Raw genomic sequence first — 115,343 nt, 5'->3', positions numbered from 1 at the left:
CATCGTGTCGGAAAGGAGCAACCTCATTCCGGCGATAGGCTGCGCCATCAAGAGTGGAGAGAACCAAGACAAGTGGGCGAAAGAAGGAAAAGCCCCCGTCAGACTGGGTGAACTCATCCAACGTGCCCGACACAAAGAAGCGGATGCCACCGTCTTTACCTCCAACCTGCCACCCCTCTTCAAGCACGAAGAAGAGCACCGGCAGTGGCTTAATGTCAAAAAACACTTTGCCACAGCGGTTTGTCACTTCGACAAGGGCAGGCAACGGGTGGTCATCGGCATTGACTCGGGATCGACGACAACCAAGATTGTCGCTGTAAGGGTGCCTTCTTCCAAGCCGAATCCCTCCGAAAACAGGAAAGACGTACCGGTACCCGATATCGTGTTTACCAACTACCGGCTCAATCTGGGCAACCCGATTGGGGCGGTGAAAGACGGCCTGAAAGCCCTACAGGAGGAGGCTTCACACGCCGGGGCCGAACTCGAAGTGGTCGGGGCCTGCACCACGGGCTATGGCGAGGAACTCATCAAGACTGCCTTCAACCTCGATGAGGGCATCATCGAGACGATGGCCCACTATAGGGCGGCGGCTTCGCTGATGCCCGATGTCTCATTCATTCTCGATATCGGCGGACAAGACATGAAGGCCATATTCGTGGAAAACGGGGCTGTGGTGAGAATGGAACTGAACGAAGCCTGTTCGTCGGGATGCGGAACATTCATCCAAACTTTTGCCAACAACTTAGGCTATCAGGTGGCCGACTTCGCCCGACTGGCATGTACGGCCGGCGCACCTTGCGACTTGGGCACACGCTGCACGGTGTTCATGAACTCAAAAGTGAAACAAGTGTTGCGCGAAGGAGCCACCGTGGCCGACATCTCGGCCGGCATAGCCTATTCGGTAGTCAAAAACTGTCTCTACAAAGTGCTGAAACTACATGGCAACGACAGCCTGGGCAAGAAAATAGTCGTGCAGGGAGGCACCATGCGCAACGATGCGGTGGTGAGGGCTTTCGAACTGCTCACGGGCAATGAAGTGGCACGCAGCAACATGCCAGAACTGATGGGGGCCTATGGTTGTGCCCTGCACAGCCTGACAGGAATCATAAACGGACAGGACCAACAAGAAGAACAAAAGAGTGGGCGCACCATTGATGAACTGCTGGCCGTGGCCTCGTTTGAGACTCGGCAGATGCAGTGCAAAGGCTGCGAAAACCACTGCCTCGTATCGAGATACACGTTTGCCGGGGGCAACAAGTTCTACTCGGGCAACAAGTGCGAACGGGTGTATAATAACAAAGGCGGGCATGACATCAAGGGAGAAAACATCTACACCTACAAATACCGTCTGCTGTTTGACCGCCCCACCCTACCGGATGACCCGGAGTCGGGAAACGCAGCCACTAAACAACCGCAAACTATCGGGCTGCCGCGCGTGCTGAACATGTATGAGGACTACCCTTTTTGGAACAAACTGCTCACGGCATCCGGGTTTACCGTGCAACTGTCATCCGAATCCACCTTTTTCCGCTACGAAGAAGCCTTAAATTCGGTGATGTCTGATAATATCTGCTTCCCGGCCAAGCTCGTACATGCCCATATAGCCGAACTGAACGGCAATCCGCAGGTGTCGAGGATTCTCATGCCCTACGTGGTGTATGAACGCAACGATGACGCGAAACGGACACTCAACTCATTCAACTGCCCCATCGTGTCGGGCTACTCGGATGTCATCAAAAGTGCCATGACACTTGACAAACCGCTCGACACGCCGGTCATCAACTTTGCCAACCAACGGCTGTTGGGCAGGCAGATTGTGGATTACCTGAAGACACTGGGCGTAAAGGAAAAGAAGGCCAAAGAAGCTCTTGCCCAAGCCCTCATGGCACAGAATGAGTTTGCACGGCAAATCAGACAAAAAGCAGAAGACATATACGAGAGCGGACGAAAAGCGGGACGGCTGACACTCCTGCTGGCGGGAAGGCCCTACCACACCGATCCACTCATACAACACAAACTGTCGGAAATGATTGCCTCACTGGGCGTAGATGTGATTAGCGACGACATCGTAAGGGGAAACACGGAAACAAGTGCCGGAGACACCTATCTCGTGAAGCAATGGGCGTTCATGAATCGCATTATCAAAAGCGGACAATGGGCGGCCGACCAAGACGACCGGCTGCATTTTGTGGAAATGACCTCGTTCGGGTGCGGCCCCGACGCTTTCATCCAAGATGAGGTGAGGGACATCCTGCAAAGACACAGCAAACCTTTCACACTGCTGAAGATAGACGACGTGAGCAACATAGGCAGTTTGAAACTGCGTGTGCGCTCGCTTGTGGAAAGCCTCAACAACAAGATGAGGACCGCTCAAAGGCAGGAAACGGCAAGACTTGAACAGACCCGGACTTTCCGTACTCGGGATGCCGGGCGCAAAATACTCGCCCCCTACATGACGGAATACCTCACGCCCATCATCCACCCGGTGTTGAAACTCATCGGCTACGATGTGGAAGTGCTTCCCATGAGCGACGAGAAGAGTGCGGAACTCGGTTTGAAATATGCCAACAACGAAATATGCTATCCGGCCACGCTCATCATCGGCGACATCATCAAAGCCCTGCAAAGCGGAAAGTATGACTTGAACAACACGGCCGTGGTGATGAGCCAGACGGGAGGCCAATGCCGGGCCACCAGCTATGCCGGACTCATCAAGCGGGCAATGGTGGCCAACGGATTCCGGGAAGTGCCTTTGCTCACACTCGGCGTGACGGCTACAGCCGGAGAGGGAAACGAGCAGGAAGGATTCAAGGTGCCTTGGTTGAAATACTCCAACATCATCGTCACAGCCATCCTCTACGGTGATGCCATATCGGAGATGTACCATGCCACTATCGTCAGAGAACGACAACCGGGCCTGGCCCTTGCCTTGCGCAACAAATACATGGAAGCCGTTGACGGCCCCATCTTGCGCAACGACGCAAAGGGGCTGGTGAGACTGATAGCGCAGGCCGCTGAAGAATTTAACAACGCAGCCACCGACAAAGAGATACCGCAGGTGGGCATTGTGGGAGAGATATTCTTAAAATTCAACCCGTTCTCACACCAGTTTCTTGAAAAATACATCATCTCCAAAGGCATAGAGGTAGTTCCTCCCCTGTTGGCCCCCTTCTTCCTGCAAGAATTTGTCAATGTGGAAGTACAGAAACACCTGCGACTGAGCTGCTCGCACGTTCCCGACTTCGTTGTCAGAGGTGCCTATCAGACCCTCATCGGCACAAGAATCAGACGAATCAACAAAGCCGCCGGGAAGTTCCGCTACTTCCGCCCGTTCTCCAACATCTATGACGATGCCAAGGAAGTGGACGGCATCGTGTCGCTGGCAGCACAATTTGGAGAAGGCTGGCTCCTGCCGGCCGACATCATAGGCTATCTGCGGGACGGCATCACCAATGTCATATCCCTGCAACCTTTCGGGTGCATCGCCAACCACGTGGTGTCGAAAGGCATCGAAAAGCGATTACACGAAAAGTTTCCCGAGCTCAACCTTGTGTCGTTGGACTTCGATTCGGGAGTGAGTGCGGTAAATGTCACCAACCGACTGCTACTTTTTTTAGACTCCATAGCAGTATAAGCAAAAAAATAAGTATCTTTGCACCGGAATTTATTGAGACAATAAAATGAGTAAGACCACATTGACTCATCAGTTGACGGAAACGGTTGAAGAACTCTCTTGCCTTCAGTCACTTAAAGGCCTTTTCCATCAACACCGTGACGGGAATCCCCTCCCTTCGGGCAAGGCGCTCGAAGAAATCATCGACTTGTCGCGTTCCATCCTTTTCCCCGGATATTTCGGAAACTCATCGGTCAACATCAGCACCATCAAATATCACATAGGCGTGAGGCTGGAGAAGCTCTACGCCCGGTTGAGTGAGCAGATTCTGGCAGGCCTGTGCTTTACCAACGAGTGTGAGGAAGAGACCACACAAGAGCTGTCCATGGCCCGTGCGAGAGCAAGCATCATGGCGGCCCAAGCCATCAACACATTCCCAAAACTACGCAAAATACTGGCTACCGACGTGGAAGCAGCCTTCGAGGGTGACCCCGCAGCCAAGAGCATCGGTGAGATCATCGCCTGCTATCCGGTCATTAAAGCCTTGGCCAACTATCGCGTCGCCCACGAGCTGTCGATATTGGGAGTGCCGCTCATACCGCGGCTCATGACGGAATTAGCCCATTCGGAGACCGGCATCGACATCCATCCCGATGCACAGATAGGCAGCCATTTCACCATTGACCACGGAACGGGAGTGGTGATCGGAGCCACCTGCATCATAGGCAACAACGTGAAACTCTATCAGGGAGTGACGCTGGGGGCCAAAAGTTTCCCCCTCGACAAAGACGGCAACCCCATCAAAGGCATAGCTCGACACCCGATCATCGAAGACGATGTGGTGATTTACGCCAATGCCACTGTGCTCGGACGCATCACAATAGGCAAGGGATGCGTGATCGGAGCAAACGTGTGGGTCACACGGGACATGAAGCCAAACACCAAGAAGTATAAACAAGAAAAAGTAGATAAATTAGATTTTGAATTCAATAATGGAACAGGAATTTAAGCTCATTGCCAAAACCTTCATGGGACTGGAACCCGTGCTGGCACAAGAGCTCATCCAACTGGGTGCTAACAACGTGGAAACCGGACGGCGCATGGTGTCATTCACCGGCGACAAGGAAATGATGTATCGTGCTAACTTCCAGTTACACACTGCCATCCGCATACTCAAACCCATTCACACTTTCAAGGCCCGTTCGGCAGAAGAAGTTTACGACGAGATACAAAAGATAGAATGGAGCAACTACCTTGACAACAAAAAGACCTTCTCGGTGGACTCGGTGGTCTATTCTGAAGAGTTCCGCAACTCCCGCTTTGTCACCTACAAAGTGAAAGATGCCATCGTAGACTGGTTTCGCGAAAAGACAGGCACACGCCCCAACATCTCGGTGAGCAATCCGGACATTCGCCTGAATATCCACATTGCCGAAGATGACGCTACGCTGTCGCTCGACTCCAGCGGTGAAAGCCTGCACCGCCGCGGCTACCGCCAAGAGTCGGTGGAAGCACCACTCAACGAGGTGCTTGCGGCCGGCATGATTCTGATGACCGGATGGAAAGGCGACACCGACTTCATTGACCCTATGTGCGGTTCGGGAACCATTGCCATAGAGGCGGCCCTCATAGCCCGCAACATCTCACCGGGTGTGTTCCGCAAGGAGTTTGCTTTTGAAAAGTGGGCAGACTTCGACCAAGAATTGTTTGATACCATCTACAACGACGACTCGAAAGAGAAAGAATTCACTCATCATATCTATGGATACGACATCGACATGAAGGCTGTCAACACGGCCCGTATCAATGTCAAGGCTGCCGGCCTGAGCAAGGAGGTGACTATAGAGCAAGCTGACTTTAAGGACTTCCAGACACCGACGGAGAAAAGCATCATGGTGACTAACCCACCGTATGGCGAACGTATATCAACCCCCAACCTGCTTGCCACCTACAAGATGATAGGCGAACGGCTCAAACATACTTTTGCGGGTAACGATGCATGGATTCTCAGCTATCGCGAAGAATGTTTTGAACAGATTGGTCTCAAACCATCCATCAAAATCCCGGTTTTCAATGGAAGCTTGGAATGTGAATTTCGGAAATATGCTCTTTTCGACGGCAGAATGAAAGAATTCAGAGCCGATGGCGGCATTGTCAAGACTGATGCGGAGAAACGAGAGATGGCCCAGAAACATCGGTTCAAGAAAGAGCGTGAATTTAAAAAACGTCTTGATGAGCAGGAGGCCAACGAAGAAGGGGACATCCGTTCTTTCTCTTTCCATAAACACGACATCGGAGACTTGGGATTCCGCAAAGAACGCACTGGCAGAAATGACGGTGACGAGCGCAGAACCGGAAGAAATGAGCGCGGAGGAAAGAGATTCGGACGTGGAGACAGAGAAGAACGCGGCTTTGGAAGATTCGACAGAAGCAAACGTGACGAACGAGGCGGAAAGCGATTTGAACGTGGAAGCAAAAGGTTTGACCGATCGGACAAACGCGGAGGCTTGGGAAAGAAAAACAGAAGATTCGATGATGAAGATTAAAAAACTGAATTTTCTAGGAGGCATCATTTTGGCTATTTGCACAATGGTTGGTCCTGCACAGGCACAAGAGTTGAAGTCTTTCACGTTGGAAGACCTCAATTTCGGTGGTAACAACTACCACAACATGGTGGTCAAAAACCGCTATTTGGAATGGTGGGGCGACCAACTCATACGTTTGGATGCAGAAGACTGCAAACTGATTGACAAGAACACAGGCAAAGAGAAACAGCTCTTCACCCTATCTGATATCAAAAAAGAGAGTGATGCGTGCGTACCGACATTCTCCCTCCATAGCTTTTATTATACCCAATTTCCATACGCAGACAAACCATACGCATTACTTGGCAACGGAAAACAACGGGCACTCTTCGATTTCAAAAAGAAGAAAATCGTATGGTTACAGGACATCGGCACCAACATGGTGGCGGAGTGGAACCCTGCAAGCCAAACCACAGCCTATGTAAAAGATAATCAGCTGTATGTCAAGGATGGTAAGGAAGTCGTCCAGCTAACCACCGACGGCAGTAGCGACATCGTGTATGGACAAAGTGTACACCGTGATGAATTCGGCATCAACGGCGGATTGTTCTGGAGTCCTGACGGACAGAAATTGGCATTCTATCGTATGGATCAAAGCATGGTGAGCACGTTTCCCCTTGTCACAATGCCGGAAAACGACTGGGTACCGACCGAAGGACAATCGAGAATTGCCACTCCGGAGCCTATCAGATATCCTATGGCAGGGGAAACTTCACACAAGGTCACAGTGGGAGTCTACGATTTAAAGAATAAAAAGACAGTCTACCTTAAATCAGGTGACCCGACCGACCGCTATTTTACCAACATCTCATGGAATCCCGACTCGAAAACGATTTACATGTTCGAGCTCAACCGAGACCAAAACGACTGCCGATTGGTAAGCTACAATGCGGAGACGGGGGATAAGATTACAGAAATCTACCGTGAGACGGACGCCAAATATGTGGAACCGCTACATCCGATTGTGTTTTTGCCATGGGACAAAAGCCGGTTTGTCATGCAAAGTCAAAGAGACGGATACAACCACCTGTATCTATATAATATAAAAGGTGAGAAGATTCGACAACTTACTTCGGGCAAATGGGTTGTATTAGATCTCGTTGGCTTCGATGCCAAACACAAAGCAGTCATCTACCAAAGCAACGAATGCAGTCCCATCCAAAAGAACACTTGGAGGGTGGATGTGCAAACCGGAAAGCGAGCCTTACTGGATAATGGCAAGGGCTGGCACACGGCCAACCTCAGCAAAAGCGGACAATATATTGTCGACAACTACTCTGAACCGGATGTCCCCAGGTGCATAGACATCATCAAAGTGGAGAATGTCAAACACACCCGTTATTTCGAAGCGCCCAATCCATGGAAAGGATACAGGACTCCGACGTTCTCTTGCGGCTCTATAAAAGCTGCTGACGGAATCACTGATTTATACTACCGCATGGTGAAGCCAATCAATTTCGATCCGCAAAAGAAATATCCGACAATCATCTACGTGTATGGGGGGCCACATGCTCACAACGTGGATGCCCGCTGGAACTATTGCAGCCGTGGTTGGGAGACCTACATGGCACAGAACGGCTATCTTCTTTTCATCCTTGACAATCGTGGAAGCGAGAATCGAGGTAAAGCCTTTGAGCAAGCCACTTTCCGGCAGTTGGGCCAGATAGAAATGCAGGACCAGATGAAGGGTGTCGAGTTTCTGAAGGGCCTCCCGTATGTCGATGCTGACAAAATCGGGGTACACGGTTGGAGCTTCGGAGGCTTTATGACCATCTCGCTGATGACCAATTATCCCGAAATTTTCAAGGTTGGCGTGGCGGGTGGCCCCGTCATCGACTGGAAATGGTATGAAGTGATGTATGGAGAACGCTACATGGACACTCCGCAGACCAATCCCGAGGGATATGCCAAGACTAGCCTCATCAAACAAGCCAAAAACTTGAAAGGCAAGTTGCAAATAATCATCGGAGAGAACGATCCGGTCGTAGTGCCCCAGCACGCCAAGTCGTTCATCCATCAATGCATTCTTGACGGCACACAACCGGATTTCTTCATTTATCCCGGTGAACCCCACAACATGCGCGGACATCAGAGCACTCATCTGCACGAACGCATCAGCCAATATTTCTTTGACTACATGCCTGCAAAGCAAAAATAACCATATAATCCCAGAAACTTCAAACTACAAAGTTAAAATGAGAATATTACTGTTAGGAGGAGGTGGCCGTGAACATGCCTTGGCATGGAAAATCGCGCAAAGCCCAAAAGTAGATGAACTCTTCATTGCTCCCGGCAATGCGGGAACGGCCAACTGCGGTCACAATGTACCCATCCAAGCCGATGATTTCGAAGCCTTGAAATCCTTTGCCCTTGAAAAACAAGTCGACATGGTGGTCGTAGGCCCTGAAGACCCTTTGGTAAAAGGCATCTACGACGATTTCAAAAACGATGGGAGAACGGCTCATATCCCTGTTATCGGACCGTCGAAAACCGGTGCAGTACTCGAAGGGAGCAAGGATTTTGCCAAAAGTTTCATGCTGCGTCACCATATTCCTACAGCCAAATATCAGACTTTTGACGGAACAACACTTGAAAAAGGACTCAAGTTTTTGGAGACTCTCCAGCCTCCTTATGTATTGAAAGCAGATGGACTTTGTGCCGGAAAGGGAGTTCTCATCTTGCCTACACTCGAAGAAGCCAAGAAAGAATTGAAAGAGATGCTCGGTGGAATGTTTGGCAATGCTTCAGCACAAGTCGTCATCGAAGAGTTTTTAAACGGAATCGAATGTTCTGTATTCATACTGACTGATGGCAAGCACTATAAGATTCTTCCAGAGGCTAAAGACTACAAGCGCATTGGGGAACACGACACAGGTCTCAACACGGGAGGCATGGGGAGTGTGACCCCGGTTCCGTTCGCCACAAAAGAGTGGATGCTGAAAGTGGAAGACCGCATCATCCGTCCAACGGTCGAAGGATTGGGAGAGGAGCATATCGACTACAAAGGTTTCATCTTCTTTGGCTTAATCAATGTGGATGGTGAGCCGATGGTTATTGAATACAACTGCCGGATGGGAGACCCGGAAACCGAAAGTGTGATGTTACGGTTGAAAAGCGACATTGTAGACCTTTTTGAAGGTGTGGCGAAAGGAGACCTTGACAAGCGGACCATAGAATTTGACGAGCGTGCCGCAGTCTGCGTGATGTTGGTCAGTGGCGGTTATCCGGAAGCTTACAAGAAAGGCTACCCCATTTCCGGCATCGATCAGATAAAAGAAAGCATTGTTTTCCATAGTGGTACGGCAGAGAAAAATGGTCGGATCGTCACCAATGGCGGGCGTGTAATAGCCGTAAGCAGCTATGGCAGCAACAAAGAGGAAGCATTGAAGAAGAGTTTCGAAGAGGCCCGGAAGATACAATTTACAGACAAATATTTCCGTTCTGACATTGGCCGGGATCTCTAAAAAGTAATCATCAGCGTGTGCGCCTGCAACTTGACGGGTACACACGCTCCCCTATTTTCGGAACACATAACACAAGCAGCAGAAGACAAAGGTACAACCATTGAGGATAAAGAGATTACAGAATAGGATAGCTGAAAGCAAGTTTGCTCTCCCCGCAGTGACCGTCTATACCATTTTGGTATGGCTGGTAGGAGGATTGTTCTCCCATCAGCAGTGGGTTACGTTTGGCTGTACTGTTATCGCCGGCTACTTGATGGTAGAACTAAACAACCAAAACTCCCTCATGCGCATTTACAGCCGCATGGTTTCCTGCTCATTTCTCGTTTTGCTCAACATGGCCAATTTTCTGTTTTCTTCTTCGGAAACATTGGCAACCATACTCAGTTTTGTAGCTTTCTATCTCTTTTTTTTCCATGCCTATCAAGACAAGACGGCATCAGGCTGGGTGTTTTACGCTTTTCTGTGCCTTGGTATCGGTTCCATATTCTTTGTCCAGTTGCTTTTTTATATACCTGTTTTATGGCTGTTGATGGCTTTCCGAATCTTAAGTTTTAGCCCTCGCACATTGTTCGCCTCCATTTTGGGATTGCTGGTTCCCTATTGGTTTGTAGGCGGATATTTGGCCTATTCGGGAGAAACAGATACATTGATGGCACATTTAGTCGAATTGACAACTTTTTCTCCTATCCTCGATTACTCATGTTTGAAACCGGAACACGTGATGTCGCTCGCCTTGGTGGGAATACTCGGGTTCACCGGCATGGGACATTTCTGGCATAGCAGCTATAAAGACAAGATCCGCACTCGTATGATCTATGAGATATTCATAGCTATCTTTTGGACGACATTGGTATTTATGGCTTTACAGCCCCGGCGTTTCGACAAGTTATTGGGCATCCTTATCATCAACACTTCTCCTCTGATTGCGCATTTTATTGCTCTCACCCACACCAAAATAACCAATATCGCCTTCTTACTCATCATTATAGGCACACTGATCATGACCGTCATCAATCTGCTTATCACCAACCAACTATGGATATTCTGATAGGTTTTCTCATCCATTGGGGATATTGGGGAATGCTGGTCTCGGCATTCCTTGCCGGCAGTTTCTTTCCCTTTAGCAGTGAGGCAGTCATTGTTGGATTGCAGTCGGCCGGACTCGTTCCACTACAACTGGTGATTTATGCCACCATAGGCAATGTGTTAGGTGGCATGTTCAACTACAGCATCGGGCGTATGGGGCGTCTCGATTGGATAGAAAAATATCTGCATGTCAAGCACGAGAGTCTTGACAAGGCCCAACGATTTATGAAGGGGCATGGCGCTTGGATGGGATTCTTTGCCTTTCTTCCCGTCTTAGGAAGTGCAATAACGATTGTGCTCGGTCTCACAAGAGCCAATCTACCAATATCCATTCTCAGCATCAGCATTGGTAAATTGCTACGCTATGTGGTGTTGGTGTACGGTGTCAGTCTGATTATATAATCATAGAAAAGATGAAGAAATACATACTTTTATTGCTCGTTGTTCTGGCATTTGGAGGATGCAGGAACCAATCGGCTACCAACAAAGAGATTTTATTTGTCACTATCGAACCGCTCCGCTACTTTGCAAAACAAATAGGAGGAGACTGCTTTGAGGTACGCACGATGGTACCCAACGGGAGCAATCCCGAAACATACGAACCCACTCCCCGGCAGATGGTAGACCTCTCACAAGCCAAAGGATATATTATGGTAGGAGATATTGGTTTTGAACGTACTTGGATGAAAAAAATCAAGGCTAACATTCCCGACATGAAAGTCATTAAAGCTTCTGATGACGCCTATCAGATAAAACCGGTTCAATCTTCCCCCGACACAGACGATCCCCATACTTGGATGAGCTGTGCAAATGCAGAGATACTTGTCAAGAACATGACCCGGTTTCTCATCAGCCTACAACCGCAAGACAGTGCTTTGCTCAGACAAAATGAAAAAATACTGTTGGGAAAAATTAAGACACTCAACAGAGACATCAAACGAAGATTAGAAAGCAGACCTTCAGCTTTCTGCATCTATCACCCCATCCTCACTTATTTCGCACGTGACTACGGATTACGCCAATTCCCCATTGAAGAAGAAGGACGTGAACCCGGTGCACGACAGTTGCAAATACTCATAGACAATCTCAAACGCAACAATGTCGGTATCATCTTCATTCAAAAAGAGTTTGATGAACGTAACGCCCACACAATCGCCAAAGCAGTCAATGCCCGTTTAGTAAACATCAATCCACTGGCCTATAACTGGCCCAAGGAGATGATGAACATCGCTGAAGCTTTGCAGTAATCTCCCAACCCCAATTCCACCGACATGGACACCATCATCCGACTCAACCATATCTATGCCGAATACGACGGCAAACAAGTGCTCAACGATATATGTCTGGAAGTATGCGACCACGACTATATGGGCATCATCGGCCCCAACGGCGGTGGCAAGACCACACTCATCAAGATCATCCTCGGCCTCAAACAGCCAAGTAGTGGTACAGTGGAGTTCTTCAGAAAAGGTCAGCGAGTGAAAGAGCTTTCCATCGGTTATCTTCCTCAATACAACGAAATCGACAAAAAGTTTCCCATCTCTGTCTACGAAGTGGTACTTTCCGGTTTGAGCAGACAGAAACGTTTGTTCCACCCTTTCACTTCACAACAGCACGCACAAGTGGAAGAGACACTCCGACAAATGGAATTGGAAGATTTCAAGCACCGTCACATCGGTTCTCTCAGCGGCGGCCAGTTGCAGCGTGTTCTGTTGGCCAGGGCCATCGTTGCCCATCCCGATGTCGTCGTGTTGGACGAACCCAACACCTACATCGACAAGCGGTTTCAGGCTCAGATGTATGAAATGCTGAACAAGGTAAACCAAGACTGTGCCATCATCATTGTCAGCCACGACATAGCAGAAATACTTAACAATGTAAAACATGTGGCCTGTGTCAACCATTCGCTTCACTACCACGACCACACCAATATTCCTATGGCACAGCTCGAAAGACATTTCCTCGAGATGTGATGCCGAAAGTTATAATATATGAAAAAACACCCTGTACGAGCCACCATTTATAATCTTTTTCTTACCTTTGCAAAGATTAAGTAGCACTTTGACCGACACTATGAAGGGCGTAACACTCTTCTTTAGTTCGGTCATCTTGAAACAAGCATCCTGAAACAACAGTTATTTTATCATAAATGAAACAGTACAAGTTGATAGACAATGCACTGGGCTGGTTGACATTTCTAATAGCCGCCTTTGTTTATTGTTCTACGATTGAACCGACAGCCAGCTTTTGGGACTGTCCTGAATTTATCGTAACAGGTTACAAACTCGAAATCGGGCACCCACCGGGAGCACCATTCTTTATGCTTGTAGCCAACTTGTTTTCACACTTTGCTTCCAACGCTTCAGAAGTAGCCCGCATGGTCAACACCATGAGTGCGCTGCTCAGTGCGACGTGCATTCTGTTCCTCTTTTGGACCATTACCCACCTCACACGCAAGCTGATACTTAAAGACTGGAGCGAACTCACTACCGGTAAGTTGATTGCCATCGAGGCTTCCGGACTCGTTGGCGCACTCATTTATACTTTCTCCGACACCTTCTGGTTTTCAGCCGTGGAAGGTGAGGTGTATGCCTTCTCTTCAGCTTTTACAGCTGTCGTATTCTGGTTGATTCTCAAATGGGAAGACCATGCCGACGAGCCCCATGCCGACCGTTGGCTGGTGCTCATCATGTATATGACCGGTCTGTCCATTGGCGTACACCTACTCAATCTGCTTTGCATCCCGGCCATCGTATTGGTCTATTATTACCGACGGGTGCCCGATGCCAACCTTAAAGGCTCGCTCATGGCGCTGTTTATCTCTTTTGTGGTGGTAGCGGCCGTGCTCTACGGTGTTGTTCCAGGCATTATCACCGTAGGTGGGTGGTTCGAACTTTTCTTTGTCAACACTCTCGGCATGCCGTTCAACACAGGTGAGATCGTCTATATCTTCCTCCTCGTGGCAACAGTTATCTGGGCCATCTACGAAACTTATACTGACAAAAACTTCAAGCGCGGCAATTTGGCATTCATTCTGGCCGTGTCCATGCTTGGCATCCCTTTCTACGGTTATGGTTGGGGAGCTGCCCTCACCGGTCTCGTGATTGTGGTGATTCTCTGGTTTGTACTCAACTACCGTCAGAAAAAGGAGAAAAGCCTCATCCCCCTCATCAGTGCGCGTGTGAAGAATACGGCCCTGCTCTGTATGCTCATGCTGATGATTGGATACTCAAGTTACGCCCTCATCGTCATCCGCTCCTCGGCCAATCCGCCGATGGACCAAAACTCACCCGAGGACATCTTCACACTTGGCAACTACCTGAGCCGTGATCAATATGGTGACCGTCCGCTTTTCTACGGACAAGCCTACACCTCGCAAGTGAAATTTGATGTCGACGGTAACATCTGCCGTCCCCATTATAAGGATGGTGCTCCCATCTACCAGCGTAAGGAGAAAGCAAACAAAGACGAAAAGGACTCCTACTTCATTGTAAGCCACAAGAATAAATTGCAATATGCACAAAACATGCTCTTCCCCCGCATGTATGACCAAGCACATGCACAGGCTTACGAGTCGTGGATGGGTGGTGTTGACGGCACGGAAGTTCCCTACGACCGATGTGGCGAAAATATCATGGTGAAGGTGCCATCCCAACTGGAAAATATCCGTTTCTTCCTTTCCTACCAATGCAATTTCATGTATTGGCGCTACTTCATGTGGAATTTCGCCGGCCGACAGAACGACCTGCAAGGTAACGGCGAACTGGAACACGGCAACTGGATTACCGGAATACCTTTCTTTGACAATATGCGGTTGGGGGACCAGAGTAAACTTCCTGACGATTTAAAAGAAAACAAAGGACATAATGTGTTCTACTGCTTGCCTTTGCTGCTTGGTCTGATCGGTCTCTTCTGGCAGGCCTACCGGGGCAAACGCGGCATTCAGCAGTTCTGGGTGGTGTTCTTCCTGTTCTTCATGACAGGACTTGCCATCGTCATCTACCTCAACCAGACACCCATGCAGCCACGCGAGCGCGACTACGCCTACGCCGGTTCGTTCTACGCCTACGCCATTTGGTGCGGCCTTGGTGTGGCCGCCATCATCGATTTACTCAAGAAACGCATACGGTTCAACGACACAGCCCTCTCAGGCATTGTAGCTCTGCTGGCCTTAATCGTTCCCATACAAATGGCTAGCCAAACGTGGGACGACCACGACCGTTCGGGGCGTTACACCTGCCGTGATTTCGGCCAGAACTATCTCATGTCGCTTCAAGAAAAGTCAAATCCGATAATCTTCACCAACGGCGACAACGACACTTTCCCACTTTGGTATAACCAAGAGGTAGAAGGCGTGGGTACAGATGCCCGTGTGTGCAACCTAAGCTACTTACAGACCGATTGGTATATTGACCAGATGAAGCGTCCTGCCTACAATTCTCCGTCGGTACCTATCAAGTGGCCACGCCTCGACTTCTGTTCGGGCACCAACGAGTATGTGGAAGTGCAACCCGGGCTGAAAAATGAAATCAAGAAGTTCTATCAGGAATATCCGGAGGCAGCCAAGCAACAATTTGGCGAAGATCCTTTCGAACTGAAGAACATCCTCAAGTATTGGGTGCGCTCCAAAGATAAAGACCGTCACGTGATACCCACCGATACGGTCTATCTTACTATCGACAAGGAAGCTGTCAGGAAGAGTGGCATGCTCATGGCCTCCGACAGCATCCCCGACCGCATGACCATTTCTCTGGCCGGCAAGAATGCACTCTATAAGAACGATTTGATGATGCTCGAAATGCTTGCCCAGTGTAATTGGACTCGTCCTATCTACGTGGCTCTCACCGTAGGACAAGAAAACTATATGAATCTTGGTGACAACTTCGTTCAGGAAGGTCTGGCCAACCGCATCACTCCTTTCCGTACCAATGTGCCCGGTGCCAAAAACTTCGACACCGAGAAGACCTACCACAATGTCATGACACGTTTCAAGTTTGGTGGTCTAAGCACACCGGGCCTGTATATCGATGAGACCACCATGCGCATGTGTTACACCCATCGTCGTCTGATGGCTCAACTGGCTCTCCAACTCATCGCAGAGCACAAGAACGACAAGGCCCTCAAGGTGCTGACAAAGGCAGAAAAAGAGATTCCATCCTACAATGTTCCGCTCAACTACATGGGAGGTAGTCTCGACATGGCACGTGCTTATGCGCTTATCGGCCAGAAGGATAAGGCCAAAGCCATGTTGCAGCAGCTGTTTACCGGTTCTGTGCAATACCTGCAGTGGTATCTTAGCTTGAATACCGACCGCTTCCTCCAATCACAGAATGAGTGCATGACCCACTTCTGGATCATACAGCATCTGATAGAAGTCTCGGAAATGGTAGACCACAACATGGCTGTACAGCAGACCAAAATGCTCAACACGCTCTTTACGCGCTATCGCAGCCTTGGCGGACAGTCGCCGGAATAAGACCACAAAAGGGAGAAAACCATGATTATCGAACAACCGGCAAAATGGTTGCGTTGGCTTTACCCCAAGGCGACTTGGAGGATGGGGAAGGATGAACATGCAGTCTATCTGACATTCGATGACGGCCCCATCCCCGAGTCCACTCCCTTCATTCTCGACACACTCCGCGAGTTCGACATCAAAGCAACTTTCTTCATGGTGGGTGAAAATGTGCTCAAGCACCACGACTTGTACAATCGTATTGTGGCCGAAGGTCATCAGGTGGGTAACCACACCTTCAACCACATCGGGTCGCTGCGCCACTGGGCACTCACCTATCACTTCAACACCGAGAAAGCCAACGAACTTATCCATTCTCATCTCTTCCGCCCCCCCCACGGATGGATGCGGCCGAGTGTCTATTGGTGGATGGCGCACAAGTATCAAATCATCATGTGGGATCTCGTCACCCGCGACTATTCCAAGTGGATGACAGCCCAAGATGTGCTCAACAATGTGAAACGCTACGCCCGCAACGGCAGTATCATCACCTTTCACGATTCACTGAAGAGCATTGACAAACTCCACTATGCACTGCCCAAGGCTTTAGAATGGCTGAAAGAACAAGGATATGAGTTCAAAATCTTTAAATAGCAATGACATCAAAGCTGAGGCCCTACGTCTCGGCTTTTTTGCTTGTGGCATAGCCAAAGCCGAACCGGTCGATGCCGGCGTGGCTGCCTCGTTCAGCCATTGGCTCACTGAGGGGGGGAACGCTGACATGGGCTACATGACCAACTACCTTGACAAGCGGCTTGATCCGCGCCTGCTCATGGAGGGGGCACGCAGCATCATCAGCGTGGCCATGAACTATACACCCGCTGCACGACCTGCAGAAGGAGAATACCAGCTGGCGGCCTATGCATTAGGGAAAGACTACCATGATGTTGTGAAAGACCGCCTTCGGCAACTGGCAGCCCACCTCGGATGGAAAGACGCACTGCACAACGAAGATGAGAATGCCCATAAATGCCGTATTTTCGTTGACTCCGGTCCTATTCTCGAACGCTATTGGGCTGAACGGGCCGGACTTGGATGGACCGGGCGCAACCATCAACTCATCATTCCTAAAGCGGGAAGCATGTTCTTCTTGGGCGAGATACTTGTCGATGTAGAACTCGACTACGACAGCCCCATGTCCAATCGCTGTGGCAACTGCCACGCTTGTATCGACGCATGTCCCACTAAGGCCTTGGGCAAAATATTCCATGCCGACCGTTGTCTGAGCTACCAACTGATAGAAAACCGTGGGCAGCTTACTTCCGAGGCCCAACAATCAATGGGCGACACCATCTATGGTTGTGACCGCTGCCAGTCGGCCTGTCCTTGGAACCGCTATGCACATCCCAACACCATACCCGAGTTTCAGCCCAAACAAGAGCTGCTCAACATGACACGACAAGACTGGCAGCATCTTTCTGAAGAACAATACCGCTCCCTTTTCAAAGGAAGTGCGGTAAAGAGGGCCAAATATGCCGGACTCGTAAGAAACATAACAGCGGCAACCCTACAAGAGCACACGGTACAGGACCAGCTGCAAGAAGAGGAAAAACGTTCTTGACCGCCCCCCTCCAAAATCAACAAACAAGCATGACATGACCAATCAACTTGAAATCTCCATTCGCGACTTCTTCCATGACTTCGCCTCCGACATTCTTCTTCAGGCACATGCCGATTCCAACGATCCGCAAGCCGTCAAGATGGCCTTGCTTGACCACTTCGAGGAGATATACCCCCGATTTGCCAAAACCGAAGTCTTCAAGCAATGCTTCGAGAAAGAAGACCATGAATTGATGGTGGAAGCATATAAAAAGAATTTCACTCTCCTCCTACAAGGACGCCTGCCATGACCGACCGACGACAAAACTTGAAAGATTCAACACTCTACCGGTGGATGCAGCACATCACTCTATGGCTCGACCAATATTATCTCGATGCCATAGCCGGGCTTGTCCCGGGTGGGATAGGAGATGCCTTTTCATCTCTGTTCTCCCTCGTCCATGTCTATTTTGCCGCATTCCGTCTGCGCTCTCTCCCACTCACTTTGGCTATACTCAACAACTGTCTGCGTGACCTTTTTCTGGGTTTGCTGCCATTCTATGTGGGCAATGTGATAGATTTCTTCCATCGGGCCAACAAGCAAAACATGGCCCTCATCGACGGTTTCATCAACAACGACCGCGACATCATTCGTGCCGTCAACCGTAAAGCCGTCTACTCGGGAATCATCGTGCTGACATTTGTTGCAGCTATCATTCTCCTTGTCAAGCTGCTTCTTCGGCTGACCGATGCCCTCGGAAGCATCCTGTTCAGTTGACAAAGCCCACATATTTTTCCCTTCCACTACCAATCAATATTCCACAACGTTCATGAAACAGTTTTACATCCTTGCAGTTCTCATCCTGCTGACTGCCTGCCACAAGAAAATCTACACACACGACATTTCCTTCAAAGGAGACACCGTAATCTATCAAGGCCGCCCCTACACCGGTGACATTTGGACAGACGACAACACTTCGGGCTTTTTCAAAACCGAAAACGGGCAGTTGCAGGAATTGACTTTCTTCCACCGCAACGGCAAAATGGCCATCCACATGAAAGTAAGTCCGCAAGGGGCACCACACACCGAAATCTTTGACGACCACGGAGACTCACTCGATCTGGTCTCATTCCAACAGCACTATATGGACATCTATCTGAAAATGGCTATGGTGCAAGGAGAACTAATGCAAAAATAGCCTTGTTGACGTAGTATAACTCCTTGCCTGCCCCATCAACCATCCACCTGTTCATACTTGCCTCTTAACCTCTTTGGAAGCCGTGAACGCACTATCATGTACGACTTTTCTATCAGTGTCCTGACCAACCTGTCGTCAAGCATTTCCAGATAAAGGTCGTTCCAATGTGTCTTGTTCAGGTGATAGGCCGGGCGGATGCCGTCGTAGTGCTCACGCAACTCCTCCCCCTCATCAGGATCGAGCTTCACGGCGCATACCGGTTCCGGTGCCTCCAATCGAATGTGAAGGAATATCTTGCCCTCAATGCGAAATATCAACCAGTCTGGACCGTAGGGCATATCCTCCTCCACTCCGGGCAATGCCATTGCATATTCCCTTACTTCTTCTATATTCATCTTCACCGTTGGTTCGTAAAACAAGGATCAATATTTTTATCTACAACAAAGATAGAAAAAAGGATTGTAACCTCCAAACACTTGACCTAAAAGTTATATTTGAGCTTTTTTAGTAGCATGTTATATGAAGTGATTTATTTTTTTATCTTTTATAGAAGATAAAAACAAGGAGAAAAGCTGTTTTTATCTCGTATACTTCACATACATTCTTATCTCCAATCATCTTAAATGCAATATTTTACAAGAAAATGTTCTCTCTAATTGCGATAATCTACCATGTTTTCAAAGCCTGTCAAAAAGCCCCCATGAAAAGAAAAATCTTCATTTATTGAATCTGCAACTAACAAAGTTGGCTAATTTTAGCTATCTTTGCATAAGATAGGTGAGCCCAAGCTTGCAAGATATAGAGCCGGCACCTGCCTTTAAAGCCCATTACGGGCCTGTTTTCAACAATCATCGACCATAGCCCATGAAATGTAAACCGGTATCGAAATATATCCTATACGTCGTTTGCATGTTGCTGCTCGCTGCTTGCAACAAGAGCGAACGGCGATATGTCATCGGTGTATCACAATGCAGCGAAGACATTTGGCGCGACAAACTGAACGACGAACTCGTGATGGGCACCTACCAGCACGACAACGTGAGCCTGAGGTTTGCCTCGGCCAATGACGATGACAGACTGCAAACGGAACAAATCAATAAGTTTATCGAAGACGGTGTAGACCTGCTCATTGTCTCCCCAAACCAGATACACACCATCACTTCCGCCATCGACAAAGCCTACAACCGGGGCATTCCCGTCATCCTGTTCGACCGCAAGACCGACTCGGGCAAGTACACAGCTTTTATTGGAGCCGACAATTTCGAGGCGGGCAAAACGATGGGCGAATACATCGCCCGCCAATTAGGGGGCCGGGGAAACGTGGCCGAGATAGCCGGACTCACAGGTTCTTCGCCCGCCATCGAGCGCCACAAGGGATTCATGCAAGCCATCGGCCGATACCCCGGCATACGCCTTATCGCACAACACCATGCCGGATGGCTAAAAGAGCGTAGCCAAATAGAGATGGACAGTATCTTAAACGAACACCACCACATCGACTATGTGTTCGGACAAAACGACCGCATGGCCATCGGGGCCCGGCAAACAGCCAAGAAACGGGGATTCAAGGACATCAAGTTTGTAGGCATAGACGCACTCCCCGTGCCGGGTGGCGGACTGGAAAATGTACGCGACGGCCGGTTGGAGGCATCCTATATCTATCCCACCCGCGGCGACCTCGTGCTGCAACTGGCCATGAACATTCTGGAGCATAAGCCCTACGAGCGCGACAACTATCTCAAGGGGGCACTCGTCACGCGCGACAATGCCCATGTGCTGTTGCTGCAAAGCGAGGAGATGAACAAGCAACGCAGCCGCCTCTACTCGCTCCACAACCGTGTGGACACCTATCTGGCCCAATACAACCACCAAAAGGTCTACCTGCTGTTGTTCTCCATCATCATCCTGCTGCTCGTAGGCCTCATCGTCTACATCTACCGAACCATCATCATGCGGCGCCGGCTGGAAGAAGAGGCCACCAATGCCAAGTTGCAGTTTTTCACCAACATCAGCCACGAACTGCGCACACCGCTCACACTGATAGCCGACCCAGTGGAGCATATCATCGACGACAACAACCTGACCCGTCAACAGCGCAACATGCTGCTCATCGTGCGGCGCAATGTCAACGTGCTCACCCGGCTTGTCAGCGAGATTCTCGATTTCAGAAAAATACAAAACGGCAAGATGACACTCACCTTGAGCGACTTCGACCTTGCAGTCTACATGCGGCAGTGGCTGGATGTTTTCGCCACCACAGCCGGAAAAAAGAAAATCTCGTTGGAACTGCACGCTGCTTCCCCACTGTCCATCCGTGCCGATATATATAAGGTGGAACGAATATGCTATAATCTGCTGAGCAATGCCATGAAGTACACCCCGGAAGGCGGCCGCATCACTTTCTCGGCTGTCACGGAGGGTGACTTCGTTCATATCGGTGTGACCGACACGGGCATTGGCATGACCAGAGACGAGGCGGCCCATGTGTTCGAACGCTTCTATCAGGTAAGACACCCCCACAAGGGGGGAACGGGTATCGGCTTGGCCATCGTGAAGTCGTTTGCCGAACTACACAAGGGCACTGTTGCCGTGGAGAGCGAACCGGGCCGGGGGAGCACATTCACCGTCACTCTGCCGCTGAAGGCCAAAGGTACCAACATCGTCGAAACCACAGAAGTCTATACCCCTGCCGAATATCCACCCGAAGACTCGGCGGCAGAAGACATTACCTCACAGGCCATGACCGAGAAGATAACCCGGCCGGGCGAAAAGGAAAAGCCCTCGCTGCTTGTCATAGACGACAATCCGGACATACGTTCCTATGTGATGACCCTACTGGGCAACGACTATAATGTGGAGCAGGCTGCCGACGGTCGGGAAGGTCTACACAAGGCCATGAGAGACGTGCCCGACCTCATCATCTGCGATGTGATGATGCCCGTGATGGACGGGCTGGAGTTCTGCCGGCGCGTGAAGCATGATGTCATCACGAGCCACATCCCCGTGCTGCTGCTTACGGCCCGAACCTTGGAGGAGCAACGCGTGGAGGGCTACGACTACGGGGCCGATGCCTATCTCACCAAACCCTTCAGCGGGGAAGTGCTGAAATCGCGCGTAAGAAATCTGCTGGACAACCGCAAGCTGATGAAGATAGCCTTCGCCGGCGATGGTTCCACGCAAGAGGAAAAAGCTGCCCCAAAAAGTTCGGAAAGCCTGTTTGTCGAGAAATTCCGCCGCATCATACAGGACAATCTGGCAGACCCGAGTCTCAACATCGACAAAGTGAGCAGTGCCATGGGGCTTAGCCGGGCTCAACTCTACCGCAAAATCAAGGCGCTCACCGGCACTTCGCCCGTAGACATCATTCGCGAGGCTCGCCTGAAACGTGCCGATCGCCTGCTGGAGACCACCGACAAGAGTGTTTCCGAAATAGCCTACGAGGTGGGATTCTCTTCCCCCTCCTACTTCACCAAATGCTATCGCGAGCACTTCGGCCACACACCCAACGCCCGCCAGTGACTATACACCCGCTTTACATGAAGTGACAACGCTCTGCAGGCAGGAGAAGAACACCTTTTTTACATACAATCGTGGGGAAGCATGCTTGTGCTTCCCCTTTCGCTTGGAAATAACCGGGTGCAGTAGCATAGCACTTTTGTTGCAACCTCTATCAAATAGGTTGCAACATTATTTTATGACACCAAATGAGCGTTTTTTTATATCCTGCATCAAAATAGTAGCGTACATTTGCCCCCGGAACAAAAACCTAACAACATTTCATAACTCATAAGTGTAATCAAATTTACCATCATGAAGAATCTAAATCAAATCCATCAAAGATTGGAAATCTTAGTATTTGCCTCTCTGTTGTGCATGAGTACCCTTCAGGCACAAAACGGGAACAAGTCGCCTCAATCACAAAAGGAAAATGCTTCCAGCTCCAAAGAGGAGAACAACCGCAATGTGATGCTCAATGCGGCCAGTGCGAACGGCCCCCGGGAAATCCAAATAGGTCTCCCCTCAGCCGATGTGAATGTGTTGGAGAACGGTCTGCCTGTAACATACGCCACCAATCCGCACAGCGTAAACTCAATATGGCGCGGCGACGCAAGCCTCAGCCATCAAGGGCTATTGAAGATTTCAGAGACGGCCATCACAACCGGTAATATTGGCTATGCCGTCAACTCGTTTACACAACTTGGTCAAGAAGGTTTCCACGGTACATTAAACTACAAGTCCAATCACTTCGGATTACAAGAATTCTCCTTGAATATGAATGGATCCATCGGTAATGGCTGGTATTACAGCGGTAGCATGTATCAAGACTTCGACCCGGGAACCTTCAAAATCAAGTCTTCCCAATATCAAGACCGCACACAGATCTATAAGGCAGCTATCACCAAACGATATGCCGGCAACCGTGGTGAATTTACAGCCATGTACCATTACAGTAACAGCCATCCGGTCTACACCTACGCCACACAGTCGGCACCATTCATCTACGTAGGCGATGGTAGCGTAGAGGAATACGGCGACTTCAAACTCGGAACGACATCGTATCTCCCGACAGACGCCAACATCACCTATCGAGACATGCGCACGGGACAACTGAAAAGTACTTCTTTCTATGACGCCATCGGCAACCGAAGCAGTGAAATCTCACTGATAAACAATTTAGACTTCGGAAACGGCCTGTCATGGAAAGCCGTCATGCGCTACGACCATGCTCATGGTGCACTCGTTTATCAGACTCCAATGTCGCTTATCAATGTCAAAGACAACAGTGCCTACAAATATATGCTCTACAACATTGACGGCAGTCAATCGGCCTATACCGGCGATTACGTTCAAACCCGCATGTCATGTTTGAATTCGGGAGATATCGATGAGTTTCTCCTCACATCTGAATTGACCAAGAAGTTTCGCACCTCGACTTTTCGTCTTGGAGTAAACGAATGGTATTATAATATAGACTACACTTCCAATACCACCATGTATGACCAAAGTGTGCCGTCAGACGGCAGCTATGCCGTGCGGGTATATGATGCCAACTTGCGCAATTCTTATTTCTACGACTACAACAAGAATGCTTCTGAATACTATAAAGGACATGAAAACAAGCTGGCCCTATATTTCACCCACGATTGGGATATTCTGCCACAACTGAATATCTATTATGGTGCACGGTTGGAGTATCAGAAGCTCAGCGGTGAAAACCTCGCCGTTACCAATGCCGCAGGCAACTTCGTTGGTCGGTTCACCGACTACTATATCGGTGCCACAGCCGCCGACGGCACCAAGATACTCCCAAGAGAACTCGACTACGATTGGTTCAATTACGACCTTGCCATAGCAGCCACCTACAAGCTCTCACAAAAGTTTGGTTTTACGGGCGACTTCACTTATATTGTACAACATCCGAAATTTGAAGCCTTCTCGCCAGCCACTCTGCCAAACACCAACAAGATATCCGTTCCACTCGGGCGTGTGGGCATCTACTATAACACTCCGTGGATGAGTCTCACTTCGCTGTTTTCCTATATCTCCAAGACCAACAACAACTCCACACTGAACCTCCAACATGGCAGTGAGATTTTGGCAGCACCGCTCACCTACGACATTCAAACCATTGGTTGGACCACCGACGTGATGGCTCACCCACTAAAAGGACTCGACATCCACTTTCTTTTCACTTACCAACGACCGACTTACAAGAAATATGAGACTTCCGTCACATTCTCCGACGGCTATGTGGGTAACATCAATGCAACGAGCAATATCGTGGCTGAAATTCCCAGAGTGCTGATCGAGTTCGATCCAAGCTACATGATTACCAAAGACATCAAGGTGTGGACGAGTTTCCGCTATTTCAGCAAGACCTACGCCAACATCAACGATGCCTACTACTTCAATGGACACTGGGAGACTTTCGGCGGTATAAACTGGCAAATGAACAAGAAACTGTCACTCGGCTGCACAGTTGTCAACTTCCTCAACCAAACGGGCGCGAAGGGCAGTATTGCCGGTGCGGAACTCATCACGAAAGAGCAAGCCAAGAATATCAAAAACACTCTGATGACCGGTAGTTATCTGCGCCCATTCACCATTGAATTCAACGCTTCTTTGAAATTTTAAATCTCAATAACAATCATAAACCAAACAATCATGAAAAAGCGTAATATAATACTCAGCGCTGCCATGATATGCGTTTCCATACCAAACATGGCACAAAGTATGCAAATCAGCCACAACGGAGATACAACCATCATCCGTGTAGAGAACTCCACAAAGTATCTCATCTTGCCGATAGAGGAGGAGAAGGAAGAAGCCCAAGTGCTCTTAGATAACGGGAAACCAACTGACACTTGGATGGATATCCGGTTGGCACAAGACAACGTGGACTACTATGTGCCTTTCGAGCTCAATAAGGGCAAAACTTCCGTTGTGAAGATTCTTAATCTCAAGAAAGATGCCCTTACACTGCGCGACGGTCAAATGAAACTATCCAACGAGTGGAATGTGACCAACACTGATTTCTACCGCCCATCGTATCACCATACACCTTCCTACGGTTGGATGAACGATCCAAATGGCATGTTCTACAAAGACGGCGTTTATCACCTCTGTTTCCAATACAACCCATACGGTTCAAAATGGGGTAACATGCATTGGGGGCATGCCATCAGCAAAGATCTCATCCATTGGCAGGAAGTTGCTCCAACCATCGCACGCGACCCTATGGGACACATCTTCTCAGGTAGTGCCGTCATAGACAAAAATGGTACGGCCGGCTATGGTAAGGATGCCATCGTCGCCACTTACACCTCTGCCAGTGACAAAAACGGACAAATACAATGCATGGCTTACAGTACAGATGGTGGCTACACTTTCAAGAAATATGAAGGAAATCCGGTACTCACTCCGTTTGATGGTCTAAAGGATTTCCGCGACCCGAAAGTATTCTGGTACGAACCGGCCAAACAGTGGTATATGATCGTTTCTGCCGACAAAGAGATGCGCTTCTATTCATCCCCCGATTTGAAAAAGTGGACCTATGTAAGCTCATTCGGTCAAGGATATGGTGCGCAACCCAACCAATTTGAATGTCCCGACTTTTTCCAACTTCCCGTAGATGGCAACAGGAATAACAAAAAGTGGGTGATGATTGTCAATATCAATCCGGGATGCCTTTTCGGTGGCAGTGCCACAGAATACTTCGTGGGAGATTTCGATGGAAAAACTTTTACTTGCGACAGCAAACCCGATGTGGCCAAATTTCTCGACTATGGCAAAGACCATTATGCAACCGTAACATTCTCGGGTGTTAACGATCGTGTGCTGGGCATTGCATGGATGAGTAACTGGCAGTATGCCAACGTGACTCCCATCAAACAATATCGTGGTGCCAATACGTTGCCACGTGAACTCTCCCTCTTTAGCAAGGACGGTCGGATATATATGGCTTCCAATGTAGCACCCGAGGTGAAAGCTTTGCGCAAGGATACTAAGAATTTGGAAGTCAACAATGTTAAAGGAGAGAAAGATTTCAAGAATATCTCTGACAATAAGGAAAATGATTTTGAACTTGAAATGGATGTCACACCCGGCAAGACCGGGCAAACAGGTTTTGTTTTTTACAATGAAAAAGGAGAGAAAGTGAACATCTATTTAGACATGAATACCGGCAAACTCGTTATGGATCGCACGGAGAGCGGGCTCACTGCATTTGGTGACAAAGCTGTAGCCCACGACATAGAAAAGCAATTCGACGTACACGAACATAGGGAAATCAAGGAGCCTTTCCGTAAAGCCAACTCCATCAACTACAAAAATGATTTCGCTTTGGGCACTTGGGCACCGCTCAATCTCTGTAACGGCAAGACTTATCATTTGGATGTTTATGTCGACAAGTGCTCTGTTGAAATATTCGTAGACGGTGGGCGTATCGCCATGACCAACCTCATTTTCCCGACAGCCCCCTATACTTCCGCCAGATTCTACACCAACGGAAACAAGGCAGACTTCAAAAATGTAAAAGTGAGCCAACTGAGTTTGTAAAGATAGATAGCCGAAAGGATATTCCATTATCAAACACAAGCTAACATGCAGAGAGTTAAGCCCTCCCGCTACTTTGCCACAAACGGCATGGGCTTAACTTCTTCTCCTTTTCATAACAATAAGTTCCTCCCCCTTTCCGTTTATCTTTATGAGACTGAAAAACTAAATCATCAAGCCCTATGACTGAAAAAAAATATCTTAAACTCGTCCCTGTGATGCTCTGCTTCTTTGCCATGGGCTTCGTGGACTTGGTGGGTATTGCCTCCAACTATGTGAAAGACGACCTGCATCTGACCGACTCTACGGCCAATGTCTTTCCGTCGCTCGTCTTCTTCTGGTTTCTCATCTTCTCCGTGCCTACGGGCATGTTGATGGACAGGATAGGCCGCAAGAAGACCGTACTGCTCAGTCTGCTGGTGACGTTTGTGTCGCTGTTGCTCCCCATCTTCGGCGAATCATACGGGCTCATGCTCGCTTCCTTCTCGCTGTTGGGCATCGGCAACGCACTGATGCAGACCTCGCTCAACCCGCTTGTGGCCACTGTCATACAGGGCGGAAACCTCGCCAGCACACTCACCTTCGGCCAATTTGTCAAAGCCATAGCCTCTTTTCTGGCTCCATACATCGCCATGTGGGGTGCCACGGCTTCCATTCCGGCTTTCGGCCTGCAATGGCGGGTGCTGTTTCCCATCTACATGGTCATCGGTGTCATCGCCACGCTGCTGCTTTGGATGACTCCCATCACCGAAGAGGAACAAACAGAAAAGGCCTCTTCATTTGCCGAGTGCCTCAAGCTGCTGGGTCTGCCCGTCGTGTTGCTGTCGTTTATCGGCATCATGTGCCATGTGGGCATTGACGTGGGCACCAACACCACGGCACCGAAAATACTGATGGAGCGACTGGACATGAGCTTGAATGAGGCCGCTTTTGCCACCAGCCTCTATTTCATTTTCCGTACCATCGGTTGCCTCACGGGCTCCTTCTTCCTGCGGGTGATGAACAACAAGGTGTTCTTCATCATCAGCATTCTGATGATGGCACTCTCCATGTGCGGTCTGTTCTTCGGCACTTCCAAAGCCGTTCTCTACACAGCCATTGCCCTTGTGGGCTACGGCAACTCCAATGTCTTCTCCCTCGTCTACTCCCAAGCACTGCTTTCCGTGCCCGAACGCAAGAATGCCGTGTCCGGACTGATGATTATGGGACTCTTCGGCGGCACGGTGTTCCCGCTCATCATGGGCTTTGCCAGCGATTCCATCGGGCAGATGGGAGCCGTATTGGTGATGGCCGTGGGCGTGGTCTACCTCTTTACCTATATTCCCCAAGTGAAACATTAAAGAAACTTCAACAACAATGGAAACTATGAAATCGACAACATCGTATATCATCGGACTGGGCGAAGCCCTGTGGGATGTGCTTCCCGACGGTAAGAAACTGGGCGGTGCACCAGCCAACTTCGCCTATCATGCCGGCCAATTCGGCAACAAGACACTGGCCGTGAGTGCCCTCGGAGAGGACAAGCTGGCCGAGGAAACCCTTGCCGCACTCGACGAGAAAGAGCTGGAATATATCATGCCACAAGTGCCCTACCCCACCGGAACGGTGCAAGTGGTACTCGACGACGAGGGAGTGCCCACCTACGACATTCGCGAAAATGTGGCGTGGGACAACATTCCGCTGACCGACGAGATGCTCGCCGTGGCGCGAAACGCCCGTGCCGTGTGTTGGGGCTCACTGGCCCAACGCAATGTGGTATCGCGAGACACCATCCAGCAATTCGTCAAAGCCACCCCGAAAGACTGCCTCCGAATCTTCGATATCAATCTGCGACAGACCTTCTACACGAAAGAAATTATCCAGGAATCATTGAGACTGTGCAACATTCTCAAAATCAACGATGAAGAACTGGTGAGCATCGGCCGCATGTTCGGTTATCCGGGTCTCGACATCGAAAACAAGTGTTGGCTCATTTTGGGCAAGTACGACCTCGACATACTCGTGCTCACCTGCGGCGTGAACGGCAGTTATGTATTCACTCCGGGCACCATGTCGTTTCAAGAGACCCCGAAAGTGGAAGTGGCCGACACGGTGGGTGCCGGCGACTCGTTCACAGGAGCCTTCTGTTCAGCCATTCTGAAAGGCAAGTCGGTGTGTGAAGCCCACCGGACAGCCGTGGAGGTCAGTGCCTACGTGTGTACGCAAAACGGTGCGATGCCCAAACTGCCGGAGAAATATCTCGACAAAGTGCAGCCTTGCGGATAACCACACAGACGGAGACATCCACCTTGGTTAGGAGTTGCCCGTAATCACCATGAAAGTCCCCGAGCGTGTCATGCCGACATGTGCTCGGGGGCTTTTGTTTTTGCCCGTTTCCTTGTCCCGACTTTAAAGTTAACGCTTCCAAGTGGTTTAATGCACGGAAAACACGACTCGTTTCACCTATTTTTTGTACATTTGCAGCGTTGTTAGAATCCCAAGAACCATTTACATTACTAAAAGCAACAAGAAAAGATGGCAGACAAACGTTATGGTCACTTCGACGACGAACACCGGGAGTATGTGATCACCGATCCAAAAACTCCCTGGCCGTGGATCAACTATCTGGGCAATGAAGACTTTTTCTCACTCATTTCCAACACGGCCGGAGGCTACAGCTTCTACAAGGATGCCAAGTTCCGCCGTCTCACGCGCTACCGCTACAACAGCGTGCCAATGGACAATGGCGGCCGCTACTTTTATCTGAAAGACGGTGACACCATCTGGAATCCGGGATGGAAGCCGTGCAAGACTCCTCTCGACTTCTACGAGTGCCGCCACGGCATGAACTACACCCGCATCACAGGACGCAAAAATGCCGTCGAAGCCTCAGTGCTCTTCTTCGTTCCGCTCCACACTTGGGGTGAAGTGCAGAAGCTCACGTTGCAAAACCTCGGTACGGAGACAAAGACGCTGAAGCTCTTTTCATTTCAGGAATGGTGTCTGTGGAATGCCGCCACCGACATGGAGAACTTTCAGCGCAATTTCTCCACGGGCGAAGTGGAGGTCGAAGGAAGCGTCATCTACCACAAGACCGAATACCGCGAACGCCGCAACCACTATGCCTTTTATAGCGTGAATGCCTCCATCGACGGCTATGACACCGACCGCGAGACCTTCGTCGGCCTCTACAACGAGTTTGCCGAACCCGAAGCCGTGGTTGAAGGCAGGGCCCGCAACAGCTTTGCCCACGGGTGGAGCCCCATCGCCTCACATTATATAGAGGTGACACTCGCCCCGGGCGAAAGCCGCGATTTTGTCTTCCTTTTGGGCTATGTGGAAAACGCTCCCGAAGAGAAGTTTGCCGGCAAACAGACAATCAACAAGGAGAAGGCACTCCGGATGATTGCCGACTTCGACACCACGGCCAAGGTGGACCGCGCTTTTGACGAACTCAAAACCTACTGGGACAGCCTGCTGAGTGTCTTCACGCTCAAGAGCGGCAACGCCAAACTCGACCGCATGGTGAACATCTGGAATCAATACCAGTGCATGATTACTTTCTGCATGAGCCGGTCGGCCTCGTTCTTCGAGAGCGGCATCGGCCGTGGCATGGGCTTCCGCGACTCCAACCAAGACCTCGTGGGCTTCGTGCATCAGATACCTGAACGGGCGCGCGCGCGCATCATCGACATCGCCTCCACCCAATTTCCCGACGGCGGATGCTACCACCAATACCAACCGCTGTCGAAACGTGGCAACAACGACATCGGGGGCGGTTTTAACGATGATCCCTGCTGGCTCATTTTCGGCACGGTGGCCTACATTAAAGAGACGGGCGACTTCTCCATACTCGACGAGATGGTACCGTTTGACAACCAACCCGGCTCTGAGGTGACGCTTTTCGAACATCTGAAAGTCAGCATGAACCACGTGCTCAACAATCTCGGGCCGCACGGGCTGCCGCTCATCGGGCGTGCCGATTGGAACGACTGCCTCAACCTCAACTGCTTCTCATGGGATCCCAACGAGAGTTTCCAGACCACCGAAAACAAGAGCGAGGGCTCCAAGGCAGAAAGTCTCATGATAGCCGGTCTGTTTGTCGTGACGGGCAAAGACTACGTGGAACTCTGCCGACATCTCGGCAAGCACGAGGAGGCCGAGCGCATGGCACAGGCCGTGAGCGACATGGAGGAGGCCGTAAAGAAGCATGGCTGGGACGGTAACTGGTTTCTCCGTGCCTACGACTTCTTCGGCAACAAAATCGGGAGTCACGAAAACGAAGAGGGCAAAATATTCATTGAGAGTCAAGGCTGGTGTACGATGGCGGGCATCGGTCTCGAAGACGGCTTTGTGGACAAGGCGCTCGACTCGGTGAAGGAGCGCATGGAGTGTGAGCACGGCATTGTGCTCAACAACCCGGCCTACACCACCTACCACGTGGAGATGGGCGAACTGAGTTCCTACCCTGAAGGCTACAAGGAAAATGCCGGCATCTTCTGCCACAACAACCCGTGGGTGATTATTGGCGAAACCGTGGCCGGACGCGGCGATGACGCATGGAGCCACTACACCAAGATACTGCCTTCCTACGTGGAGGAGAAGTACCAGACGCTCCACAAAGTGGAACCCTACGTGAACTGCCAGATGGTGGCGGGCAAGGATGCAGCCCGGCCCGGCGAGGGCAAGAACTCATGGCTCACGGGCACGGCAGTCTGGATGTGGTACACCGTGTCGGAGTTCATCCTTGGCATCAAACCCTCCTACGACGGTCTGACGATTGATCCGTGTCTGCCGACATCGGCCAAGGAGTATGAAGTTTGCCGCAAATTCCGCGGTGCGGAGTATATCATAAAGGTGAAAAATCCCAAGGGAGTGAACAAGGGCGTGCGCTCCCTCCTCCTTGACGGACAACGCATGGAGGGCAACACAGTGCCTTTCAGCGAAGGCAGGCACACCGTAGAGGTTGTGATGGGATAACAAGCCGGCATCCCCTGATATGCCCCGTACGAGAACCATTTCCCGTGCGGGGCTTTCTGTTGGCAGACGGAGAAAGGGAATAGCCACCATTTCATGGGGAAATGTTTTGCTCACTCGCCATCAAAATCAGGTAAAAGACGCTGCTGCAAGATACGGGGCTATGATAAATAACCTTTACAGAATCACTTCCATAAAAACTCGCCAAATAGTATGGGAAGTAGGCTTTAAATCGCCGGGAGAGCCCGCTGTTTTTCTCATTCGGGCTCTCCGAACTTGCAAAAGAGCCACACTTGAAAGCTGAAAGGGCCACAGTTGCGTCGCAACTGTGGCCCTTTTGCCAACTTGATTAGGCCCTTTCAGGCCGGTTTTTGAGTCTAACAGCGTGTCAACAATATTCAAACGGCTGATTATCAGCTCCTTTTAAATGTCGCCAAAATCGCCCAATTCGCATCCGCAGGATTGTTCGTTGCAAATATCGCAAGCAGAGTGCCCGAAAACGAACAAATGGTTTGACATTATGCTGTCCGGAAAGTAGCTTTTATCTTCCACCATAGGACGAGCCACCGTTACCAACCTCGCCGTTTAGAAGAGGACATCCCGCAACTTCTGATAAAGGAAAGAGAGGGTGAGCAACAGCAGCCCCAAGACGATGAACACGACAATCTTGCCCCAAGCCGGCATCATCCAAACGTCATAGATCACCAGTTTGAACAGCACCAGTCCGAAGGTTCCCAAACTCACCATGCGCAGATCCTTGCGATGGAGCTTCATACCCAAGCACATCTCCACAAAGGCGAAAACGCCGAGAGTGAGCCCCAAGAGCACGTCGCTGAGACTGGAATCGAGGGGAGTGTGGAATTCATATTCCATGTAAAAGGCAAAATAGACGGTCGTGATGCCAAGCAACAGATAGCCCAAATGCAACGGATGATAGGGCAACAGCGAGTCGGTGTCTTCAAAAAGACTGCGATAACGCTCCATCACCACAGCCACAGCCACCGCACAGAGGCCGGGGAAGAGGGCGGTGAAGAACGTGCCATTGAAGAACACGGGGAGCAGAATGAGTTCATCGTAAACATAACTGTCCTCAACCGTATAAAGATAATAAAACAGCGTAGCGGCCGACAGCAACATGCAGCCCAAGGCGTAGACCCGGTCGCAAAGCTTGACATACAGCAACAAGAGCATCACTGCCTCAGCCGACCAAAGCACAAGCATAGCCTGTCCGTCAAACTGAAGCGGGATGGCCATCGAGAAGAAGATGATGCCCAAGGCCGGCAAGACAAACTGAAGCGTATCGGTTGCCCAGTCCTTACGGCGGAGAATAAGATAACACCCTATATGGACGGCGGAGATGAAGAAGCTGAGCAAGCCCGAAGTCTCAAAACTTACTTGCTCTTCAAGGAAATAAACGCCTAAAGGCAAATACACAAAACCATTGGCCACCAGTGTGACTATCAGCCAATAAGTCAGTTTTTCGGCTTTGCCATCACGCAACAGCCAAATCGGGGAAAGCATAAAGATGAAGAAAAACAGTGTGGAAAACAGCCACATCAACACTCCTATCCTGTCATTTTCCACGAACGAACCGGTCACTAAACCAAAGCAAATTGCCAAACTGGTGAAACCGAAAGCCACAACGGGCAGCTCTCTCCACTCCTTATAGACAGAGAGAATGAACATACCGATATTGAGGATGGCAAGGTAGCTTAGCAACAACAGCGCGTCATTCTCGCCGACCGACGTGATAAACGGAGCTATGAAGCCTCCCGCCAATGCCGTGACAGCCAGCTCGCGGCGGTCGTGGAATATCGCCATGCCTCCCATCGCGACCGTCAGCCCCACAAGTGTGAGGAAGGCAATGGTGTCGGAAAAGAGATGATAGTAGTGAAAAGCAATGGCCACCGTGATGTAGAACACACCGAAGCCTCCGCCGATGAGCAGCGAACTGAAAGCCCGATAGCGTTCCCGAAGCCGTTCGCCCAGAGCCACCATGCAGCCGCCTACCACAAAGCCCAAAGCTGTCCGGGCCACTTCTCCTATCCAATTTCTGTCGATGGCATATTTCACGAAGAAGCCGATACCGATGATAAAGACCAAGATGCCGATCTTTCCAAACAGATTTTCACCGATAAATTTCTCGTAATCAAAGCCCCGCCGCTCTGTTGCTTCTTGCTCCGAGGCCATTGCCGGCTCCGCTTCAAGAGTCTCCACGGGCACAGACGGTTCTTCTGCTGCAACAGATTCTTCCACCTGTTCGGCAGGTTCTTCCACCGGAACGGTCTCCCCGGGTTCCTCGTCAATGGCAGCCGGTTCGGTTTCTATATCAATAACGGCTGTGGGAATGGGCTCTGAGAGCGGTTCACTCTGCTCGTCGGCAATCGTTTCGTTGCGCGTTTCCGTCACCGGCCGGGGCTCTTCCGGGATTGTCTCCGCTTCCAATCGCTCCTGCAACCGATTCAATTTATCATGCAAGTCCTCCAACCGGTCTTGCACACTGGTGAGCGAACGCTCGATGCGATACCATGCAAAGAGCGGTACGGTTACAAAAATAATGAAGAAAAAAACAGCTTCTTCTAACATATAAATAAGGTTATAGGGTTAAAGTCAAAGCAAACTGCGGTCAAGGATCTCGATTTGTTTGCCCTTGATGTGGATGGCCCCGTTGTCCTGCATTTCGGAGAGCACGCGCAGCAGCGAATATTTCTGTATGCCGAAAGAGTCGGCTATCACCTGCCGCGACTGGTCAAGCTGTATGACATTGGAGTTTTGCTTGCCCGCCTGTTCGAGCAACATCGAGGCCACTTTCTCGCGGACGGTGAACAAGCTGAGCACCTTCATGCGATGGGTGAGAAACACATCAATTTGGGAAAGTACGCGGATGAAGTTCATCCGGATGGTGGCATTGGTGTCTATCAACTCTTGCAGTGTCTCCGGACGGAGCCGGAAAACGGATGTGGGCACCTCGGTCTCCACGCTGACAGGCAGACTGCGGTCTTTGGCAAAGACGAAGGCGGGAGCCACCAAATTGCCCGGACGAAGCCTGCTCACCTCCACTTGCTTGCCCGAAAGCGACGACATGCGGCACACGAGTTCGCCCGTGAGCACGATGTCGGCATATCGGCAGGGCATTCCGGCCAAGGCATAGACATCTCGCTTGGCGTAGTCCACCACCCGATGGCTCACGGAAGAGAGCGTCAGGTCGAGCTCCAGTTCCGACATTGTGGCAAACAGCGGGCACGTGGCCAGCACGTTTAATATTCTTCTATCCATAGATGATATTTGCAGATTCGATTGGAAATAGTTCCCTTTCAAGCGGTAAAGATAATAAAAAAGGAAGAAACAGCGGTGAACAGGATACCCAAAGGCTTCTATTTAACTATCTTTAACCACATAAACGAGCGACACATTGGCATCCAAAAAGCGACATTCTGTCACAAAACGCGGTTCGGTATATCCTTTGATACTTCATCTATTGAAACGGAAAAAGAACATAGATAAAAGCAAAATATTATAGAAAGGAGAAACGAATATGACATTCGAGAAATTTACAATCAAAGCCCAGGAGGCCGTGCAGGCTGCGGTGAGCATTGCGCAGCGCAACCAACAGCAGACCATTGAGCCTGTGCATCTGTTGGCAGGTATCTTGGAGAAAGGCAAGGATGTGACCGGTTATCTCTTCCAGAAACTGGGAGTCAACGGTCAACAGGTAGACACGCTCGTCGCTTCCGAGATTCAACATCAGGCCCGGGTGCAGGGGGGAGAACCCTATCTGAGCTCCGCCACCAATGAGATTCTGGTCAAAGCGCAGGACATCGCCCAAAAACAAGGCGACGAGTTTGTGAGCATAGAGCCCATACTGCTCGCCCTCTTGCAGGTCAACTCCACGGCGGGCCGCATCTTGAAAGATGCCGGCTGCACAGAGAAGGAGATGGAAATGGCCATCCAAAGTCTGCGACAAGGGCAGAAAGTGCAGTCGCAGTCGGGTGACGAGAACTATCAGGCACTTGACAAATATGCCAAAAACCTCGTGGAACAGGCCCGTTCGGGCAAACTCGATCCTGTGATCGGGCGCGATGAGGAAATACGCCGAGTGCTGCAAATCCTCTCCCGCCGCACCAAGAACAACCCTATATTAATAGGTGAACCGGGTACGGGTAAGACGGCCATTGCCGAAGGACTGGCCGAGCGCATTGTGCGTGGCGACGTACCGGAAAACCTGAAAAACAAGCAACTCTATTCGCTCGACATGGGTGCCCTTGTGGCCGGTGCCAAATACAAGGGTGAGTTTGAGGAGCGGTTGAAGAGCGTCATCAAGGAGGTGACCAACAGTGAGGGCAACATCATCCTCTTCATCGACGAGATACACACGCTGGTGGGTGCCGGAGGTGGCGAGGGAGCTATGGATGCGGCTAACATTCTGAAGCCGGCTTTGGCCCGGGGTGAACTGCGTGCCATCGGTGCCACCACGCTCAACGAGTATCAGAAATATTTTGAAAAAGACAAAGCATTGGAACGCCGCTTCCAAACCGTGATGGTGGAAGAACCCGACGAGGCAGACGCTATCAGCATCCTGCGTGGCATCAAGGAACGCTACGAGAATCACCACAAGGTGAGGATACAAGACGATGCCTGCATTGCGGCTGTGCAACTTTCGGAACGATACATCAGCGACCGGTTCCTTCCCGACAAGGCCATCGACCTGATGGATGAGGCGGCAGCCAAACTGCGCATGGAGCGTGACTCCGTTCCTGAGGAACTTGACGAACTGGAACGCCGGCTCAAGCAGTTGGAGATAGAACGCGAAGCTATCAAACGCGAATTGGAATCCGCTGCAAGTCCATCGCAAGGGGGGGATGCCGCCCATGCCAACAGCAACAAACTGTCTTATCTCGACAAGGAGATTGCCGAACTGAAAGACCAGGAAAAGGCTTTCCGAGCCAAATGGGAGGCCCAACGGGGATTGGTTAACAAGATTCAGCAGAACAAGCAGGAGATTGAAAACCTGAAGTTTGAGGCTGAGCGGGCCGAACGGGAAGGCAACTACCAGCGCGTGGCCGAAATACGATATGGCAAGTTGCAGCAGCTCGAAGCTGACATCAAGGCTACTCAGGAACAACTCGGACAGTCGACCGAAGGCAAACAACTCGTGCGCGAGGAGGTCACCGCCGACGACATAGCAGAGGTAGTGAGCCGGTGGACGGGCATACCCGTGACCCGCATGTTGCAGAGCGAGCGCGAGAAACTGCTCCATTTGGAGGAGGAACTCCACCGCCGCGTCATCGGCCAAGACGAAGCCATCAAGGCCGTGAGCGATGCCGTGCGCCGCAGTCGTGCCGGTTTGCAGGATCCCAAGCGCCCCATTGCCTCATTCATCTTCCTCGGAACAACGGGTGTGGGTAAGACCGAACTGGCCAAAGCGCTGGCCGAATATCTGTTCAATGACGAACAAATGATGACCCGCATCGACATGAGCGAATATCAGGAGAAGTTCAGTGTCACCCGCCTCATCGGTGCGCCTCCGGGATATGTAGGCTATGACGAGGGTGGACAACTCACCGAAGCCGTGCGCCGCAAACCCTATTCTGTGGTGCTCTTCGATGAGATAGAGAAAGCCCATCCCGATGTATTCAACATCCTGTTGCAGGTGCTTGACGACGGAAGGCTCACCGACAACAAGGGACGTGTGGTGAACTTCAAGAACACGATCATCATCATGACTTCCAATGCCAAACGAGAGGCACTCAAAGCCACGTTCCGTCCGGAATTTCTGAACCGTGTGGACGACATCATCACCTTCAAACCGTTGCAGAAGGATGAGATTGCCAAGGTGGTGGAGTTGCAGATGAACCGCGTGAAAGAGATGCTCCGGCCGCAGGGTTTCGACTTGCAGTGGACGCCACAGGCTATCAACTATCTGGCCGAAGTGGGCTACGATCCCGAATTTGGTGCCCGTCCGGTGAAGCGCGCCATCCAAGACTACGTGCTCAACGACCTCTCCAAGAAACTCCTGGCCGAGGAAGTGAGCCGCGACAAGCCCATCATCGTCGACGAGTTCGGAGACGGACTGGTGTTCAGGAACTAAGATTCACAAAATCAAGTTTCAAGAGTGACAAGGGAAACGAGTGCCAACGCCTCTAACTCCCTTTAGCTCCAAGACAAACAAAAAGCTCCGCAGCCATTCAGGTTGCGGAGCTTTTTTTATCTTCTCTACACTCACCGCTCCACTTGTCATTCCCATTATATCCCTCCAACAGTCCTGCCGCAGACCTTAAAATGAAAATAATTGCAAAAAGCTACCGCCGTTTTCAACTTATTGTGTATCTTTGAGGCTGCAACCAAGAAGTACGAGAAATATCATGGAAAAAAGCATTGACAGTTTTGAAGCGTTGACGCATCGGTTGCGCGAGCATCCGGACAGGAAACGCGTGGCCGTGGTGTGTCCGCATGGCGAGTCGACTCTTGCGGCCGTGAAGCAGGCTGAGGAGGAAGGATTTATCACCCCTTTGTTTGTAGATGATGCCGATCCGCAAGCGGCATCGCGCCGCGGAGTGGAACTCGTCAGGCAAGGCGAGGCCGATATCTTGATGAAAGGGCTTGTGCAGACAGCCGACCTTCTGCGTGCCGTGCTCGACAAGAAGACGGGCATTCTGCCACCGGGAGGTACACTCACCCACATCGCCGTGGCTCAAATCCCCACCTACCACAAACTGCTTTTCTACTCCGACGCAGCCGTCATCCCCTATCCCACCGCACCACAACGCCGGGAGCAGGTGAAATATATGGTCGGCCTCTGCCACCGGCTGGGCATCGGACAGCCGAAAATCTCCCTCATCCACTGTTCGGAAAAGGCCGATGCAAAAAACTTCCCCTTCACCGAAGACTACTTGCAGATAGTCGATGAGGCCCGGCATGGAACTTTCGGCTCTTGCGTGGTAGACGGGCCGCTCGACGTAAAGACCTCCTGCGACCTGCACAGCATGGAGATCAAAGGCATCCGGTCGCCCATTGCGGGAGATGCCGACGGGCTTATCCTGCCCGACATCGAGGCGGGCAACCTGTTCTACAAGACTGTCACGCTATTTGCCGGAGCCGAAGTGGCAGGCGTGCTACAGGGCACCTTGAAACCCGTGGTGCTACCGTCGCGAGGCGACAACCATCGCGCCAAATATCTGAGCCTGCTGCTTGCCGCCATCGCGGGGTAGCACCAAGAAACTGAAAATCTGAATAGAAAAAGACCGCTATGAGAATACTTGCCATCAACCCGGGCTCTACATCGACGAAGATTGCCGTCTATGAGGACGAAAAAACACTCTTAAACAAAGACATCGCACATTCTGCCACCGAACTGAGCCGCTTCCACGAGGTCACCGATCAGTATCATTTCCGCCGCCAACTCATCATCGACGAACTTCGACGGGAAGGCATCAAACTCGACTTCCGGGCCGTGATAGGCCGCGGGGGACTCACCAAGCCTCTGGAGGGAGGAGTGTATGAAATCAACGAACTGATGCTGGAAGACACGCGCAACGCCATTCACAAACACGCCTGCGACCTCGGCTGTCTGCTGGCCCACGACATCGCCAAAGACATTGAGGGCTGCCGAAGCTTCATTGCCGACCCCGGTGTGGTGGATGAGTTGTGCGATGAAGCCCGGCTCACGGGCACCCCGCTCATCCGGCGCATCTGCATCTGGCACGCACTCAACCAAAAGGCCGTGGCGCGCCGCTTCGCCCGTGAACGGGGCGTGCGCTACGAAGACCTCAACCTGATAGTCTGCCACTTGGGGGGAGGCATCTCCATAGCCGCTCACGCCCACGGACGGGCCATAGACGCCAACAATGCGCTCGACGGCGAAGGCCCCTTCTCCCCTTCGCGCACGGGCTCTCTGCCGGTCTGCGACCTGATACGCCTATGTTATAGTGGCCGATTCACGGAGGAAGGTCTGTTAAAATATCTCTCAGGCGAGTCCGGCCTCATCGCCCATTTGGGTACGAGCGATGTACGGAAAGTAGAACAGCGGATTGCCAATGGCGACGACGAGGCCCGCCGGGTGCTTGATGCATTGATTTTCCACACGGCCAAAGCCATTGCGGCCGAGGGGGCCGTGCTGTGCGGAAAGATAGACGGCATGATTCTGACCGGCGGCATGGCCCGGTCAAAATACATCATTCCGCGACTCAAAGAGCGCATCGCATTTCTTGCCCCCGTGGCTGTCTATCCGGGAGAAGACGAAATGGGAGCTCTCGCCTCAAACGCCCTGGCCGTGCTTAAAGGTGAAAGAGAAGCCAAAGAGTATAAATGACCGGAAACTCTGCGAGCGTACCGGAATATGAATTCCGCGCCATCGTTATACCTCCAAATACAGAATAACGGCAAAGTCCCCATCCGATAGCCATCGTCAACCGACAGATTATGGCTATTCGGATGGGGGCTTTTCCGTTGTGTAAGCACCACAAATTACAGCAAAATATAGTTCTGCTCCTTCTCCTTGAAATAGCGGAAAGTGCCCACCTTGAGTTCGTCACAGGCATCCTCGTCGCACACGATGATGCCATGCCGGTGCATCTGAAGGGCACTGATGGTCCACATGTGGGTGATGCCTCCCTCGATGGCTGCCTGCAAGGCACGTGTCTTGCCGTGGCCATTGACCAGAATCATCACCTCGCGGGCATCCATCACCGTGCCCACTCCCACGGTGAGGGCAAACTGCGGCACGTTGTTGGGATCGCCGCCAAAGAAGCGGCTGTTGGCAATGCGGGTGTCGCTCGTGAGCGTCTTCATGCGGGTGCGGCTCGTGAGCGACGAACCGGGTTCATTGAAGGCTATATGCCCGTCGGGGCCTATGCCACCGACAAACAGGTCGATGCCGCCAAACTTCTCAATGGCCTTCTCATAGTCAGCACACTCTTTCTCCAAGTCGTCGGCGTTACCGTTGAGTATATGGATGTTCTTGCGGTCGATGTCGACATGATTGAAAAAATTGTTGAACATGAAACTGTGGTAGCTCTCGGGATGCGTCTCGGGCAGAGCCACATATTCGTCCATGTTGAAGGTCACCACATGTTTGAACGACACCAACCCCTCCTCATGGGCTTTGATCAGCGCCTTGTACATGCCGATGGGCGAAGAACCGGTTGGCAGCCCCAGCACAAATGGATGGTCGGCTGTGGGCCGGGCCGCATTGATCTTGCCAATCACACGGTTGGCAGCCCATTGCGACAACAGTTCGTAGTTAGGTTCGATGATTACTCTCATACCTTTTTTATCTTTTCGGTTTAAAAAATTGTCTACAAAAATATATTTTTTCTTTCAAACAACCAAAACGAAAGCCGGTTTTCCCAACAAAATATGGTGGGAAATTCAGGAAAGGAGGGATGAAAGCCTCTCCCGGCCCCTCCGAAGGAGGGGAGTGCCTCGCGGAAAAAAGCCTGTTTAATATCTTGAATGGGGGGATTGGACAAGAGGCTAAGTCCCTAAGTTAGGGGTTAGGGTGCTGAGTAAAAGGGATAAAACCATCGTATAGCACGAACTATTAAAACTTCCGAAAAAGATTTACATGCGACTTTTCGCCACTCATCTTTCCGTCTTATCTCATTCCTCCCATTTGCCCCATCCGGCCCATCAATTTTCTCACTAAGCCCGAACGACCTTGCGAAAGGGCCACACTTGGAAGCTCAGTCGAGCCGAATGAGAATGCCCAAGGGGCTCTTTTGCAAGCTCATTCGGCCTCAATGATATCCATAGCAGAAGGAAAGCTAAAAAAAGGGAGCACTCACGTACTCCCTTTGGCGATGCAAAGATACGACAAAAATGAAGTGATTGCAAATCAATGACGAAAAAAGCAGACAGCGATATATTCCTTATCAGTATGCCGAACGACAAAAAACAACTTTTATGGAAAGTCCCTACACCAAACAAATCGGGCTGCCGGAAGTTTCCGGCAGCCCGATTTGTTTATCACATTGCGCGCAGAGCTACGAGTATCATTGCATGTCATAGACCACCTGCATGAGTTTCTTGCCGAGGGCATCGGCCTCGTCCATCGTGGCCGCTTCGCTGTAGACACGGATGATGGGTTCGGTGTTGGACTTGCGCAGATGCACCCATTTGTCGGGAAAGTCGATTTTTACCCCATCGATGTCGTTGACCTGCGCCGTGGCATCGGCGGCAAACATCTCTTTCACTTTCACAAGAATGGCATCCACATCGGTGTCAGGAGTGAGATCGATGCGGTTTTTGGCGATGAAATAGTTGGGATAAGTGGCCCGCAACTCGCTCACTTTGCACCCCTTATGGGCCAAACTGCTCAGGAAAAGGGCTATGCCCACAAGGGCATCGCGCCCATAGTGACTCTCGGGATAGATGACACCGCCGTTGCCTTCGCCGCCAATCACGGCCCCAACCTCCTTCATCTTGGTGGTGACATTGACCTCGCCCACAGCCGCAGCGGCATAGTGACCGCCATGACGCTCGGTGACATCGCGCAGGGCACGGGTGGAACTGAGGTTGCTCACCGTGTTGCCGGGAGTGTGAGAGAGCACATAGTCGGCCACGCTGACAAGGGTGTACTCCTCGCCGAACATCTTGCCGTCTTCCTGAATAAAGGCCAAACGGTCTACATCAGGGTCTACCACAATGCCCATGTCGTAGCCGCCTTTCTGCAATTCGGCCATGATGCCGCCCAGATTCTTCTCCAACGGCTCGGGGTTGTGGGCAAAATTGCCATTGGGCTCGCCGTTGAGAAAAGTATATTCCACGCCCAAACGGTCGAGCAGCCGAGGCAGAATGATGCCGCCCACGGAGTTGATGGCATCCACAGCCACCTTGAAGTGGGCCTTGCGGATGGCCTCGACATCAACGAGCCGGAGAGCCAGCACAGCTTCGATGTGGCGATCGTCGAAAGTGCGGTCGTCAGTGTAGCTGCCGAGATGGTCAACATCGGCAAACTCAAAGTCTTCATGTTCGGCAATGGCGAGCACCTCGTTGCCGTCGTCCTTGGTGAGAAACTCCCCTTCGTGGTTGAGCAATTTCAGGGCGTTCCAATGGCGAGGATTGTGGGAGGCAGTGATGATGATGCCGCCGGCTGCCCCACTCATGCGCACGGCCAGTTCGGTGGTGGGAGTGGTGGCGGGACCGATGTTGATCACATCATATCCCATGCCCATGAGCGTGCCACAGACCACGTTTTTCACCATGAGCCCCGAAATGCGGGCATCGCGGCCCACAACAATCTTGTTGCTGTCTGACCGGGCACTACGCCGAATGAAAGTGGCGTAGGCCGAAGTGAACTTTACGATGTCGAGCGGATTGAGCGTGTCACCGGCCCGTCCGCCGATGGTTCCGCGAATGCCGGATATAGACTTGATTAACGTCATAATGCCTGAATATTTTTAGATGTTAAATGCGTGTGGATAAGATTAGCGACCCTTCTCGTAACTGATTTCGTAATAGCAGGGATAGACATTCTGCGTGGCATTCTGCTGCCCCTGTGTGTGGGGCACAATGAGCCTCACCTTAGCCAGTTCGGAACCGGCACTCTTGAGACGATCCAACTTGATATAAGTGAGCGGAATGAGCCAACCCGACGGAACGGAAGTCGTCTTGTAGGTATCGTACATCAAACCGCTCAAGAACGAGGCCGTGAAAGTACCGGAATTGTTGGTCACGGTCAGCTTGTCGGGCTTGTAAGCATAAGCATGGGTGGTATTGGTCAGGCAAGAGTCGGGCGAGAGGTTGGGGTTGACAAACAGATTGGCCTCCTTGAAACGGCACAGCACATCGGTCGTCTCGCCGTCGGCTATTTTCTCGCCGGTTCCCCTCTTGACGATCTGCATGTAGACTCCGGTATTGTCAAACAGCACAAACTCGTTTTTAGAGACATCGGTAGTGGTGTCGGTCAAGAACTCGCTTTCCGAAATCACCTTGATGCCCTGCTTCACGACAAGGGCATTGATGGCCTCACGCTCGCGGTCTTTCTGTTCGGCGTAGGTCTCTCCCCTGTTGCAAGAAGAAAACAACATCACTCCACCGACGACGGCCAGCAATCCATATACTACTTTTCTCATTGTATTGTTTATTATACATTTTAACAGGGAACAAAGTTAATAAAAAGATTACACACGGGCGAGAGCCCATCGAGTTTTTTAGTCTATTTATCAAGTTTGATTCCTCATTTAACGGAATTTACGCCTTCAGTCTGTCAGCAAAAGCCCGGATGGCCTTCCGGGCCACCTGTTCGGCCTCACTGATGCTGCAATGCAGTTTGCCGCCGGCGGCATTGACATGGCCGCCACCGTTGAAGAAGCGGGCAGCCACCTCATTGGCCGGGAAATCATCGACCGACCTCACGCTCACAAGCACGAGGTTGTCGCGCTCGGTGTCTTCGCGCAGCGAGATGGAGAGTTTGAGCCCTTTGATGCGAAGAGGTTCATTGACGAGCCCTTCGGCATCACCGCGAATGAAGTGGAAGTCGCGCAACTCGGTGCGGGTCATCGCATAGTAAGAGGCGTGCAGGTCTTCAAAAACGTTGAGCTTTTGACACATCATGTAGCCTCGCAGGCGCACGGCCCACGAACTGTAGTTGTTGAACACGTTGCGGTAGATCTTGTCTTTGTCGATGCCCTTGGTAAGCAACTGGCTGATGATGAAATAGATTTCGGGGTTGGTACTGTTATAGGTAAACCCACCGGTATCGGTCATCATTCCACAATAAATGGGAGCAGCCCACTGCCTGTCAAGCCCCTCAAAACCACCCAGCTGCCACACCACCCGGAACACCATCTCGGAAGTGGAACTCATCTCCGGGTGGGAAACGGCGAGGGCCGTGTCGGGGAAATTGGGGTCGAGGTGGTGGTCGATCATCACCTTACGGGCAGGTGATGCCACGACATCGGCCTGCATGTCTTCCACACGGCCCGGATCGTTGAAGTCGAGGCAGAACAACAAGTCGGCCTGCTGCAACATCCGGCTCACTTCAGCCGTGCGCTTGTCGTGGCGCACCACCTTTTCGGAGTTGGGCAACCAATGGAGAAAGTCGGGCATGGCATCGGGCATCACAATGTCGGGCGACTTGCCCAAAGAGCGAAGATAGGCGGCCCACCCGAGGGAGGAACCTATGGCATCGCCGTCGGGCGACTTATGTCCGCAAATGACTATACGCTCAGAAGCCGCTATCAACTCGCGGAGGGTAGCGGCTTCTGATTCTGATAAAATGTTAATCTGCATCAAAAAAGTTTGTTGGGATAAACGCCTTCGTCTACAAGGCTTTGAATCTTGTCCACGACACTCTGGCGGTCGGCAGCATAGGTCACGCCAAACCACTTGCTGGTGGTGTCGAGCACTTCTACGGTAGCGGTGCCTTCGTTGATGAGCTTGTTCACCATCAAAGGAATGAAAAACTCAGCCTTGAGGTTTTCCATGTTCTTCGGGTCACTGAGAAACTCCTTGAAATAGGCTTCGCTGTATTCGAAATAGTCGGGTGTGAATCCCCATACGTTCATCGAGACCGGTGTGTTGTCGCCAATGGCTACCCACTCGCCCTGTTCGTCTTTATACTTCACCACGCCCTCGCGACGCTCTATTTCGGTACGCTCCACAACGGTCGCGAGATGGTCTTCGGCATCTTTCGAGCACACACCGCGGGCCACCGTACCGTTGTCGCTCAACGTGTTGCCCACGCGGAAACCTACCATGGCATACTTGTTTTTGCTGCCCTCGGGCAATTCGGCAAGGAAACGCCCCATCACCTTGAAGCAGTCACGGTTGTAGAAGTCGTCACAGTTGATTACGCAGAAAGGTTCTTTCACCACGTTCTTGGCCATGAGCACGGCATGGTTGGTGCCCCAAGGCTTTTCGCGGCCGGCCGGCACACTGAATCCTTCGGGGAGGGCATCGATGCTCTGGAAGCAAAGTTCCACGGGCACATGCCCTTCATACTTGGAAAGTACCTGCTGCCGGAACTGGTCTTCAAAATCTTTGCGGATGATGAACACAATCTTGCCAAAGCCCGACTGAATGGCATCGTAGATGGAATAGTCCATGATTGTTTCACCGTTGGGGCCCAGGCCGTCCAACTGCTTCAAGCCACCATAGCGGCTACCCATTCCTGCAGCGAGGAGAACTAATGTTGGTTTCATTGTTATTTCGGTTTTAAAGTAATTAAAAAGCGCACTTTTATCTTTTTTATTTCTATGGGTGGGCAGATGTGACCGGCCTATGTTTTGTACAAAAAAGCCTTCTGCCATCGTTCCTTCATTGTGCAAACAAGCGGTATGAGTATTCTCATTCCACTCATCGAATGCCACCTATTTGCTGCAAAGGTATGGATAAAAAATGAAAAACATAGCAGAATGGGGTAAGAAAAATGTGATAATAAAAGGCTTATAGTTAAAAAACATATTTAGATCAAAGCCACGTAAAACTGGTGGGAAATAAGATAAGTTGTGCATAGTTATAATGTCATGTATCGGATAATCGCCGTAGAAATGTGAATCTTTACAAAAACAGCCCTCTATTTTTTAAATTATGCTAATGGACTTGGATGAGAAACCATGTCCAAGTATTTTTTGTTTACCTTTGTAGTATAATAATGTGAACAACATTTCAATTTAAATACAATGGTAAAAAAACATCTTCTATTGTCATGTATCTTCATGACAGTGACTCTATGCGGACAAGCACAAACAGAAACTCCCCAATTAGTCTCAGATCCTCTGGAATCTTTATCCAATGGCGCAGGGCAATTATTTCTAATGACACGCATAGAAAAAGCGAAATACAGTAAAACGGTTCCCATACAAGAGCAAGCACAAAATGGCCCTTTCTTATATGGTGCGGCTGCAAAATATTCAAAAGAAGAGGCTATCACTGAGAGTAATCTATTTAGACTTATAGAATGCGATGGCAACTTTTTCTTATACGACACTAAAAAAGGAAAATATGTTGGTTATAGTAAAGAAAAATATAATTGGCTAAAATGCTATGACAAAGCAAATGATTTCTGTAAATTGACAAAATCGGGAAAAGGTCTACAGCTTTATAAGACATATTTATGTTACCATAAGACTAACAATTATTTTGGTTTATACGCTTCTCCTACAAAGGAACATCCTGCAGCTAATCTATACGCCATCACCCGATTACCCTCCTACGGCATCACATTAACAGAAGACAGCCCACTCCCTACAAAAACAAACAAGGGAGAAGATGCTGCCGTATCCCTTCACCGTACATTTGAACCCAATGCGCTTAACACGTTAATTCTCCCGTTTGATGTTGAGAACTATCGGGAGGTGTTCGGTATGCAAACCACGGTCTATCGGCTGAATGAAGACAACACACAAGCGATAGAATTTATCTCTATGGACAACGGCGAAACGATGAAAGCCAACAAACCTTATCTTATTAAAGGAGAATCTTTCAACAGCCAACCTTTCATCTTCCCGGCTTCCACAAAGTTTCAGTATGGGGGTGAAGAGCAAACTGTTAAGGTAGGAGACATCACTTATCATGCGACATACGAAAACCAAGAGTTCAAAGAGGCTGCCGACTTATACGTGGTGGCCAACAACAAGATTTATTCATGCAAAAACCGTACAATCAAAATCAAGCCCTACCGTTGGTATATTACTTCTGAAAAAGCTGCTACTGCAAAAGAGTTTCTGCTCAATATCGGTACCGGCATTCAGAATATGGAATACCGTGAAACAAAGAAAAACACTTCTGCCATCTACAACCTGCAAGGTATGAAAGTGGCAGATGCCGATACCCGAAATTCGTTGCCTCATGGAATATATATCTGCAATGGAAAGAAGTTTGTGCAATAATTTAATGAAAGAAAACCATACAACCATCATCTATAATCATAATAAAAATATGAAAAGAAAGAAATACCTTCAGCCGACAATAAAAAGATATCATATTAGCATCCAGCCCTTATTAGCCTCATCATCGGCCAAATATGAGTTTATCCGCAGTCTTAATATAGACAAAGCCGATAATGGGACAGATGAGATTACTGCGAGTGCCAAAGACTTCTCCATTTGGACCACATGGGATGAGGAATAATCTATCGATCAAAGGAAAAGAAAATAATTACCCACCTTTATCCTCCAGTTCTATACCAACAAGGAGCCAACTACCAATAGAGACAAAAGACCAAAAAATGAATTGTAAGACCAGAGAGCTGCTAACTGAATATGCTGCCAAATATGAGACGACAGACTTTCTGACAGGTGATCCCAGTTGGTTCATGCACCAAGTGGAGGGCCCACACAACCAAGAAGTTATGGCACTCATAGCCTCCTGCCTCAGTTATGGGAACCGCAAGCTGTTTATGCCAAAGATTCAATTGTTCTTGAAAGAGTCGCGCGGTAATATCTATTCATGGATCAAGGACAATTCATTTACAGTGGCAATTCCCGATACACCGGAACGATTTTACCGATTACAGACCTATCATCATGTTCACCAACTCTTCATGGGAATACAAGATATCCTGATAAAACATGGCAGCATCGGAGAATTTGTCAAAGAACGGGCAACTACGGCCCACGATGCTATAACCGCTATGACCCGTCATTTTCATTTATGGGATGTAGGGCATCTCGTTCCCAAAAGCACCACCTCATCGTGCAAACGGGTGTGTATGCTGCTTCGCTGGATGGTACGTGACTGCTCACCCGTTGATTTAGGTCTATGGACTTTCATCGACAAGCGCACACTCATCATCCCACTTGACACCCACGTTATGGAGGAGGCTAAACGATTGGGACTGCTCGCCACTACACAACCTTCCATGCGCACTGCCCAAAAACTCACAGATGAATTGCGAAAGGTTTTTCCCGACGATCCCCTCAAAGGCGATTTCGCCCTATTTGGATGCGGGATACAAAAGGCTATCGCCCCGTAAGAAAAGAGAAACAAGCTAATACCTTACACCAAAAAATGGCAAGACATCGAGACCTCTCGTTGACTTGCCATTTTCTTTACCTTCTTTATGAGGAGCCTGCCCATAAGCCAAACCCACCCGAAAAGCCGGCTTTCATATTTTGTCAAGAATCCTCCTAATAGTCATAAACCACTCTCCTGTCTCCATGTGGCTAAGTTCCGCTATCCGTTTTAACATGCGGTAAGGCAGATGCTTATGATTCATTTTCCGCACAGTATAAAACAGCACTGTAGTATTCAGGAAAGCAACCACCACAACGACAATAAATTGCCATGTGACATCAGCTCCCGCCAAATAGGCAACAAACCAACACAACACATTCAGCATATTGAGACTTATCACCATTATCGTGGTTCCAACATGAGAGAAACCTATTTCTATAAATAAATGATGCAAATGACTCTTGTCGGGATGGAAAGGACTGACACCCTTCCACATTCGTCCCGTCATCACGCGCAAGGTATCAAACACCGGTATGCTCAACACACTCACACAGAAAGCAATCACCCCAAACCCCGGATGATTGGCTGCTGCCAACGACGTGTTGTCTATCATGCGCATACAAAATATGCTCATCAGCATACCCATCATCATGGTACCGGCATCTCCAATAAACATCTTTGAAGTGCTGCCAAACACGTTGTGAAAGAAAAAAGGAACCAAGGCTCCTGCAGCCAATGCAGCCATAACACTCATTGTCCCGTCGTAAGAGGCACAAAACACCACCCCAAAACACAGGCAGGCAAATATGCACAAGCCAGTTGACAACCCATCAACACCGTCAATCATGTTGACAGCATTGATGATTCCCACACAGGCAACAGTGCAAAGTGGCAAAGATACATAAACCGGGAGTTTCCCAATGCCGAAAAGCCCATGAAAGTCATTGATGTTGGTCAGATCCATTTTCACGACAAACGCAATGACAGCTATTTCCAAGACGATGCGGACAATGGGGCTAAGTCCCACCATGTCGTCGAGCATGCCTACATACATCATGACCGTCAATGCGACAACGCAAGTAAACAAAGCATAGGTGTTAAAGAACATGCTCGTTACCCCGGCTCCGACAACCACACCAAAGAACACAGCCAGACCACCCATAACCGGAACAGGTTGTTTCTGGAGTTTCCTATAATCAGGGGCGTCGGTCATATTCTTCTTCAATGCCATTTTGACGATGACGGGATGAACCAAAGCCGTGATAACCATTGCACTGACAAAAGGAAGGATTATTCCCAATACCCACAGTCTCAATGTCATGTATTCAAACATACCTCCAAAAAGTGTTAACAAAACCATATCTTGTTCATTTAAATATTATAACTTTGAGTCTTACTATCAATACAGGTACTCTCTGCTCACTCACTCGCTATTTTATCATGATGCACCCGTAACAATTTGTTAAATTCGCAGTCGGCCTTTACCTTATCCAGAATACGCCTGACTACATGATAAATCTCACCAGATTCACGATAATCGGCCCGGCAAACAAAATTGACACGATTCTCGTCTATCAGTTTCAGGGCCGTGGCCTCTTTCCGTTTGTCTGAATAGACGGCTATCGAATGTCCTCCATGCTCTTTGACCATCTTCATGCAGGGAATGTCCGTTTCTCCATCACCGAAATATATCATGTGTGTGAAAGGGATAGGACGTTCATTCTCCGGCACATATTCATTGATTTTAATATCGTCGCTGACGGCCTCAATGCCCTTGTTGATCTTGAACAAAAACTGCGTCTTCGTCGTATAATCAACTGCTATGGCCGGCCAATAGGCAGAACCGTTATCATTATAAAGATAGGAGCAGGCGTAAATATTGTCAAACTCATGGGCGATGGACGTGCCTTCTATCATCTCTTTCAATCCTGAAGAGTTGATATAATGGCGCACATCAAGCCCTATAGACCTGCCGTAGTCTCCAACCAGTTTAAACCAACCTTTCACCCCCTCATAAAGCTCTATCTTCGAACCGAAGTGACGGAACGACTCACGCTTGAGCGAGATGTTGTTTTGCAAAGCGGCCTGCAGCATCAAATACATATAACAGAGAATGCCATTGGCATCATTCTCTTCAGAAAGTTGCCGGTTCTTCGCCCAAAACTCATCTTTATCCTTTCCTATGGCTTGGATAAAGCCAAATTCCTGCATATTGCCCGGAGACAACGTTCCATCAAAATCATATATCAGTGCAACTTTCGAGTGCTCCTCCATAAGCAAGATTATTTCAACCACAACTAACAGACACCGTGTGATGTCGTTTTTTAACACTCATGCGTTTACAATTCAGACCATCATCTTGATGTCAATACTGTATAGGGAACAGAAACTCAAAACCATTCTCTTTGTGAGGGCAAAGGTAAACAATTATTTTCAAACTTCAAAAAGAACGGCCCTTTTTCATTTTGTTTTGACAGAAAACGACATCCAAGTACACAACAAAACGCGTTTGGCAGCAGGACAAAGGTTGCGAAAAGAAAGAAAAAGAAAGGGCAAAATTTGTTTATATCGGCGATTTGACGTATTTTTGCAACATAAAATTCGATGTATATGAAAAAGTTTCTTCTAGTCATGCTATTGTGCATGATTTCGACAATCACTATCAACGCTCAGTCGACATTCAAATATAAGGACAAACGAAATCAATGGGATATTTTCGTCGGCCCCAAGATTGGTGCCAACTACTCTACACTCACCTCTCTTAATGCTTCGTGGAAACCAGGACCGGTAGCAGGTATCTTTCTCGAAGTATATGTCACACCCAAGTTCTCCTCCAATGTTGAAGTCTATTGGAGCCACCTGTCATGCGGGAATGCCGATGACAATTCCGGCCATTCAACCAATACAGATGGTAGTCCCATGAAATTTACCTATACCTTTGATTATCTCAACATTGATTACCTTTTTAAATATTATCCAGCAAAGTGTTTGGGACTCTATTTAGGAGCTGGTCTCAAGCGTGAATTTACGGCCACCGCCGATTGGGATACCAACCAAGGGGACAAGCGCAACATAGAATCGGACATCCATCGCGGCGACATCATGGTGCCGGCAGGTTTCACTTTCCTCATCAAAAACTTCTTCATTGATGCCCGCTATGCCGTATCGGTCAAGGAGTTGGGAAAAAGTGAACGGGGCAAGCAAGCCCTCGGCAAAGCCCGCAACATGGGCGCACAGTTCACCGTCGGCTACCGTTTTCGTTGCTTCTAACATTGAGACTGGCTTATAATTCCTAGCTGTATACAACATTTTGTCATTTCAAGGATCGTGGAGAAAAAAGACTTACGCATTATTTTCATGGGCACCCCGGAGTTTGCCGTGGGCACTCTGAAACGACTCTATGAGGGTGGATATAATATAGTGGCTGTGGTGACACAACCCGATAGACCGGTGGGCAGACATCAAGATACCCTACAGCCATCAGAAGTAAAGAAATATGCACTTGCCCACGGGCTGCCAATATTGCAGCCGGAGAAAATGAAAGATCCGACTTTTATAGAGCAGTTGGCATCCTATAAAGCCGATCTGCAAATAGTGGTCGCTTTCCGCATGCTTCCGGAAGTCGTTTGGAGTAGGCCCCGTTTCGGCACATTCAATGTACATGCCGCACTACTCCCCCAATATCGTGGAGCGGCCCCCATCAACTGGGCCATCATCAACGGCGAGACGGAGACCGGTGTCACTACCTTTTTCCTTAACAAAGACATCGACACGGGGCGCATCATCCTGCAAAGGCACTTCCCCATACCCGATGATGCCGATGTAGAATATGTCTACAACGGACTCATGGAACTTGGAGCGCAGACTGCCGTAGAGACGGTAGACAGGCTTCTTGCAGGCAACGGAACCGTAGCTTCGACAGCGCAGGCAGAGTGGCTAGACCACAATGTGCCCACCGACACACTGCACACGGCACCCAAAATATTTAAAGAGACTTGCCGCATCAACTGGAACCGACCGGCCAAGAGGGTGTACGACTTCGTGAGAGGACTGAGTCCATACCCTGGAAGTTGGACCGACAACGTGTCTTTTCCGACCAAGGCACCACTTAAAATATTCAAGACCGGGAAAACCGGTGAGGCCACAGCTGCCACGCCCGGCACAGTTCACCAAGAGGGCAAACGGCTGCTCATTGCCTGCCGGGACGAGTGGCTGGAGATATTCGAACTTCAAATGGCTGGCAAAAAGCGCATGGCGGCCAAAGATTTCCTTAACGGCTTTGCCGCCAAACTGTAAATATACCGACAACGGTACGGGCTTCCACAAACTATAAAGAGCCCGAACCAAACAAAAAGAAGAAACTATGACTATACAAGAAGATATCAAGAATGCAGTGGAGTGTATGCGCAAAGGGGGAGTCATCCTCTACCCCACCGACACTGTTTGGGGCATCGGCTGCGATGCCACCAATCCGGAAGCTGTAGCTAAAGTCTATCAAATCAAGCAGCGTGACGACTCGAAAGCACTCATCTGTTTGGTAGACTCCGATGCACGAATGCAGAAATATTTCCGCAATATCCCCTCTGTGGCATGGGAGCTTGTCGATTCCACCGCCGAGGGGGGCAAGCCCACAACCATCATCCTTGACGATGCCGTCAACGTGGCCCCCAACCTGATAGCCGAAGACGGCAGTTTGGCCGTGCGCATCACCTACGAGAAGTTTTCCAAAGAACTGTGTTTCCGCATGCAGAAAGCCATCGTCAGCACCAGTGCCAATATCAGCGGACAACCTGCCGCGCAAAACTTCTGCGACATTGCCCCAGAAGTAGTGGAGGCCGTAGACTATGTGTGCTGGAGTCGCAGGCAGGAGCACAAACCTCACACACCGAGCAGCATCATCAAGTTGGGCCGAAACGGAGAAGTAACCATTATCAGAAAGTAGAGGATGGAAACAAGCACCATGTTTGAACGATTGCACAGCTGGCGGACGGCCCACGTCTCCACCCGCCAGATGACTCTTATCCTGTCGTTCACCATAGGTGTGCTCGCCTCGGTGGCAGCATTCATCCTGCACAGCATCATTCACGAAATCCAGATACTGCTCACGGGAAGCATGAGGGCCAACTCATCGAACTGGCTGTTCCTGATATTCCCCATCGTTGGCATCTATCTCACCTATCTTTTCATCAAATATGTTGTGAGAGACAACATTTCTCACGGCATCACGCGTGTGCTGTATGCCATCGCCACCAAACAGTCACACCTACGAGCCCACAACTGCTGGTCGAGCGTCATTGCCTCGGGGCTCACCATCGGTTTCGGCGGTTCGGTGGGTGCCGAAGCTCCCATTGTACTCACCGGGTCGGCCATAGGCAGCAATCTCGGCCAGCTGTTCAAGATGGACAACAAGACGCTGATGCTCCTCGTGGGGTGTGGTGCCGCGGCTGCCATTGCCGGCATCTTCAAGGCCCCCATCGCCGGTCTGGTGTTTACCCTCGAAGTGCTGATGGTAGATCTCACCATGGCTTCGCTGCTCCCTATCCTCATCTCCTGTGTCACGGCCACTGTGTTTTCGGTGATCTTCATGGGTAACTCCTCCCTCTTCGATTTCACACTCACCAATGGCTGGCAGTTAGAGCGTACGCCACCCTGCATCCTCCTCGGCGTGTTTTGTGCATTTGTCGGACTCTACTTCATGCGGGGCATGACATCCTGCGAGGGCATGTTTGCCAAGATGGCCAAGCACCCCTACCTTCGGTTGGTATGCGGAGGGCTGATGTTAAGCACGCTCATCTTCCTTTTCCCGTCGCTCTACGGCGAGGGTTATTCGGCTGTCAATGTATTGTTGAGCGGCAAGACTATCGCCGACTGGAACACCATCATGAACGGTTCACTGTTCTACGGCCACGACAATCTGCTCCTACTCTACGTGGGCATGGTGGTGCTGTCGAAGGTCTTTGCCACTTCGGCCACCAACGGATCCGGCGGCTGCGGCGGTACATTTGCCCCCTCTCTGTTCATCGGAGGCTTTGCCGGCTTTTTCTTCTCCCGCCTTTGGAACACCTATCAGGTGGGCACCTACATTCCCGAACAAAACTTCACTCTGATGGGCATGGCCGGCGTGATGACAGCCGTGATGCACGCCCCACTGACCGGCATCTTCCTCATAGCAGAGCTTACGGGAGGCTATGGACTGCTCATGCCACTGATGATCGTCTGCATCTCGGCCTATCTCACCACCAACATCTTTGAAACCCACAGCATCTATGCCCTGCGACTGGCACGCGAGGGGCGGCTCATCACCCACCACACCGACCGCGCCGTACTCACCCTGATGAGCATGAAGAGCGTCATAGAGAAAGATTACCACCCCGTGAAGCCCGATCTGCCCATGGGCAGTCTGGTGCATGAAATCAGCCGAAGCAACAACAATTTCCTGCCCGTAGTCGACGATGCCGGCACGTTGTTGGGCATCATCGACATCACCCACATCCGCCACATCATCTTCCGCACCGAACTTTACAACCGGTTCACCGTGCGCCAACTCATGCAAGAGCCATCCGCTGTTTTGGGAGAAAATGACTCGATGGAGGAAGTAATGAAGAAATTTGAACAGACAGATGCCGCCCAACTACCGGTGGCCGATGTGGACGGCCGACTGAAAGGATATATCAGCCGTATTCACATATATGCCATGTATCGCAAAATGGTCTCCGACTTAAGCGCAGAGTAAGGCAGAAGGAGTCGGAAAGACTTTCCTGAAGTCGGGCATCAACAAAGCATCAGCCCCCCCTAAGTTTACCAAATATATTCACCACACATTTGCAAAAAAGACATATTCATCTTACCTTTGCTATAACAAAGGAAGTTCTCGTGTACTCCTTTTTTTAGACCTAAAAGTTTCCCTTTCCATAAAGGAGGCTTTTTCAGCCCCTGCCGTGGGGAGCATCTGTCTTAACCGGCTTAAAGCCGGTTAAGACACAAAAACGAACAAATAGTTTAACAATTATTCTATCCGGAGTTCTCCCCCCTCAAACACCGATTGAACCAACACACTAAAAATTGCTAAAATGGATGTTTTGCGCATCAAGTTATTTGCATATTCCAGTTGAAATACTTATTTTTGCACATAGTTATATTTATGTGCAACCGAAAAGACGTTGGAATTATAATAATATGTCCATTTCCAAAACTCGCCAAAAGTTGGTTGATGTCGCACGCCAGTTATTTGCTAAAAACGGCGTGGCCAACACAACTATGAATGATATAGCCCTTGCTTCCGGGAAGGGACGTCGCACATTGTACACCTATTTTAATAGGAAAGAAGATGTGTATTATGCTGTAATCGAGTCTGAGTTGGAACGACTTTCCGACAAGTTGGATGAAGTGGCAGCCAAAAAGATACGGCCACAGGATAAAATCATAGAGCTGATTTATACTCATCTGAGCATGATTAAAGAAACAGTGGTAAGGAATGGCAATCTTCGTGCAGAATTTTTCCGTAATATTTGGATGGTGGAAAAGGTACGGAAGAATTTTGATGAAGACGAGATCGAACTTTTCAGAAAGGTATATTCCGAAGGAAAAGCCGACGGCGAATTCGATATTGAGAATGTGGAATTGGTTGCCGATATAACCCACTATTGCATTAAAGGTCTTGAAGTGCCTTTCATCTATGGACGTTTGGGACATGGACTCACGGAAGAAACAAGCAAGCCTCTTGTGGCCAAGGTCGTTTATGGTGCTTTGGGCAAGTCGGGCTTCAAGCTGTAGAAACAGAACAATCCAATCAATGGATAGACAATCATAAATTAAATAAAAAGAAGAAAAGAAAATGGGATTACTGACAGGTAAGACGGCCTTGATTACAGGTGCCGCACGTGGCATAGGAAAGGCCATCGCATTGAAGTTTGCCGAAGAAGGGGCAAATATTGCTTTTACCGATCTCGTGATTGATGAGAACGGGAAAGCTACTGAGGCAGAGATTGCTGCCAAAGGTGTGAAAGCCAAGGGATTTGCTAGCAATGCTGCCGACTTTGCCCAAACCGAAGAAGTGGTGAAACAGGTGAAGGAAGAATTTGGATCGATAGATATCCTCGTCAATAATGCAGGTATCACTAAGGATGGCCTCATGCTTCGTATGACAGAACAGCAGTGGGATGCAGTGATAGCTGTGAATTTGAAGAGTGCCTTCAATTTCATCCATGCCTGTGTGCCTTTGATGATGCGTCAGCGTGGCGGTTCCATCATCAATATGGCCTCCGTGGTAGGTGTCCATGGCAATGCCGGACAAGCCAATTATGCCGCCTCCAAAGCCGGTATGATAGCTTTGGCCAAGAGTGTCGGCCAGGAAATGGGCCCCAAGGGCATCCGCGCCAATGCAATCGCTCCCGGTTTCATTGATACAGCCATGACCCAGGCATTGCCTGAAGACATCCGCAAGGAATGGATTGGCAAGATTCCACTCCGTCGTGGTGGCAATGTGGAAGATATCGCCAACACGGCTGTTTATCTGGCCTCTGACATGTCAAGCTATGTAAGCGGTCAGGTGATTCAAGTAGACGGCGGCATGAATATGTAATTTGCCAATACATTATTTCCAAATAATAGGGATTTCCTCTCTTTGATTGCGAAGAGGGGAAATCTCTTTTAATCATTCCATTGAGATTTGAAACTAGTTTACGAAGATAATCATTTGATCATCGTTTTCAAAGAAAGCGGTGAGATTGTCCAAGGTGACAAGACGGGTGACGAGCCTTTGTCCGAGGCCGTGAAACGATATATCAAAGAAAAGTATCAGAAGCCGGGTAATGTGTTTATCGGCGTGGTGCATCGTCTTGATCGCCCCGTGTCCGGGCTGGTTGTCTTTGCCAAGACCTCAAAAGCCCTTTCCCGGCTCAACATGATGTTTCGCAACGGCGATGTACACAAGACCTATTGGGCCATCGTGAAAGATGCTCCAATGCATGAAGAAGGGACGCTTGAAAACTGGATTGTGCGCAACGAGCAACAGAATAAAAGTTATGCTTACGACCATGAGGTGCCTAATTCCAAGAAAGCGGTTCTGAAATATCATGTCATCAGTCGTTCCGAGCATTATTGTCTGTTGGAAGTAAATCTCCTAACGGGACGCCATCATCAGATACGTTGCCAGTTGGCACATATCGGTTGCCCCATCAAGGGTGATCTGAAATATGGTTTTCCCCGTAGCAATCCTGATGGAGGCATCTCCCTGCTTTCACGACGGGTAGAGTTTGTGCATCCGGTTTCGAAAGAAACAATATCCGCCGTCAGTCCGCTTCCTGCCGATGCTCTATGGAAGGCGTTCTCTCCGGAATAGTGTTCTTCGTATAAAAAACTTGCATTATTATTTTCTCATATCCGCAAATTTTATTTACTTTGCAAGTATTATAACATCTATCCCCATTTAGCGGATTACCTCCTGTGTGGCTTATGACGAAAACCTTGAAATGGATTGGGAGCGCCATTTTGGCCCCTATGTTTTTTTTTCTGTTTCTTGCAATACTGGTTTATCTCCCTCCTGTGCAGAATTGGGCGGTAAAGCGGGTTGCCTCATACGCCTCTGAGAAAATGGGAATGGAAGTCTCTGTGTCTCATGTGAATCTTGAATTTCCTCTTGATTTGGGCGTGGAAGGCATCAAAGTTGTCCGTCGCAATGACTCCATTCCGCAGATAAAAGATACGGTGGCCGATATAGCCAAGCTCGTTGTCGATGTGCAGGTGTTGCCGTTATTCAGCAAACAGGTCATGGTGGATGAGTTGGACTTCAGAAAGATGAAGGTCAACACCACCAATTTCATCCATGAAGCGCGTATTAAGGGTGAGCTTTCCCGTCTTTCACTAAAAGCCCACGGCATAGATTGGGGGAAGGAGAAAGTGCGGGTAGATGACGCTTTAGTGGCCAACGGATGGTTGTCTGTGGAGTTGAGCGACACCGTAAAGCAAGATACGACTCCGAGTACCAACTTCTGGAAAATCGACATTGCTCATCTTAAACTCCGCAACACAGATTTCACCCTCCATTTGCCCGGCGACACCCTCAAAGTGAATACGCTCTTCACAGAGGCCGATGCCCGACGTGTGTTCCTTGATTTGCATAAAGGACTCTATCAGGTGGGGCAAGTCGATTGGCTTGGGGGACATGCGGCTTACGACAATAACTTTGCCACAGCGACCAAAGGGCTCGACTTCAATCATTTATTGCTTGACAGTTTGGATTTGCAGGCCGACTCGTTCAGCTATTGCGATTCGCGCTTGGCTATCCGCATCCATAAAGGCCACTTTTGTGAAAAGAGCGGCATTAAGGTGAAAACGCTCACAGGTACACTGTTGCTTGACAGCATCCGCCTACGACTACCCGACCTGCAAGTACAAACCACCGAGTCTGTTGTGAAGGCCGATGTGGATATGGAATTGAACACTTTCGCCGATACAGTTCCCGGCCGTCTCCGTGCCATTCTGCACGGCTCTATCGGTAAACAAGACCTCATGCGTTTTCTCAGTGACATGCCAACGGATTTCCGTCGGCGTTGGCCTAATTATCCGCTCCGCATAGATGGTTCCATGAAAGGCAATCTGCGCCATTTGTCATTTGCAGGGCTGCAAGTGAGTCTTCCGACAGCATTCCGTTTCAAAGCCGATGGATGGGCGAGGAATCTCACTTCGGTGGATAAGATGCGAGCTAAGGTGAAGTTTGATGCCAAAACATTTGATTTGGCATTCCTTACATCTCTGCTTGATCCGGCATTGATGAAGCAAATCAACATTCCGCGAGGTATTGGAGCTGAGGGAAGTTTTAGCGTCGACGGGCAATGCTATGCTGCTCGTTTCATCGCTCGTGAAGGTGGCGGACAAGTAGCCGGATCGGCCCGGATGGATGTCCCGCGCATGGCCTATCAAGCCAAGCTCCAAGTCCACGCTCTACCCTTACAACACTTCTTGCCTCGGCAAGGACTCCATCCCTTTACCGGCTATGTGGAAGCTGAGGGCGTGGGAACCGATTTATTCTCCCCCAAGACACGCCTCACAGCCCATGCTAAAATCGAACGATTCAACCTTGGAGGATACAATTTAGACCAGATCGATGCCACAGCCCGCGTGGAACGTGGACGCATCAACGCTCTCATAGACAGTCGTAACGCCCTACTCAAGGGGCGGCTCAGTGTGCAGGCACTCACCCATGTAAAGCACTTGCAAGCAACGGTGTCGGCCGATCTCGACAAAATAGACCTCTTTCATCTCCGCATCAGCGACACGCCCATCGTAGCTTCGGTGTGTGGACACATTGATGTGGGCAGCGACATGAAGGACTATTATCAGGTGCGGGGGCTTGTGAGCGATATCACCGTGTGGACTGACAGCATGGCCTACCGACCGGAAGACGTGGTCATGGATGTGCTTACCCGCCGCGACACCACCCATGCCGTTGTCGATTGTGGTGACTTCCACCTCAATATGGATGCCCGTGGCGGCTATCGCCACCTGCAATCCCAACTTACCCGGTTGTCAAACGACTTCCAAATTCAACTAAAGGCCCGCCATATAGACCAGATAGTCTTGCGTCATCGTTTTCCACTTGTGCGCATCTATCTTGATACGGGGCGAGACAATTTCATTTGCCATATACTTGAGCGTTATGGCTGTTTCTACAAGTCAGTCAGAGCCGATTTGACTTCCTCGCCACAGAAAGGACTTGACGGTTATTTGTCTGCCGACTCTTTGGTCTATTCCGGTGTGCAGTTGGATACCGTCAGGGCCCTCTTCTCCTCCAATGACAGTGTGCTCAATTATAATCTGCAAGTAATCAACAACAAGAACAATCCCCAATATACCTTTAAAGCCATCGTCTCAGGCACTTTGGGACGTTCAGGTTCCGACCTGCGCACTCGTATATTCGACATCAATAATAGGCTGGGGATCGATGTGGGGATGGCTGCCACGATGGAGGCCAACGGGGTGCGTCTCTCCCTCACCGATACCAGTCCGATTTTAGGATACAAACGATTTGAGGCTAATAGTAACAACTACTTCTTCCTGGCTGACAACCGTCGGGTTTCGGCCAAATTGCAGTTGCAGGCCTCCGACGGAGCCGGTGTGGATGTGTTCACCAATGATGACAATACCGATGCCTTACAAGACGTGACGCTTAGTCTTCACCGATTCAATTTGGATAAAATTCTGTCTGTGATTCCTTACACTCCGGATGTTTCGGGCATTATGGATGGCGACTTCCATGCCATTCAAACGGCAAAAGAACTTTCAGTTTCTTCCAATATTTCAATAAACAATCTTGTTTACGAACATTCTCCGGTGGGGAATGTCAGTTCCGAATTTGTGTATATGCCAAAGGCTGACGGCAGTCACTATGTAGACGGGCGGCTGCTGTATGAAGACGAGGAGGTGGGCACCCTTCAAGGAACCTATCGCTCTGACGGCGACGGCTATCTTGATGCCAAGATTGGGCTCGAACGCTTGCCACTGCATTTTGTCAACGGCTTCATTCCCAACCAGTTGATGGGTCTGCGAGGATATGGAGAAGGTGAACTTGACGTGAAAGGCTCTTTGAAGCAACCACAAGTAAACGGTGAAGTCTACCTTGATTCCGCCCACCTCTTCAGTATTCCCTATGGCGTAGAGATGCGCTTTGCCAACGACCCTGTACGCATTGTGGGCAGCCATCTGCTCTTCGAAAACTTCGAGATGTTTGCTAATAACTCCAGCCCGCTCAACATCGCAGGCGATTTCGACTTTTCCAATCTTGATCGCATGGTGCTTGATGTGCGGATGAGGGCCGAAAACTTCCAGCTCATAGCCGCCAAAGAGAACTACCGCTCAGAAGCATACGGCAAGGCTTTTGTGAACTTTTTCGGCATGATGCGCGGTCCATTGGACAACTTGCAGATGCGCGGACGACTTGATGTGTTGGGAACTACGGACATGACCTACGTACTTCGGGAGTCGGAACTCACCACCGACAATCAACTTGACGAACTGGTGAAGTTCATTAATTTCAAAGATAAGAAGATTCAGCCCATATCCCGGCCTAAGCCCCAAGGCCTTGACATGGCGATGAGTGTGGGTATCGATGAGTCGGCCCATATCCTTTGTGCACTCAATGCCGACCACTCCAATTATATCGATCTGATGGGAGGTGGAGAACTTAGAATGTCGTACAATCCTTCCGACAATCTGCAGCTCACCGGCCGCTATACGCTCAACAATGGCAAGATGAAATATTCGTTGCCTGTAATTCCACTCAAGACTTTCAGTATTCAGGACGGCAGTCGCATTGAGTTTACCGGTGATCCTTACGACCCGCAACTGAACATCACAGCCACGGAAGAAGTCAAGGCTTCTGTCAATAGTGGAACCGGCTCCGGGCGGTCTGTCGATTTCGAGTGTGGTGTTAAACTCTCAAAGACCCTCACCCATCCCGGCATTCAGTTTATCATCTCAGCACCTAATGATATGTCCATTCAAGACGAACTCAACACCATGTCGGTGGAGGAGCGTGGAAAAGTGGCCATCACAATGTTGGCTTCAGGCATGTATCTTGTCGACGGCAACACAAGTTCGTTCTCGATGAACAGTGCCCTCAGTAGTTTCCTCAATTCCGAAATCAACAATATTGCCGGATCGGCCATACGCTCTATGGGCTTTGATCTGGGTATGACCGTCGACAATTCCACTAACGCTGCCGGCGGCCTGCACACCGACTATAATTTCAAATTTGCCAAGCGTTTGTGGAACAACCGACTGAGTGTAATAGTTGGTGGACAGGTGTCCACCGGTGCAGAACTTGACCAAAGTAACCATAACAATTCATTTTTCGATAATGTGGAATTGGAATATCGTCTTGACCAGAACTCAAGCAAATATTTGCGTGCTTTCTACGATAACAGCACTTATGATTGGCTTGAAGGTAGGATTGGAGAGTATGGCATCGGCTTTATGTGGCGTCGTAAGCTTTTACATTTCAGAGATATTTTCCGATTTGGAAAAGAGAAGTCACAACTGCCCCCCATACAAGTCTCCAAAGATACTGTAAAAAGTGGGGCGATGACCGTTCCGGAAAAGCAAAAGAACAGATAACCAGATGACGAGTAAATGAAATTCAGACATTATATTTATGTGTTTATGGCGATGGTGTTGGGGGAAGCCCTGATGGCGTCGTGTTCCACCACCAGTGCCATTCCTGAAGGCGAACAGTTGTTCACAGGATTAAAAAAGATAACATACGTCAACTACGAGACCAACAACCATGCAACTTCCACACAAGAAGAAATGGAATATGTGCTTGCTTCTGCTCCCAACGGAGCTTTGTTTGGGAGCAGTTATTACCGCACTCCATTTCCCGTCCGCCTTTGGGTGTGGAATGCCTTTTCACAATCTGACAATGGTATGGGCAAATGGATAGCCAAGACTTTCGGCTCCCGTCCCAAGCTGGTGGGAGAAGTGAGGCCCGAGCTCCGCACTTCCATTGCCGAATCACAACTGAAAAAGTCTGGTTATTTCAATGGCAAGGTAAATTACGAAATCCTTACGGGACATAATCCAAAGAAAGCAAAAATAGCCTATACAGTAGACATGGGCCACCTATGGACACTCGATACGGTGGTGTATGAGAACTTTCCTTCGGCCACCGACAGCTTGATGACCCATACACATGCCAATGCCTTGTTGCACAAGGGTGATCCTTTCAGTGTCTCGACACTTGAGTCGGAACGCCGGCGCATCACCAAACTTTTTCGTGGTGACGGCTATTACTACTACAACAATTCTTATGCTTCCTATCTGGCCGACACCGTCAATGTGCCGGGTAAGGTAGCCCTGCGTCTCATTATGGCCGACAGCCTCAGTCCGCGTGCCACCCATAAGTGGTATATTGGTAATATCAACATCAATTTCCGCAAACAAATAATGGAAGAGTTGGGCGATTCCACCCGTTGGCATTTTCTTACAGTCCGCTACAACGGGCGCCGTCCTCCCATCCGTCTGGGAGCCATCTTGCGCGATGTGAAGTTGCATCACGGAATGCCCTACAGTAGCGACAAAGAGGAGCAGAGTCGTCGGAGTATTCAGTCTATGGGCCTTTTCAGCTACAATACTCTCACGTTCACACCACGCGACACATCAGCCACGTGTGACAGTCTCGATCTCACCCTCGACTTGGTTTTCGATCGTCCCTATGACTTTTATGTCGAAGCCAACGCCAAAGGCAAGACTTCCGGTCGCATGGGACCTGAAATGGTGTTGGGTCTCACCAAGCGTAATGCCTTCCATGGAGGTGAAAAGTTGGATGTCAATGTGCATGGACAGTATGAATGGCAAACCGGACATAAAAGTGAAGGCTCATCCAGTGGCTTCAATTCTTATGAGTATGGCGCTGACGCTTCTGTTGTCATGCCCCGCTTGCTCACCCCGCGTAGTCTTTTTTACACCATAGTTGGTCGTGAGGCTCGTCCTCGTCGCCGTCCCCGACAATATTATAGTACGCCCACCACCACACTCAAGGCGTCAACCAATGTGCTTAATCGGGCAGACTATTTCAAGCGTCATGTGGTGTCAGGCGAACTGACTTACGACTGGTGGACTACGGCCAGTTCTCATCATACATTCAGTCCACTCACCCTCTCCTACGAATACATGCAGAGCAAGACCGCCGCTTTCGACAGTTTGTTGTTGGCCAATCCCTATTTGCAAATTTCCATGCGCGACCAGTTTATTCCCAAGATGAGCTACACCTATCGCTACATCAGCCCATCCGAATTGCGCAACCCCATCACATGGGAAATCAGCGTGAGCGAAGCGGGCAATGCTGTCAGCGGAATTTATGCCGCATTTGGAGAAAAATGGAGTCGGAAAAACAAAACTATGTTTAAAAATCCGTTCGCACAGTTCTTTAAGGTGGAAACTGATTTCGTCAAGCGGTGGCGGCTCTCCGAGCACTCCTCGTTCCTCGCCCATGCCAATGTGGGCGTGGTGTGGAGCTATGGCAATGCCTCTCAGGCCCCTTACTACGAGCAATTTTATGTGGGTGGAGCCAACAGTGTGCGTGCCTTCAATGTGCGGAGTATCGGTCCCGGCAAGTATGTGCCTTCCGAAGGCCGATTCTCCTATATTGACCAAACCGGCGATGTGAAAGTGTTGACTAATCTAGAATATCGTCCCCGACTGTTTGGCGACCTCTATGGTGCTCTTTTTCTTGATGCCGGCAATGTATGGACGCTCCACCAAGATGACAACCGTCAGGGCGGACAGTTTGAATTCAAGAATTTCTTTCGCCAGATGGCCGTCGGTACAGGTGTCGGTATCCGCTACGACATGGGGATGTTCGTCATCCGTCTTGATTGGGGGGTAGGCCTGCATGTGCCCTACGAAACCGGACGAAGCGGTTTTTATAATGTCAAAAACTTCCACGATGCTCAAAGCATACACCTTGCCGTGGGCTATCCTTTCTGACCGTTTCGTTGATTATACGAGTTTGCTTAGCGGTATTTATTCAGAGTCCCGCACTGAATAGCGTACCGTTGCGATGTCGTTTAGTTTGAAGCTTTTGACCATACAAGTGAAAGTTCGGTGTCTTTCAGAACAATTAGTGTAAATGAAGTCGGGATAAGAATAAAGACAAAGCCATTATATCGGGAGGGGGCCACGAATACATGACAATGATGGGGCATTGCCTGTATAGCGACGCGGGATGTCGACAGACATGAAAGAAAGTAGGAGATAAACACCTATAATTAGTGTTTACCTCCTACCTGATTTAATATACAAGATTTGGTGATTACTCACCTTTTTCCAACTCTGCTTTCAGTTTGGCAAGTGCATCAAGATCGCCAAGAGTAGTGCCGGCTGCGACATTGTTGATAGTCGGTGTCTCATTGGAGCTCTTTTTGTTGCTGTGCTGCTTTCTTGCAGGCTTGATATCATCCTTACCCTCCTCAAATGTACGAGAGTGCGAAAGAATGATGCGCTTAGTCTCCTTTACAAATTCAATAACTTTGAAATCGAGAGTTTCACCCTGTTGTGCCTGAGTACCATCTTCCTTGACAAGATGTTTGGGAGTGGCAAAACCTTCTCCACCTTCAGCCAAAGTGATAACGGCACCCTTGTCCATAAGTTCGGTGATTGTACCCTGATGAACGGAACCGGGAGTATATATCGTCTCGTAAGTATCCCAAGGATTGTCCTCGAGTTGCTTGTGACCGAGACTCAAACGGCGGTTTTCCTTGTCGATTTCGAGAACAACAACATCGATGTCGGCACCTTGGGTGGTAAACTCGGAAGGATGCTTGACTTTCTTGGTCCAAGACAGATCTGAGATGTGAATCAAACCGTCAACGCCTTCTTCTAATTCTACGAAGATGCCAAAGTTGGTGAAGTTGCGAACCTTGGCGGTGTGCTTACTGCCAATAGGATACTTCACTTCAATGGTCTCCCAAGGATCTTCTTTCAGCTGCTTGATACCAAGGCTCATCTTGCGTTCATCGCGGTCGAGTGTGAGAATAACAGCTTCCACCTCGTCGCCCACTTTCATGAACTCTTGAGCAGAACGAAGGTGTTGACTCCAAGACATTTCAGAAACGTGGATAAGACCCTCCACACCGGGAGCTATTTCTACGAATGCACCATAGTCGGCCATCACAACAACCTTACCCTTTACGTGGTCGCCCACCTTGAGATCTGCACTGAGTGCATCCCAAGGATGCGGAGTGAGCTGCTTCAGACCGAGGGCAATGCGCTTCTTCTCTTCATCGAAGTCAAGAATAACAACATTGATTTTCTGGTCAAGGGCAACAACCTCGTGAGGATCGCTCACACGACCCCAAGAAAGGTCGGTGATATGAATCAGGCCGTCAACACCACCCAGGTCAACGAATACACCATAGGAAGTGATGTTCTTTACCGTACCTTCCAAAATCTGGCCCTTCTCAAGTTTAGAGATAATTTCCTTGCGCTGTGCTTCCAGCTCAGCTTCGATAAGGGCCTTGTGGGAAACAACGACATTGCGGAATTCCTGATTGATCTTAACAACCTTGAACTCCATTGTTTTGCCTACGAATACATCGTAGTCACGTATGGGGTGAACGTCGATTTGACTTCCGGGGAGGAAAGCCTCAATACCGAACACATCAACAATCATACCACCTTTGGTACGGCACTTGATGTAGCCCTGAATAACTTCTTCGTTCTCAAGAGCGGCATTGACACGTTCCCAGCTCTTGCTGAGACGAGCCTTCTTGTGAGAGAGTACCAGCTGACCTTTTTTGTCTTCCTGATTTTCTACATAGACTTCAACCTTGTCGCCAACCTTGAGCTCAGGGTTGTAACGGAATTCCGAAGCAGGGATGATACCATCGCTCTTGTAGCCGATGTTCACCACAACCTCTTTCTTGTCAACAGAAATCACAGTGCCTTCTACCACCTGATTTTCGCTGATTTTGTTCAAAGTCTCATCATAAGCCTTAGCAAGATCTTCCTTGCTGACATTGGCGTTTGCGCCATTCTCGAATTCGTCCCAGTTGAAGTCATCCAAAGGCTTTACGTTCTTTAAATCTGACATAAATAATGTGAATAAATAAATTTAATTAATAAAGTTAGACTTTATGTTTGTTGTGAAATGAATTATATTGCAAAGTTCATATCGGCAGTTTCCTCAAACCTTCCATGAAATCGCAACTCCTCCAAATTGGTTGCAAAGGTAATGATTTTCTGTCAATTACCCCCTTTTGCCAATTACCATTTCCCGGCCATTACACTTTTTTAACAGTCTGGGATATCAAGCGAAAGACGGCTTTGATATTGTCATCGGAAATCCACCTTATATGTGTGCCGTCTCGAAAAAGACAAGCTGTACATCCACTCCAAATTATCCGTTGTAGCCACAATTGCTACAGTCGTGAAATGATTTTCTTGGAGACATTCCGTTTCCTACAACACCTCCTATCATAATCTGTCATCTTGCCTCAAGCACTTGACAAATATTCTGCTCGCGATGATTGACAATGACTTCCACTCCGAACTTATTGTGAAGATGCTCGGCCAAATGCTGGGCACTATACACGCTGCGATGCTGGCCACCCGTACAGCCGAAAGAAAACATCAAGCTCGTGAAACCACGTTGGATATAACGCTTCACATGATGGTCGGCCAACCTATATACGCTTTCCAGGAATTGAAGGATTTCACCGTCGTCCTCAAGGAAGCGGATAACCGGTTCGTCAAGTCCGGTCAACTTCTTGTAAGGTTCGTAGCGGCCGGGATTGTGGGTGCTGCGACAGTCGAACACGTAGCCACCACCATTGCCGGACGGGTCTTCAGGAATACCTTTGCGATAGGAGAAACTGTAGACGCGCACTACCAACGGGCCTTTGCCGTCGTATTTAGAATAGGTGGCAGGCCCGTCCTGCGGATGAGCACGATAAATGTTTTGGGCCGTTATCCGAAAACCGTCGGCGCGGTTCACCGCTGGTTGCTCAAGCTGGGCAAACCGAGGGAGTTCGGTTAGACGACGAAGCATCTCCAACATGTAGGGGTAAGGGAACACCTTCTCCCCCATCTTCAAAACATCACGTAGATTTTGGATAGCGGGCGGAATGCTATCCAGAAAATGTTTTTTCCGTTCGAAGTAACCCCGAAAGCCATAGGCCCCGAGCACCTGCAAGGTGCGGAAGAGCACGAACAGGCTCAAGCGGTTGACGAAATGGCGGACGGAGGGTACTTCGGTGTAGTTTTTCAACGCATCGTAGTATTCGTAGACCAATTCGCGACGCAGCTTAAAGGAATATTTGGCCGATGCCTGCCAGAGAAAAGAGGCCAAATCATAATAGAAAGGCCCCTTGCGTCCGCCTTGGAAATCTATAAAGTAAGGATGGTCGTTCGCATCCAGCATGATGTTGCGAGCCTGAAAGTCGCGATAGAGGAAGCTGTCCATCGGCTCGGAAGTGAGGTCTTTGGCAAAAAGGCGGAAATTAGCTTCGAGCTTGAGTTCGTTGAAATCGAGCTCGGTGGGTTTGAGAAAACAATATTTGAAATAGTTGAGGTCGAAAAGCACACTGTCGATATCAAACTCCGGCTGCGGATAGCAGTTGGACCAGTCGAGACCACGCGCTCCACGCAACTGTATGTTGGGCAGTTCTCGTATGACACTCACCAACAAGCGTTTCTCCCGCTGGTTATACCGTCCTCCGGCTTCGCGCCCCCCACGGATGGCATCGAAGAGCGACTGCTTTCCCAAGTCTTCCTGCAAATAGCGCAGTTCATCACCACTCACGGCAAGCAGTTTGGGCACGGGAATCCGGCGCTTGGCAAAATGGCGTGCCAAGTAGATGAATGCGTGGTTTTCATCACGACTGGTCCCCACACAGCCCACAACACTCATGCCATCGGCATCCGTGAGACGATAGTATGCACGGTTGCTCCCCTGTACGGGCAATTTCTCTACTCCGGCCGGCTCTGCTCCGGCCCACTCTGTATATAGTTCAATCAGCTTATCCATATCCGTTTTTCATTTCCAGACATCATCACAGACACCTCTACCCTATCTCCTTTCGGGTCTGCCGTCCGCTATTCCTCTTCGCGTTCCTTCCGACGCCGGCGGTCATCCATTTTATCAGCGATGAAATAATCAATGACAAAAAGAATGAGGATGATGCCAAGCGCCATGGCAAAACTCTCAAAGATGAAATACAATCCACCTGCCACAATGAGAAAGATGACAGCTTTCTTCCAGTCTATTTTTACTTTCATAATGCAAAGATAATGCAATTCGGGGGAAACACAAAAGAATGTCCCCTTTTTATTTCCCCACGGTGACGGCGGGGAATCCACTCCATCCGGCAACCGGCATTCCTCATTATTTTGTCAATAAATATCCACCCTCATTTACATTCCCACTTTCCGCATCGTATCTTTGCACCGGCAAAGGGAGCGCGCACACGCTCCTTATTTTTATCCCCGCAGCCACCAAAAAGGCCTCGAAACCCAAACTTCATACCCCGAAATGGTTATTAAAATGGTTCTTAAACGCCTTTTACGGGGCACTTTTTAGCCATTTCAGCCTAAATGTCTCCGGTTACAGTTAATAGTTATAACTAACTGACAATCAGCCATAAAACAATAAAAGGCTTATCTCACGACAAGCCTATTACATATTATACAAAAACATTATGAATTTTGCGAACAAGATTTATCTAACTTTCTTATATTTATTAGTGACTACGACTAATCACAATCTATAACTAATCTATCTTTTACGTATCTCTTAATCGTTTACGTGTGCAAAGATAGGAGTTTTTTTGCATCCATGCAATACCTAAAAATGAGGGTTTGGCATAAATACCTACAAATGGGGAATAGGGAAAGCAGGATTATCTCCTCACAAGCGACGACCCTTTGATGCTTTTTTCGCCGTTGAGCTGAACGGCATAGACACCGCGGGGCAGGCCGGCGAGCGACACTCGATAGGCAGTGAGCCCGGCGGGCATGGTGGCGGAGAGGAGCTTTGCGCCCGACACGCTGAACACCTGCACTGTAAATGGGTGGGACGCAGAGGCGTCCAACCGAATGGTGAGCACGCCTTCTGTATCCACGCCAATACGAGCCCCGGCGGGTTGGTGGCCGGAGAGCCCCTTCACACCGGTGAGTCCAAGCAGATCGAGCAGACCGGCATAGACATCAATTGCCCCACGGCCGTATGCATTGTTAGGATAGGTGAGCGAAGGATCGGGGTGCGTGCAAGTGCGCTTGAGCAGGGTCATCACTTCGCGAGGAGTCAAATCGGGCTTGGCCTGAAGCCAAAGGGCCACAGCCCCACCCACAACGGGAGAGGCCATAGAGGTGCCGGAATTGTAGCTCCACGGATAAGTGCGCCCCTGAAAATCGACAGTCGTCTTGACATTATACTTGTTGTCGTAGGCATCAGGATGGCTTTCGTAATAGAAACTGTTGTATGCAGAAGCGATGTTGGTGCCGGGAGCCACCACATCGGGCTTCACACGGCCATAATAGGTGGGGCCTTGAGAGGAATAGGCACTACGCAGCCCGTTGGCCCCAAAGTCTACCGTGCGGAGATGACCATACATATTTATATAGGAGCTGACATGAGAGGTAGCCCCCACACAGATGACATCGGGCGAGGTGGAAGGAGAATTGAGGTTGTGGGTGTTTTCTGCACCGTCAAGACCATCGATGCCTTCAAGATTTTTAAAGTGGGTGCCTCTCATGCCGGCAGCATAGAGTTCGGATTGGGCATTGTCCCCTACCATCTCAACCGTGATATACGGATTAGCATTGAAGTTGCCGGGGCGAGTCAGTTCTACATCGACCACGGTCTGCGTGGAGTCATAGACATTTCTATAACCACGGGCCGAAAGCACCAACTGACCACCCGGCAAAGGAAGCGAATCGCGCAACACCGAAGCCGGTCTGGAACGCACATCGGCCGAGGAAAAGGCTATGGTGTCGGCCGTAGCTTCACCAACAACCACCAGACGCAGCGTCACACTACCGGCTGTGCGCAGTGTAAGTTTGGCATTCTGGCGGTCGGAGCGCAACACTGCACCACGGCTTTTCACCCCAAGCGGCTTGGAGATATAACCGTTGTTCAGCGCATTGTTGCCCGCTGAGGAAACAATGATGCGTCCGGGGCCAACGAGTTTTCTAAGCATATAGTAGTAAAGCAGATCGTCACCACGGAAATCTTGAGGCGAGCCTTCACTGAAACTGATGACACAGGGCTTTCCCACAGCTTTGGCATAATCGAAGATGTATTTAAAACCGAGGACATCAGTGGCAAGCGTATATTTGTAGATATCAGCGGAATCGATGAGCCGCGCATTCTCTCCCGTGGCATTGGCCACCAGACAAATGTCGCTCTCGTAGGCCACGCCACGGTAGGGCGTGGTGTAACCGCTGCCGGCGGCGATGCCCGTAGTATGGGTGCCATGAGTCTGGTCAAGACCGTCGCGCGAGTGACCATAGGCCAGCAGGCAGTCGCGCCCCACATAGTCGTTGCCCACCGTGAAGCGGCTGCCCACCGTGTCGGTGGTGAGTTGGTCCCAAAGGGCCTTGATGCGATAGTCGGTTCCGGAAGCATCAAAAAAGGTGGGATGGGTAAGGTCGAAGCCAATATCCATGATTCCCATGACAACATCCTTGCCGGTGTAGGCCTGTGGAAGATTCGTCCCGGCATAGGCAGGCAAGGCGTTGGCAAACCCGGGAGTGACATCGAGCATGATGCTGGAGCCTTGGCGGGCTTCGATGCGCACCACATCTGGATGAAGAGACAATGCCGCCAAGCGCCCGAGCGGAATGCTGACAATATGGACATCCCCCAAACGGGCCAGCGAGCGGCAATCGTTGTCGGCAAACGCAGAGACTGACAGGCTGTCAGTCAGACGGACAAAGGCCGTGAGCCGCCGATTGTCAACAGGTTTGGCCGCCCGCCCCGGGACACGTTGGGGAGGACGTTCACACTGCTCGGCCACAATATCCTGCACCCAAGGTGACAACTTGCCATAGTCGGCCTGCTGCCCGAAAGCCATCGTCAAACCGACCGAAAAAGCATATACAAAGGAAAATAACCTCTTTATCATGTTGCAAAATAAGGCAAAAAACATGATAAAAACAAACATTGGCGCATAAAAACAACAAAAAAGTCGCAAACTCTTTGCAGAGTCTGCGACTTTATCATAAATTCTCTCTCGTAAAATCTTTATTTGTTCAGCCCACGGTTGTTGATGGTGGTGTTGAGCAAAAGCAGATACTTGCGATATTGCTGATTGGAAAGAATGTAGTGCATGTACTTCAAATCTTTCTCAATGGCCTTGTTCACAAGCTGCTGACGATCCTCAGCCGAAGCGGAAGCTGCGTTCAACATATCGGCACTGAAATTCTTGTGTATGTCGGCCACAGCCTCCACCTGGTCGATATTCAGACCGAGAGCATCGGCAAGACTGCTCATGTTTACGTTCATATTGTAAGCAGAAGCAGCATTAGCTGCACTTGCGTTCTCGTCTGCTGCGAATGTTGCGGTAGTCATGCTGAGCAATGCTACTGCCATCAAAATCATCTTCTTCATAATCTTTTTACCTTTCTTTTCTTTGTGAGCCCCTATTGACAGGCTCCGTTAAATTATCCTTACTTTTGTCCTTTTGACGATGCAAAGGTAAGCATTATTCCGTCACCAGCCAAACAATTTGTCACACTGTTTGCGCAAACAGCATGTTTTATTGATATAAATCAAACGAAAAAGCTTCTCAATTATAATTTAACGACAGGCATCGGAGCAATAATAAAAGAAAAGATGGAGTTTTCTGAACGTTTTTTAGTACCTTTGCACGCAAGTTAAATTAAAGACAGACAAAGAAATGGAAAAGAACACCAATAAATATATCGCAGCTTCGTATATGCTGTATGATGTGACTGACGGAAAGAAAGAACTGGTGGAACAGACAACCGAAGACCGGCCCTTCGACTTTATCAGTGGAATGGGCATCGCGCTTGAGGCCTTCGAGAACGCCCTCATCGAACTGGACAAGGGCGACAAATTCGACTTCACCCTCACGCCCGAGCAGGCCTACGGCGAATACAACAACGAGCATGTGCTCGATTTGGACAAGGGTATCTTCACCATCAACGGTAAGTTTGACGCAGAACACATCTACAAGGATGCCATCGTGCCTTTGCAGAACCAAGAGGGGAACCGATTCAACGGCCGGGTGCTTGACATCACCGACAACAAAGTGAAGATGGATCTCAACCATCCGCTCGCCGGCAAACATCTTCACTTCGTGGGAGAAATAAAAGATTGTCACGAGGCTTCGGCTGCTGAAGTGGCCGAATATGCCAAAATACTGAGCGGCGAAGGCGGATGCAACGGCTGTGGCGGTGGTTGCGGTGAAGGCGGTTGCAACTGCGGTGAAGGCGATTGCAACTGTGGAGAAGGCAAGCATGGGGAGCATCACCACGACGGCCACTGCGGTGGCGGATGCCATCACTAAAAAGCCTACACTCAAAGAACATAAACCCACATCACAGACTTTGCCACAATGAGAAATACTTTCGGGAACCTTTTCAGACTGACCACATTCGGCGAAAGCCACGGCAAGGCGGTAGGGGGAATCGTTGACGGTTTTCCGGCCGGCATAGACATCGACCTTGAGTTCATTCAAAACGAACTGGCAAGGAGACGGCCGGGGCAAAGCCGAATCACCACCGACCGCAAGGAACCCGACGAGGTGGAGCTGCTCAGTGGCGTGTTTAAAGGGAAATCGACAGGCACTCCGATAGCCTTTGAGGTGAGAAACACCAACCAGCACTCCAAAGACTATGACAACATGCGCCAACTTTTCCGGCCTTCACACGCCGACTTCACCTATTATAATAAATATGGTGTGCGCGATCATCGTGGCGGCGGACGCTCATCGGCACGCATCACCATTGCCCGATGCGTGGGAGGGGCCTTGGCCAAATTGGCCTTGCAGCAGCTGGGCATCAGCGTCACGGCCTACACCTCACAAGTGGGCGATATCAAACTGGAGAAAGATTACCATCTCTACGACCTTGGCACTATAGAGGACAATCCGGTGAGATGTCCCGACCAAGCCAAGGCCAAGCAAATGGAGGAACTCATTGCGGGCGTAAAGGCGCAGGGAGACACCGTGGGGGGCATCATCACGTGTGTCATCAAAGGTTGCCCCGTAGGGCTGGGGGAGCCGGAATTCGGCAAACTGCACGCAGCACTGGGAGGGGCTATGCTCAGCATCAACGCCGTAAAAGGATTCGAATATGGTGAAGGATTCGACTGCGCAACCGCCAAAGGAAGCGAGCTTAACGATGTCTTCATCAATCAAAATGGCAAAATATCAACCTCAACCAACCATAGCGGTGGAATACAAGGTGGCATCAGCAACGGACAAGACATCTACTTCCGGGTGGCTTTCAAGCCCGTGGCAACCTTGCTGATGAAGCAAAACACAGTGACCATAGAGGGTATTCCCACTGAACTGAATGCCCGAGGGCGGCATGACCCATGTGTCCTGCCACGGGCGGTACCTATCGTTGAGGCGATGGCGGCTATGGTCATTTTGGACAATTATCTTCTAAATATGACCACAAAGTTATAATTTCAATCAGAAAAGGATAAAAAACATACGATTTATAGGAGGTAATCTAAAAAAAGATATTACCTTTGCAAAGACGATTGAAGGCTTGCGAAAGTCTGAAATTTGTTTAGTTAAGTCTAGTTTAGTTTTTGTGTTGGTTGAGGGCGACCGGTTCGGTCGCCCTCAAATTTGTTTTATACGATATTGAAATGGGGAAACTGTCAATGCTTTGATGGGGAAAGGAATAAGACATGTGGATTGGTCACACACCGCAACATTGGTGGAAGCCATCGCTGCAAGGCACCGGATGACGGCGAATAATATCAACAAAAACACATCCGCTAAAATGCGCCAACCAGAGCGGGAAAACAGCTTTAAGCCACCGGAGAAGTCCGCCGATATTCCCATTCAAGCTCTTCGAGCTCGCAAAAGAGCCACAGTTGAACGCCAAAAGGGCCCCGGTTGCGATGCAACCGGGGCCCTTTTGCAAGCCCGTTTGGCCCATTTCAGGCCCGGTTTCGGACTCCAGTCGGTGTCAATAAAATTCAAATAACTGACTATCAGCGTTTTCAAAAAGCCATCAAAATCGCCTATTTACGCAGAGAGGCTCGTTCGTTGCAAATATCGCAAACAGAGAGGCCAAAAATGAATAAATAATTTAACAATCATTATCCGGAGAGCTTTCCACCAAACACCGACCGGAGCATAAATGGTTGATCATCAAATGCAGCCAATGATGTCGTGGACATCGGCTATATGGTGGGCATCGAGCCAATCATTGATGCCGTCTTTCACTTTCTTCGTTATAGCCGGATCTATAAAGTTGGCCGTACCGATTTCGATGGCTGTAGCACCACACATCATAAATTCGATGGCATCTCGGGCACTGCTAATGCCTCCCAAGCCCACTACAGGTATCTTCACGGCATGGTAAACATCGTAAACCATGCGGAGTGCCACAGGCTTCACGGCAGGGCCACTCAAGCCCCCCGTGCGGATACTCAGCATGGGCTGACGCTTCTCAATGTCTACGGCCATGCCCATAAGCGTGTTGATGAGCGAAACGCTGTCGGCCCCTTCAGCTTCGCAAGCGCGGGCTATTTCGGCCACATCGGTCACATTGGGCGAGAGCTTCACAATCATCGTCTTGTGGTATTTGGCTCTCACGGCCTTCACCACACTCGCTGCCCCCTCGCAGGTGACACCGAAGGCCATGCCGCCATCCTTCACATTAGGGCAGCTGATGTTGACCTCTATGGCGGGAATACGCTCCAAGCTATCAATCTTTTCCGCACAAGCGGCATAGCTGTCGGCTGAATGTCCACTCACATTGACTATCATATTGGTGTCGATATCCTTTATCTGCGGATAGATGTGCTCGACGAAATAATCCACTCCCTTGTTTTGCAAACCCACACAGTTGAGCATCCCAGAGGGGGTCTCCGCCATGCGGGGATAGTCGTTTCCTTCCCGATGCTCGAGCGTGGTGCCCTTGACTATGATGCCCCCCAATTCGTCTAAGGGTACAAAATCGGCAAACTCCAAACCATAACCGAATGTTCCGGAAGCGGTCATAACCGGGTTCTTCAGTTTAAGACCATTTATATTTACATTTAAAGATGCCATAACAGTTTCTTAATATTTAACACCGGACCTTCCTTACACACGCATACGTTGCCCTCGGTCGTCTTCTCCACACAGCAAAGACAAGCACCTACGCCACAAGCCATTTTATTCTCCAACGACACCTCACAAGCAATACCGTTGGCATGGGCGAAACGGGCTACAGCCATCATCATGGGTTTGGGCCCACAGGTGCTGATTTGGTCAAAACTCTCTGTCTGCAAAATGGAATGATTGGTGACGAATCCCTGCTCGCCGCAAGTGCCGTCTTCCGTGGTCATAAACACACGGCCATACTTCCTGAACTCGTCCAATTCCAACAAGTCTTCTGCACTGCGAGCACCCAAAAGGAATGTAGGTTCTGCTCCGAAATCGCAAATAAGTTTTCCGAAATAGAGAAGCGGAGCAACGCCGACGCCACCACCAACGAGCAAAATCTTCTGCTCTGGCAATGTCGGCATCGTGAAACTGTTCCCTAAAGGCAGCACACAATTCAGTGTATCTCCAACCCGCAGTTGTGCCAAACGGCGTGTTCCGTCGCCTACGGTAGCTACAAGCAGCCACAACCGGTTGGTTGCACGATCGACAAAATTGACTGAGATAGGACGACGGAGGAATGTTGAAGGTGAATCATCCACTCTCACTTCAACAAACTGTCCCGGCAAGATATCAGGTAAAGGGGCTGAGGACGAAAGTTTCAACAGCACATTCTTTTTATTCAAATGCTCAATCGAAGCCACCTCAAGATCCAAAATGTATTTCTTCATTTTTATGTCTTTACTATGCTTCGGCAAAGATACAGCAAAATAGAGACACCACAAAGGGAATAACGTTCTTTTTTGGAATACACCGATCGGCAGGTTCCCATTATAGAAGTACGCGCGTTCAATATATCAACCTTGAGAGACGGGAACTCCAGATAAAAGCACTTACCCATCTCCAACAGAAGTACGACAAGTGCATATTAAAGCTCTTTGAAACTTCTCTCACAAACATTGGCATCTTTTCCCGGCATCCATCCCTCACTGACTATAGAAAGTGGAAAATGCCATGAAATGACTTCAAGCCTTAGGGACAAATGTCTCCCAAGTATTGTCATTATAAAAGATTCTTATTTCTGTTATTTTTCGTTGAGGTTTGTCAACTTCCTTGATAACAATTTGAGGTGCTATTTTAGGTGTATTTTGCACACTCCGCTCCGCAGGCTGGTCGAAGAGAGAAGGCGAGGCCACATCGGAGGCATTACTGAAATCCACCAATCCCTCACCGGGTGTAGTCGGTGGAGGAGTAGGAGTGCCTTCGCCTGACTCTCCATCCAAAAACATCTGTCCTTCTCCAAACATCAACCAATCAATATTCAAGTTAGGGAATCGTTTTCGGATAGCATCAACTGTTTTCAACGATGGGTTCGTGCGTCCATTGAAAATGCTACTTAGCGATGCGGAAGAAATTCCGATGTATTGTGAGAAGAGCAACTGGTTCATGTGTTGGCTCTCCATGAGCTGTTTGATTCTATCCTTCATTCGGTTTAAAATTTAGAGATAGGGAGGAAAATCCAATTCTATCTTTGATTTTACAAAGGTAAAACAAAAAAATGGAATCTACAATAGTAAAAAACAAAATTCAATAATTTGCTTTTGGATTTGCGTTTCAATAATTCGGAAACACAAACACAAAACAAAGATTTTAGCGTTTAGTTTTATGAATTTAAAATTAAGATCCAAATATATAGCTATACAAAACTACAATGCTATTCTACAAAATACTGACTATTAAATGATAATAGATCTTGAATATCGAGAATCTACACCAATATACGCTATCAACTATGCGAATTAGACTTTTAGTAGACCAAACAGCTTGGTTTTTTGTCATAACACACTGATTACCTGCTGATTGTTGGTATGCGTATGCGATTGTATAAATATAAATTAGCAACTTCGAATTGCCTTACGTTGTTTCGATTTGCATTCCTAAATCAATATAAATCTTTTCATAATGCCTAAAATGAGTGTTATTTCGGTTTACAAATATTAAACTTATCTTCTACTGCGGAAACATGATTTATAAAAGTAAAACTTAAATATGGTTAATCTTAAATCTTGCATAGGAGATACAGCCACATTTCGCCATTATTCGCGAATTACGGAATGGACTTCAAACACTTTCAAATTCGTGAATTTCAGAGGGGGTAAATTGAAGCTAAACCACTGATTTTAAGCAAAATTATCGCTGAAAAAACTTCCGGAAAATGTCTTCAATTAGCTAAAAAACGGCCTTTTTTGGGTCTTTTTCAACTGAAAACCGCCCGATTCTTGTTGAATCGGGCGGTTTTCAGGCTCAAATATAGAAGAAAAAGAGGGATCTTAGACCTTAAAAAATGTTAATCGTTCAATGGAGGATGAAAAAGATGAGCTCCTTCATTAGATTAGCAGCATCAGTACCGGGATTATCAAGTCCCTTACTCTTGGCATCAATCTCTCTCAACTTATCAATTATCTGCAAAGTTTTGTTGCCGGAGTAGTTGCGCATTCCTGTCAGATAATCACGCGCTGCCCAACTATTTCTCAAATCCAGGAACTTTGCAACAGCATCCGCATCCTGTTTTTTAGGAGCATAATATGCGATCATCAAATTTTGGAAATAAGAAAAGAGCAACGGGAGAAATGAGTAGATGCTCCCAGCCTTTGGATTACTGTCAAAGTATTTGATAATCTGATTGGCTTTGAAAACGTTGCGATTTACGATTGCATCCCGAAGCTCAAAAGCATTAAAATCTTTGCTCACTTCAATCTCCCGCTCCACCACTTCCGGTGTTACTCTTCGGTTACTTTCGGGAAGAGATATGAGCACCTTTTCAAGTTCAGAAGTCAGCCTGTTCAAATCAGCCCCGATGTGGTCGGCTATCATCTGTGTGGCCTTCGGATCAATGGCCGCATTTTTCCGCTTCAAGTAATTTTCAATAAACGGAGGCAATTCCCGGTCATACAGTTTCCTACTTTCAAAAACAACTCCTACAGCTTGCGCCTTTGCAAAAATCTTTTTTCTGCGGTCAAGTACTCCATTTTTATGGCATAAAACCAAGATAGTCGATTTTACCGGTTTCTCGAGATACTTCTCTATCGGTTCCAGATTTCTCAAATTCTGCGCCTCTTTCACGACAACAACCTGATATTCCGACATCATCGGATACCGCCTGGCCATATCTGCAATTTGCGCAGCTGTAGTATCGGCCCCGAAAAGAACCATTTGGTTAAAATCCCGCTCTTCCGGAGAGAGTACATTTTCCGTTATGTAATCTGTGATTCTGTCTATATAATAAGACTCATCCCCCATCAGCACATATACAGGCGCAAACTTTCTTGCTTGGAGATCGCGCATGATTGCGTCAAAGGAAGGGCCGCTTTTCTTTTCTGCCATGTTCTCTATATATAATAAGGTGTAACTCGCTTTTTTGAAAACGAGAAAAGAAGTTTTTCTTTTTGCTTTATCCGAGATTTCTTTTATCTTTGTATTTGTAAAGACGGTGCCGACGCGCCCTATGAGAGTTCTCCCACAACAATAGCCGGACGCAGCCTGTCTTCATGCAAAGATAATGGAATTAACAGACAATGCAAAATAAAAAAGAAAGTTTTTGAATGATACAGCTGAACCTACCCGATTACCCCATCCGACTGTCCGGCACACAAGAGCATCCTTCCATATTCGACATTCTCCGACGGAAATATGTTGCTTTGACCCCCGAAGAATGGGTACGCCAGCACTTCATCCACTTTCTCATCAACCAAAAAAACTATCCCGCCACCCTACTTGCCAACGAGATAAAACTCCGAGTAGGCAACAAAACCTTGCGTGCCGACAGCGTGCTCTACGACCGAGAACTTCGCCCCAGAATGATCGCCGAATACAAGGCTCCTCATATCCCCATTACCCAGAAAGTTTTCGACCAGATTTCCGCCTACAACATGCTGCTGCATGTAGACTATCTCGTGGTCAGTAACGGTCTGCAACACTACTGCTGCAAGATGGATTATGACAATCAAAAATATTTATTTTTAGAAGACATTCCAGACTACCAAAATATTTAACAACTAAAAGTTCGAAAAAGCAAATGAAAGACTTCAATTTCTATGCCCCTACCCGCGTGGTTTTCGGCAAACAATCCGAAGAACAATTACCACGGCTCCTCAAGGAAGCCGGCGGAAAGAAGGTGCTGGTGCATTACGGCGGAGGCAGTGCCAAGCGCTCCGGACTGTTAGACAAGGTTTACGGCATGCTTGACGATGCCGGTATAGAACATGTGGGGCTTGGAGGAGTCGTGCCCAACCCGCTCCTTTCAAAAGTGAACGAAGGTATTGACCTCTGCCGACGCAAGGGAGTAAACTTTATTTTGGCCGTAGGTGGAGGCTCTGTCATCGATTCTGCCAAGGCCATAGCCTATGGCGTGCCTTACGAAGGAGACGTGTGGGACTTCTGGAATGGAAAGCCGGCCACAGCCGCCCTCCCGGTGGGTGCCATGCTCACCATTCCCGCCGCCGGTTCGGAAATGAGTAACAGCTGTGTCATCACCAAAGATGAAGGAGCCGTGAAGCGCGGTTTCAACAACGACCTTTGCCGATGCAAGTTTGCCATCATGAATCCGGAGCGCACCTACACTCTCCCGCCCTATCAGACAGCCGCCGGAGCCACCGACATCATGATGCACACCATGGAGCGTTATTTCTCTAAACATGAAGACATGACACTCACCGATGCCATCGCCGAAGCCCTGCTGCGCACCGTGAAAGAGAGCACTTTCGAGGTATTGAAGCATCCGGAAGACTATCGCAACCGAGCACAAATCATGTGGGCAGGCAGCCTTTCCCACAACGACCTGACCGAATGCGGCCTCGAAAAAGATTTCGCCACCCATCGTCTTGAGCACGAACTGAGTGCCCTGTTCGGTGTGACCCACGGGGCCGGTCTGGCTGCCGTATGGCCGGCCTGGGCCCGCTATGTGATGAAAAAGCACATAAGTCGTTTTGTGCAGTTTGCCGTCAATGTCATGGGAGTGCCCAACGATTTCTCCAATCCCGAAGCCACTGCCGAGAAAGGCATTTGCCGCATGGAGCATTTCTTCCACGCCATTGGTATGCCCACCAGCATCAAAGAACTTCTCGGGCACGACATCACCGAGGCGCAGATAGATGAAATGGTGGACAAATGCAGCCGTGGCGGCACCATCACCGTGGGGGCAATGGAGGTGATAGCACCCGACGACATGCGAGCCATCTACCGAATGGCCCGCTGACACACCACGTGCCAGACTGTGGGAGTTTGGCACGGCTTTTGTCAAACTCCCCTATATCAACCAAACAATAAGCAATCACACGTATGGCATTAGGAAAATGGATAGGCGGCTTCTTAGGGTTCATCACCACCGGCAGTCCGCTCGGGACACTGGCCGGCTTCGCCCTGGGAGCACTCTTCGACGGCGGTCTGGACGCCGTGAATACCGAAAACGGACAAGAAACCTACAGACACACCCATCGGGCTTATGACAACGGTCAAGCCCAATGGCAGGCGCAGCAACGCGTCTATGAAGGGCAACGCAACTCATTTATGTTCTCGCTGCTTGTCCTCACCTCTTACATCATCCACGCCGATGGCAAGGTGATGCACTCTGAAATGGAATTGGTGCGCAATTTCCTGAGGCAAAACTTTGGCATGGCGGCCCAGACGCAGGGGGAACAGATATTGCTCAAACTCTTCGAACAGCAAAAGAAGCTCGGCACTGCCCAATTTCGCAGCGTCATACACGACAGTTGTGCGCAGATAGCCGGCAACATGCCCTACGAACAACGACTCCAACTGCTCAACTTCCTCACCATGATAGCCCAGGCCGACGGGCTCGTCGTGCAGGCCGAGATAGAGGCCCTGAAGGAAGTAGCCATGAGAATGGGCCTTTCCGCAGCCGATGTCGACTCGATGCTCAACCTCAAGAGCGGTTCGCGTGGCAATCTCAATGATGCCTACAAGGTGCTTGGCGTGTCGCCATCAGCCACCGACGAGGAGGTGAAAAAAGCCTATCGCCGCCTGGCTTTGCAAAACCATCCCGACAAGGTGGCAGCCCTTGGCGACGATGTGCGAAAAGCTGCCGAACTGAAATTTCAGGAAATCAACGCTGCCAAAGACCTTATTTACAAGTCACGGGGCCTCTAATCCTTCCCCACAATATCACATACCGCCACCGCAAAGACCATTTTGCGGTGGCGGTATTTCATTCAACAAAGCTCTTAATTTCCTTTATCAAAAGGCTCCATGCCTTTTCTCCTTTTAAAGGAAAATATGCATTTTCGAGAGAAAGGAAAACGGTTTCCACCATCAAAAAAACACAGATGCTCACAGTATCAATAAGAGGAACAGTGGATATTTGATGAAAAAATGAACATTTGCATTGCCCGCACACCGACAATGAACGAAGAAAGGGGCCTCCGCAAGATGCCGGGCGGTGGCGAATAATATCAACAAAAACACCTCTGCTAAAATTCTCCAACGAGAATGGAATGCCTGCCGTAAACTGCCGAAAAGGCCTGCCGTTTATCTCACCCAGACCATCCGAACTTGTAAAAGAGCCACAGTCAGAAACCAAAAGGGCCACAGTTGCACGACAACCGTGGCCCTTTTGCAAGCCCGTTTGGGTCCTTTCAGCCCCATTTTCGGACTCAAAGCTGTGTCAATAATATTCAAACGACTGATTACCAAGCTTTTAAAAACACCTCTAATATTCGCGTATTTGCGCCCGATGAGCTGTTCGTTACAAATATCGCAAGCAGAGAGGCCGAAAACGAACAAATAGTTTAACAATCCATCTCATTCGGAGGATTTACTGCCCAACACCAATTTTCCCCCATTCACACTCCTACAACACAAGAGAGTCTCACCCGAGAATGGATTCCGAATGAGACTCTCACGATGCTTTTCGCCTTGAGTGCAGACGCTTATTCTGCCCCCTCGGGGATTTCTTCCTCGCTCTTCTTGGCGGTCTTGCGGATGGAACGCTTGCGCTTGGGCTTCTCTTCCACGGGCGAAGCCACCTTTACGCCGGCCAGTTCGGGGTCGATGAGGATGCGGCCGCAATATTCGCACACGATGATTTTCTTGTGCATTTTGATGTCGAGCTGGCGCTGGGGCGGAATCTTGTTGAAGCAACCGCCGCAGGCATCACGCTGCACATAAACGATGCCCAGACCGTTGCGGGCATTCTTGCGGATGCGCTTGAAACTGGTGAGCAACCGGGGTTCGATTTTCTTTTCCAGTTCCGAGGCCTTCTCCTTCAGCAGCGTTTCCTCCTCCTTAGTTTCCTGCATGATTTCGTCGAGTTCCACCTTCTTCTCCTCAAGGGCCTTGCGGCGGTCGTCGATGATTTCATGATTCTGCTCAAGGTCGCGCTCCTTCTCGGCCACCTTGACCTCTGCCTCACGTATTTTCTTGTTGCAGAGTTCTATTTCGAGTGTTTGAAATTCGATTTCCTTGGTCAGCGTGTCATACTCACGGTTGTTGGACACCTCGTCGAGCTGACGCTTGTAGCGTTCCACACTGGCCTGCGCATCCTGAATTTCGCCACGCTTCTGCACCATCGCGCTCTGGAAGTCGCGGATGTCGGCCTCGATTTTCTCGATGCGGGTGGTGAGACCGGCTATTTCATCTTCCAAGTCTTGTACTTCGAGGGGCAGTTCGCCTCTCAACGCGCGCTTCTCATCGATTCCCGACAAGGTGGTCTGAAGCTGGAAAAGCGTCTTCAGCTTCTCCTCCACCGTCAAATCTGTAGGGTCTTTCTTTGCCATAATCTTATAAATAGATAATCGGATTGGTGTTTACCGTGGTGAGAAAAGTCTTCACACCGGGGCAACAATCCTTTATGATTGATTGAAATATTTCGTTGGTGTATTGCTCGCTTTGGTAATGGCCGAGCACGGCTATCTGGATCTGCTGCTCACGGCCGAAGTATTCGTGATAGTGCATCTCGCCCGTGACAAAGGCATCGGCCCCGGCCGCAAAGGCTTCACCGAGCATGAACGAACCGGCACCGCCGCAGACGGCTACCTTGCTGATGGGTCGGCGCAGGAGCTGGTTGCACTGCACACACTCCACTTCAAACGCGCGCTTGAGCATCAGCACGAAGTCATCGGCAGCCATCGGTTCGGGCAATTCGCCGATCACACCCTCACCGGCCTGCACCGTGGCCTCACCGGCATCGGCGGTCTGCACGCGCTCCTCTTTCTGCTTGCCAAAGAAGCGCAACTTGCCAAGCCCCATCTTTTCGGCCATTTTGTGGTTCACTCCCCCCTCGGCCTCATCCATGTTGGTGTGCATGGAGACAATGGTGATATCGTTTTTGATGGCTTTCATCACTGTGCGCTGCACGTAGTCTTCGTCGCTGATGCGGCGGAGCTTGTGAAAGATGACGGGATGATGGCTCACGATGAGATTGCAACCCTGCGCAATGGCTTCGTCGACCACAGCTTCAGTGACATCCAGACACAACAATGCCCCTGATACGTCCACCGCCTCTGTCAGCCCTACTTGCAAGCCGGCATTGTCAAAGCCCTCTTGCAGAGGCAGAGGCGCGAAATGTTCAAGGGCAGCAATTACCTCTTTTATTTTCACGCTTTACAGCTATTTATGATATTTACAAAGTGCAAAGATAGCGAAAATTTGTGAGAGCGGGAATGCTGCACACAGGCGTTTAACGTTTTTTACCACAACGTCTTGTTCCATCATTTACGGGTGTTGCTGCCCCGAAAAGGAAACGGGCCGAAACCCATTGCTGGATTCCGGCCCGCTTTTGTATAGTCGATAAGGGCATTAAGCCATATTCACACGTCCAAAATTGTATGTCTGAATCATATCGACCAAATAATAACTCACTCGTCTCATCATTTTGTGCATTCTCTCTTTCATAATCTTTTTACCTTTAAAATTCTACTAATACTTTATTATTTAACTCTGCAAGATGTCGCTTCACATCTTTGTTATCCTTTTTGCTTTTATCTGTTCGCGATTTGGAGCTTTCTTGCTTTACTCGATGCAAAGGTAGTGCCATTTTGCCAACTACCAACTTTTTGGGGCGGTTTTTAGCTCTAAAAGGTCGACTTTTTGACCTTTATCAACCCGATTGACATGGGTCAAGGCCTGTTTGCGGGACTTGGACAAGATTTGGCAGAAGGCTCTCACACACCTCGAAGACGAGAGAATAAAAGGAAATGGGGGTTAAAAATTAAGCCGTTTTATGCAGTTTTCGCTCCTTTTTCACTAACTTTGCCCGACCAACTATACTTTCCCCACTCCTTTTGCAGACCGACCGGTTGCAAAGCGCGGAGGAATCGGCACATAAGAAACCGGAATAAAACCATCAATGACAATGGATAAAACAAGGATGTACGACTACTTCCTGCCCGCAGAGTGGCATCCGCAAAGCGGCATTCAACTCACATGGCCCCACGACATGACCGACTGGAAGCCTTATCTCGACCGGATCACCGCCACATTCGTCGACATGGCGCGCATCATTGCCGCCCGAGAGAAGGTGGTGATCGTCTCTCCCGACACTGCAGCCGTGAAGTCACTGTTGGCTAAGGAACTACCGGAGGAAATGCAGCCCAACCTGCTCTATTTCACTTGCGACACCAACGACACATGGGCACGCGACCATGCATTTGTCACCCTACTGAGAAGCCCCCAAAGCGAAAAGCCGGTGTCGGATGCCAAACTGCTCGATTTCCGTTTCAATGGATGGGGAAAGAAGTTTGAAGCTGACAAAGACAATGCCATCAACTGTGTACTTTATAGCCAAGGGGCGTTTGAAGGGGTCATGGAAGACCACCTCGATTTCGTTCTGGAGGGAGGGGCGATTGAGAGCGACGGGCACGGCACGGTGTTCACCACCTCACAATGTCTGCTCGCCCCCCACCGCAACCAGCCTCTCGACCGCAACCGAATAGAGAAACAACTCAAACAGCGACTATGCGCCGACCGCATCGTATGGCTCGACCACGGCAGTCTCATAGGTGACGATACCGACGGACATATTGATACCATCGTGCGCGTGGCACCTTCCAACACCTTATTATATATAAGGTGTGAGGATAAGAATGATGAGCATTTTGGCGACTTCAAGGCACTTGAAGAACAACTGAAGGCCCTCCGCACGCCCGGTGGACACCCGTACAGACTGCTTCCGTTGCCCTTGCCCGATGCCATTTACGACGACGGCGAGCGTTTGCCGGCCACCTATGCCAACTTTCTCATCATCAACGGGGCCGTGATCTATCCCACTTATGCACAGCCCGACAAGGATGAGCAGGCCCGCCGGCAAATCCAACTGGCTTTCCCCGATCGCGAAATCATCGGTGTCGATGCCCGGACGGTTATCCGTCAGCACGGTTCGCTACATTGTCTGACCATGCAGTTTCCCGCAGGAGTCATTCGTGAGGGGTAACCGTAAAGCATTCATCAATCATAAGACAAGGACGTGCGTCGTCCACCAAAGACAACAAGATATGGCAAAAGAACTGAAAATAGGAATCTTACAACAACACAACGTGGCAGACCGAGGCGACAACATGCGCCGATTGGCCGACGGCATCACCAGCCTTGCCCAACGCGGTGCAGAACTTATCGTGCTGCAAGAACTGCACAACTCGCTCTATTTCTGCCAAGTGGAGAGTGTTGACAACTTCGATTTGGCAGAGCCTGTCCCCGGGCCTTCGACTGACTTTTACGGCCAACTGGCCAAACAACTCAATGTGGTGATTGTCACGTCGCTCTTCGAACGCCGCGCACCGGGGCTTTACCACAACACGGCAGTGGTGATGGAGCGCGACGGCACCATTGCCGGCATCTATCGCAAGATGCACATTCCCGATGACCCTGCCTACTATGAGAAGTTCTATTTTACCCCCGGAGACCTCGGTTTTCAGCCAATACAAACCTCTGTGGGCAAACTTGGCGTGCTCGTTTGCTGGGATCAATGGTATCCGGAAGCTGCCCGTCTGATGGCATTGCAAGGTGCGGAGTTGCTTATCTACCCCACAGCTATCGGTTATGAAAGCAGCGATGCGCCCGACGAACAGCAGCGACAACGTGACGCATGGACCACCGTGCAGCGTGGTCATGCCGTGGCCAACGGGCTGCCGGTGATTTCCGTCAACCGTGTGGGCTTCGAACCGGATCCCAGCGGCCAAACCAACGGCATACAGTTTTGGGGCAGCAGTATGGTGGTAGGACCACAGGGCGAGTTTCTTTTCCGTTCGGGAGATAGCGAGGAAGAGAGTGCCGTTGTCAATGTTGACCTTGCCCATAGCGAGCAAGTGCGCCGTTGGTGGCCGTTCCTGCGTGACCGACGCATAGAAGAATACACTGACATCACCCGCCGTTTCATCGATTAAGCGGTGGCCAATATAAAGACTCGGGGGATATTGTCGAGAGTCCGACAATATCCCCCGAGCCGGTTAAAACATAGCCATAACTGTTTTCGGTCAATATCTGCCCACCATTTGGCTTCTAACTTTCAAACTTTAGATAAACCACAAGCCATCGTGCATAGTGGTATAAACAAGAAACAAGCGGAAACCTTTTGTTTATAGGATTTCCGCTTGCTTCTTAGAGGGTGCCCGGTGGGATTCGAACCCACGACATTCAGAACCACAATCTGACGCTCTAACCAACTGAACTACGGGCACCATCTGGTGTCTTATCGAAGCTTTTCGAAAGCGAGTGCAAAGGTACGGGATTTATCTGGAATATCCAAACAAATCCCAATCTTTTTTCCTAATTATTTAGCAGGAGAAGCCGGAACTTTCGGAGCGGCAGGGGCTTGAGTTGCAGCAGGGGCTGCCTTCTGCGCTCCGGCAGCAGCGTCATTGCTTGCGCCCGGCATGGCAGGTGTAGCCGTCTGCTCTGTGGTGGCACCTTCCATCACACTGCCGTCACTCTTTGCGACGGGGGCAACATAGGCGCAGGCCACACTGATTACGACCATCAGAACGGCGAGAGCCCATGTGATTTTCTCTACGCCGTTGTGGGCCGTGCGAACCCCAAACAACTGGTTGGCAGACTGGAAGTTGGAAGCAAGACCACCTCCCTTTGATTCCTGTACGAGTACGATGCCAATCATCAGAAAGGACACCAATACGATTACGGTTACTAAAAGTGTGTACATTTTAATTATTTATTTTTATTATTTATAATCAATTTCTCCAAAAAGCGCATCTGGTCTGCAAAGTAAGCATTTTTTTGTGGATAATTCAAATTTAAACGCTGAATTATTTCAAATGCCTTTTCATATCTACCTTGTTTTATATAGATGCGAGCGAGCGTTTCGGTAAAATAATTCTCCTCACCCTCGCTTTTTTCCTGATTATCCAAATCCTCTAACGTGGGCAAATATTCAGGGATCTCCTGTAAAGTGAAACTGCCCCCCTCGTTGTTAATGAAATCGTCAATGAGTGCCTGTCCTTTCATTTGCGGCGTGTTTACAGCAGCCGCCTTCTCCTCCTCGCTCTCGGTCTCAAGCAAATAGGACACATAGTCTACCGCAGCATCGGCCGGTGTCGGCCTGCGCCTATTGTTCTTCCCCTCCTCCTCGGCAGGAATAGACTCCAAGAAGTTGTCGATAAGCGCCACCGTACGACTGCCCTTATCCTGGGCAGAAGCCGGTTGGATAGGCTGTTTTCTGATCTGCCTGACCTTATAATGGGCCGCCTCCACGAGTTGGAAGATGACTTTCCTATCGGTAATGTAAATGGCCGCCCGCCGCAACTCTTCGTCAAATGACGGATCATGAAGCAAATAGAGATTCTGCAACATCAGCAGTCGGGCCGTCTGATAATATGGATAGAGCGCAAGAAGACTCCGGAGATCGTAGAGCGTCTCCTTGTCCATCATCTCCGGATGTTTAATCAACTGCGTCAGTTCCATTTTATACTTTCAGTTTTACCAGTTAGCCACCGTTGCATTGAATATCTGATCCACCAAGTCCTCCACCATCTGTCTCACGAGCTGTTCCTGCACAGAATTAAGGCTTAGAGTCGTCTCGTATGACTTGCTTGATGTGAATTGCCGCTCAAAGTCTTCATTATGATTGGCATTGTTGGTGAATCGCACGTTCACGGTGATAGAAAGTTCGGTCATATTAGAATGTCCCTCACTCGACACCGCCTTGTTACGCTGCGAATATTGCGTAATTTCACCCTCCAATTTCAGGTCGCCGTTGCGTTTCACCTGTATCAGCTTGGTATGGTTGGCGTATTCATCCTTCAGTGCATTGTTGAACATTGGCCCCATCGGTCCCCACACATAATTGGAACGTATGGGGAAGTCGACTATCTGAATGGTCTTGGTCTTCGTATAGTCTATGCTCGCACCATTGAACTTGTAAGACACACTGCAAGCTGTCAATACAATCACGGATAACAGGAAGAGGTATTTCTTCATACGTTCAGTTTTTCTCCAGTCCATACTGTTTGAGACGTCGGTAGAGCGTCCGGTCGGAAATGCCCAGCTCCTGTGCGGCCTTCTTGCGGTTGCCGCCATTACGCTCAAGGGCCTTTTCCACCATTTGACGTCCTAAGTCGTTGAGGTTTAGACTCTCCGGCTCATTGATTTCCTCAGCAATGGCATCTTCAATCATGCCGCCGGCCGACTGCCCGATAGTGCCGGAAGGGTTGATAGATGACTGATGGACCGGAAGCGTGGCATCAGTTACAGACCGAGATGCGGGCATGGCAGCACCAAAACCTACGGCTCCGTTCAGCCCCCTCGCCTCGTCAAGTTGCTTGCGCAAAGAACTCATGTCCCGTCGCAAGTCGCTCACATTGCCTCTCAACTCGTAGAGTATCTTGTAGAGTATCTCCCGTTCGCTCTCGTATGAATGCTCACCCGGTTGTGCGATGGTGGCCAACTGGGTGCTCTCACTGTCTTGCGGAATAAACTGCAAAAGCTCTTCCCGGTCGATTTCCCGGTTTCTGCACAGCACCGACATCTGCTCCGTGATATTCTTGAGCTGCCGCACATTACCCGGCCATTTGTATTTCAGCATCACCAGCTTCGCGTCGTCTGTAAGCGTAATCTTCGGCAGGCGGTATTTCTCGGCCATCTGCATGGCAAAAAGCCGGAACAGCAAAATGATGTCTTCCCCACGGTCGCGCAGCGGCGGCATCTGCACGGGAATGGTGTTAAGGCGATAGAAGAGATCCTCGCGGAAACGCCCCTCGCTGATGGCCTTGCGCATGTTGACATTGGTGGCAGCCACAATGCGCACATCGGTCTTCCTGATTTCCTGTCCGCCCACACGGATGTATTCGCCCGTCTCCAGCACACGCAACAAACGGGCCTGCGTGGCCATCGGCAGTTCTCCCACTTCATCAAGGAAAATCGTACCCTTGTTGGCCACACCGAAATAGCCTTCGCTCTCTCCGATGGCACCGGTGAACGAACCTTTCTCGTGGCCAAACAGTTCACTGTCGATCGTTCCCTCGGGAATGGAACCACAGTTGATGGCAAAATACTTCTCGCGACGGCGCGGTGAATTGTCATGGATGACGCGTGGAATGATTTCCTTACCCACACCACTCTCCCCGATGATAAGCACACTGAGGTCGGTGGGTGCCACCTGCAAGGCGACATCGAGCGCATGATTCAATCCGTCGCTATTGCCGACGATGTTATATCTTTGCTTGGTCTTTTGAAGTTCCGATGTGTTCATTTAGCTGACAAAATTACACATTTTATTTGAGAATCTGCAATTATGGCACGTTTTTTAATCTTTTATAGGTTATTCCCCACGTTTGTGTTGCTGCTTCCGCCCCACTTTCATCAACAACAAGCCTACCGCCACCCAGATGAGTTCACGCAACCTCACAAGGAGTGCCACGAGAATACCGGCATTGACACTCATGGCCAGCCCGGTGACAGAGATCAGGAAACCACTCTCGCGACCTCCCAACTGCAGGGGCATGAAAAACAACAGGTTGGCCAACAGCGAGGTGAAAGCGAGGATGAGAATGCAGTCGACATAGTTCACACTCGGCATCAGCACCAGCAGGATGAAATAGATCTCCAAAGCCGAGGCCACTCTGCAACCGAATTCCAATGCCACAGCCAACAGAAATGTGCGCGGATTCTGACGATGCAGGGCTGCAATCTGGCGGTCTACCTCATCAAGCTGGGCATGATGGCTGTCAATAAAAGGTTTGGCCCACCGCTTCAGCAAGGGCACATAACTCAACAAACGGACTGACCGGAAAGCCAGCCCCTTGCGATAGCCCACCATGAAAAACCAGATGCCCAACAGACAAAAGGCCAGTGAGGCAGCAAGGATGCAAGCCGTGAGGAAGTCAGGGGTGTGGACTAAGAGATAAAGGAATATCGATGCCAACCAGAACCAGAAATGGCTGAAAATGTGGGTCATGGCATAGAGCACCACCGATGAGGTGGCCCGCTCGGCCCCAATCAGGGGCGTAAGCGACATCACGCGGTAGGGTTCGCCCCCCATCAGTCCGCCCGGTGTGGCATAGTTGAGGGCAAAGCCCGAAACGGTGGTCTTATAAAGCCACCAGAAGGGTATCTTCACCCGTCGAGAAACCTCCTGCCGCCGCTCCTGACTGCGAATGATGACCAGCCATGCCGAAGTATTGAAGATGTACAGAAAAGCCCATAAGCCGACAACTGCAAAGAACCAGTAGCCGGCTCTTTGCAGTCCGTTCCACACCTCGCCGAAGTTCAGTTGCATGACCATGACGACGAGAATGACTACGCCAAAAACAAAAAAGGCGTTCTGATACTTTTTCTTCATTCCTTCTTAGGCACCTCCTGCTTGGGCTGCCCCTCCGCGCGGCGTGGCTGGAAAGGCTGCCCCGAGTGCTTCTTGGGGATGGCAAAGCGCACCTTCTCGCTCTCGTCCCGCCGCTCGTGATAGAGTTTTTTGAGCGGGTCGCCAAGCGGAAGATCATAGTTTTCGCGATAGCGGAAGGTGTCGATGGCCAGATAGACGGCATGGCGGAACGAACCCTCATCGGTCACGCCGCGCCCGGTAAGTTCGTAGTCCACACCTTCGCAGGCAGCCGTTCGGATGAGAGGTAGGCCGGCGGTGAAGACATTCTCATGCTCCACCGAGAGCGACTTGAAGGCCGGCATGGCCTGATCATAGTACATGGCGAGCACGGCATCGAAATGTTCGAAGTCTCCGTTGCCGAAGAATTCGTCGGCGGCGTATGGCCCGAAAGCCTCCACCCCACTCTTGGCCAACTCCTCGATGGCCGGTGCGATGACCTGCTCCTCCTCATCGGCGGCCTTGCCTGCCGAAGCGGGATTGAGTGCCAACACGGCAATGCGCGGATTGGAGATGTTGAAATCGCGCCTCACCGTCTTGTACAGCAGTTTGACCTTACCCACGAGATCGTCTTTGTTGAGTGCCTGAGCCACACTCTTGAGCGGCATACCGGCCGTGGCAAAAGCCAACCGCAAGTGGTCGTTTACATAGACGGTGAGGGCTTTCTGTCCCTCCCCCACGCTGGCCTCAATGTAGCGGGTGTGCCCCGAGAATGGAAAACCGTTCACCTTCATATTGTCACGATTCACCGGAGCGGTCACCAGCACGTCGAAGAGTCCTTCCCGATAGTCGGTCATTGCCTTGTCGAGTGCTTTCAGCGCAGCGTCGCCCGACTCCGGGGTGGGCATTCCCAGTTCCACCTTCACCTCTTCCTCCACGGCGGTCAACAAATTGATGCGCCCGTCGCGCACCTCTTCGGCCGAATTGACAATAGAGAAGTTGGCCTGCAAGTCGAGTGCCTTGCGGTGGTAGGCCGCCACTTTGGGCGACCCATAGATGATGGGCGTACAAAGTTCCAGCATCTCGGGCTCGGCAAAAGTCTTAAAAATCAGTTCATATCCGACACCATTGGTATCGCCGTGTGTAATCGCCACACGAATTTTTCTATCTTCCATAAAGGTTTTATTTATTTGTTTCGCTCCTCCCCCGCAGTCCCTGCCCTCATGGCCCGGTGCTGCCCGGCGAAGAGTCTCAAGATGTTTTGCTTCTCAATTCTTCTATTTTCTTCGATGTACTCAGCAGTCCGCAAGCGGCAAATATGTCTTCGCCGCGGCTGGCGCGTATGGTGGTGAACACCCCGTGGGCGGTGAGATAGTCGCGCAACTCTTCCATGCGTTTTTCCTCGGCCCCATGCAATGCCACTCCGGGTATTTGATGGAAACGGATAAGATTTATCCGACAATCGAGGCCCTTGAGCAGTCTCACGATTTCCCGGGCATGGGCATTGGAGTCATTCACACCTCCGAACACGATATATTCAAACGACAGGCGGCGCTGGTGGGAGAAATCGTAGTTCTTCAACAGCTCCACCACCTCTTCAATGCCCATTCCCCGCTGGGCAGGCATCAGCTCGGCGCGCTGTTCGGGCAGTGGCGAGTGCATGCTGATGGCTACATGGCAGTCGCTCTCTTCGAGGAAGCGGCGCAGCTTGTTTTTCACGCCCACACTGCTCACCGTGATGCGCTTCGGGCTCCACGCCCATCCGTAGTCGGCTGTGAGTATCTCCGTGGCGCGCAGCACATTGTCCAGATTGTCCATCGGTTCGCCCTGCCCCATAAACACGATGTTGGTCAACTTGTCCACTTCGGGCAGCGAATACACCTGATTGAGGATGTCGGCAACCGACAGATTGCCTTCAAATCCCTGCTTGCCGGTTTGGCAAAAGAGGCAGTTCATCTTGCAACCCACCTGACAGGAGACGCACAGTGTGGCCCGGTCTTTGTCGGGTATATAGACTGTCTCCACAAACTTCACGGGTGCCTCACGATTCTCCCCGACAGCCGTGGTCGTCACGGGGAAGAGATACTTCACCGTCCCGTCTTTCGACCGCTGCTCGTCTATGGGTGCGGCACAACCTATGGTGTAGTGCCCGGCCAATTTTTCGCGGTTGGCTTTTGATATGTTGGTCATCTCGTCGATGCTCTTCACGTGCTGTCCGTAGAGCCATTTGGCCATCTGTCCGCCTGTGAAAGCGGGCATACCCAAACGCTTGGCCACGTCTTTCAGTTCAGCCAGTGAAAGCCCCAAAAGCGATGTTTTTGTATTCATAGTGCAAATTTAGGCAAAATTCCCGAGATTATGAACCGGTTGCAGTAAAAAAGAAAAACAAATTTCTCGATTCCGATAGATTATGAGTCCTTAGCATTCTCTCAAATCTCCGATTAGGGACGATAACACTGCATGTTCAACCGGAGAAAAAGGGATGACGGCTTTGACTATCTAAAAAGAAGAGCCTCAAATGTCTCTATCAATATTTATCGGGGAGATCTGCGGATAGAATAATTGTTAAACTTTTTATTCGTTTTCAGCCTCTCTGCTTGCGATATCTGTAACGAACCACCCCACTCGCTGCATACGGGCGATTTTGGAGGCATTTCCAAACAGCTGATAACCAACTGTTTGAATTTTATTGACACTAATTTGGGCCGGAAAACAGGCCTGAATGGGCCCGAACGGACTTGCAAAAGGGCCACAGTTGCATCGCAATCGTGGCCCTTTCAGCTTCTGACTGTGGCTCTTTTGCAAGTTTGAAGAGCCCGAATGAGAAAACCGGTGGACCTTCCCGGTGGTTTAAAACTAATCTTCCGCTCTGGTTGGAACATTTTTGCGGAGGTGTTTTTGTCAGTATTATTCGCCACCATCCGACAGCGGGCAAGCCCTATCTCTATTGGTGTGTGACCCACACATCTATCCATAGTCTCCACCAAATAACGACTGTTTCCTTAAATCTGTGTTTTATTTGACAAACGTACCGCGCCTCCGAATGCAGTTTGCAAGGAACGGACGGGGAACTACAAGGCAACGGGACGGGCCGGAAAATAAAAAAGGAGATGTCCGCTTGTCAAGACATCTCCAATCCGAGCAATTCCCGCATTTTCTCGATAGCAGGATTTTTAGTTCTCATTTCGTCGAAGAGTTCCCGCTTGGTGAGTATCCTCTTCACCTCGTCGGCCCTGGCCAACCGCATGGTGAGCTGTATGTTCGCGTTGTGCAGACTCTTCACCAGCGTACTGCGTATGCGCCCTTTGATGGCCTGCATCTGGTCAAGCAGAATCTGGTTGTCCATCAGCAGTTCTATGTCGGGGAAGGTGGAGATTTTCGGAATCATGTTTTTCATGCGCGACGACATGGCAGCCATGCTCTCGGGCATACGGTTGCACATGCCCAGCCACACCATCTCGAGTTCCTCTTGCGTGAACTCTTCGCTGGTGGCCTTGCCCTCCGCTTGGGGCAATGGCACGGGCTCCTCTTCGCGTGTTCGGTAAGAAGGCTTCTTGGGATGGAGCAGCGAGTTGAATGTCATGCCCACGGAGCCCAGCTTGATTTGTGCCCGCCGGCCCTTCCCCCCCGCCGGTTGGGCTTCGGGAGCAGTCGGTTGAGCAGCCTCCGTAGCCCGGGCCGTCGGTGTGGGCATCACTGTAGCGGCTGCCTCTCTCGACACGGGCGCAGCCTCTCCCGTCCGCTCAAGCCGGTGGGCGAGCGGTCTTTCAGCCCCGGCCACCTGCCGGACCGGTTGAGGCTGAGAAGTCATCAGTTTCTTAAACAGGGATTTCAATCTATTGGGCGTGCGCCCCGCGACAGGCACATCTTGGTCTTCCGGCTGCGTGATCTGCGCCACCTGAATGAGCGTCAGCTCCACCAACAGCCGCTTGTTGCTGCTCTGGCGGTAGTTGATGTCGCATTGGTTCATGATCTTCAGTGCCTTGTAGATGAAGTCGGGCTTGCAGTTCCGGGCCTGCTCCTTGTAGCGCAGCTTCTGCTGTTCGCTCACCTCCAGCAACGGGAGCGTACTCTCGTCTTTGGCCATGAGCACATTGCGCGCATGGGCGGCCAGCCCGTTGACGAGATTGCCACCGTCAAACCCTTTCTCCAACACGCCGTTGAGCAGCACCATGAGGTCGCTCACCTTGTTTTGCAGGGCCAGATCTATCATCTTGAAGTAGTTGTCCACATCAAGCACATTGAGGTCTTCTATCACCTTAGCATAAGTGATGTCGCCCTGACAGAACGAGGCCGCCTGATCGAAGATGGACAGCGCGTCGCGCATACCGCCGTCGGCCTTTTCAGCAATCACCTCCAACGCCTGCTCGTCGTAGGTGATGCCCTCCTTGTCGGCCACCATTTTGAGGTGGGCGATGGTGTTGGGCACAGTCATACGCTCGAAGTCGTAGATCTGGCAACGGCTCAAGATGGTGGGCAGAATCTTGTGCTTCTCCGTGGTGGCCAGCACAAAAATCACGTGTGCAGGCGGTTCCTCGAGTGTCTTGAGAAATGCGTTGAAAGCCGCCGTAGACAGCATGTGCACCTCATCGATGATGAACACCTTGTACCGGCCCACCTGCGGCGGGATGCGGGTCTGCTCCATGAGTGCCTTGATGTTTTCCACCGAGTTGTTGCTGGCAGCGTCCAGTTCGAAGATGTTGTAGGAGCGCTGCTCGTTGAAAGCCTTGCAGCTCTCACATTCATTGCATGCCTCACCGTCGTCGTGGGGGTGCTCACAGTTGATGGCCTTGGCAAAGATGCGCGCGCAAGTGGTCTTTCCCACCCCCCGCGGACCGCAGAAGAGGTAGGCATGGGCCAGCTTGCCACTCTTCACGGCGTTTTTCAGCGTCGTGGTGAGTGCGCTTTGGCCTACCACCGAGTCGAACGACATCGGGCGGTATTTTCTTGCCGAAACGATATATTCCATAGTTGTTGTAGTTGTCTTCGGTATGCAAAGATAGGGCAAACGAGGGCAATGAAAGCTTGTTTTCGGATTGCCGAGTGCAGCCTATCTTCTGCAAAGGTAGCGCAAACGAGGGCAATGAAAGCTTGTTTTCGGATTGCCGAGTGCAGCCTATCTTCTGCAAAGATAGCGCAAACGAGGACAATGAAAGCTTGTTTTCGGATTGCCGAGTGCAGCCTATCTTCTGCAAAGGTAGTAAAAATATCGCTAAACAGGATATTTGCAGCGCAATTAATATAATTTTTGATTTATCGTTTCCCCATATTCTTTTTATTCATTACTTTTGCAACATCAATCAACATCAAATGGCAAGTCGTTTCAACGTGATATGGAGTTTCATCTCCCACTACAAGTATCTCATCGTGATAGTAGTGGGTGTGGCTGTGGTGGGCTTTCTCGACGAGAACAGCTATTTGCGCCATAAGCAATATGAAATTCAGATAAGTAACATGAAGGCCGAGATAGAAAAGTACAATGCGCAGTATGAGGCCGACTCGAAGAAGCTCCGCGAACTGCGCAACGACCCCAAGGCCATTGTGAAAATCGCCCGTGAGAGATATTTCATGAAGGCCGATGACGAGGACATCTTTATCTTGAGCGACGACGAGAAACCTACCAAGAACAATGAAACAGCTGAATAGATTTCAAAGCATCTTGTTCCTTGCCGGCGGAACGATGATGGTCATCAGTGCCGGTTGCTTTGCTTTCGGGTTTATTTACCCCACTCTGTTGCAGGTGGTATGCTGGGTGTTTCTGTTGGGCGCAATCCTCTTTTCGCTCATGCAGAATCTTCAAGCCTACGAGGGGCGCAACCTCGCCGTGCGCCGGCTGAAGAGCATACAGCAGTTTGCCGGGTTGTTTTTCATCCTCGCAGGCATCTCGATGATCGACACGGTCTATCAGATATTCCGCCCGCTGTTTTCTGACCTGGTGTCCTATTTCACCTATATATATAATAAGTGGGTGCTTCTGCTACTCGTGGCGGCCGTGCTCGAGCTCTATACCACCCACCGCATAGCCTCCGAACTGAAGAAGGAGGAAGCCGACTGAAAGCCCTCCCGGCCCGAAAGGCGGCTCGTGCGTGGAACAGGCAAAATGGAAAGTCAATCCCTTTTGCGAAAAAAACATAAAAGATAGCAGATTAAAATTAAATAGCATAAATTTTTTTTCTTACATCGATAATAGGTTGTACCTTTGTTATCGCTGAACAAGAAGCACAGCTTATGAATAAAGTCTTATACTCATTGATATCATTGTTGGCCTTAACATCCTGTGCCAATACCTACAATATTCAGGGCACATCAAACGTTTCGACGCTTGATGGGCGCATGTTGTACCTCAAAATCTTGAAGGACAATGATTTCAAGAGTGTGGATTCGTGCGATGTGGTGCATGGACAGTTTGCCTTCTCGGGCACGCTTGACAGTGTACGCATGGCCAACATCTTCATGGATGATGAAAGCGTGCTGCCGCTGGTGCTGGAAAGCGGCGACATCACCGTAAAGATAAACACCACCCAACAGATAGTGAGCGGCACGCCGCTCAACGACAAGCTATTTAAGTTTTTCACCAAATACAATCAGCTTGAGAACCAGAAGATAGAACTTGTCCACCGGCACGACCGCGGCCTGATGAACGGTGACGACGAACTTGTGATGAACCGACGACTCAATGCCGAGGCCATACACATCTCCGAACAGGAAGACAAACTCATCACAAGCTTTGTCACCGAGAACTTCGACAATGTACTCGGCCCGGGCATCTTCTTCATGCTCACCATCGGCAACGAGTATCCCATGCTCTCGCCGTGGATAGAAGACATCATGAGCAAGGCCACCGACAATTTCAAGAACGACCCATACGTGAAAGACTACTATCAGAAGGCGCAGGAGAACGAACAGATCATGAACGGAATGAAGGAGACTCCGGGCACTTCAGGAGCCACCCCCACCCCTCCGGTTCCCCCCACCGCTTCTGCACCTACACCCAACGAATTGGCCAAGCCGGCTCCATCGGCCGACTGATGGCAGAACCAAACAACTGATGGCAAATGAAAAAAGTCATATATGGAGGAACAGTCGTTAACGAGGGACGCTCTTTCCGGGGCGCTGTCGTCATCGACAACGATTGCATATCAGAACTCGTGGAGGGAGAAAACATACCCCGTGGGGTCTACAGTCAAGAAGTAGATGCCACGGGGTGTTTCGTTCTGCCCGGCGTGATCGACGAGCACGTGCATTTCCGCGAGCCCGGCCTCACGGCCAAAGCCGATATCGAGAGCGAGAGCAGGGCGGCGGCATACGGAGGAGTGACCTCCTATTTCGAAATGCCAAACACCAATCCACAGACCACCACTCCCGAGGCCTTGGAAGAAAAGTTTCGCCTGGCGGAGGCGAAAAGCCATGTCAATTACAGCTTTTTCTATGGTGCCACCAACACCAATGCCGCCACCTTTGCCGGACTCGACCACAGACGCATTCCCGGTATTAAGCTCTTTATGGGGGCCAGTACGGGCAATATGCTGGTGGACAAATACGGTGCGCTACTTGAGATATTCAAGCAATGTGCCGGTCTCGGCCTTCCGCTGATGACCCACTGTGAGGATTCGGAGATCATCAGCAACAACCTCAAGAAGATGAAAGAGACCTATGGCGATGATCCGAACATTGTACTTCATCCGCTCATCCGCTCCGAAGAAGCCTGCTACCAGTCGTCAGCACTCGCCGCACAGTTGGCCCATACATTCGGCACCCGGCTCCACATTGCCCATCTCTCCACGGCAAAGGAACTCGCTTTGCTTTCTCCCGCCAACGGGCACGAGCCGCTTGTGACGGGCGAAGCGTGCATAGCCCATCTCCTTTTCACAAGCGAGGACTATCTCACCAAGGGGGCACAAATCAAGTGTAACCCTGCCGTCAAAACGGCCGAAGACCGCACCGAACTCCGTAAGGCGCTCACCGACGGACGCATCACGACCGTGGCTACCGACCATGCCCCCCACGAATGGAAAGACAAGCAGGGCGGATGCGTGCGTGCAGCCTCCGGTATGCCGATGGTGCAGTTCTCCTTAGTCACCATGCTGGAACTGGTCGACGAGGGCGTGATCACCCTTGAACAGCTTGTACAGCTCATGGCCCACAATCCCGCACGGCTTTTCGGCGTGTGCGGTCGCGGTTTTTTGCGTAAAGGCTATAAAGCCGACATTACGGTGGTTAAGCCCGATGCGCCTTGGACTGTGACGGAAGCCAACATACAAAGCAAGTGCAAATGGAGTCCGATGCAGGGCCACGAATACCGTTGGAGAGTGGAACAGACCTTCTGCAATGGCCGGCTGATATACAATAAAGGGGCATTCGATGGCGAAAGCAGGGGCGAAGCGTTGCGCTTCGACCATGCCGGACATGCTTAGAAACGGGACCGACCGCAATGAGAAAAATACTGACTTACGATATCAGCGAGATAGTCCCGTATATCAACTGGATTTATTTCTTTCACGCATGGGGACTCTCCGGTAAGCCCCGGGAGGAGAAAGAACGTGTGCAGGCCGACGCTTTGGCCATGCTGCAAACGTGGGAGGGACGGTATCACACACGTGCCTTGTTTGCCCTCCTCGCTGCCAACAGCGATGGCGACGACCTCCTGCTGGACGATGTGCGCATACCGATGCTGCGCCAGCAACACCCCACAGAGCCGGGAAGTCCCAATCTGTGCCTGGCCGACTTCGTGCGGCCGCTCTCCCAAGGGGTGGAAGACACTGCGGGCGTGTTCTGTACGACGGTCGACGGACTGATAGTAGAGGCCTACAAACACGACGAATACAACCGGATGCTGGCCCAAGTGCTCTGCGACCGCTTGGCCGAAGGCACAGCCGAACGTATGCACGAGGAGGTGCGCCGGCACTACTGGGGCTATGCACCCGACGAGAAACTCACCATGAAGGAAACTCACAACGAGGCTTATCAAGGCATACGACCGGCTGTGGGCTATCCTTCACTGCCCGACACCAGCGTCAATTTCATCCTCAACGACCTGCTCGGCATGAAAGACGTGGGCATCCGGCTCACCGAAAGTGGCATGATGGTGCCACACGCCAGTGTCAGCGGCTTCATGTTCTCGCATCCCCTCAGCCGCTACTTCGATTTGGGGAAAATCGGCGAAGACCAACTTCGCGACTATGCCTGCCGTCGCGGCATTCCCGTAGAGGTGATGAGGCGTTTCCTGCAATCGAGTTTGTTGAAGCGGTAAGAGCGCAAGGAGGGCATTGGAAAGTCCGGCACTTGGTACCGAAAAATCTGATGCCCGCGCAAAATAAACACCAAACAAAGAACCATACAGAAAGATGATAGCTCGCGTTTACCTACTATTATTGTTGCTGATAGTGCTTCCCGATCTTTACCTTGACCTCCACTATCTGCGTCACAAGAAAGGTTTCCCTCTGTGGAAGCGTCTCTTGTGGTGGCTTCCCGGCCTTGTCATGCTGGTCTACACATCCGTGCTGGCCCTTTCCCGCAACTTCATCCCCGACGATATAGCCTACATTGACTGGTTCTTCTATCTCTTTGCCGTTTTGGTGGTGCCGAAAGCCATTTATGCCTTCTGCTCTTTTTTGGGATGGCGGCATTGTGTTTTCCACCACACCCACCACAACTGGGGTAACCTCATCGGCTTCCTGCTCGGCATCACCTCGCTGTTTGTCTTCTTTTACGGACTCACTTGGGGTTTCAGCCGGCTTGAAGTGAAACATGTAGAGGTCTATGTGGATCATCTGCCGGAGACTTTCGAAGGCTATCGCATTGTCCATTTCAGCGATGCCCATGTGGGAACACTCGTGGGCAGAAGGGCTTGGATGATCCGTCGCGACATCGATTCCATCAACGCCCAGAAGGCAGACATGATCTGCTTTACAGGCGACTTGCAGAACATTCAGCCCTCCGAACTTTATCCTTTTATCGGCGAACTCAAGCGACTTCATGCCCCCGACGGGGTGTATAGCGTGCTGGGCAACCACGATTACAGCTACTACATCCACGCCGATCCTGCCGTGGAGGCCGCCAACGAGCGTGAGGTGCAGAGTCGCGAACGACAGTTTGGCTGGACACTCCTGATGAACGAGCACCGCCCCGTGGTGCGAGGAAGAGACTCCATCATCGTGGCGGGCACAGAGAATGCGGGCAAACCTAACTACGCCGACTACGAGAAAGCACTCGCAGGGATGAGCAAGGGGCAGTTTGTCCTCATGCTTCAGCACGATCCCAAAGAGTGGGAGGCGACTATTGCGGGGCACAACAAGCATGTCGCTCCACAACTGACACTCTGCGGCCACACCCATGCCGGCCAGTTGAGCCTTTTCGGTCTGCGCCCCACCATGTTGGGTTATCACTACGACTACGGCCTGCACGAGAAATCCGGCTGCAGTCTCTATGTCACCAGCGGACTGAGTGGCGTGGTGCCCTTCCGCTTCGGGGCGAGCGCCGAGATAGCCGTCATCACACTTCACAAGAAACATCCACAAACCAAATAAATCATCATGAAATATCTCTACCGCCTCTACCAACTTGTCATTTGTCTACCCATACTCGTACTGGCGAGCATTCTCACCTCCCTGACTACCGTGCTGGGCTGCATGATAGGCAACGGTCATTTCTGGGGTTACTATCCCGGCAAGTGCTGGTCGTGGCTTTGGGTGCGACTGCTTCTGCTGCCCGTGAAGGTGGAAGGCAGACAACACTTGAAGCCCCACCAGTCATACGTCTTTGTGGCCAACCATCAGGGAGCCTTCGATATATTCCTCATCTACGGTTTCTTGGGCCGTAATTTCAAGTGGATGATGAAGAAAGGCATCCGCAAGATACCTCTTGTGGGCATCGCCTGCCAGTATGCCCACCACATCTTTGTGGACAAGAGCGGGCCGTCAAAGATACGTGCCACCTACGATGAGGCCCGAGAAATACTCACCGAGGGTATGTCTCTGGTGGTCTTTCCCGAGGGTGCCCGCACGTTTACCGGGCACATGGGCGTGTTCCGCCGCGGTGCTTTCATGCTGGCCGACGATCTCCAGCTGCCTGTTGTTCCGCTCACCATCAACGGTTCTTTCTGCGTCAAGCCCCGCACCAAAGACTTCTTTTGGGTGTTCTGGCATCCGCTCCGGCTCACCATTCACGAGCCGATAGCTCCCATTGGCAAGGGCCCGGAGAACGTGAAAAACCAAATGGACCGCAGTTATACGGCCATCATGGACGGACTGGACGAGGAGTATCGCGGCTTCGTAGAGAATCCCGACCAATAACCATCAGTCCCTTGCAGTGGCCGGGGAAGCCCCACAGAGGAGAGAAAAGAGGGAAGAGAGCAAAATAAAAGTTCTTTTCTTCCAAGTTTGGAATAATTTTTCTACTTTTGCATCAACTAACGTGTAGCAGATATGAATACGAGCGACAGCATCATCATTATTCCCACTTACAACGAGAAGGAGAACATTGAGAAAATCATCCGAGCCGTCTTCAGACTCGAAAAATGTTTTCATATCCTTGTCATTGACGACGGCAGCCCCGACGGCACGGCCACTATCGTACACCGGCTAATGCAGGAAGAGTTTACCGACCGCCTTTTCATCATCGAGCGGAGCGGGAAATTGGGACTCGGGACCGCCTACATCACCGGTTTCAAATGGGCTTTGGAGCACAACTATGAGTACATTTTCGAGATGGACGCCGACTTCAGCCACGACCCCAACGACCTCCCCCGACTCTACGATGCCTGCCACAACGAAGGCTTCGACCTCGCCATCGGCTCGCGCTACGTGAGCGGTGTGAATGTCGTCAACTGGCCCATCGGGCGCGTACTGATGAGCTATTTCGCCTCCAAATACGTGCGCTTCGTCACCGGTTTTCAAGTACACGACACCACGGCCGGCTTCAAATGCTACAAGCGGCGCGTACTGGACTCCATCCCCCTCGACGAGATACGCTTCAAGGGCTATGGTTTCCAAATCGAAATGAAATACACAGCCTACAAGATGGGCTTCAAGATAAAGGAAGTGCCCGTCATTTTCGTCAATCGCCGAGAGGGCGTCAGCAAAATGAGTGGAGGCATTTTCGGCGAAGCCTTCTTCGGCGTGATGCGCTTACGCCTTGACGGCTGGTTCCGGAAGTATCCGAAAATTAAATGAATATACAGGACGTAAAAAGATTGTATGCCCCCTCGCCACAGGCGAAGGCACTCTTTCAAACACTGGAAGACAAGTCGGTGAAGACCGTTTTCCTGCAAGGGCTGTTGGCCTCTTCGGCCCCCATGCTCTTTTCTTCTTTAGCCGACCGTTTGGCACGCGTCGTTCTCTTTATCCTTGACGAAGCCGATGAGGCCGGCTATTTCTATCACGACCTCACTCAGCTCATGGGACAGGAGCAGGTGTTCTTCTTCCCGTCGAGCTATAAACGGGCCGTGAAATACGGTCAGCGCGATGCCGCCAATGAGATTCTGCGCACCGAAGTGCTGGCCCGCATTTCCTCTGCCGGTGAAGCCGCCCGGTCGGCTACGGCTCCCAATCCCTCCACACTCTTCATCGTGACCCATCCCGAGGCACTCGCCGAACTGGTGGTGACACAGCAGAATCTTGACACGCAGCTTGTGCGTCTCAAGACCGGGCAGACCGTAGATCTGCCAAGCTTGGAGAAACGGCTGCGCGAACTGGGCTTTCAAGAGACCGACTACGTGTATGAGCCCGGGCAGTTTGCCGTGCGCGGAAGCATTCTCGACATCTATTCCTACAGCTGTGAATACCCTTTCCGCATCGACTTCTTCGGTGACGAGATAGACACGATACGCACTTTCGAGGTGGAAGACCAGCTCTCGAAAGATAAGAAGACGGAGGTGGAAATCGTGCCCGAACTGGCCGGACTTTCAAGCGACAAGATGCCGTTTTTGGACTTCCTGCCCGCCGATGCCCTACTTGTGATGAAAGACTTTACGTTTGTCCACGACCGGATAGCAAGCATCTACGATGAGGGATTCTCCTCTCAGGCCCTTGCCGAGCGCATGGAGGGGGCCACCGAGATGGAGCAGGCGCAGATAGCCCGTGACCTGCGCAAAGAGGCCAACCTCTGTACTGCCACGCTCTTTGACCGTGGCGTGGCAGGCCGCAAGCGCGTGGAGTTCGGCCCCAATGCTAAGTCGGACGATGCCGCTGCCGACATCCGTTCCACGCCATCGGGCAGCGAGGCTGTCCTGACTTTCCACATCACCCCCCAACCTTTATTCCACAAAAACTTCCATCTGCTCGCCCAGACCCTCGAAGACTATCTGCTCAAGGGCTATAAGCTCTACATTCTGGCCGACAGCGAGAAGCAGATAGCCCGTTTGCAAGACATCTTCGGCGGCGACGAACTAAAGAAATACGGGGTGACTTTCGAAGGCATCAACCGCACGCTTCATGAGGGATTCACCGACGATGCCCTGAAACTCTGCTTCTTTACCGACCATCAGATATTCGACCGTTTCCACAAATACAACCTACGCAGCGACGCTGCACGAGCCGGCAAGATGGCTCTCACGATGAAGGAGTTGCAGGAGATGGAGCCCGGCGACTACATCGTGCATGTGGATTTCGGCATCGGCAAGTTTGGCGGACTCGTCCGGGTGCCTACAGGAGGCAGCTATCAGGAGATGATCCGCATCATCTATCAGAACAACGACAAGGTGGATGTCTCCATCCACTCGCTCTACAAGATAAGCAAATACCGCCGGCAAGACACCGGCGAGCCCCCCCGGCTCTCCACACTCGGCACGGGGGCTTGGGACCGACTGAAGGAGCGCACCAAGAAGAAGATCAAAGACATCGCCCGCGACCTCATCAAACTCTATGCCCGCAGGCGTAGGGAGAAGGGCTTTGCCTACAGTGCCGACAGCTATCTGCAACACGAGCTTGAGGCCTCTTTCCTCTACGAAGACACGCCCGACCAAAATAAAGCCACGCAAGACGTGAAGAGCGACATGGAAAGCGGACGCCCTATGGACCGACTCGTGTGCGGAGATGTGGGCTTCGGCAAGACCGAGGTGGCTATCCGAGCGGCCTTCAAGGCTGCCTGCGACTCCAAGCAGGTGGCCGTGCTCGTGCCCACCACGGTGTTGGCTTTCCAGCACTACCAGACTTTCAACAGCCGTCTCAAAGGACTGCCCGTGAGGGTGGAATATCTCTCCCGGGCCCGCAGTGCCAAGGAGACCAAGCAGGTGCTCGCCGACTTGGCCGAGGGGAAGATCGATATTCTCATCGGCACACACAAACTCATCGGCAAGGCCGTGAAATGGCACGACCTCGGTCTGCTCATCATCGACGAAGAGCAGAAATTTGGTGTGTCCACAAAAGAAAAGCTCCGCAAGCTGAAGGTGAATGTCGACACACTCACCATGTCGGCCACCCCCATTCCGCGCACGCTCCAATTCTCCCTCATGGGGGCGCGCGACATGAGCATCATCCGCACGCCGCCGCCCAACCGCTATCCCATACACACCGAACTGGCCTCGTATGGGCATGAAGTCATCGCCGATGCCATCAACTTCGAGATGAGCCGCAACGGGCAGGTGTATTTCGTGAACGACCGCATCAGCAACCTGCCCGAGATAGCCGCACTCATCAAAAAATATGTGCCCGACTGCCGCATTGCCATCGGCCACGGGCAGATGAAGCCCGAGGAGCTCGAACAGATCATCATGGGATTCATGAACTACGACTACGATGTGCTTCTCTCCACCACCATTGTGGAAAACGGCATCGACATTTCCAATGCCAATACCATCATCATCAACGATGCCCATCGTTTCGGATTGAGCGATCTGCACCAGATGCGTGGGCGCGTGGGGCGCAGCAACCGCAAGGCTTTCTGCTATCTGCTGGCTCCCCCCAAGAGTGTGCTCACGCCCGAGGCACGCCGCCGGCTGGAGGCACTGGAGAACTTTTCGGGCCTTGGAAGTGGATTCAATTTGGCCATGCAAGACCTCGACATCCGCGGTGCGGGCAATCTTTTGGGAGCCGAACAGAGCGGATTCATGGAAGACCTGGGGTACGAGACCTACCAGAAAATCCTTTCGCAGGCGGTCACCGAACTGAAAAACGAGGAGTTCCAAGATATCTATGCCGAGGAGATGGCGCAGGGCAACCGCCTTAGCGGTGACGATTTTGTGGACGACTGTGCCGTGGAGAGCGACCTTGAGATGTATTTCCCCGACACCTACGTGCCCGGCAGCAGCGAACGCATGTTGCTCTATCGCGAGCTCGACAAGATAGAAGACGATCGCGAACTGGCCGCCTATCGGCAACGGCTGGTCGACCGTTTCGGACCCGTGCCCCACGAGGGGGAGGAACTCATGCACGTGGTGCGGCTGCGCCGGCTCGGCAAACGACTCGGCTGCGAGAAGATCATCCTGCGTCAGGGCATGATGCAGATGCAGTTTGTCGGCAACGTGAACAGTCCGTTCTATCAGAGCCATGCCTTCTCGCAGGTCATCACCTACGCCACGCAGGATGTGCGTCGCGCCAAACTCAAGGAGAAGAACAACCGCCGGCTCATGAGTGTCTCCAACGTGCCGACCATTGAAGTGGCTGTGGGAATACTCGACAGGATAGAGCATATAGCGTAGATGGCAGACTCATTCCGGCCTTTAGGGCTTGAGGGGAAGTCCCCGAATGTTTTCTGATTCCTCTTTCTGTTGTCAAGAAAATTCGACTACTGTTTGCATTTCGCTTATTTTTGGTGTATCTTTGCATTGGCAAGGGAGCGCGGAAGTGCTTCCTTTTTTTGATCTCTCCAAACCACTGAGAGCCCCGCCACCACTTAGAGGGGGCTTTTCCGGCCCAAACAGCTTTCTAAAAGAGCCTCTTTGAGGTTCTCATTTGGCCCAAGCGAGCTTCTGACTGTGGCCGTTTTGCAAAGTCGTTTGGGCCGGGTGGGAAAATCAATGAAGCGGATTGGGACGATGAGGCGAATGGGAATGGACAGGAGGACGGATGCTATGAAAATTCATGTAAGACTTTTTCGTAACCTTAGTAAGTTTCATGCTATATATGGCATTGTCACCCTCGTTAAAGCCCCCCGCCCCTTAACTTAGAGGGCTTGCGCCCCCTCTCTTTGCAGGGAGGGAAGCCCCTTTTAGGGGGTGGGGGGTCTTGGTTCATAACTTCTCGTTCATGTCATATTCGTTTATAGAAAATTGGAGCGCCGGTTCTTTCCAGTTTGGTTTTACGGGCAAAACTGTAACCCCATTCGCTTGTATACCTGTCTTCGCCAATGTGATTGTTTTTGTCGTCTTGTACCAAATGTCAGAGTTTTTATTATTAGCCTTTTCACAGTTTGTGGTTTTTCAATGTTGTGTCTTTTTCAAAGGTTGAGTCATCGCATGGCAGACCCTTAAAGTCAACAAGCCTTTTGTTTCTTCTTCTTTGCGCGCCCCGACAGTTGCTGCCGGGGCGCTTGCAAAGTAAAAGATGATGATAACCAAGGAGCTTCACAGCTGCCGTATCATTATTTTGAATAATACAAATATAGTAAATTTTCCGGTGAAGTTTCTTAACTCAAAACATCTTTTAACATTGTGAACGGGCACATTTTGTATTATTTTCATGCTCGTTAATGTGTTCGGGCACAACACTTTGTAATAAAAATCCCCACACCTTGCAGAACCGGTGCGGGGACGATGTAAGAGGCGATGAAGGTTAAATTTCCACTTGCGGAACGTTCCGGAGCGACTTCTCTATGTCGTCATCCGAGATGGTGTAGTTGCGCAGGTCGCCGTTGATGTAGTTTTCGTAGGCCGTCATATCGATGAGTCCGTGTCCGCTAAGACAGAAGAGAATCACCTTTTCCTCTCCAGCCTCCTTGGCCTGCCGGGCCGAACGGATGGCAGCGGCAATGGCATGACAGCTCTCCGGAGCAGGAATGATGCCCTCGGTGCGGGCAAAAAGCATACCCGACTCGAAGGTCTCAAGTTGCGGAATGTCAACGCCGTGCATGTAGCCGTCGCGGATGAGCTGGGAGATGATCATGCCCGCACCGTGGTAGCGCAGTCCGCCGGCGTGGATGTTAGCTGGTTTGAAGTCGTGCCCCAGGGTGTACATGGGCAGCAACGGCGTGTAGCCAGCCTCGTCACCGAAGTCATACTCGAACTTGCCGCGGGTGAGTTTGGGACAGCTTGAGGGTTCGGCGGCGACAAAGGTGGTCTTCTTGCCATCAAGAATGTTGTGGCGCATGAAAGGAAAAGCGAGTCCGCCGAAGTTGCTTCCGCCACCAAAACAAGCGATCACCTCATCGGGATATTCACCCGCCATCTCCATTTGTTTCTCGGCTTCAAGACCAATCACTGTTTGGTGGAGAGCCACATGGTTGAGCACCGAACCAAGTGTGTACTTGCAGTTGGGCGTTGTGGTAGCCAGTTCGATGGCCTCACTGATGGCCGTTCCGAGCGATCCGGGATGGTTGGGCTCGCGGGTGATGATGTCTTTACCGGCCCGGGTGCTCATCGAGGGAGAGCCTTCCACCGTAGCACCAAAGGTGCGCATGATGGCCGAACGGTAGGGCTTTTGCTGCATGGAGATCTTCACCTGATACACAGCAGCCTCGAGTCCGTAGAGTTTGGCGGCGTATGAGAGTGCCGCTCCCCACTGTCCGGCACCGGTCTCCGTGGTCACATTGGTGTCGCCTTCCTGCTTGCAGTAGTAGCACTGCGGGAGAGCCGAGTTGATTTTATGCGAACCCAGCGGATTGGTCGATTCGTTCTTGAAATAGATATGGGCCGGAGTGTCGAGGGCTTCCTCCAGTCCGTAGGCACGCACGAGCGGTGTGGAGCGGTAGTAGGCATACTTGTCGCGCACCTCCTCGGGAATGTCGATCCACGCATGTTGGGTGTCGAGCTCCTGACGGGCACATTCCATGCTGAAGATGTGAGCAAGGTCTTCGGCCACCATAGGCTTATGGGTGGCTGGATGGAGGGGCGGCAGCGGCTTGTTGGGCATGTCGGCCTGGATGTTATACCATTGTGTGGGGATGTCTTTCTCTTGCAGTAGGAATTTCTTCTGTCTCATGATGTTGTTATATTAGTTTGTCGCCTCATCGCGGTTGTTGGTTGCAAATATACGAAAAAATATCCTACTTGAGCTCCTGAATGAATATTATTTGCTCATTTCCCCCATTTTGTGTAACTTTGCATCTATGATTATCATCACGACCGTATTGATTTATTTCTGCTGTCTGCTGCTGTTCAGCAGGTTCACTTCGCGCAAGGCCAACAACGATGCCTTCTATATGGCCAATCGCAATTCGCCTTGGTATATGGTGGCTTTCGGAATGGTGGGGGCCTCTATTTCGGGAATCAGTTTCGTGAGCGTGCCCGGCATGGTGATGAAAATGGACATGACCTATTTGCAGATGTGCCTCGGCTTCATCTTGGGCTACTTTGTCGTGGCTTTCGTGTTGCTGCCCATATTCTACAAATACAAGTTCACGACAATTTATTCTTACCTGCAACAGCGGTTGGGCCGGCAGTCTTACCTTACGGGGGCGGGCTTTTTCCTGCTCTCGAAGATGACGGGCGCAGCCGTGAGATTTTACGTGGTGTGCATCATCTTACAGGAGTTCGTGTTCGACGGGGTGGGCCTTCCCTTCCCTGTGACGGTAGCCGGCATGGTGGCACTCATCTGGCTCTACACCCGGCGGGGTGGAGTAAAAACACTGGTGTGGACGGATTCGTTTCAGACATTCTGTCTTTTTGCGGCTCTCCTCCTTATTATATATAAGGTGATTGGCGCGTTGGACATGACGGTGGGCGAGGCTGTCCGTGCGGTTGCAGTTGACAGCCACAGCCGGATATTCGTATTCGACGACTGGGTGTCGCGACAGAATTTCTGGAAACAGTTTCTGAGCGGCGTGTTTGTCGTGGTCGTGATGACGGGACTCGACCAAGACATGATGCAGAAAAACCTCACTTGCAAGTCGCTCAGGGAGGCACAAAAGGACATGTGCAGCTACGGTGTGGCCTTTGTACCGGCCAATCTGCTGCTCATGTCACTGGGCGTGCTGCTCCTGATGCTGGCCCGGAGCCGGGGAGTGGACCTGCCTGCCATGAGCGACGACCTGTTGCCCATGTTCACGGCATCGGGCGCGCTGGGCAGTGCGGTGGTGGTGCTTTTCACAATAGGCATTGTGGCGGCGAGTTTTTCGAGTGCCGACTCGGCCCTTACGGCTCTCACGACGAGCTTCTGCGTGGACATCTGCGGCAAGCCCGACGATGAGCGGCTGCGCAAACGTGCGCATTTGGGCATGGCCGTGGTCTTCGTGCTGTTCATCTTGGGCTTCAAAGTAATCAATTCCACGAGTGTCATTGATGCCATCTACATTCTCTGTTCCTACACCTACGGTCCGCTGCTGGGACTTTTTGCCTTCAGTCTGCTGGCCGGCCGACGGCCTGTGCGCGACCGTTGGGTGCCCTATATCTGCATAACAAGTCCGGCCATCTGTTTCGCCATCGACATGATGACTACACAGATGACCGGATATAAGTTCGGTTATGAGCTCTTGATGCTCAATGGCATGTTGACTTTTGCAGGCCTTTGGCTAAGTGGCGTCACTTGCCCAGCCCGTTGAGATACTTCTCGGCGTCGAGGGCAGCCTTGGCACCCGTGCCTGCTGCGACAATGGCCTGACGATAGCGCGGGTCACACACATCGCCGGCGGCAAACACACCGGGCACTTTCGTGGCTTGTGTGGGGCTGTCCACCTTGATGTATCCCTGCTCGTCCACATCGACAAAGTCGCGGAACAGGTCGCTCTGGGGCTTGTGCCCGATGGCGAGGAAGAAGCCGTCGATGGGCAGATCGTACTTCCGTTCGTCAGCCTCTCCCTTGCGGTAGACGAGATGGGCGCCCTCCACACCGTTCTCGCCGTAGAGTCCGAGTGTGTTGGTCTCGTAGAGTATCTCGATTTTCTCGTTCTCCTCCACGCGCTTCTTCATCACGTCGCTGGCCCGCAGATAGGGCTTGCGCACAATCATGTAGACCTTGGAAGCGAGCTGTGCCAGATAAATGGCCTCCTCGCAAGCGGTGTCGCCACCTCCCACAACGGCCACCACCTTCTTACGATAGAAGAATCCGTCGCAGGTGGCACAAGCACTTACACCCTGTCCGTTATACTTCTTTTCGTCATCGAGTCCCAGATATTTGGCCGTGGCCCCGGTGGCGATGATGACCGTCTCGGCCTCTATCTCATCACCGCGGTCGGTGGTGAGCAGGTAGGGAGCCTTGCTCAAGTCGGCTTTCACGATTTCTCCGTCACGCAGCGTGGCACCGAACCGCTCGGCCTGCTCGCGCAGTTCCATCATCATCTGGTTGCCGTCCACCCCCTGCGGGTAACCGGGAAAGTTCTCCACCGTGGTGGTCTGGGTGAGCTGTCCGCCCATCTGCATACCACAATATTCTATCGGTTGCAGATTGGCACGACCGGCATAGATGGCTGCCGTGTATCCGGCAGGCCCCGAACCGATGATGAGACAGCGTGTGTATTCTCTGTTTGCCATGTTCTGAAGTCCTCCTTTGGATTTTTAGAGGGCAAGAAGTTCCTCTATCTGCTTGGCAATGTTGGAAATCTTCTCGGTGGGCTCGAAGCGTGCCACCACTTGTCCCTTCTTGTTGATGAGGAACTTGGTGAAGTTCCACTTGATGTCGGGCTTCTCTTTGTAGTGGGGATCGGCCTCGCTGAGCATCTTCTCAAGGATGGGATAGATGGGATGTGTTTCATCCCATCCGGCAAAGCCTTTCGACTCTTTGAGGAATTTAAACAGCGGATCGGCATCCTCGCCGTTTACCTTAACCTTCTTGAAACGGGGGAATTCTGTGCCGTAGTTGAGCTTGCAGAAGTCGTGGATGCTCTCATCGGTGCCCGGTGCCTGCTGGCCGAATTGGTTGCAGGGGAAGTCGAGAATCTCAAAGCCTTGGGCATGATATTGCTCATACAGCTTCTCAAGTTCCTCATATTGGGGCGTGAACCCGCACTTCGTGGCGGTGTTGACAATCAAAAGAACCTCGTTGGCATACTCTTTGAGTGATACGTCCTTACCTTTTCTGTCTTTAACAGAGAACTCATAGACTGTTTTCATTTTCTTTTTATTCCTTAGTTTTGTATGTATATGAATCTTTTCTTTAATATTGCAAAGATAATAAAAAGTTTTAGTCAGTCCCCACAATTTACAAAAATTATAATTACGGCAGATTCCTTCGGGCATCCACTATCCCTATATTCCGACACAGCCGCAACAGGAATGGTTTGTCACTCCGTTGCGGCTGTGTCTTAATGGCATTGCAGGCTTCTTCTTTATACCTCCTCCCGCCGTTTCGCTTTCTTGCCGAAAGAGTCGTCAATGTTGATAAATGCCGTCACAAGAAAGGTGATAGCGCAAAATCCCATGACAAGGATAAAGAAAGTGCGATAGCCCATGATGTCTTTCAGATAGCCTGAAATCATACCCGGGAGCATTAGTCCAAGGTAGGAGATGCCCGTGCAGATGGCGTAGTGTGAGGTCTTATAAGCTCCTTGGCTGAAATAAAGCATGTAGAGGGTAAGGGCCGTGAAGCCCAGGCCGTAGCCAAACTGTTCGACGAAAAGGAATGCACTGACCACCCACACGTTGGAGGGCATGGCATAGCTCATGTACACATAGACGATGTCGGGCAGCGTGATGGCGCACACCATAGGCCACAACCAGTGCTTCAGTCCGTCGCGGCTGGCGAGCATTCCACCCACGATGCCGCCCAGCAGGAGCCCTATTAGTCCCACGGTGCCATTGGCCAAGCCATATTCCTGCGGCGAAAGTCCCAGTCCGCCCTCCGAGTTCGGGCGCAGCAGAAAGGTATCGGTCATCTTTGAGAGCATGGCCTCCGGAAACCGATAGAACAACAGAAAGCAGAGGGCTGCCAGCATTTCGCGCCCCGGCATCTTGCCGATGAAAGCCACAAACATCTTCTTCATGCCTGCCATCACCTCGCTGGCAGAAGTGTCTTTCTTCTCAGCGTCGTCTTCGGGGCGTGGCATGATGAAGCCGTGATAGAGCCAAATGGCAATGAAGAGGCCTGCCAACCCATAGAAAACAAGACTCCACGTGAATGCCTTCTGATTGCGGAAGATGAGTTGGAGCATACCTGCGGCCGGCACAAGCAGACCTTTGCCCATGATCACGGCGATGCGATAGAACGTGTTGCGGATGCCTACAAACCACGTTTGAGCGTGGTCGTCGAGCTCCAGCATGTAGTAGCCGTCGGCTGCTATGTCGTGAGTGGCACTGCTGAAAGCCATGAGAAAGAAAAAAAACATGGTGCCTTGAAACCAGAAAGCGGCATTGAGCGTGAAGGCCACGCCTGCCAACGAGGAACCGAGGAGTATCTGCATGGCCAATACCCACCAGCGTTTGGTACGGTAGAGATCGACAAACGGGCTCCAAAACGGTTTGATCACCCACGGCAGTCCGAGCCAACTGGTATAGAGGGCAATGTCGGTATCAGTCATGTCCAACTGCATGTACATCACCACCGCCACACTCATGACGATGACATTGGGCAGTCCTTCAGCGAAATAGAGGGTGGGCACCCAAGCCCACGGAGTCATGCGATTCTTCATCATTTGTAATATTTCTCAATCGTTGCACCTTTATAATAATGCAGAAGGATGTCATCATAACCAAAGCCTTGCTCTCCCATGACGGCTGCCCCTATCTGGCAAAGCCCCACACCGTGGCCCCAACCGGCCCCGACAAGGGTGAAGTGCTGCGGCACTCCGTTTGTGGCATCCACCTCGCTCTTGTCCACGACGAAAGCCGAACTGTAGAGATGGCTCTCGCTC

88 protein-coding genes and 1 tRNA gene (2 of these 89 only partly in view) are annotated in these 115,343 nt (G+C 50.5%); 54 read left to right on the top strand and 35 right to left on the bottom strand.

The window, feature by feature from the left end; genetic code table 11:
• The 15 genes from HMPREF6485_RS07210 to HMPREF6485_RS07140 all read left to right on the top strand — a co-directional run.
• Window positions 1-3,634: the 3' portion of an acyl-CoA dehydratase activase-related protein gene (locus HMPREF6485_RS07210; protein WP_004345685.1), read on the top strand. Its footprint begins 722 nt before the window's first position; 3,634 of the gene's 4,356 nt are visible here — the last part of the coding sequence; its start codon lies beyond the left edge, outside the window; the stop codon is at window positions 3,632-3,634.
• Window positions 3,635-3,680: 46 nt separating this feature from the next.
• The gene (locus tag HMPREF6485_RS07205) at window positions 3,681-4,622 is read left to right on the top strand and encodes a serine O-acetyltransferase (RefSeq protein ID WP_004345684.1); all 942 of its coding nucleotides are present in this window, start codon (window positions 3,681-3,683) and stop codon (window positions 4,620-4,622) included.
• The gene (locus HMPREF6485_RS07200) at window positions 4,606-6,159 is read left to right on the top strand and encodes a THUMP domain-containing class I SAM-dependent RNA methyltransferase (protein ID WP_004345683.1); all 1,554 of its coding nucleotides are present in this window, start codon (window positions 4,606-4,608) and stop codon (window positions 6,157-6,159) included. The genes HMPREF6485_RS07205 and HMPREF6485_RS07200 overlap by 17 nt, the downstream gene beginning before the upstream one ends.
• Window positions 6,149-8,356 (top strand): S9 family peptidase, encoded by a 2,208-nt coding sequence (locus tag HMPREF6485_RS07195; RefSeq protein WP_044125918.1) that lies wholly within the window; start codon window positions 6,149-6,151, stop codon window positions 8,354-8,356. The genes HMPREF6485_RS07200 and HMPREF6485_RS07195 overlap by 11 nt, the downstream gene beginning before the upstream one ends.
• A gap of 37 nt (window positions 8,357-8,393) precedes the next feature.
• Window positions 8,394-9,662, top strand: coding sequence for a phosphoribosylamine--glycine ligase (purD, locus tag HMPREF6485_RS07190; RefSeq protein WP_004345680.1), 1,269 nt, complete (start codon window positions 8,394-8,396; stop codon window positions 9,660-9,662).
• Window positions 9,663-9,762: 100 nt separating this feature from the next.
• Complete coding sequence (locus tag HMPREF6485_RS07185) at window positions 9,763-10,710, top strand: hypothetical protein (protein ID WP_004345679.1); 948 nt, start codon at window positions 9,763-9,765, stop codon at window positions 10,708-10,710.
• Window positions 10,698-11,150: a YqaA family protein gene (locus HMPREF6485_RS07180; RefSeq protein ID WP_004340405.1), complete on the top strand. Its 453-nt coding sequence runs from the start codon at window positions 10,698-10,700 to the stop codon at window positions 11,148-11,150. Before HMPREF6485_RS07185 ends, HMPREF6485_RS07180 begins: the two co-directional genes overlap by 13 nt.
• A gap of 11 nt (window positions 11,151-11,161) precedes the next feature.
• Window positions 11,162-11,995 (top strand): metal ABC transporter solute-binding protein, Zn/Mn family, encoded by an 834-nt coding sequence (locus tag HMPREF6485_RS07175; protein WP_004345678.1) that lies wholly within the window; start codon window positions 11,162-11,164, stop codon window positions 11,993-11,995.
• Window positions 11,996-12,019: 24 nt separating this feature from the next.
• A complete protein-coding gene (locus HMPREF6485_RS07170; RefSeq protein ID WP_004345677.1) occupies window positions 12,020-12,721 on the top strand; it encodes a metal ABC transporter ATP-binding protein in 702 nt (233 codons plus the stop codon).
• A 176-nt stretch (window positions 12,722-12,897) separates the two neighbouring features.
• A complete protein-coding gene (locus HMPREF6485_RS07165; RefSeq protein ID WP_004345674.1) occupies window positions 12,898-16,224 on the top strand; it encodes a glycosyltransferase family 117 protein in 3,327 nt (1,108 codons plus the stop codon).
• Between the two features lie 21 nt (window positions 16,225-16,245).
• On the top strand, window positions 16,246-16,857 hold the full coding sequence (locus HMPREF6485_RS07160) for a polysaccharide deacetylase family protein (protein ID WP_004345673.1): 612 nt from the start codon (window positions 16,246-16,248) through the stop codon (window positions 16,855-16,857).
• A complete protein-coding gene (queG, locus tag HMPREF6485_RS07155; RefSeq protein WP_004345672.1) occupies window positions 16,835-17,824 on the top strand; it encodes a tRNA epoxyqueuosine(34) reductase QueG in 990 nt (329 codons plus the stop codon). Before HMPREF6485_RS07160 ends, queG begins: the two co-directional genes overlap by 23 nt.
• Window positions 17,825-17,858: 34 nt before the next feature.
• Window positions 17,859-18,113 (top strand): hypothetical protein, encoded by a 255-nt coding sequence (locus HMPREF6485_RS07150; protein ID WP_004340394.1) that lies wholly within the window; start codon window positions 17,859-17,861, stop codon window positions 18,111-18,113.
• Complete coding sequence (locus tag HMPREF6485_RS07145) at window positions 18,110-18,580, top strand: DUF4112 domain-containing protein (protein ID WP_004345671.1); 471 nt, start codon at window positions 18,110-18,112, stop codon at window positions 18,578-18,580. The genes HMPREF6485_RS07150 and HMPREF6485_RS07145 overlap by 4 nt, the downstream gene beginning before the upstream one ends.
• Before the next feature lie 52 nt (window positions 18,581-18,632).
• Entirely contained in the window at window positions 18,633-19,001 is a 369-nt protein-coding gene (locus tag HMPREF6485_RS07140; RefSeq protein ID WP_004345670.1) for a hypothetical protein, read from the top strand.
• A 35-nt stretch (window positions 19,002-19,036) separates the two neighbouring features.
• On the opposite strand, the gene HMPREF6485_RS07135 is transcribed toward HMPREF6485_RS07140, so the two are convergent.
• A complete protein-coding gene (locus HMPREF6485_RS07135; protein ID WP_044126334.1) occupies window positions 19,037-19,396 on the bottom strand; it encodes an MmcQ/YjbR family DNA-binding protein in 360 nt (119 codons plus the stop codon).
• 469 nt (window positions 19,397-19,865) lie between these two features.
• On the opposite strand from HMPREF6485_RS07135, the gene HMPREF6485_RS07130 reads away from it, so the two are divergent.
• From HMPREF6485_RS07130 to HMPREF6485_RS07105, 6 genes are all read left to right on the top strand, one after another.
• A complete protein-coding gene (locus HMPREF6485_RS07130; RefSeq protein ID WP_407636076.1) occupies window positions 19,866-22,520 on the top strand; it encodes a substrate-binding domain-containing protein in 2,655 nt (884 codons plus the stop codon).
• A gap of 291 nt (window positions 22,521-22,811) precedes the next feature.
• Window positions 22,812-25,136, top strand: coding sequence for a TonB-dependent receptor (locus tag HMPREF6485_RS07125; RefSeq protein WP_004345667.1), 2,325 nt, complete (start codon window positions 22,812-22,814; stop codon window positions 25,134-25,136).
• Between the two features lie 30 nt (window positions 25,137-25,166).
• On the top strand, window positions 25,167-27,059 hold the full coding sequence (locus tag HMPREF6485_RS07120; RefSeq protein ID WP_044125915.1) for a GH32 C-terminal domain-containing protein: 1,893 nt from the start codon (window positions 25,167-25,169) through the stop codon (window positions 27,057-27,059).
• Window positions 27,060-27,238: 179 nt separating this feature from the next.
• The gene (locus HMPREF6485_RS07115; RefSeq protein ID WP_004345664.1) at window positions 27,239-28,396 is read left to right on the top strand and encodes an MFS transporter; all 1,158 of its coding nucleotides are present in this window, start codon (window positions 27,239-27,241) and stop codon (window positions 28,394-28,396) included.
• Window positions 28,397-28,421: 25 nt separating this feature from the next.
• Complete coding sequence (locus HMPREF6485_RS07110; protein ID WP_007412034.1) at window positions 28,422-29,321, top strand: carbohydrate kinase family protein; 900 nt, start codon at window positions 28,422-28,424, stop codon at window positions 29,319-29,321.
• Between the two features lie 249 nt (window positions 29,322-29,570).
• On the top strand, window positions 29,571-32,015 hold the full coding sequence (locus HMPREF6485_RS07105) for a GH36-type glycosyl hydrolase domain-containing protein (protein WP_004345662.1): 2,445 nt from the start codon (window positions 29,571-29,573) through the stop codon (window positions 32,013-32,015).
• Between the two features lie 582 nt (window positions 32,016-32,597).
• Here HMPREF6485_RS07105 and HMPREF6485_RS07100 read toward each other — a convergent pair.
• Both HMPREF6485_RS07100 and HMPREF6485_RS07095 read right to left on the bottom strand, forming a co-directional pair.
• Entirely contained in the window at window positions 32,598-34,598 is a 2,001-nt protein-coding gene (locus HMPREF6485_RS07100; RefSeq protein WP_004345660.1) for a DUF2339 domain-containing protein, read from the bottom strand.
• Between the two features lie 24 nt (window positions 34,599-34,622).
• The gene (locus tag HMPREF6485_RS07095; RefSeq protein WP_004345659.1) at window positions 34,623-35,288 is read right to left on the bottom strand and encodes a Crp/Fnr family transcriptional regulator; all 666 of its coding nucleotides are present in this window, start codon (window positions 35,286-35,288) and stop codon (window positions 34,623-34,625) included.
• A 259-nt stretch (window positions 35,289-35,547) separates the two neighbouring features.
• Here HMPREF6485_RS07095 and clpB point away from each other — a divergent pair, with 259 nt between their 5' ends.
• From clpB to buk, 3 genes are all read left to right on the top strand, one after another.
• Window positions 35,548-38,100, top strand: a complete 2,553-nt coding sequence (gene clpB / locus HMPREF6485_RS07085) for an ATP-dependent chaperone ClpB (RefSeq protein WP_004345656.1) — start codon at window positions 35,548-35,550, stop codon at window positions 38,098-38,100.
• Between the two features lie 274 nt (window positions 38,101-38,374).
• Window positions 38,375-39,220, top strand: coding sequence for a phosphate acyltransferase (locus HMPREF6485_RS07080; protein ID WP_004345655.1), 846 nt, complete (start codon window positions 38,375-38,377; stop codon window positions 39,218-39,220).
• A gap of 38 nt (window positions 39,221-39,258) precedes the next feature.
• Window positions 39,259-40,320, top strand: a complete 1,062-nt coding sequence (gene buk / locus HMPREF6485_RS07075) for a butyrate kinase (protein ID WP_004345654.1) — start codon at window positions 39,259-39,261, stop codon at window positions 40,318-40,320.
• Between the two features lie 155 nt (window positions 40,321-40,475).
• On the opposite strand, the gene nagB is transcribed toward buk, so the two are convergent.
• The 5 genes from nagB to HMPREF6485_RS07050 all read right to left on the bottom strand — a co-directional run bounded on the left by nagB (window position 40,476) and on the right by HMPREF6485_RS07050 (window position 46,153).
• On the bottom strand, window positions 40,476-41,273 hold the full coding sequence (gene nagB / locus HMPREF6485_RS07070) for a glucosamine-6-phosphate deaminase (RefSeq protein WP_004340367.1): 798 nt from the start codon (window positions 41,271-41,273) through the stop codon (window positions 40,476-40,478).
• A 728-nt stretch (window positions 41,274-42,001) separates the two neighbouring features.
• The gene (glmM, locus tag HMPREF6485_RS07065; protein ID WP_004345650.1) at window positions 42,002-43,393 is read right to left on the bottom strand and encodes a phosphoglucosamine mutase; all 1,392 of its coding nucleotides are present in this window, start codon (window positions 43,391-43,393) and stop codon (window positions 42,002-42,004) included.
• A 42-nt stretch (window positions 43,394-43,435) separates the two neighbouring features.
• Window positions 43,436-44,083: a DUF4827 domain-containing protein gene (locus tag HMPREF6485_RS07060; RefSeq protein ID WP_004340365.1), complete on the bottom strand. Its 648-nt coding sequence runs from the start codon at window positions 44,081-44,083 to the stop codon at window positions 43,436-43,438.
• 118 nt (window positions 44,084-44,201) lie between these two features.
• Entirely contained in the window at window positions 44,202-45,242 is a 1,041-nt protein-coding gene (locus HMPREF6485_RS07055; protein ID WP_004345649.1) for a DHH family phosphoesterase, read from the bottom strand.
• Window positions 45,242-46,153, bottom strand: coding sequence for a glycosyltransferase family protein (locus tag HMPREF6485_RS07050; RefSeq protein WP_044125909.1), 912 nt, complete (start codon window positions 46,151-46,153; stop codon window positions 45,242-45,244). The genes HMPREF6485_RS07055 and HMPREF6485_RS07050 overlap by 1 nt, the downstream gene beginning before the upstream one ends.
• Before the next feature lie 480 nt (window positions 46,154-46,633).
• Here HMPREF6485_RS07050 and HMPREF6485_RS07045 point away from each other — a divergent pair, with 480 nt between their 5' ends.
• The 3 genes from HMPREF6485_RS07045 to HMPREF6485_RS07035 all read left to right on the top strand — a co-directional run bounded on the left by HMPREF6485_RS07045 (window position 46,634) and on the right by HMPREF6485_RS07035 (window position 48,927).
• Window positions 46,634-47,842, top strand: a complete 1,209-nt coding sequence (locus HMPREF6485_RS07045; protein WP_248622254.1) for a hypothetical protein — start codon at window positions 46,634-46,636, stop codon at window positions 47,840-47,842.
• A gap of 49 nt (window positions 47,843-47,891) precedes the next feature.
• Window positions 47,892-48,083 (top strand): hypothetical protein, encoded by a 192-nt coding sequence (locus HMPREF6485_RS07040; protein WP_232209145.1) that lies wholly within the window; start codon window positions 47,892-47,894, stop codon window positions 48,081-48,083.
• Between the two features lie 97 nt (window positions 48,084-48,180).
• On the top strand, window positions 48,181-48,927 hold the full coding sequence (locus HMPREF6485_RS07035; RefSeq protein WP_044126331.1) for a TIGR02757 family protein: 747 nt from the start codon (window positions 48,181-48,183) through the stop codon (window positions 48,925-48,927).
• 132 nt (window positions 48,928-49,059) lie between these two features.
• Here HMPREF6485_RS07035 and HMPREF6485_RS07030 read toward each other — a convergent pair whose 3' ends face one another.
• Window positions 49,060-50,241: a glycosyltransferase family 4 protein gene (locus tag HMPREF6485_RS07030; RefSeq protein ID WP_155814434.1), complete on the bottom strand. Its 1,182-nt coding sequence runs from the start codon at window positions 50,239-50,241 to the stop codon at window positions 49,060-49,062.
• 86 nt (window positions 50,242-50,327) lie between these two features.
• Complete coding sequence (locus tag HMPREF6485_RS07025) at window positions 50,328-51,182, bottom strand: HAD family hydrolase (RefSeq protein WP_004345640.1); 855 nt, start codon at window positions 51,180-51,182, stop codon at window positions 50,328-50,330.
• Between the two features lie 336 nt (window positions 51,183-51,518).
• Between HMPREF6485_RS07025 and HMPREF6485_RS07015 the strand changes: the two genes are divergently transcribed.
• The 9 genes from HMPREF6485_RS07015 (at window position 51,519) to tamL (ending at window position 65,390) form a co-directional block, all read left to right on the top strand.
• Complete coding sequence (locus HMPREF6485_RS07015; RefSeq protein WP_004345636.1) at window positions 51,519-52,178, top strand: outer membrane beta-barrel protein; 660 nt, start codon at window positions 51,519-51,521, stop codon at window positions 52,176-52,178.
• 57 nt (window positions 52,179-52,235) lie between these two features.
• Complete coding sequence (gene fmt / locus HMPREF6485_RS07010) at window positions 52,236-53,204, top strand: methionyl-tRNA formyltransferase (RefSeq protein WP_004345634.1); 969 nt, start codon at window positions 52,236-52,238, stop codon at window positions 53,202-53,204.
• Window positions 53,205-53,271: 67 nt separating this feature from the next.
• Window positions 53,272-53,850, top strand: coding sequence for an L-threonylcarbamoyladenylate synthase (locus HMPREF6485_RS07005; protein ID WP_004340350.1), 579 nt, complete (start codon window positions 53,272-53,274; stop codon window positions 53,848-53,850).
• A 3-nt stretch (window positions 53,851-53,853) separates the two neighbouring features.
• Window positions 53,854-55,641 carry a chloride channel protein gene (locus HMPREF6485_RS07000; protein ID WP_004345632.1) on the top strand — a complete coding sequence of 596 codons (1,788 nt, stop codon included), beginning with the start codon at window positions 53,854-53,856 and terminating at the stop codon, window positions 55,639-55,641.
• A 443-nt stretch (window positions 55,642-56,084) separates the two neighbouring features.
• A complete protein-coding gene (locus tag HMPREF6485_RS06995; protein WP_004340347.1) occupies window positions 56,085-56,681 on the top strand; it encodes a TetR/AcrR family transcriptional regulator in 597 nt (198 codons plus the stop codon).
• A 61-nt stretch (window positions 56,682-56,742) separates the two neighbouring features.
• Window positions 56,743-57,489: a 3-oxoacyl-[acyl-carrier-protein] reductase gene (gene fabG / locus HMPREF6485_RS06990; RefSeq protein ID WP_004345629.1), complete on the top strand. Its 747-nt coding sequence runs from the start codon at window positions 56,743-56,745 to the stop codon at window positions 57,487-57,489.
• Between the two features lie 87 nt (window positions 57,490-57,576).
• Window positions 57,577-58,248 carry an RluA family pseudouridine synthase gene (locus tag HMPREF6485_RS06985; protein WP_004340344.1) on the top strand — a complete coding sequence of 224 codons (672 nt, stop codon included), beginning with the start codon at window positions 57,577-57,579 and terminating at the stop codon, window positions 58,246-58,248.
• A 113-nt stretch (window positions 58,249-58,361) separates the two neighbouring features.
• Window positions 58,362-63,020, top strand: a complete 4,659-nt coding sequence (locus HMPREF6485_RS06980; protein ID WP_004345626.1) for a translocation/assembly module TamB domain-containing protein — start codon at window positions 58,362-58,364, stop codon at window positions 63,018-63,020.
• Between the two features lie 15 nt (window positions 63,021-63,035).
• Window positions 63,036-65,390: a translocation and assembly module lipoprotein TamL gene (tamL, locus tag HMPREF6485_RS06975; RefSeq protein WP_004345624.1), complete on the top strand. Its 2,355-nt coding sequence runs from the start codon at window positions 63,036-63,038 to the stop codon at window positions 65,388-65,390.
• Window positions 65,391-65,715: 325 nt separating this feature from the next.
• Here tamL and rpsA read toward each other — a convergent pair whose 3' ends face one another.
• Window positions 65,716-67,494: a 30S ribosomal protein S1 gene (gene rpsA / locus HMPREF6485_RS06970; protein WP_004340341.1), complete on the bottom strand. Its 1,779-nt coding sequence runs from the start codon at window positions 67,492-67,494 to the stop codon at window positions 65,716-65,718.
• A gap of 166 nt (window positions 67,495-67,660) precedes the next feature.
• On the opposite strand from rpsA, the gene HMPREF6485_RS14505 reads away from it, so the two are divergent.
• A complete protein-coding gene (locus HMPREF6485_RS14505) occupies window positions 67,661-67,813 on the top strand; it encodes an Eco57I restriction-modification methylase domain-containing protein (RefSeq protein ID WP_155814398.1) in 153 nt (50 codons plus the stop codon).
• A gap of 74 nt (window positions 67,814-67,887) precedes the next feature.
• On the opposite strand, the gene HMPREF6485_RS06965 is transcribed toward HMPREF6485_RS14505, so the two are convergent.
• The 4 genes from HMPREF6485_RS06965 to HMPREF6485_RS06950 form a co-directional block, all read right to left on the bottom strand.
• The gene (locus tag HMPREF6485_RS06965) at window positions 67,888-69,429 is read right to left on the bottom strand and encodes a RapZ C-terminal domain-containing protein (protein WP_004345622.1); all 1,542 of its coding nucleotides are present in this window, start codon (window positions 69,427-69,429) and stop codon (window positions 67,888-67,890) included.
• A 68-nt stretch (window positions 69,430-69,497) separates the two neighbouring features.
• Window positions 69,498-69,680, bottom strand: a complete 183-nt coding sequence (locus HMPREF6485_RS06960) for a hypothetical protein (RefSeq protein WP_004345620.1) — start codon at window positions 69,678-69,680, stop codon at window positions 69,498-69,500.
• Between the two features lie 620 nt (window positions 69,681-70,300).
• On the bottom strand, window positions 70,301-72,526 hold the full coding sequence (locus HMPREF6485_RS06955; RefSeq protein ID WP_248622252.1) for a S8 family serine peptidase: 2,226 nt from the start codon (window positions 72,524-72,526) through the stop codon (window positions 70,301-70,303).
• Window positions 72,527-72,645: 119 nt separating this feature from the next.
• Window positions 72,646-73,011, bottom strand: coding sequence for a hypothetical protein (locus HMPREF6485_RS06950; protein WP_004340334.1), 366 nt, complete (start codon window positions 73,009-73,011; stop codon window positions 72,646-72,648).
• A 289-nt stretch (window positions 73,012-73,300) separates the two neighbouring features.
• Between HMPREF6485_RS06950 and HMPREF6485_RS06945 the strand changes: the two genes are divergently transcribed.
• Both HMPREF6485_RS06945 and aroC read left to right on the top strand, forming a co-directional pair.
• Window positions 73,301-73,933, top strand: coding sequence for an FKBP-type peptidyl-prolyl cis-trans isomerase (locus tag HMPREF6485_RS06945; RefSeq protein WP_004345617.1), 633 nt, complete (start codon window positions 73,301-73,303; stop codon window positions 73,931-73,933).
• 48 nt (window positions 73,934-73,981) lie between these two features.
• Window positions 73,982-75,058, top strand: a complete 1,077-nt coding sequence (aroC, locus tag HMPREF6485_RS06940; protein WP_004345615.1) for a chorismate synthase — start codon at window positions 73,982-73,984, stop codon at window positions 75,056-75,058.
• Window positions 75,059-75,757: 699 nt separating this feature from the next.
• Here aroC and HMPREF6485_RS06930 read toward each other — a convergent pair.
• From HMPREF6485_RS06930 to holA, 4 genes are all read right to left on the bottom strand, one after another.
• Window positions 75,758-76,663 (bottom strand): dihydroorotate dehydrogenase, encoded by a 906-nt coding sequence (locus tag HMPREF6485_RS06930; protein WP_004340327.1) that lies wholly within the window; start codon window positions 76,661-76,663, stop codon window positions 75,758-75,760.
• Complete coding sequence (locus tag HMPREF6485_RS06925; protein ID WP_004340326.1) at window positions 76,651-77,427, bottom strand: dihydroorotate dehydrogenase electron transfer subunit; 777 nt, start codon at window positions 77,425-77,427, stop codon at window positions 76,651-76,653. Before HMPREF6485_RS06925 ends, HMPREF6485_RS06930 begins: the two co-directional genes overlap by 13 nt.
• A gap of 294 nt (window positions 77,428-77,721) precedes the next feature.
• Window positions 77,722-78,183: a helix-turn-helix domain-containing protein gene (locus HMPREF6485_RS06920; protein ID WP_004345612.1), complete on the bottom strand. Its 462-nt coding sequence runs from the start codon at window positions 78,181-78,183 to the stop codon at window positions 77,722-77,724.
• Between the two features lie 868 nt (window positions 78,184-79,051).
• Window positions 79,052-80,080: a DNA polymerase III subunit delta gene (gene holA / locus HMPREF6485_RS06915; RefSeq protein WP_004345611.1), complete on the bottom strand. Its 1,029-nt coding sequence runs from the start codon at window positions 80,078-80,080 to the stop codon at window positions 79,052-79,054.
• Between the two features lie 218 nt (window positions 80,081-80,298).
• Between holA and HMPREF6485_RS06910 the strand changes: the two genes are divergently transcribed.
• The 3 genes from HMPREF6485_RS06910 to HMPREF6485_RS06900 all read left to right on the top strand — a co-directional run bounded on the left by HMPREF6485_RS06910 (window position 80,299) and on the right by HMPREF6485_RS06900 (window position 82,861).
• A complete protein-coding gene (locus HMPREF6485_RS06910; protein WP_004340320.1) occupies window positions 80,299-80,748 on the top strand; it encodes a type I restriction enzyme HsdR N-terminal domain-containing protein in 450 nt (149 codons plus the stop codon).
• Window positions 80,749-80,771: 23 nt separating this feature from the next.
• Window positions 80,772-81,950: an iron-containing alcohol dehydrogenase gene (locus tag HMPREF6485_RS06905; protein ID WP_004345609.1), complete on the top strand. Its 1,179-nt coding sequence runs from the start codon at window positions 80,772-80,774 to the stop codon at window positions 81,948-81,950.
• An 83-nt stretch (window positions 81,951-82,033) separates the two neighbouring features.
• Window positions 82,034-82,861, top strand: a complete 828-nt coding sequence (locus HMPREF6485_RS06900) for a DnaJ domain-containing protein (protein WP_004345608.1) — start codon at window positions 82,034-82,036, stop codon at window positions 82,859-82,861.
• A 779-nt stretch (window positions 82,862-83,640) separates the two neighbouring features.
• Here HMPREF6485_RS06900 and HMPREF6485_RS06895 read toward each other — a convergent pair.
• Window positions 83,641-84,486 carry a zinc ribbon domain-containing protein gene (locus HMPREF6485_RS06895; RefSeq protein ID WP_004345604.1) on the bottom strand — a complete coding sequence of 282 codons (846 nt, stop codon included), beginning with the start codon at window positions 84,484-84,486 and terminating at the stop codon, window positions 83,641-83,643.
• Between the two features lie 4 nt (window positions 84,487-84,490).
• Window positions 84,491-85,309, bottom strand: coding sequence for a Nif3-like dinuclear metal center hexameric protein (locus HMPREF6485_RS06890; protein WP_004345603.1), 819 nt, complete (start codon window positions 85,307-85,309; stop codon window positions 84,491-84,493).
• A gap of 748 nt (window positions 85,310-86,057) precedes the next feature.
• On the opposite strand from HMPREF6485_RS06890, the gene HMPREF6485_RS06885 reads away from it, so the two are divergent.
• Window positions 86,058-87,140: an agmatine deiminase family protein gene (locus tag HMPREF6485_RS06885; protein ID WP_004345602.1), complete on the top strand. Its 1,083-nt coding sequence runs from the start codon at window positions 86,058-86,060 to the stop codon at window positions 87,138-87,140.
• Window positions 87,141-87,201: 61 nt separating this feature from the next.
• On the top strand, window positions 87,202-88,089 hold the full coding sequence (locus tag HMPREF6485_RS06880) for a carbon-nitrogen hydrolase (protein WP_004345601.1): 888 nt from the start codon (window positions 87,202-87,204) through the stop codon (window positions 88,087-88,089).
• Window positions 88,090-88,309: 220 nt separating this feature from the next.
• Here the strand turns inward: HMPREF6485_RS06880 and HMPREF6485_RS06875 are convergent.
• The 9 genes from HMPREF6485_RS06875 to HMPREF6485_RS06835 form a co-directional block, all read right to left on the bottom strand.
• Window positions 88,310-88,383, bottom strand: a tRNA-His gene (locus HMPREF6485_RS06875).
• Window positions 88,384-88,475: 92 nt separating this feature from the next.
• Entirely contained in the window at window positions 88,476-88,862 is a 387-nt protein-coding gene (secG, locus tag HMPREF6485_RS06870) for a preprotein translocase subunit SecG (RefSeq protein WP_004345600.1), read from the bottom strand.
• A gap of 5 nt (window positions 88,863-88,867) precedes the next feature.
• Window positions 88,868-89,620, bottom strand: a complete 753-nt coding sequence (locus HMPREF6485_RS06865; protein ID WP_004345599.1) for a hypothetical protein — start codon at window positions 89,618-89,620, stop codon at window positions 88,868-88,870.
• Window positions 89,621-89,635: 15 nt separating this feature from the next.
• The gene (gene lptE, locus HMPREF6485_RS06860) at window positions 89,636-90,160 is read right to left on the bottom strand and encodes an LPS assembly lipoprotein LptE (protein WP_004340302.1); all 525 of its coding nucleotides are present in this window, start codon (window positions 90,158-90,160) and stop codon (window positions 89,636-89,638) included.
• Entirely contained in the window at window positions 90,141-91,406 is a 1,266-nt protein-coding gene (locus HMPREF6485_RS06855; RefSeq protein WP_004345598.1) for a sigma-54 interaction domain-containing protein, read from the bottom strand. The genes lptE and HMPREF6485_RS06855 overlap by 20 nt, the downstream gene beginning before the upstream one ends.
• 69 nt (window positions 91,407-91,475) lie before the next feature.
• A complete protein-coding gene (locus tag HMPREF6485_RS06850; protein WP_004345597.1) occupies window positions 91,476-92,495 on the bottom strand; it encodes a lysylphosphatidylglycerol synthase transmembrane domain-containing protein in 1,020 nt (339 codons plus the stop codon).
• On the bottom strand, window positions 92,492-93,646 hold the full coding sequence (locus HMPREF6485_RS06845) for a PdxA family dehydrogenase (RefSeq protein WP_004345596.1): 1,155 nt from the start codon (window positions 93,644-93,646) through the stop codon (window positions 92,492-92,494). The genes HMPREF6485_RS06850 and HMPREF6485_RS06845 overlap by 4 nt, the downstream gene beginning before the upstream one ends.
• A 76-nt stretch (window positions 93,647-93,722) precedes the next feature.
• Window positions 93,723-94,799: a 23S rRNA (adenine(2503)-C(2))-methyltransferase RlmN gene (gene rlmN, locus HMPREF6485_RS06840; protein WP_004345595.1), complete on the bottom strand. Its 1,077-nt coding sequence runs from the start codon at window positions 94,797-94,799 to the stop codon at window positions 93,723-93,725.
• Window positions 94,800-95,592: 793 nt separating this feature from the next.
• Window positions 95,593-97,440 (bottom strand): DNA polymerase III subunit gamma/tau, encoded by a 1,848-nt coding sequence (locus tag HMPREF6485_RS06835; protein WP_004345594.1) that lies wholly within the window; start codon window positions 97,438-97,440, stop codon window positions 95,593-95,595.
• A gap of 341 nt (window positions 97,441-97,781) precedes the next feature.
• Here HMPREF6485_RS06835 and HMPREF6485_RS06830 point away from each other — a divergent pair, with 341 nt between their 5' ends.
• The 9 genes from HMPREF6485_RS06830 (at window position 97,782) to mfd (ending at window position 108,105) form a co-directional block, all read left to right on the top strand.
• The gene (locus HMPREF6485_RS06830; RefSeq protein ID WP_044125906.1) at window positions 97,782-98,117 is read left to right on the top strand and encodes an FtsB family cell division protein; all 336 of its coding nucleotides are present in this window, start codon (window positions 97,782-97,784) and stop codon (window positions 98,115-98,117) included.
• Complete coding sequence (locus HMPREF6485_RS06825; RefSeq protein ID WP_004345592.1) at window positions 98,101-98,526, top strand: hypothetical protein; 426 nt, start codon at window positions 98,101-98,103, stop codon at window positions 98,524-98,526. The genes HMPREF6485_RS06830 and HMPREF6485_RS06825 overlap by 17 nt, the downstream gene beginning before the upstream one ends.
• 173 nt (window positions 98,527-98,699) lie before the next feature.
• Window positions 98,700-99,500 (top strand): DUF4369 domain-containing protein, encoded by an 801-nt coding sequence (locus tag HMPREF6485_RS06820; RefSeq protein WP_004345591.1) that lies wholly within the window; start codon window positions 98,700-98,702, stop codon window positions 99,498-99,500.
• Between the two features lie 26 nt (window positions 99,501-99,526).
• Complete coding sequence (locus HMPREF6485_RS06815; protein WP_004345590.1) at window positions 99,527-100,885, top strand: dihydroorotase; 1,359 nt, start codon at window positions 99,527-99,529, stop codon at window positions 100,883-100,885.
• Window positions 100,886-100,902: 17 nt separating this feature from the next.
• Entirely contained in the window at window positions 100,903-101,721 is an 819-nt protein-coding gene (locus HMPREF6485_RS06810) for a vitamin B12 dependent-methionine synthase activation domain-containing protein (RefSeq protein ID WP_004340267.1), read from the top strand.
• Between the two features lie 94 nt (window positions 101,722-101,815).
• Window positions 101,816-102,997, top strand: a complete 1,182-nt coding sequence (locus tag HMPREF6485_RS06805; RefSeq protein WP_004345589.1) for a metallophosphoesterase — start codon at window positions 101,816-101,818, stop codon at window positions 102,995-102,997.
• Between the two features lie 6 nt (window positions 102,998-103,003).
• The gene (locus HMPREF6485_RS06800) at window positions 103,004-103,762 is read left to right on the top strand and encodes a lysophospholipid acyltransferase family protein (protein WP_004345588.1); all 759 of its coding nucleotides are present in this window, start codon (window positions 103,004-103,006) and stop codon (window positions 103,760-103,762) included.
• A gap of 132 nt (window positions 103,763-103,894) precedes the next feature.
• A complete protein-coding gene (locus HMPREF6485_RS06795) occupies window positions 103,895-104,641 on the top strand; it encodes a polyprenol monophosphomannose synthase (protein ID WP_004345587.1) in 747 nt (248 codons plus the stop codon).
• Window positions 104,638-108,105 carry a transcription-repair coupling factor gene (gene mfd / locus HMPREF6485_RS06790; protein ID WP_004345586.1) on the top strand — a complete coding sequence of 1,156 codons (3,468 nt, stop codon included), beginning with the start codon at window positions 104,638-104,640 and terminating at the stop codon, window positions 108,103-108,105. Before HMPREF6485_RS06795 ends, mfd begins: the two co-directional genes overlap by 4 nt.
• Before the next feature lie 1,072 nt (window positions 108,106-109,177).
• Here the strand turns inward: mfd and HMPREF6485_RS06785 are convergent.
• Window positions 109,178-110,542 carry a TrpB-like pyridoxal phosphate-dependent enzyme gene (locus HMPREF6485_RS06785; protein WP_004345584.1) on the bottom strand — a complete coding sequence of 455 codons (1,365 nt, stop codon included), beginning with the start codon at window positions 110,540-110,542 and terminating at the stop codon, window positions 109,178-109,180.
• A 127-nt stretch (window positions 110,543-110,669) separates the two neighbouring features.
• Here HMPREF6485_RS06785 and HMPREF6485_RS06780 point away from each other — a divergent pair, with 127 nt between their 5' ends.
• The gene (locus tag HMPREF6485_RS06780; protein ID WP_004345583.1) at window positions 110,670-112,100 is read left to right on the top strand and encodes a sodium:solute symporter; all 1,431 of its coding nucleotides are present in this window, start codon (window positions 110,670-110,672) and stop codon (window positions 112,098-112,100) included.
• Here the strand turns inward: HMPREF6485_RS06780 and trxB are convergent.
• The 4 genes from trxB to HMPREF6485_RS13575 form a co-directional block, all read right to left on the bottom strand.
• The gene (trxB, locus tag HMPREF6485_RS06775; RefSeq protein WP_004345582.1) at window positions 112,081-113,028 is read right to left on the bottom strand and encodes a thioredoxin-disulfide reductase; all 948 of its coding nucleotides are present in this window, start codon (window positions 113,026-113,028) and stop codon (window positions 112,081-112,083) included. The two genes, HMPREF6485_RS06780 and trxB, sit on opposite strands and share 20 nt — an antisense overlap.
• A 24-nt stretch (window positions 113,029-113,052) precedes the next feature.
• The gene (locus tag HMPREF6485_RS06770) at window positions 113,053-113,607 is read right to left on the bottom strand and encodes a glutathione peroxidase (RefSeq protein WP_004340242.1); all 555 of its coding nucleotides are present in this window, start codon (window positions 113,605-113,607) and stop codon (window positions 113,053-113,055) included.
• Window positions 113,608-113,822: 215 nt separating this feature from the next.
• Window positions 113,823-115,121, bottom strand: a complete 1,299-nt coding sequence (locus HMPREF6485_RS06765; protein ID WP_044126320.1) for an MFS transporter — start codon at window positions 115,119-115,121, stop codon at window positions 113,823-113,825.
• Window positions 115,121-115,343, bottom strand: partial view of a DUF4922 domain-containing protein gene (locus HMPREF6485_RS13575; RefSeq protein ID WP_004345578.1) — the final stretch only. Its footprint extends 3,533 nt past the window's final position; the window shows 223 of its 3,756 coding nt (coding positions 3,534-3,756); its start codon lies off the right edge, out of view; it ends in the stop codon at window positions 115,121-115,123. The genes HMPREF6485_RS06765 and HMPREF6485_RS13575 overlap by 1 nt, the downstream gene beginning before the upstream one ends.

Origin of the sequence: Segatella buccae ATCC 33574, from assembly GCF_000184945.1 — a bacterium.
GTDB lineage: Bacteria > Bacteroidota > Bacteroidia > Bacteroidales > Bacteroidaceae > Prevotella > Prevotella buccae.
The sequence above is the reverse complement of the archived record's forward strand: the minus strand, read 5'-3'. Positions and strand labels throughout refer to the sequence as shown.

Bases quoted from the DNA above. Each gene is read 5' to 3' on its own strand.
- HMPREF6485_RS07205 (WP_004345684.1), top strand. From the start codon at position 3,681: ATGAGTAAGACCACATTGACTCATCAGTTGACGGAAACGGTTGAAGAA.
- HMPREF6485_RS07200 (WP_004345683.1), top strand. From the start codon at position 4,606: ATGGAACAGGAATTTAAGCTCATTGCCAAAACCTTCATGGGACTGGAA.
- HMPREF6485_RS07195 (WP_044125918.1), top strand. From the start codon at position 6,149: ATGAAGATTAAAAAACTGAATTTTCTAGGAGGCATCATTTTGGCTATT.
- purD (WP_004345680.1), top strand. From the start codon at position 8,394: ATGAGAATATTACTGTTAGGAGGAGGTGGCCGTGAACATGCCTTGGCA.
- HMPREF6485_RS07180 (WP_004340405.1), top strand. From the start codon at position 10,698: ATGGATATTCTGATAGGTTTTCTCATCCATTGGGGATATTGGGGAATG.
- HMPREF6485_RS07175 (WP_004345678.1), top strand. From the start codon at position 11,162: ATGAAGAAATACATACTTTTATTGCTCGTTGTTCTGGCATTTGGAGGA.
- HMPREF6485_RS07170 (WP_004345677.1), top strand. From the start codon at position 12,020: ATGGACACCATCATCCGACTCAACCATATCTATGCCGAATACGACGGC.
- HMPREF6485_RS07165 (WP_004345674.1), top strand. From the start codon at position 12,898: ATGAAACAGTACAAGTTGATAGACAATGCACTGGGCTGGTTGACATTT.
- HMPREF6485_RS07160 (WP_004345673.1), top strand. From the start codon at position 16,246: ATGATTATCGAACAACCGGCAAAATGGTTGCGTTGGCTTTACCCCAAG.
- queG (WP_004345672.1), top strand. From the start codon at position 16,835: ATGAGTTCAAAATCTTTAAATAGCAATGACATCAAAGCTGAGGCCCTA.
- HMPREF6485_RS07150 (WP_004340394.1), top strand. From the start codon at position 17,859: ATGACCAATCAACTTGAAATCTCCATTCGCGACTTCTTCCATGACTTC.
- HMPREF6485_RS07145 (WP_004345671.1), top strand. From the start codon at position 18,110: ATGACCGACCGACGACAAAACTTGAAAGATTCAACACTCTACCGGTGG.
- HMPREF6485_RS07140 (WP_004345670.1), top strand. From the start codon at position 18,633: ATGAAACAGTTTTACATCCTTGCAGTTCTCATCCTGCTGACTGCCTGC.
- HMPREF6485_RS07135 (WP_044126334.1), bottom strand. From the start codon at position 19,396: ATGAATATAGAAGAAGTAAGGGAATATGCAATGGCATTGCCCGGAGTG.
- HMPREF6485_RS07130 (WP_407636076.1), top strand. From the start codon at position 19,866: ATGAAATGTAAACCGGTATCGAAATATATCCTATACGTCGTTTGCATG.
- HMPREF6485_RS07125 (WP_004345667.1), top strand. From the start codon at position 22,812: ATGAAGAATCTAAATCAAATCCATCAAAGATTGGAAATCTTAGTATTT.
- HMPREF6485_RS07120 (WP_044125915.1), top strand. From the start codon at position 25,167: ATGAAAAAGCGTAATATAATACTCAGCGCTGCCATGATATGCGTTTCC.
- HMPREF6485_RS07115 (WP_004345664.1), top strand. From the start codon at position 27,239: ATGACTGAAAAAAAATATCTTAAACTCGTCCCTGTGATGCTCTGCTTC.
- HMPREF6485_RS07110 (WP_007412034.1), top strand. From the start codon at position 28,422: ATGAAATCGACAACATCGTATATCATCGGACTGGGCGAAGCCCTGTGG.
- HMPREF6485_RS07105 (WP_004345662.1), top strand. From the start codon at position 29,571: ATGGCAGACAAACGTTATGGTCACTTCGACGACGAACACCGGGAGTAT.
- HMPREF6485_RS07100 (WP_004345660.1), bottom strand. From the start codon at position 34,598: ATGTTAGAAGAAGCTGTTTTTTTCTTCATTATTTTTGTAACCGTACCG.
- HMPREF6485_RS07095 (WP_004345659.1), bottom strand. From the start codon at position 35,288: ATGGATAGAAGAATATTAAACGTGCTGGCCACGTGCCCGCTGTTTGCC.
- clpB (WP_004345656.1), top strand. From the start codon at position 35,548: ATGACATTCGAGAAATTTACAATCAAAGCCCAGGAGGCCGTGCAGGCT.
- HMPREF6485_RS07080 (WP_004345655.1), top strand. From the start codon at position 38,375: ATGGAAAAAAGCATTGACAGTTTTGAAGCGTTGACGCATCGGTTGCGC.
- buk (WP_004345654.1), top strand. From the start codon at position 39,259: ATGAGAATACTTGCCATCAACCCGGGCTCTACATCGACGAAGATTGCC.
- nagB (WP_004340367.1), bottom strand. From the start codon at position 41,273: ATGAGAGTAATCATCGAACCTAACTACGAACTGTTGTCGCAATGGGCT.
- glmM (WP_004345650.1), bottom strand. From the start codon at position 43,393: ATGACGTTAATCAAGTCTATATCCGGCATTCGCGGAACCATCGGCGGA.
- HMPREF6485_RS07060 (WP_004340365.1), bottom strand. From the start codon at position 44,083: ATGAGAAAAGTAGTATATGGATTGCTGGCCGTCGTCGGTGGAGTGATG.
- HMPREF6485_RS07055 (WP_004345649.1), bottom strand. From the start codon at position 45,242: ATGCAGATTAACATTTTATCAGAATCAGAAGCCGCTACCCTCCGCGAG.
- HMPREF6485_RS07050 (WP_044125909.1), bottom strand. From the start codon at position 46,153: ATGAAACCAACATTAGTTCTCCTCGCTGCAGGAATGGGTAGCCGCTAT.
- HMPREF6485_RS07045 (WP_248622254.1), top strand. From the start codon at position 46,634: ATGGTAAAAAAACATCTTCTATTGTCATGTATCTTCATGACAGTGACT.
- HMPREF6485_RS07040 (WP_232209145.1), top strand. From the start codon at position 47,892: ATGAAAAGAAAGAAATACCTTCAGCCGACAATAAAAAGATATCATATT.
- HMPREF6485_RS07035 (WP_044126331.1), top strand. From the start codon at position 48,181: ATGAATTGTAAGACCAGAGAGCTGCTAACTGAATATGCTGCCAAATAT.
- HMPREF6485_RS07030 (WP_155814434.1), bottom strand. From the start codon at position 50,241: ATGTTTGAATACATGACATTGAGACTGTGGGTATTGGGAATAATCCTT.
- HMPREF6485_RS07025 (WP_004345640.1), bottom strand. From the start codon at position 51,182: ATGGAGGAGCACTCGAAAGTTGCACTGATATATGATTTTGATGGAACG.
- HMPREF6485_RS07015 (WP_004345636.1), top strand. From the start codon at position 51,519: ATGAAAAAGTTTCTTCTAGTCATGCTATTGTGCATGATTTCGACAATC.
- HMPREF6485_RS07005 (WP_004340350.1), top strand. From the start codon at position 53,272: ATGACTATACAAGAAGATATCAAGAATGCAGTGGAGTGTATGCGCAAA.
- HMPREF6485_RS07000 (WP_004345632.1), top strand. From the start codon at position 53,854: ATGGAAACAAGCACCATGTTTGAACGATTGCACAGCTGGCGGACGGCC.
- HMPREF6485_RS06995 (WP_004340347.1), top strand. From the start codon at position 56,085: ATGTCCATTTCCAAAACTCGCCAAAAGTTGGTTGATGTCGCACGCCAG.
- fabG (WP_004345629.1), top strand. From the start codon at position 56,743: ATGGGATTACTGACAGGTAAGACGGCCTTGATTACAGGTGCCGCACGT.
- HMPREF6485_RS06980 (WP_004345626.1), top strand. From the start codon at position 58,362: ATGACGAAAACCTTGAAATGGATTGGGAGCGCCATTTTGGCCCCTATG.
- tamL (WP_004345624.1), top strand. From the start codon at position 63,036: ATGAAATTCAGACATTATATTTATGTGTTTATGGCGATGGTGTTGGGG.
- rpsA (WP_004340341.1), bottom strand. From the start codon at position 67,494: ATGTCAGATTTAAAGAACGTAAAGCCTTTGGATGACTTCAACTGGGAC.
- HMPREF6485_RS06965 (WP_004345622.1), bottom strand. From the start codon at position 69,429: ATGGATAAGCTGATTGAACTATATACAGAGTGGGCCGGAGCAGAGCCG.
- HMPREF6485_RS06960 (WP_004345620.1), bottom strand. From the start codon at position 69,680: ATGAAAGTAAAAATAGACTGGAAGAAAGCTGTCATCTTTCTCATTGTG.
- HMPREF6485_RS06955 (WP_248622252.1), bottom strand. From the start codon at position 72,526: ATGATAAAGAGGTTATTTTCCTTTGTATATGCTTTTTCGGTCGGTTTG.
- HMPREF6485_RS06950 (WP_004340334.1), bottom strand. From the start codon at position 73,011: ATGAAGAAGATGATTTTGATGGCAGTAGCATTGCTCAGCATGACTACC.
- HMPREF6485_RS06945 (WP_004345617.1), top strand. From the start codon at position 73,301: ATGGAAAAGAACACCAATAAATATATCGCAGCTTCGTATATGCTGTAT.
- aroC (WP_004345615.1), top strand. From the start codon at position 73,982: ATGAGAAATACTTTCGGGAACCTTTTCAGACTGACCACATTCGGCGAA.
- HMPREF6485_RS06930 (WP_004340327.1), bottom strand. From the start codon at position 76,663: ATGGCATCTTTAAATGTAAATATAAATGGTCTTAAACTGAAGAACCCG.
- HMPREF6485_RS06925 (WP_004340326.1), bottom strand. From the start codon at position 77,427: ATGAAGAAATACATTTTGGATCTTGAGGTGGCTTCGATTGAGCATTTG.
- HMPREF6485_RS06920 (WP_004345612.1), bottom strand. From the start codon at position 78,183: ATGAAGGATAGAATCAAACAGCTCATGGAGAGCCAACACATGAACCAG.
- holA (WP_004345611.1), bottom strand. From the start codon at position 80,080: ATGGCAGAAAAGAAAAGCGGCCCTTCCTTTGACGCAATCATGCGCGAT.
- HMPREF6485_RS06910 (WP_004340320.1), top strand. From the start codon at position 80,299: ATGATACAGCTGAACCTACCCGATTACCCCATCCGACTGTCCGGCACA.
- HMPREF6485_RS06905 (WP_004345609.1), top strand. From the start codon at position 80,772: ATGAAAGACTTCAATTTCTATGCCCCTACCCGCGTGGTTTTCGGCAAA.
- HMPREF6485_RS06900 (WP_004345608.1), top strand. From the start codon at position 82,034: ATGGCATTAGGAAAATGGATAGGCGGCTTCTTAGGGTTCATCACCACC.
- HMPREF6485_RS06895 (WP_004345604.1), bottom strand. From the start codon at position 84,486: ATGGCAAAGAAAGACCCTACAGATTTGACGGTGGAGGAGAAGCTGAAG.
- HMPREF6485_RS06885 (WP_004345602.1), top strand. From the start codon at position 86,058: ATGACAATGGATAAAACAAGGATGTACGACTACTTCCTGCCCGCAGAG.
- HMPREF6485_RS06880 (WP_004345601.1), top strand. From the start codon at position 87,202: ATGGCAAAAGAACTGAAAATAGGAATCTTACAACAACACAACGTGGCA.
- secG (WP_004345600.1), bottom strand. From the start codon at position 88,862: ATGTACACACTTTTAGTAACCGTAATCGTATTGGTGTCCTTTCTGATG.
- HMPREF6485_RS06865 (WP_004345599.1), bottom strand. From the start codon at position 89,620: ATGGAACTGACGCAGTTGATTAAACATCCGGAGATGATGGACAAGGAG.
- lptE (WP_004340302.1), bottom strand. From the start codon at position 90,160: ATGGACTGGAGAAAAACTGAACGTATGAAGAAATACCTCTTCCTGTTA.
- HMPREF6485_RS06855 (WP_004345598.1), bottom strand. From the start codon at position 91,406: ATGAACACATCGGAACTTCAAAAGACCAAGCAAAGATATAACATCGTC.
- HMPREF6485_RS06850 (WP_004345597.1), bottom strand. From the start codon at position 92,495: ATGAAGAAAAAGTATCAGAACGCCTTTTTTGTTTTTGGCGTAGTCATT.
- HMPREF6485_RS06845 (WP_004345596.1), bottom strand. From the start codon at position 93,646: ATGGAAGATAGAAAAATTCGTGTGGCGATTACACACGGCGATACCAAT.
- rlmN (WP_004345595.1), bottom strand. From the start codon at position 94,799: ATGAATACAAAAACATCGCTTTTGGGGCTTTCACTGGCTGAACTGAAA.
- HMPREF6485_RS06835 (WP_004345594.1), bottom strand. From the start codon at position 97,440: ATGGAATATATCGTTTCGGCAAGAAAATACCGCCCGATGTCGTTCGAC.
- HMPREF6485_RS06830 (WP_044125906.1), top strand. From the start codon at position 97,782: ATGGCAAGTCGTTTCAACGTGATATGGAGTTTCATCTCCCACTACAAG.
- HMPREF6485_RS06825 (WP_004345592.1), top strand. From the start codon at position 98,101: ATGAAACAGCTGAATAGATTTCAAAGCATCTTGTTCCTTGCCGGCGGA.
- HMPREF6485_RS06820 (WP_004345591.1), top strand. From the start codon at position 98,700: ATGAATAAAGTCTTATACTCATTGATATCATTGTTGGCCTTAACATCC.
- HMPREF6485_RS06815 (WP_004345590.1), top strand. From the start codon at position 99,527: ATGAAAAAAGTCATATATGGAGGAACAGTCGTTAACGAGGGACGCTCT.
- HMPREF6485_RS06810 (WP_004340267.1), top strand. From the start codon at position 100,903: ATGAGAAAAATACTGACTTACGATATCAGCGAGATAGTCCCGTATATC.
- HMPREF6485_RS06805 (WP_004345589.1), top strand. From the start codon at position 101,816: ATGATAGCTCGCGTTTACCTACTATTATTGTTGCTGATAGTGCTTCCC.
- HMPREF6485_RS06800 (WP_004345588.1), top strand. From the start codon at position 103,004: ATGAAATATCTCTACCGCCTCTACCAACTTGTCATTTGTCTACCCATA.
- HMPREF6485_RS06795 (WP_004345587.1), top strand. From the start codon at position 103,895: ATGAATACGAGCGACAGCATCATCATTATTCCCACTTACAACGAGAAG.
- mfd (WP_004345586.1), top strand. From the start codon at position 104,638: ATGAATATACAGGACGTAAAAAGATTGTATGCCCCCTCGCCACAGGCG.
- HMPREF6485_RS06785 (WP_004345584.1), bottom strand. From the start codon at position 110,542: ATGAGACAGAAGAAATTCCTACTGCAAGAGAAAGACATCCCCACACAA.
- HMPREF6485_RS06780 (WP_004345583.1), top strand. From the start codon at position 110,670: ATGATTATCATCACGACCGTATTGATTTATTTCTGCTGTCTGCTGCTG.
- trxB (WP_004345582.1), bottom strand. From the start codon at position 113,028: ATGGCAAACAGAGAATACACACGCTGTCTCATCATCGGTTCGGGGCCT.
- HMPREF6485_RS06770 (WP_004340242.1), bottom strand. From the start codon at position 113,607: ATGAAAACAGTCTATGAGTTCTCTGTTAAAGACAGAAAAGGTAAGGAC.
- HMPREF6485_RS06765 (WP_044126320.1), bottom strand. From the start codon at position 115,121: ATGAAGAATCGCATGACTCCGTGGGCTTGGGTGCCCACCCTCTATTTC.